This window comes from Aliidiomarina haloalkalitolerans (assembly GCF_003987315.1).
GTDB classification, from domain to species: domain Bacteria; phylum Pseudomonadota; class Gammaproteobacteria; order Enterobacterales; family Alteromonadaceae; genus Aliidiomarina; species Aliidiomarina haloalkalitolerans.
Genome location: NZ_PIPI01000004.1, coordinates 115,343 through 213,496, shown reverse-complemented (window position 1 = coordinate 213,496; position 98,154 = coordinate 115,343). Strand labels below are relative to the sequence as shown.

The following is a 98,154-nucleotide window of genomic DNA, read 5'->3' as shown; positions in this document are numbered from 1 at the left end:
GTGTGGCTGATCATCCTCTCAGACCAGCTAAAGATCGTCGGCTTGGTAGGCCTTTACCCCACCAACTACCTAATCTTGCTTGGGCTCATCTGATGGCGTGAGGTCCGAAGATCCCCCACTTTGCTCCGAAAAGATTATGCGGTATTAGCCACCGTTTCCAGTGGTTGTCCCCCTCCATCAGGCAGATTCCCAAGTTGTACTCACCCGTCCGCCGCTCGTCATCTTCTAGCAAGCTAGAAATGTTACCGCTCGACTTGCATGTGTTAGGCCTGCCGCCAGCGTTCAATCTGAGCCATGATCAAACTCTTCAATTTAAGATTTTGATGCAAAGTTGGATTCCGTTAAGAATCCGGCTCAACTCAATCGAATTTTTGGTTACTTATATAAGCTACCTGCTTTCAAAAGTGCTGAACCATTTTCACTACCGAAGTAGTCGCTACCGAAATAGCTTTGGTCGATGCAGTTCTGATGCAAGTGCCCACACAGATTGCTTGGCTTGATATATTGTTAAAGAACGTTTTGCTTCGGAACTTGCCGAAGCAGGGAAGCGAATTTTACGCTACCTGCCGAGGAAGTCAAGAGTTTGAAATCAAATTTCTTATTTTTCCTCGGTGTCTCCGTACTCGGTGACAACGGAGGCGAATTATAGAGATCCAGCGAAAACGATCAAGCACTTTTTTTAAGTTTTTAATCGTTTGCTGAGAAAATAAACAAAACGCCCCAAAAGCAATCATAAATTGCTATTTGGGGCGCATTTTTTTAACATATTAACAACAGAAAAAATGAAATCTCATCGCGCGTTAAAAGCTTATTTGCGAATACTTTCTTCTAAACTTTTTGGTTTAGTCCTGCTTTTCTTTCTTGTTGTCGTCTTTTTCCTCAGATTCTTGCTTGGATTCCTGTTCGCTTTCCTTTTGCGAAGTCGGCTCATCTTGCGGGTCACCAAGAATATGTTCGAGTTTTAGTTTGTTCACACCTTTAATTGTCATCACTGGTCCTGAAACTGCGTATACAGTAAAGAGGACAAACAAGACAATAGCCGGAGCGGTTGCAACAACAACGAAAATTAACACTACTAATAGTAGAACTAAGAAATTGACGTTGCCGCGCCAGTCGACATCTTTAAACGAATGATACTTAAAGTTACTCACCATGAGTAAGCCACAAGCAATTGTGAACAAGACCACAACGAAGCTTACCGACTCAGGATCTATTTCATACTTCGCACCAACCCACACCAAGCCGGCGACAATTGCAGCAGCGCTTGGAATTGCTAAACCCTGAAAGTAGCGCTTATCAGCGGTTGCATGTGCGGCATTGAAACGAGCCAAACGTAAAGCACCACCGGCAACAAAAATAAATGCTGCTAACCAACCGAGTTTACCGACATCGTGCAACGCCCAATTGTACGCAACCAATGCAGGTGCAATACCAAACGAAACAATGTCAGCCATTGAGTCATACTCAGCACCAAATTCGCTTTGGGTATTGGTCAGTCTTGCTACCCGTCCGTCTAGACCATCAAAAACCATGGCGACAAAGATCGCAATCGCTGCGAGCTGAAAGTCACCATTCATCGACGCAACGATGGCATAGAAACCGGAAAAGAGCCCGGCTGTGGTTAACAAGTTCGGTAACAGATAAATACCACGACGTTTATTTTGTTCTGGCATATAGAGTCCTAGGTCGCCATCAAATAGATAGATTAGTGGCGTAGCATATCATGAAAATCTGACATTATGCCAAGCCATCAAGGTTGCTACACTTGGTTTAGCCATAGGCTTACTGCATTCCAAAACGCCGATTCAACACCGAAAATCAGTTACAACAGGCGCATAGAAAATAAAAAACCGCGATGATTCCGTGCGCCTATTTAAGTAGCCCAGACCATCACGGTTTTCTCCAGAAGCAACGTGTTAATCTTGTTTCATGACCAAGCCATCCGGACCTGACTCCACCAAAATCTCTTTGCCCGGTACAAACTCACCGGCCAGAATCTTCTGCGCAAGTGGGTTTTCGAGCTCCGCTTGAATCGCTCGTTTTAGTGGTCGTGCGCCAAATACCGGATCGAAGCCAGCATGGGCAAGTTGCGCCAATGCTTCGTCAGAAACAGTTAATTGATAGTCACGATCCGCCAAGCGCTTAAACAACCGCTGCAACTGAATTTTTGCAATACGCTGAATGTGTTCATTATCAAGCGGATGGAACACAACCGTCTCATCAATGCGGTTTAAAAACTCTGGCCGGAACGCAGAACTCAACACGTCTTGCAGCATGGCTTTCATTTCCTCGTAGTTCACCTGACCTGCGTGTTCTTGGATTAAATGCGAGCCCAAGTTAGAGGTCATGATGATCACCGTATTACGAAAATCGACTGTACGCCCCTGACCGTCAGTTAAACGACCATCATCGAGCACCTGCAACAAAATGTTGAATACATCCGGATGCGCTTTTTCCACTTCATCAAGCAGAATCACTGAATAAGGCCGACGACGAACTGCTTCAGTCAAATAGCCACCTTCTTCATAGCCCACGTAACCCGGGGGAGCACCAACTAAACGAGCAACGGAGTGCTTCTCCATAAATTCGGACATATCAATACGTACCATGGCATCATCGGTGTCGAACATAAAGTGCGCCAGTGCTTTGCACAGCTCAGTTTTACCTACACCGGTTGGCCCGAGGAACAAGAATGAGCCAATCGGCCGGTCAGGGTCGCTCAAGCCTGCACGAGAACGACGAATTGCGTTTGCAACCGCGACCACTGCTTCATGCTGACCTACCACGCGTTGATGCAAGTTCGCTTCCATCTTTAGCAGTTTGTCCCGCTCACCTTCAAGCATGCGTGCAACTGGAATACCGGTCCAACGCGAAAGTACCTCAGCGATCTCTTCGTCGGTCACGCGATTGCGCAGCAACGACATCTCCTGCATTTCTGCATTGAGAGCTGCTTCAAGTTTACGCTCGAGATCTGGAATCTTGCCATATTGCAGCTCGGCCATGCGATTCAAGTCACGGGCACGATTAGCGGCTTCTAACTCAATGCGCGCCTGATCGAGCTGTTCTTTAATATGCTGATGCCCTTGCACCGCAAGTTTCTCGCTATTCCAAACTTCCTCTAAATCGGCATAGCTTTTCTCAAGCGAAGCCATTTCATCTTCTAATGTTTCGAGACGTTTTTTACTCGCATCATCTTTTTCTTTTGCCAACGCTTGGCGTTCAAGCTTCAACTGAATAATGCGGCGCTCCAAGCGATCGAGTTCTTCAGGCTTCGAGTCCATTTGCATACGGATACTCGATGCTGCCTCGTCGACAAGATCAATCGCTTTGTCTGGTAGCTGCCGGTCGCTGATATAACGGTGAGACAAAGTCGCTGCCGCCACGATTGCTGGATCAGTAATCTCAACCGAATGGTGAATTTCGTACTTTTCTTTCAAACCACGCAGAATCGCAATGGTGTCTTCAACCGATGGCTCGTCGACCAGAACTTTTTGGAAGCGACGCTCAAGTGCAGCGTCTTTTTCAATATATTGACGATATTCATCGAGGGTCGTCGCACCCACGCAATGCAATTCACCGCGCGCCAACGCTGGCTTCAGCATATTACCGGCGTCCATGGCACCTTCGGCTTTACCCGCACCGACCATGGTATGCAGCTCATCAATAAACAGAATGACATTGCCTTCTTCTTGTTGCAGTTCATTTAGCACTGCTTTTAGACGCTCTTCAAATTCACCGCGGTATTTTGCACCCGCCAATAAAGCGCCAAGGTCGAGTGACAATACCCGCTTGTGTTTTAGCCCTTCCGGCACTTCACCATTGATAATACGTTGTGCTAAGCCCTCGACAATTGCGGTTTTACCAACACCTGGCTCACCAATTAGCACCGGATTGTTTTTTGTTCGGCGCTGCAACACTTGAATCGCGCGACGAATTTCTTCGTCACGGCCAATCACTGGATCTAGTTTGCCCTGCTCTGCTCGTTCGGTCAGGTCGATAGTGTATTTTTGCAACGCTTGCCGCTGCTCTTCCGCATTTGGGTCATCAACATTTTGGCCTTTACGCATGTCAGCAATTACCTTTTCAACTTGATTCTGACTAACGCCTTGCGCTTTTAACAAGGCGCCGAGTTTACCTTTGTCGTCGGTTGCGGCGAGGATAAATAACTCGCTTGAAATATAGCTGTCTTGTCGTTTCTGCGCGTGCTTGTCGCAAAGGTTCAGCAAATTGATCGTATCGCGAGATACTTGCACATCACCGCCAGTGCCTTGCACCTCAGGTAATGCCTCAAGCAATTTATTCAATTCAGTTCGGAATGTCGCAATATTCACACCAAGCTGCTGCAATAACGGGCGCACAGTACCACCGTCTTGATTCATGAGCGCCAGCATAATGTGCACCGGTTCGATAAACTGGTGATCACGGCCCAAGGCTAGCGATTGCGCTTCGGCAATCGCACTTTGAAATTTACTGGTAAGACGATCCATTCGCATGATGTACCTCACAACAAGCTGATAAATACTATTGCAACTAATGTGGGTATGATTTGTACAGTTTCAAGGGCGAGAAGAAAAAATCGTAAAGGTTTATTTACAGGTCAATCGGCGGGGTTGCTTCGCGCAAACGCAGCAGTAAGCCGCTATTCAATCCAAATGAGCGAAACCATCCGACCAGTTTGGCCGTCACGGCGGTAAGAGAAATAGTCTTTCTTTTTAGCAAAGGTGCAGTGTTCTGAGTTTTCCACCTGCACAACACCGCAGTCAGCTAACTCTCGCGTCGCAATTTGGGCAAGGTTGGCCATGTATTTTTCACCATGAGCAACAAACGCCGTTTCATTATTCTGGTTTAACGCGAGCATCGCCGCTCGCACATCATCGCCAACTTCAAAATGTTTAGGACCAATTGCTGGCCCCAACCACGCATGAATGTCGCTTGGCTGGCACTCAAAATGAGCTAAAGTCGCACGGATAATGCCGCTCGCTAAACTGCGCCAGCCACTGTGAATCGCAGCAACTTCGCGACCATCTGCGGATGCCAATAAAATAGGTAAGCAGTCTGCGGTTTGAATGGCTAAGACAGTCCCTTTAGTGCGTGTGTATGCTGCATCTGCTTCAGGCATGTCGGAACACGAGCCTTGCGTAATGGCAGCCACTGCATTGCCATGCACTTGCGTTAACCAACAGGGTTCGTTCGGTAATTGCAGAAACCCACGCAGACGCTGTCGATTTTCCATCACCGAAGCTGGTAAATCGCCAACATGCATACCCACATTCAATGACCCATACGGCGTCACACTCACTCCCCCATGCCGTTGCGTACTGAACGCGCGGACATGCGGTAATTGATTCAATGCGGGCACAAGTCCTTTAATCATTCACCATGCTCTTTCAAATCTGAACGCAAAACAGCGATTAACTGCTGCATGTCCTCAGGAATCGGTGCCGTCCATTCCATCATTTCACCGGTGCGGGGGTGCACCAGCGCCAAACGAATTGCATGCAACGCTTGGCGGTTAAAACCACGGATAATTTGCATGAACTGTTCTGACGCCTGCTTCGGTGGCCGCGGACGCCCACCATATTGGGGGTCACCAACCAACGGATAACCAAGGTGTGCCATATGCACACGAATTTGATGGGTGCGGCCTGACTCTAGGCGCAAGCGCAGACGAGTATGCGCACGAAAACGTTCGGCAACCCGATAATGAGTGAGCGCTGGTTTACCATTTGGGTTCACAGCCATATGCGTTCGTTTGGTCGGGTGACGGCCAATTGGCGCATCCACCGAACCACCTGCCGTCATGACGCCGATTGCAACAGCTTCATATTCACGAGTAATGTCGCGAGCTTGCAGTGCCGCTACTAATGCTGTGTAAGTTGCAATGTTCTTAGCAACAACCATTAATCCGGTGGTGTCTTTGTCGAGTCGATGAACAATACCTGCTCGTGGCAATTGTTCGACTTGCGGACAATGATGTAATAGCGCATTTAACAAGGTACCGTCTGGCGTGCCCGCACCAGGGTGCACCACTAAGCCCGCCGGCTTATTAATTACCAGTAAATCATCATCTTCATAGACAATATCGAGGTCGATTGCTTGCGGCTCAGAAAATACTTCTGCTTCTAGTACAGCATTTAAATCAATTTGTTGCCCAGGGATGACTTTTTCACGCGGTTTCGTTACAACAGAACCGTTCACGGTCACGTTGCCGTCTTGGATCCAAGTTTTTAAACGAGATCGTGAAAAGTCCGGGAACAATTCAGCCAGAGCTGAGTCCAATCGGCTACCTAGTAGTTGTTCAGGGATGATTGCGCTTTGCTTAACTATATCAGTCATATTACCTGTGCTTTATGCCTTCAACTGGCAAACTAGAATTGAGTACTTGCAGTGGTTGCTTTTCGCTGCTGTGCATTAATAGGATTGTGCGTTACAATCGTGATCTGAAACTATTGTACTTCAGATAGCAACAAACATCCCAGGAATTCAACGGAAAAATAAGAGAATACAACAACCATGAGAGTCGTTTTAACCCTTGCAGTCCTTAGTATGCTCCTTTTGAGCGGTTGCTCTTCCAAGCCAGATGACGTTGCTCAACGTTCGCAAGTCGACGAAATGTATCAGCTTGCTCAGGGTATGATCCGCAGCGGTCGTTTTTCTGACGCCGCCAATGTTTTACGGTCAATTAACACCCGTTACCCGTTCGGGCCTTATGCTCAGCAAGTCCAACTCGACCTCATTTACGTCGAGTATAAAACCGGCAACCAAGACCGTGCACTCACGGTTATTGACCGGTTTTTATCATTGAATCCAAATCACGCTGACAACGACTACGTGCGTTACATGCGCGGCTTAGTGCATTTACAAGCCGAAGGTAGCTTTTTCCAAGATGTGTTTGGAATCGATCGCAGCGACCGTAACCCGGTATTTGCAGAGCGTGCATTTGATGACTTTGCTGAGCTGATTCAACGCCATCCTGACAGCCCATATGCCGCCGATGCGCGCGCCCGGATGTTAGGCATTCATGCTCGTTTAGCGAAACATGAGCTTGCTGCTGCAGAATATTACTTGCGTCGTGGTGCCTACATGGCAGCCGCCAACCGTGGTATCTATATTATCGACAACTTCCCGAATGTCTCTGAAGTTGAGCGCGCACTAGAAATTATGATTTCAAGCTATGAAGCATTAGGCTTAACCCAACAAGCCAGTGACGCTCGTCGCGTATTAGCAGCAAACTTCTAAATCCGGTAAGTTTACTGCAACGCTAGAAAACAAGAGGACGCTAAATAGCGTCCTCATTTTCTTCCCCAGTTCGAATCCGGATCACCCGCTCGACACTCGAAACAAAGATCTTACCGTCACCAATTTTGCCGGTTTGCGCAGTTTCCATAATGGCTTCGACACAACGCTCGACATCGGCGTCGGCGACAACGATTTCCAATTTCACTTTTGGCAAAAAGTCGACCATATACTCCGCACCCCGATACAGTTCGGTGTGACCACGTTGCCGCCCAAAACCTTTCACTTCAGATACCGTCATACCGGCAATACCAACTTCGGAAAGCGCAGCACGCACGTCATCTAACTTAAAGGGCTTAATAATTGCTTCTATCTTCTTCATGAAACCGCTTCCCTCTCGCCACTTAATCTTTTAATACTAGGTTTAAGTACTGATTTGTAATCGGATAACGACGATCTTTATTAAAGTTTCGACGCGTCACTTTTGGTCCCGGTGCGCCCTGTCTGCGTTTGTATTCATTTCGTTCAATCAAACGAATCACATCTTTAACCGTCTGGCGATCATAGCCTAGGGCAACTAAATCATTAACCGACAGGTCACGCTCCGCATAACCGTCGATAATTTCATCTAAAATATCATAGGGTGGTAATGAGTCCTGATCTTTTTGATCCGGTGCTAGCTCTGCCGACGGTGGCCGAGTGATCACCCGCTCAGGAATCGCTAGAGACAAGGTATTCCGATAGGCAGAGAGCCGATAAACCAACGTTTTCGGCAAGTCTTTAATGGGGGCAAAGCCACCACACATATCGCCATAAAGAGTACAATAACCGACCGCCAACTCACTCTTGTTGCCGGTGGTCAATAGCAAGCTACCGTATTTATTCGAAAGCGCCATCAACAACACACCGCGGCAACGCGCCTGCAGGTTTTCTTCTGTAGTATCGCGCTGGGTGTCGGCAAACAGTGGTGACAAGGTCGTTAAAAATGATTCCACCATGGGTGCTATTGGCACGATATCTAACCGACAGCCGAGCCATTCAGCTTGTTGTTCAGCGTCAGTCACACTGATATCCGACGTGTAATGATAAGGCATCATCACTGCTCGAACACGCTCTGCACCGATTGCGTCAACTGCGAGCGCTAGCGTAAGCGCTGAATCGATGCCACCGGAAAGTCCGAGTAAAACTGACTTAAAGCCGTTCTTTTCGACGTAGTCACGCACCGCTAAAACAAGCGCTTGATAAATACTATCTTCGTTGACCAGCGCCGGTGGTAACGCCTGTGGCTGCGGTTCGTGCTGAACAAAATCCACAGTCAGGCTTGCGGGTTCACAATGAGGTAAATGAGCGACCACTTCACCGGCCGCATTCATAGCCAAGGAATTGCCATCAAAGACCAGCTCGTCTTGACCACCAACTAAATTCACATAAACCAGCGGCAATTGTGTTTCTTGGCAGCGCGCGCGCAACACTTGCAAGCGTTGCTCGTATTTATACTCTTCAAATGGCGACGCATTGACCGACACTAAAATTTGTGCGCCTGCCGCCTGTGCTGCACGAGCTGGCTCCGGATACCACAAGTCCTCACAGACCAATAAACCAATGCGGCTGCCATTCAGTTCAAACACACAGCTTGTATCACCTGGTTTAAAGTAGCGCTGCTCATCAAACACTCCATAATTCGGTAAACATTGCTTACGATAATGAGCTATTTCACGGCCATGCTGAAACACACTTAAAATGCTGTAGTAATTGCCATGTTCATACAACGGATAACTGACTGCAATCGCGGTCTTGCTAGTCGCCTGCTGCAGACGCTCGAGCTGAGCATTTACCTGACGATGGAAGTCAGGACGTAACAATAAGTCCTCAGGCGAATAACCACACAATGCAAACTCGGGAAAAACAATCAGGTCGGCATCATCCGACTGCTGCAGCTGTGCAATTAATTCATCGGTATTGGCAACTAAAGCACCAACCGTGGCATTAGTTTGAGCGAGGCGAATACGCAAGGCGGATTTCATAAACAACTCTTTGTGAAAATTAAACTGCGCAATAATAGCGGAAGGGCAAAACCGGGGCAAACTTACTCTTCAACGCTAAGAACAAAACGCTCGGTGCCGCTGGTTAGATAAAAATTTCCGTTGTCGTCAATTTGGGCTAGGTCAGCCCATTGATAATAAACATTGCGATGCACGCGCGCCAAAAGCTGATCACGAATTTCCACAGCTGGCAATTTTTCATGCACACATAACGGATGAGCGGCAGACAACACATAGCGTTCGCCAATATTCGTGTGAACGCGTAACCACGGCTCCTTGCCTTCCAGTTCAACCTGATCCCATTCAGTAATTACGAATGGCAAGTCGACCACTTGAATGCGAACTTTTTCGACCGGGGTTACTAAAAAATATTCGTCGTTTTCTTTTTTTAATACGGTTGCAAACAGCTTCACTAGCGCTTGGCGGGTGATTGGTGAACCCATGTAGAACCAACGTCCATCGCTTTCAATGCGAATATCGATGTCACCACAAAATGGCGGATCCCACTTTTCAACCGGTGCTTTGTGCTGTAATTCAAGACTTGCTTGAAGCTTTTGCAAGTTCATCTGGACACCTAAAAACGTATTAACCTTGCCGCAGCAGATACCACAGCGTAGCTTCCGTTCGGTTTGAGACTTTAATCGCTTTAAAAATCGCCGACAAATGCACGCGAATGGTGCCTTCAGTTATGCCCAAGATGCTCGCTATTTCTTTATTTGACAGGCCCTGTGCAAGCAATTGCATGATCTCTCGCTGGCGTGGCGATAGTTTCCGCTCAGCTTCAGAGGTCTTCTGATTCGCCATCGAGGTACTATCAGGCAGGTAAGGCTTGTTCTGCAATAACCCGTGAATGGCCAGTTTCACTTCCTCGCCACTCGAATTTTTGCACAGATAACTCTGCGCGCCTTGGAACAGCGCCGCCTGAACGTCACCACTGGAGTCTTTCCAAGTAAATAAAATCACATGACTTTTCGGTGCGAGCTGCCGCAGCGTATTGGCAACGTAACGGTGGTCACAATCAGGTAATTCGAGTTCAGTAAAGATCAGATCAAAATGCTCACCGGACTCTAAATAGTCACGGGCAATTTTCATGTCAGTTGCTTCGTAAATCGCAATCGAACCAGGTTGCGCGGTAAGAAGATGGATAAGTCCTGTTCGAGTAATGAATTGCGGATCAATGATTAATATTTTCATAGTAAGTACTTACTCTTATTAGTGACTGGCCGGATCTATCTGAAAGCAACAGTGTTTAGAGCTGAGTTGAATTTTTTAACGAATTCGTTCCCCTATTTAACAAATATAGTATACAAGCCTTGGCGAGTTTTTGTAGTTTAGTTGCTCAATTGAAGTAAATTTGAGATGAAATTCCGTAATTTAGCCATTAAATTTGTGTTGGATTACAATTTTCTTACTTCGTCACTGTGTTAAAGTAACGACACAGCGTTATAGTATTGCCAGTATAAATAGACAATTTAGTGGGAGTGACACATGTTTGGGTGCAAAACTTCATCCACTTTTACCAAACTAACAGCGGCCATTGTGGTTGGCGTAGCAACGCTCAGTGCGGGTATTGCTAGCGCAGCAGACGAAAAACCACAAACACAACAGGTCACTGTGTATCACAACGTGAATGGCTATACCTTTGCCAGTGGTGTTGGTGATGCAGCGGAACTGCGGCAGTTTCAAGTGTTGGTGATTGAAAATGGTAAAGTTCGTGCGACTGGTGGTGAAGACCTCCTCACTGAATTTAGCCATGCAGAAAAGAAATACGATTTGCGTGGCCGCACCGTCTTACCCGGTATTATCGACGCCCACGGCCATATTCTGAGCTTAGGTTCTAACCTCAGCCAAGTCGATTTGCGGGACCTCTCAAGCCGAACCCATGCCGTTGCAGCGGTTGCTAATTATGCCCACGCCAACCAAGAGCTAACTTGGATTGTCGGTCGCGGCTGGAATCAAGAACTGTGGCCAGACCGTCGCTTCCCTTCGCGTCAAGATCTCGATGAAGTGATCAGTGATCGCCCTGTGTGGTTAGTTCGCGTGGACGCGCATGCGGGTTGGGCAAACTCAAAAGCATTAGAGCTAGCAGGCGTTAGCAAAGACACCATCGACCCGCCCGGTGGCCAGATTGTTCGTGATAGCGAAGGCAATCCGACCGGCATTCTCATTGATACCGCCATGCAGCTTGTTCAGCAGGTAATGCCGCCAGTGGACACTGAACATCTTGAACGCAGCGCTGAGCTTGCCTTTGCTCATATTCTTGAACTAGGTATTACGCAAGTTCATGACGCGGGTGTTAATGCACAGGAAATCGAGCTATTCAAACGCCTTGCCGAAAGCAACCAACTACCAGTGCGCTTGCACTCACTCATTGCCGCCAGCGAGCCGAAGTTGCCTGAAATTTTAGCCCAAGGACGTTACCGTAGCGACGACGATCGTTTGCAAATTCGAGGCGTGAAAGTCTATGGCGACGGTGCACTTGGAAGTCGTGGCGCTGCCTTGATTGAACCCTACTCTGATGATCCCGAAAACACTGGGCTTCTGGTCACTCCAGAAGAACAAGTACGGGCCATTTTTGAGTTGGTACACCAGCATGGTTTTCAAATTAACTATCATGCCATTGGTGATTACACCAACCGCTTAGCGCTTGACGAGTTTGCTCGACTGCTAGCAGCCGAACAAGAACTACATAGCGATTCAGCAACTTGGGTGAACGACCCACGCCATCGGGTTGAACACGCTCAAGTTGTTCAAGTTGGTGATATTCCGCGGTTCTTTGAGCTCGATATCATTCCGTCCATGCAGCCAACCCACGCAACGTCGGACATGAATATGGCGGAAAATCGTGTCGGTAGCGAACGGATTGCCGGCGCTTATGCGTGGCGGACCTTTTTAGACCAAGGCTCATTAATTGCTGCTGGTTCCGATTTTCCAGTTGAATTAGCCAATCCTTTCTACGGAATTCATGCCGCAGTTACGCGCCAAGACAGAAACAACCAGCCAGTTGAAGGTTGGTTTCCTGAGCAACGTATGACAGTTGAAGAAGCGGTACGCGGTTTTACTATCGATGCTGCTTACGCCGGACATTTTGACGATGTCACCGGAAGCCTAGAGCCGGGCAAATGGGCCGACTTTATTATTGTTGACCAAGACCCGTTTGCCATTAAGCCAGAGGATCTTTGGCGCATTCGCGTGATTCACACCTTTGTTGCAGGTGAGCATAAGTATCGGCGACAGCCATAAGAACCTAAGCTCAGCGTTGGTTTAAACAAGGATTTAGGTAATGGAAGATTTTCTTTTTGCCGATGATAGCAAAACAATTGAAGTCGCCGGTGCGACAGAGCCGTTTCACATTTTAATCGTTGATGACGACGAAGAAATTCATGTCATTACGAAAATGGCACTCGGGGACTTCAAATTGGACCAAAGGCCGCTACAGTTTCATTCGGCTTATTCAGCAGCAGAGGCCAAAGAAGTATTGCAAGCGCGCGATGATTTTGCCCTGATGCTGCTTGATGTGGTGATGGAAGATGACCATGCCGGCTTGAACGTTGCACGTTGGACTCGCGAGCAACTCGGCAATCGTCTGATTCGGATTGTGCTGCGTACAGGTCAACCGGGACAAGCTCCAGAAGAAGAAGTCATTGCCAAATATGATATTGATGACTACAAAGAAAAGACAGAGCTGACTTACCGCAAACTCCTTACGCTGATGTATTCGAGCTTACGCGCTTTTCGTGATTTGCAAGCTATTGAGCAATACAAACAAGGTCTCGAGCGTATTATTCAAGCGTCAGCCGAAATCTTTTCAGCTCGTTCGGTGAATCAACTTAGCCAAGGTATTCTTGAGCAGTTGGTCGCTTTGCTAACCCGCTCAAAAGTGGCGGCCTACTACAAGCTTCCCCTCGACGGTTTCACCGCCAGTGGCGACAGCACCGAGCAACTACAGATTATTGCCGCCACCGGACAATATTGCAGTCGCGTTGGTGAGCAATTGAAGCAACCTGAAGTGCGAGAGATTTTAGAAACTTTGCGCCAGCGCAAAGACCAAGTAGCCTATCAGATTCACAATAACACCTACTACGGACTGTATCAGACCTCACATGGAGCGTTTTATATGTTGTTTATTGAAGGTGTGGGCGAATTATCGGAAACCGATCAACATCTTCTTACGTTATTCATGAATAATACTGCGATCGCGTTTGAGCACACTGCCTTGTTGCAAGTCGATAAATAGACAGCGACAGATAAACGGCAGCAGATAACGTATCGCTTCCTCTCTGTTACGGGTGTAAAAAATATGAGCTTGGAAGATATTCGTCGAGACTACGCGAGTCGCACGTTAGAACGTGACGACCTGTTAGCGGATCCATTCGAACAATTTAAATCTTGGTTTGATGAAACACTCAATGATGGGCTTGGAACCGACCCTACCGCCATGGTTGTTGCCACTTGTGCTGACAATGTCCCAACCCAACGGGTTGTTTTACTAAAACGCTTAGACACCGAAGGCTTCGTGTTCTACACCAATTACAACAGCCAAAAAGGTCAACAGCTCGCTGTGAATCCGAATTGCAGTTTGCACTTTGCTTGGCTACCGCAAGAACGCCAAATTCATATTCAAGGCGTGGCACAGCGTTTAACTGACGAACAAAACCTTCGCTACTTCCAATCACGTCCGCGGGCGAGTCAAATTGCCGCTTGGGCTTCCGAGCAAAGCTCGGCGGTGGCGGACCGTGCCAGCCTAGATGCACAATACCAAGCGATTGAAGCGCGTTTTGCAAATGATGAAAAACTGCCATTACCACCCACTTGGGGCGGTTTTTTGGTGGTTCCGCGAGTATTTGAATTTTGGCAGGGTCGGCGCGCCCGTTTGCATGATCGTTTCCGTTACACACTCGACAACGCCAGTTGGCAACTACAGCGCTTACAGCCGTAATTGTGGCTGGTATTCATCGATGCTAGTATTCATCAGTATTAGCACTCAGATTGCTGGGCCGGGTTTCTAGGCAAGCTTTCTAATTATGACCGCTCGGCAGTGCTGGCCGGTATTGCCACACCAAGCTTCCTGGCCACATGACAAAGACGTGGCCAGGTTAGTTCGTCCAACTCGACACCTTGATTCATTTGCCGATCGAACTCGCGCCAAGCACGCTCTCCGGGTAATCGTGGCGGCTGTTCCGCATTAATCGGCTCCGCCTGCAAACAACGCTGCGCTAAATCGGCAACCACGCGATCAAACTCTGCCGTAGACGTAAACGCGGTTGGATCGCTTACTTGAATATACACCGAGTTAAATTCACCGTCGTCGGCTCCGACATCACGGCCATAACCCGTAAGTCCCATGGTGAGAAGCTCACTCATCAGGCACAATCCATAGCCTTTAAACCCAAGGTCAATACCACCCAAAGGCAACAAAGCTCCACCCTCATCAAGGTAGCTTGCTGGGTTCGCTGTCGCACTGCCGTCCGGTGCTATAATTGCAGGCCAAGGCAAGGACTCTTGGCGATCATAGGCTTGGCGAACCTTTCCCGCAGCGGTCACCGAGAAGCTCATATCAAACATAATCGAACGCTGCGGACTATTCGCTTCGCCTTGTGGCGAATAAGGCACCGCAAAGCCGAACGGATTAGGCGAAAATACTCGGCCTTTAGCGCCAAATGGCGCAACACTCGCTTGTGCGGGGGTACTCGCCAGCATACTAATCACCATGCCCTGCTCGGTCGCTAAATGCAGATAAGCCGCTAAACTGGCAACGTGATCGCAACGGCGCACGACCACAGTTGCTGTCCCACAATCACGTGCTTTGCTAATCGCATGCTCAACGGCTTGAGGAATCACATACAAACCTGACAAACCATGGGCGTCCCAATGTGCAGTCGCCAATCGTTCCTGCACCACGTCAACGTCACCCTGCCCCTGAGACTGACCTGATTGTAACTGCTTGACGTTGTAAGGTAAGCGCCGAAGTCCGTGCGTTCGGAAGCCAAATAGGTCCCCGTAAACCAAGCTTTTCGCCATTTGTTCAGCAATGTCGGCGCGAGCGCCAGCTTTTTGCAAACATGCTGTCGCAAACTCAATTGCGGTCGACGTGCTAAGCTTTCCGGTGGGACTTATTTCCTGCTGCTGACTCACGGTTACCTCTCTGTCATTTTTCACTAGTGCTCGGTCGTTGAAGGAACCACCAAGCCCTGGGATCTTTTCGTCATTTTACTAGGCAAAAGCCTATAAAATCTGTAAAAATGATGGGTTCTAACAATTTTATCAGTCGTGCTGTGTATTCAGGTCTTAAATTTAGCGATCGATAATGACGTATTGCAAGTAATAAGGAAATCTCTATGAAGAAAATCGCGGTAATCACAAGTGGTGGTGATGCCCCTGGCATGAACGCTTGTATTCGCGCAATCGTGAATACGGCGTGGCAACATGATCTTGAAGTCATCGGGTTTCGCCATGGTTTCCGCGGCATTGTTGAAGACTTAAATGTACCGTTACATCCAGACGACATGCGTTTAGTAAGCCAACGTGGTGGCACGTTTCTGAAAAGTTCACGCTTTCCAGAATTTCGCGAAGTGGATGTGGCGAAAAAGGCAGCTCAAGTTCTCGATCAACACGACATCTCGGCGTTAGTGGTTATTGGTGGTGACGGCTCATTTCGCGGCGCTCACCATTTAAATCAATACTGGGGAGGCCAAGTTATTGGTGTACCCGGAACCATTGACAACGACTTGGCCGGAACTGACGTGACCATCGGTTTCGCCACCGCGGTTGATACCGCCATGGACGCGATTGACAAAGTCCGCGAAACCGCCGAAGCGATGGCGCGGGTATTCATTATCGAAGTTATGGGTCGCCATGCGGGTTTTATTGGTTTACACGCGGCCATTGCGGCTGCCGCTGAAGCCATGATTCTGCCTGAATTGGAACCGCAACCGAAACTCGCAGAACTAGCAGACGGTATTTTGCAAGCACGCGCAGCATTTCCAGACAGCAGTTACGTAGTGATTTTGTCAGAGAACTTATGGCCGGGCGGCGTTCACGAGCTGAGTAAAAATTTAAGCAAAGCCACCGGTGTGACCTGTCACCCATGTCCACTTGGGCACATTCAACGTGGTGGTCGGCCCAATGCGCAAGACCGTATTTTAGCAATGCAACTTGGTGCTGCCGCAGTCGATGCGATTTTAAGCGGCAAAACTGCTATGATGATAGGTCTAGAACAGGAACATGTGGTTCATGTACCGCTGCATTTAACATTCGAACGCGACAAGCCGTTGGATGCGCGTTTGGTGCAGTTACAACTTGGCTTGCAAGGCGTAAATATCACTTCAAAAACGAGTAAATAAACCGCATAATGGCGGCCTTTTTTTGACCACCTGTTGTTCGGCCATTAAGGTCGCTGGCACATGATAACCTTAGAGGGTAATTGGAATTGGCTAAAACGTTTCCTATTCCGGTCCATTTAGACGAGCCGGTTCGCGCTTATTTCGGTGCTGAATTAGCAACCTCAATCGAAAGCAATCGTAGTTATGTGATTGGTTTTGGTTTTGACGGAACCGCATGCTTTCGCAAAGGAACACGCTACGGGCCCGACGGCTTGCGCGCTGTTTCAGAAGACATCGAGTCTTATTCTCCCTATCTCGACCTCGATTTAGAAGACCACGAGTTTTTCGACTTGGGTAACTTGCAGTTAGGTGAAAGCACTGACGTTGAATCACAGTGGCGTCATGCTAGCGATGACTTTAATAAGATTTTTGGCGAGATTGATTTAGCCGCTGAAGGCGTGAAAGTCATGACACTCGGTGGCGAGCACTCCATCTCGTACGCACCAATCGTCAAGTATTTGAACCAGTATCCAGACCTCGTTCTCGTGCACTTAGACGCGCATGCTGACTTGCGTGACGGCTTTACCGGTTTTCACTACTCGCATGCGTCAATTATTCGTCGCGCGCTGGATCATTTCGGTCCAAACCATGAATTGATTCAGTACGGAATCCGCTCAGGAACTCGCGAAGAATATCAGTACATGCGTGAACACAAAACAGTGCGCACATCGCGGAAAGATTTTCTCGATTCGATCGCCGCAATTCCTGCGGATCGACCCATTTATTTAACACTCGATCTCGATTATTTTGACCCGTCATTTTTGCCGGGCACAGGGACACCAGAGCCAGGTGGAGAAGATTTCCACTCGTTCGTGAGCCTGATTAAATTGCTCCGTGAGCGTAATTTAGTCGGTTGTGACGTCGTCGAATTGTCACCACAGATCGACCCAACTGGAAATTCCGATGTATTTGCGGCCAAGATCGTCCGTGAATTGTTGTTAGTATTGGAGGACTGCCGTAAATGAGCCAAGAAACACAGAACTGGACTATCGATGACGCCGAAGATCTTTATGGCGTAAAACGTTGGGGCGCTGGCTATTTTAGCATTGGCGAGCATGGCAATATCCAAATTTCGCCGAACCATCGTAAACCAGACGTTTATATCGACATGGCCGAAGTCTTGGCGGAAATGGAAGCTGAAGGCATTCAGTTTCCAGCGGTTATCCGTTTTCACGATATTCTCCGTTCACAGGTCGAAATTCTTAACGAAACCTTCCGTGACACCATCGAAACCGCGGGTTACGAAGGTGAATATGTTGGCGTTTATCCAATCAAAGTTAACCAGATGCGCGAAGTGGTCGAAGAGATCATGGACGCAGGCGAACCCTATAACTACGGCTTAGAGGCTGGTTCAAAACCAGAGCTCATGGCGGTTATGGCGTATAACGAAAACCCAGATGCACTAACCATTTTGAATGGTTACAAAGACGAAGACTACCTGACCATGGCGTTGTTAGGCCGCCACCTCGGCCGCAAAATGATCGTCGTTGTCGAGAAGTTCTCCGAATTAGAAATGCTCGTGCGCTTGTCGAAGAAGTACAAAGTCGACCCCATGATTGGCTTGCGCTCAAAAATGATGGTGCGTAGCACCGGCAAATGGTCAAGCTCCAGTGGTGACCGCGCCAAGTTCGGCCTGAGTATTGCTGAAATCGTGAATGCGATGGAATACCTCAAGCAACACGACATGCTGCACTGCGCCAAACTGTTGCACTTCCATATCGGCAGTCAAATTTCCGATATCCGTAAAGTGAAAGAAGCCATTACCGAAGGCGCGCGTTTGTACGCCAAAATGGTACAGATGGGCATGCCACTCGAATATCTTGATATTGGTGGCGGGCTTGGCATCGATTATGACGGTAGCAGTACCACAACAGACTCGTCACGAAACTACTCGACCGACGAATACGTAGCTGACGTTGTTTACGGTGTGAAGCAAATCTGTGATCTCGAGAAAGTCGCGCATCCAAATCTCGTCAGTGAAAGTGGCCGTGCAATTACCGCTCACCACAGCTTAGTTGTCACCAATGTGGTTGGTGAAATTAATCCTGGTGCAACCGACTTTGACATCACAGTGGAAGAAGGTGAGCACGTACTGGTTAGTAACATGCGCGAGCTGGTCGGAGCCAATGACTTGCACCCGCAAGAACGTTTTAACGATGCGGCTGCCTACAAGCAGAGTGCTTATGAAGCATTTAAGCTGGGTATTTTAAGCATTCGTGAAATGGCGAAAATCGACACCATGTATTGGTTGGTATTGACCGAGATTCACCAGAAGCTCGACGAAGAAACTCGTCAGATTCAAGAACTCGAAGAACTTGAAGACACCTTGGCAAGTCAGTACCTGGCGAACATGTCGATCTTCCAATCAGCAGCGGACACTTGGGCTATCGGTCAGTTACTACCGATTGTGCCGTTGACGCGTTTACATGAAAAACCAGAAGTGCGAGTGTCGATTGCGGATATTACCTGTGACAGTGACGGTAAGATTGGCAAATATATCGAGAACAACTCGATTAGCGACAATATCCCTATGCACCGATTGCAGCGCGGCGAAAGCTACCCGATCGGTATGTTCCTCACCGGCGCTTATCAAGACGTCATGGGTGACATGCACAACTTATTTGGGCGCTTGACGGAAGTTCATATTTTTAGTCACGACGACGAACCAGGTGCGTTCTACATTGAAGAGATCGTGCCCGGCCACTCTGCCGAGAAAGTCCTCGAAACCATGCAGTACAACACGGACTACATGGCGAAAATGGTGAAGAAAGCAATCGACAAGCAAATCCGCAAAGGCAATTTAGCGCCGCGTGAGGGTGTCCGTTGGACAGACTTTTACGAGCGTTGCCTAGCTGGTAGCACCTATTTGCGCTACGACAAAAAGGCGTAACAGCGGACCTTGCTCAGGAAAATGGTCAAAATGGGCATTTCCTGAGCAATTAAACCTGAAAGCGTTAAAAAGCGGTTGACTTCAAACCGAAGAAAACGTTTAATTGCACCCACAACGCAAGTGCGTTAACCGTATTTGCCCAGATAGCTCAGTCGGTAGAGCAGGGGATTGAAAATCCCCGTGTCGGTGGTTCGATTCCGCCTCTGGGCACCATTATTAAAAAAACCCGTTCAGTGCGAACGGGTTTTTTTATGTCCGAAAATTGGTTTCTAGACCTTAGTCGAATATACCCCTAAATCACCGGTAATTTCTCAAAGTAAGTACTCGCATTATTTTTTATTTGTGGTAATCTTGCGCCGCCTTTCGGCCCCTACCTATGCCGAGAAGGCAGGCCTCTTCTGTTCGCACCGCCAGTGCGATTGCTCCGCACTGGAACACGCTAGGTTAAAACAAATGAAACTCGCAATAGGATTGCTTACCCTCACTATCGGACTCTTGTTTAGCCCGATGGCGCTCGCTGCTGCGCCAGAAATAGATCTCACTCGTTCAGGTATCGGCTACATTGCACTCGGAATTTTCATCGTCGCCTACATGTTGGTCATGGGCGAAGAAAAGCTCCACATGCGCAAGTCGAAACCGGTGCTCGTTGCCGCCGGTATTATCTGGATACTTATTGGCGCTGTATATACCCAGCAAGGCATGCAAGACGCTGCCGAAACGGCATTTAGGCATACCCTGCTCGAATTTGCCGAGCTTATGCTCTTCTTGTTAGTGGCCATGACCTATATCAACGCACTTGAAGAGCGTCGTTTGTTTGATGCACTGCGCGCTTGGATGATCCGCAAAGGGTTTAGCTATCGCAGCCTATTCTGGATTACCGGGGTTCTCTCCTTCTTAATTTCCCCTATCGCCGACAACTTAACCACCGCATTACTGATGTGCGCCGTGGTCATGAAAGTGGCGGAAGGTGACAAACGCTTTATTGCCATTTGCTGTGTCAACATTGTCGTTGCCGCCAACGCGGGGGGCGCTTTTAGCCCATTCGGTGATATCACCACGCTGATGGTCTGGCAGGCTGGTATGGTTTCAGCGCAAGAGTTCTTGGTATTGCTCGTTCCGTCGGCTGTCAACTTCCTCGTGCCGACAATTATCATGAGCTTCTTTATCGAAAACCGGAAGCCAAGCGCACAGAACGAAGACGTCGAACTCAAGCGCGGTGCGTTCCGTATTATGACGTTGTTTTTGCTGACTATTGCGACCGCAGTCGCTTGCCACACCCTACTCCACTTGCCTCCTGTCTTGGGCATGATGATGGGCCTCGGTTACTTGCAGTTCTTTGGTTATTTCTTACGGATGACCTTACCCGGCTCGCTGGCACGCAAACGAGCGATGGCCGAGCGGGCTGGCGATCAAGAACGTCTGAAACGCCTCGGTAGTGTGGTGCCATTCGATGTTTTCAGCCGAGTTGCCCGCGCCGAGTGGGACACTCTCCTGTTCTTCTATGGTGTCGTTATGTGCGTCGGTGGCCTTGGTTTCCTTGGCTATTTGGCACTCATGTCTGATTTCCTCTTTAACCAATGGAACCCAACCTATGCCAACATTGTGCTCGGTATGGCTTCTGCGGTGATCGATAACATTCCGGTGATGTTTGCGGTGTTGACCATGCAACCAGAAATGTCCCATGGCCATTGGCTCCTGATCACCTTAACCGCTGGCACGGGTGGTAGTTTACTGTCAGTTGGTTCAGCTGCTGGGGTCGCTTTAATGGGGCAAGCTCGCGGTTACTATACCTTCATGTCTCATCTGAAGTGGGCGCCGGTGATTTTCCTTGGTTATGTCGCCAGTATTCTGGTGCACTTGTGGCTAAATAGCGCATCGTTCGAAGTGTTTGGTCACGTCTAAACCACCCAAAGCAAACGCTTAAGCCCTAAGTGTGTCAACACTTGGGGCTTTTTTTTTGCCCATAATTCGCCGATAAAACAGACAATAATTCACCATGCTTATGCTCTATATTTATAAGTCTCGTGAATGACTGCAATCAAATTCATAAATTGGATGAATGGTTGTAGTGGGCACATACTGAGTTCAGATTTAACAAACACCTAACAACTCAGGTCATACTATGAGCAGCACAGCCCACGATTTACAGTTTACCAAAACCCTAAGTCCAGAGTTCTCTGAGCTTTTTACTGACCAAGCGAAAACGCTTTTGGTGCAACTCACGAGACAGTACCGCCCACGTCTGGAGCAACTACTCCAAGCTCGTGAGCACGCTCAAACGCAATACGATAGTGGTCAGTTACCTGACTTTGACCCTGCGACGGCTGAAGTAAGGGCAAGTAACTGGAAAGTGGCAGCAATTCCAACGGACTTACAGAAACGTCATCTGGAAATCACAGGTCCAGTCGACCGGAAAATGATCATCAATGCGCTCAATGCGGATGTTGACGTGTTCATGGCGGATTTCGAAGACGCCCAGTCACCGACTTGGGACGGTCTAATGCAGGGGCAAATTAACCTGCGTGACGCCAACGTAGGCACCATTGAATACACCGACCCTGCGAATGGCAAACACTATCAGCTGAAATCCAACCCAGCACTCTTAATTGCGCGAGTACGTGGTTTGCACCTACCTGAAAAGCACCTGCTTGTCGACGGTAAGCCGGTACCTGGCGGCCTCGTTGATGCAGTCTTGTATTACTTGCACAACTATCAAACTCGCATTGCCAATGGCAGTGGCGTCTACTTCTATGTCCCGAAACTGCAACACCACAGTGAAGCTCAATGGTGGCAGGATATTTTCTCTGAACTCGAGGATGCCACGCAACAAGCTCGCGGCACTATTCGCTGCACCGTTCTGATTGAAACTTTACCAGCAGTGTTTCAAATGCACGAGATTCTGCACAGCCTGCGACATCATATTGTCGGCCTCAACTGCGGCCGTTGGGATTACATCTTCAGCTATATCAAAACTCTGCGCGCTCATGCCGACCGAGTCTTGCCAGACCGTCAAGTGGTGACCATGAACCAACCGTTCTTGAGCGCCTACTCACGGTTATTAATCAAAACCTGTCACCAGCGCGGTGCCCTTGCCATGGGCGGTATGGCAGCCTTTATTCCCAGCAAGAACCCAGACGAAAACGAACAGATTCTCACCAAGGTTCGTGCCGACAAAGAACTCGAATTTAGTAATGGTCATGACGGCACTTGGATAGCCCACCCTGGTCTTGCCCCAACCGTTCGTGAAGTCATTGCCAAACACATTGGTGATTATCCCAATCAACTTCACGTAACCCGCGACACCGATGCCGAGATCACTGCGGCAGATTTACTCGAGCCGAGTGCCGGTGAACGCACTGAAGCCGGAATGCGCACGAATATTCGCGTGGCATTGCAATACATTGCTGCTTGGCTTTCTGGGAAAGGCTGTGTGCCAATTTACGGTTTGATGGAAGACGCCGCCACTGCAGAAATTAGCCGCACCTCGATTTGGCAATGGATTCAACACGGCAAGACCTTGAGCGACGGCCGTGTGATTTCGAAAGAGCTGTTTCGCAGCATGCTGACCGAAGAAGCACAGATTGTAAAAGCCGAGGTTGGTAACCAGCGTTGGCTCAACGAACGCTTTGAAACCGCGCAAACGCTGCTTGAAGAAATAGCCACGGCAGACCAACTCACTGAGTTCCTGACGCTGCCGGGATATGACTATCTCTAATTCATAAAATCGCTAACACCACAAGGAATCAAATCATGACTGCTCCAACTCATTTTCAAAAAGCTGTACAAGAACTGCAAGACAAATGGGCTAACAGCCCGCGCTGGGAAGGCATCGAGCGCACCTATAGTGCCGAAGACGTAGTCCGCCTGCGCGGCTCACGTCAAGTAACCTACACGCATGCAGAAAAAGGTGCTGAAAAGCTCTGGCGCTTAGTGAATGGCGCTGCACAAGAGAAGTTCGGCAAAAACTATGTCAATGCGCTCGGTGCATTAACCGGTGGCCAAGCCGTGCAACAAGTTAAAGCCGGTTTGCAAGCCATTTACCTGTCTGGCTGGCAAGTTGCTGCGGACAATAACTCTGCTGCTAGCATGTACCCTGACCAGTCGCTTTATCCGGTTGACTCAGTACCAAAAGTCATTGAGCGGATTAACAACTCGTTTGCTCGCGCTGACCAAATTCAATGGTCGAAAGGCATTGGTCCAGATGACGAAGGTTACATCGACTACTTCGCCCCTATCGTCGCTGATGCTGAAGCTGGTTTTGGTGGTGTTTTGAATGCCTATGAACTGATGTTAGGCATGATCAAAGCCGGTGCGGCTGGCGTGCACTTTGAAGATCAGCTCGCCTCGGTGAAAAAATGTGGTCACATGGGCGGTAAAGTTCTTGTGCCAACCCAAGAAGCGGTGCAGAAGTTAATTGCAGCACGCCTTGCCGCCGACGTTGCCGGCACCGACACGTTAATTGTTGCTCGGACTGACGCCAACGCAGCTGACTTGCTAACCAACGATGTTGACCCGAACGATGCACCATTCTTAACCGGAGAACGCACTGCAGAAGGTTTTTATAAGGTGCATGCGGGGATTGATCAGGCGATTTCGCGCGGTCTTGCCTATGCGCCATATGCGGATTTAGTTTGGTGTGAAACTGCTAAACCTGACCTTGAAGAAGCACGTAAGTTTGCAGAAGCCATTCATGCCAAATACCCAGGTAAATTACTTGCCTACAATTGCTCGCCGTCATTCAACTGGAAGCGCAATCTCGACGACGCCACAATCGCCAAGTTCCAGCGTGAGCTCGCGGCAATGGGTTACAAGTTCCAGTTCATCACCTTAGCCGGTGTGCATAACATGTGGTACCACATGTTCAACCTCGCCTATGACTATGCGCGCAATGACATGTCAGCCTATGTCAAATTGCAGGAAGAAGAGTTCACTGCTGCTGACCGTGGTTATACCTTCGTTGCCCACCAGCAAGAAGTGGGAACCGGTTACTTTGACGATGTCACCAATGTCATTCAAGGTGGACAGTCATCGGTAACGGCGTTGCGCGGTTCAACGGAAGAAGAACAGTTTAACAAGTCGCCTGCCGCCTAGCCTTGGCGCCTCGATAGCGAAGTCATTTGCTTCCTCATTTGCTCGCTGCTGGTTTAGTCTGGCAGCGGGCTTTTTTCGTCATATTTTACATGCAAAAAACGAATGTCTTGCGGGTATGGAAAAATATCCGGCAAAACTCCAGAAGCTACGCGCGCTTGCTGAGTTCGCCAGAACTCAGGGTCGGCAAGCTCGGGATGCAGACTCATAAACAAGTCGCGCAGCCGTTTTTGTGGGAACACATAAGTCGGCAGTTGTTCAGGAAAAACGTCATTTGGCGCTACCGACACCGAGTTACCGTCCATGAGACTGTCATGATAATTGGTCGCTTTCGGCAACGAACGGAAATTCATTTCATGCAAATACTGTACTTCATCATAGTCATAGAAGACGACCCGCCGAGTCCGCGTGACACCGAAGTTCTTCAATAGCATATCGCCGGGGAAGATATTTGCCGCAATCATTTCTTTAATCGCTTTACCGTAATCAGCCACAATCGCTTCGGTTTCCTCGATGCTGGCGTATTCTAAATACATGTTGAGCGGGATCATCCGCTTCTCAATGTATAAATGACGGATAATTAATAAGTCACCTTCAAACTCAAGTGAACCAGCCACCGAGCGTTTAAGCTCAGCGAGCAAATCGTCGGAAATACGATTGATCGGCAGTGCAACATTCGAGTATTCAATGGTGTCGGCCATTCGCCCTACCCGATCATGGCGCTTAACCAACTGATAGCGTGACAGAACGGTATCGCGACCAAATGGTTTGCTCTCACCAAACTCATCACGAATCACCTTAAATACATAGGGGAACGACGGCAGCGTAAATACCATCATGACCAAGCCACGAATACCCGGCGCGGCCACCAGCTGCTCGTCAGAGTGGGCAAAATGATGCAATAACTCGCGGTAGAATTCGGTTTTGCCTTGTTTATGTAAACCAATCGAAGAATAGAGTTCCGCCAAGGTTTTGCGCGGCATAATGCTTTTCAAAAAGCGTACGAGCGCACTTGGCGCACGACATTCCACCATAAAATACGCACGTGAAAAACTAAAAATAATCGTCATTTGATTAACGTCGGTAATCAAGGCATCCACATAGAGCTCGCCGTCACTGTTCACGAGCACTGGCACAATAAACGGGTAACTTTGCTCTTCGGTAACAATTCGCCCAACCACGTAGGCGGCTTTATTGCGGTAAAACGGATTCTCTAGAATATCGACACGGAGCTGATGTGCAGCCAGTGCTCGCACTTTCGCTTGGCGTTGAAAGGCCCGCATTAGTTGCGCCACGCTGCTTTCGAGATCAGCAAACGGTGCATGGAAATCGAACTCACTGATCATCCGTCGCAGAGTTTCCTGCACGCCTTCTGCAACTGGGAAATATGAACGGTATTCACTTTCAACGGGGAGTGGAATGCGCCGAGCTAAAGTTGATTCCACAAAGATGAACTGATTGTGAAAGTAGCGACGGTGGAAAAGCTTACAAAACACCGAGTTAAAGAAAGTTTCGGCGAGCTCTGCTTGCGGGTGGAATTGCAACAATTCCTCATAAAAGCTGCGAACGTCTTGCCACAATGTTTCGTTTGGCTCGTCGTCAACACCATCCTTGCGCAGGAGTGCAATCGTTTCCTTCACACGCTCATCATAAAATGAAATCCGCTCTCTAGCCGCGCGCTGCATGGCGTGCCATTCGCGCTTGGCAAAATGCAATTTTGCTTCGGCAGTAATCGCACTGAAACGCTGATAATGACGATGAAAGCCATGCAAAATAATGCGCGCAATACGGCGACATTCGGCCATCCTTTTTCCCTCATTTCCTGATGTTGATTGCAGTTCTATGGTTGTGCTTTATAATTCCATTCATCCTATTTATATACAAACGAATGAGCAATTCATTTATGAACCACTTTCGCAATCTAGATTTAAACCTGCTTGTTTATTTAGATGCATTACTGCGTGAACAAAACGTCACCCGCGCCGCAGAACAGCTGAATATTACACAACCGGCCATGAGTAATGGCTTGAAACGATTGCGAACAATTCTTAACGATCCGATTTTAGTCCGTACCAGCGAAGGCATGGTCGCCACCGAGCGTGCCCTAGCCATGCAACCGAAAGTACAAAAAATTCTTTATGCGGTTGAAGAAGTCATTCAACCAACGCGCACGTTTACCGCCGAAACCAGTGATCGTGTGTTTCGCATCATGATTTCCGACTATGCGGCTTCAACGCTTATGTCGCCGCTGTTGAAAGCACTGCGCGAACAAGCGCCAAGCGTGACGATTGATTTGATGACGCCAAGCGACGTCAGCTTTCATGACGTCGAAAACGGTAAAGTGGACATTGCCATTAACCGCTTCGATGATTTACCGCAGTCATTTCATCAAAAAATGCTCTGGCAAGATGATTTCACCTGCCTAATTCACAAAGACCACCCTATCCTCGACGATTACAATTTAAAAAACTACCTCCAAGCACAACATTGTTGGGTGAGTAAAACTGGTTTTGGGGTTGGCATTGGTATGACACCTGACGCAGTGCAAAAACTCGGCTGGGTTGACGAAGCCTTAGCGAAGATTGGTAAGCAGCGGCGAATTCGCGTGTTTACTCGGAATTACCATGTGGCGATGCATTTAACCCTAGAAGGTTTAATTGCAACCTTGCCAACACGGGCAGCCAAGCTGTATGAAAACCACCTCGACATGGTCTTGCGGAAACCGCCTTTCGAGATTCCGCCTATCGATTTACAAATGATTTGGAGCCCGCTATTGCAGCACGATGAAGGGCACAAATGGTTCCGGCAACTGATTGCTGAAATTGCCGCCGAATAGCAAGACCAGAAAAAATGGGCCGGAATTCCGGCCCATGAAGTAAAAAGCACTCAGACCTTAGTTTGAGTAAGTCGCTTCTAAACGTACACCAGAGTATGCTTCATACGCATGCACACCAAAGTACCAAGTACCTGCAGCAGGATTGGTAATGGTACACACTTCGTTGTTACCCCATTGATACGGTCGACAATCCCAGTTATTCAACTGTGGTTGTGCACCGAACCGAACATATAAGTCCGCATCGCCAGTACCACCAGAAATACGCACTTCAAGAGTGGTCATGCCCGCTGGAACTTGCATGGTAAAACGATTCCATTGGTCGGTAGCAGCTGACAGGTTGTCTACCGCGCCGCCACCACTTTGACCACCGCCACTGCCGCCTAAGGCAAGTGAAACTGCTGCGCCAGCATCAACAATACCAACTCCGCAACCGCTACACGACGCCGGGAAGCTACGTGCCGTGTCACGCAGGATTTGCTCAACCTGAGCCGGTGTTGACGAAGGGTTAGCCTGGCGAATTAAGGCTGCAATACCAGCAACATGTGGCGCTGCCATCGACGTGCCTTGGCTATAGCGATAGTTATCACTCGCTGGCGTCGTTGTGCCACTATTGAAAGTCGACAATACACCTTCCGGATCATTGGCAAAGCTTTGCGCACCACCGGGTGCAGCTAGGTCAACCACGGCGCCGAAGTTTGAATAGTAGGCACGGCCACCGTCACGATTTGTCGCAGCAACGGTCACCACGTTGTTACAACTTGCTGGCGTGAAACTTCCGGCATTCGCGTTGCTGTTACCCGCTGCAACGACAATCACCGAGCCAGCATTACGCGCACTGTTAATTGCACTTTGCGTGACTGACTGGCAGCTGCCACCGCCACCGAGACTCAAGTTAATCACGTCCGCTGGATTCGCATTGCTCGGCACACCTGGCACCGACAAACCTGCTGCCCACAAAATACCATCAGCGATGTCTGCAGTCGTACCGCCGCAACGCCCAAGCACTCGCACTGGCACTACTTTCGCTCCATAAGCAACGCCGGCGACACCACGATTATTATTGGTCACCGCCGCAACAGTGCCCGCAACATGGGTACCATGCCAACTGGAGTTTTGTGCTGGATTGTTAAAACCACAAGCGCCTGCACTCACCCAGTCACCCGGATCTCGTGCGTCGCTATCGCGTCCGTTACCGTCATTGGCCATGAAGACATCGGTGACCATGTCGTAACCGGGAAGAATATTCGCATTTAAATCAATATGCGGTCGATAGCCGGTATCGAGTACCGCAACCACCGTACCTTGACCGGTGATACCTTGGCTCCAGGCAGCTTCAACGTTAATGCCACCAACCGCTTCACGGTAATGCCATTGGTTCACATAGCTTGGATCATTGGGTGTCGATTGGAAAGTATGCAAGCGGTTCTCTTCAACTGCGACGACGCCCTCAACCTGCATCAATTCTGCTTGCACGGCTTTAACTTCAGCCGGAGTCAAACGCTCCTCTAACGCAAAAACATAGTGATGGTTTAAACCCATTGCTCGTTGAAAACGCATTGATTTTCCGGCCCGAGCAGAGAGCTGTGCAGCACGTTGCTGCATCAAAGCGCCACGCTCACTTGGGTTACCACGAACTTTCGCTTCTACTTCAGGGTCTCGCTCTGGGCTGAATGCCACGATAAAACCGGTGACTAGGCCATCGGCCGCGGGACGACCTTGCGCTTGCAATGGCAAGGTCGGCTGCGAGCGTTGTGCGCCTCTTGGCGCTGGACGTGCTTGTTCTGTTTGAATGAGAACCGGCGAAGTCGCTTCGCTGGATGTATTCTGTGCATCATCAGCAGCAAAGGTCGTTGCGAGCGGAACGGCAAGTGCCGATGCAGTTAGTACAGCAATTGCTGTGAAAGGTATAACTTTACGATTTGAATTTTTCATGAATTTTCTTCTTGTTAGTGAACTTGTGTTGTTATTCGTGTTTTTATCAGGTTCGCTCTTAAACGAAGAAATACCGCATTACTTTCAGTAGATTACTGGTTCTCAGTAAATTACTGGTAGGTAATAAGGTGTCAGCAAATTAAGAACAAACCATGAGTTAAGTTAGAGAGTCCACAATAAAAGTAAACGCACGCTAAATAGATCGTTTTGTTATGAAATTGTTAATAAATATCGATATTTTGTCATGAGGGGCTTCCCTCACCGAGAGGCAGTGGGCAAGATAAAACGACGAAAAAACACGACGAATTACCATAGCGTTTGTTATGCTACAAAAAAGCCTCGGAACCAGTCCGAGGCTTTTAAACTTAGGGTAAACCCCTAATATCTTTACAATTTATTTACTGCTCAAAGTAGAAACGACGACGCTCACGTGGTTTTGCACCCAGTTCATTCATCGTTTCAGCGTCGAACAAACGACCATTCACCATCGTATACACGACGCGATCGCTACGGCGTAAATCGGCCAAAACATCACCGTCAATAATAGCTAAATCAGCCAACTTGCCGGTTTGAATCGAGCCAATTGCATGCTCCATACCCAGTGCTTTGGCAGCATCGTAAGTTGCTGTGCGCAGCGCTTGATGAGCAGTCATGCCGCCTTGCTCCATCATCCAGATTTCCCAATGCTGCGCTAAACCTTCACGCTGACCATGGGCACCTGCGGTAACCAACACGCCGCGGTCTTGCAGCTGTTTTGCACCCGCCGCCACATTAATGTGGTTGTAGTGATGTGATGGTGCGATTTCCCGGCGCATTGAACGTGGGCGCAACACCCGCTCAGGTACATACTGGCTTAAGCGTGGGTGATTCCAAACGTCCGTATGCGCATACCAGTAGTTCTCACCCCAAATACCGCCGTATGCGACACCTAACGTCGGCGTATAACCGGTTTCTGTTTGCTGCCAGAACTGCAGGACGTCTTCATGCATTACTTCAAGTGGAATCGCGTGTTCAATCACTGTGTGGCCATCAGCTATCATGCTGAGGTTGTGCTGATGCAACGAACCACCCTCTGGCATCACCATCATTTCTAGCTCACGAGCGGCTTGAATGATCTGCTGACGCTGGTCGCGACGTGGTTGGTTATAACTCTTCACTGAGAATGCACCAACTTTTTTCATCCGCTCCAAATGGAACAGTGCGTCGTCGAGACTGTCAACATGCGCTGTGGCACCTGGGCTATTCGCACCATACAAAATAGTACCGGTTGAGAAAATGCGTGGACCAACAATCACACCCGCTTTTTGTTTCTCACTGGCAGCGAAAATCTGCGCAGTGTTGTTCGATGGGTCATGAATGGTCGTGACACCGAACGTTAAACCGGCATATAGCATCCAGTTTTGTTGCGGGATAATTTGGTTCTCACCTTGCGCACCATGGGCGTGGGTGTCGATTAAACCAGGAATAATCGTTTTGCCGGTGACATCAATAACCTGCGCACCACGTGGAATTTGCACGCTATTCTGTGGCCCCACGGCTGTGATTTTATTCCCAGTGACCACCACCGCACCGTTTTCAAACACTTCATCACCATTCATGGTCACGACTTTCGCACCCACAAATGCAATGGTTTGCTCAGGTGCGTAAACCGCTTGGGTAAAACCAATATTCATACCGTCGGCAACGAGCTGTTTGTCTTCGTTACCTTGAATCGAGAACATACCGTTTAAGTTAGCGGTATAAAGTTCTGGGCCAAGGGTCCAATACAAACTGCTGCTGTCTGCGGTCCAGTTAATATTATCGCCGGCACGTTTGGAGATCTGCTGTACCGGGAACTGACGGTCGTTCGGACCAATCGCAATCGGCTGACCACGCTCAACAAACGGCGTCACATACACCCGAAAACGCTCAGCAAAGGCTAAATATTTTCCGTCTGGTGACACTTTGTATTCGGTCGCATGGCCAGAGGTGTAAAGTGTCCGGCTCTCGCCCGTCGCAATATCGATACTACGCAACTCAGGACCACCGGCACCGAAACCGTTCACATACACACGGTCATTGCTCGCGCCGAATTGTGGACTAGAGCCAGCGCGTGAGAAGCGGCGTGGCTCTTCACCATCGAGCGCTAAATGATACAAACCTGATCCTAAACCGTGTTTCGGATCGGTGAGATAACCACCACTGACTTTCCGATACACAATCGACTGCCCGTCTGGCGCAAATACAGGCTCAACAAACTTGCCTGGCCCAGTCGGTAACACACGCTCACGGTTGTTACGCAGGTCACGCAGGACAACTTGCCCTTGCTCTTGGTCGTGCCACGTGGTGTAAACCAAGTAACGACCGTCTCGCGAGAACGCTGGGAACTGCTCAAAACGGTCGCTCTGATTAGTTAGTCGTTGGGTACGGTTATTTTGCAAGTCACGCACATACAAGTAGCCTAAGGCTTCGTAAATGGCGCGGCTAGCATCTGGTGCAATGGCTGTGTGACGCAACATACGCACGTCAAATTCATCAGCTTCGATGTGCTGACGGAAGCGCACCGCGGTTTGTACTTGTTTTTCGGTTTCAACCGAGAACGGAATATCAGCCACTTGGCCAGAATTCACGTTCAGCTTGCGCACACCACCGTCGGCATAGAACACAATGCTGCTAGAGTCGTCAGTCCAATTCATGTGCGGATAAACACCATGAATTGCCCAAGTTTCCTGCATGTCACGGCTTAAGTTACCGTACACTTCACGGCGTTCACCAGTTTCAAGATCATAAACATACAGCTTGCTTTGGAAGTCGTCACGGCTAACAAAGGCTAAGTATTTGCCATCGGGTGACGGTGTTGGGCGAATTGCACCACCGGCACCAGAAATAATCGTTTCAATTTCACCGGTTGCTAACTCATAGCGTTTAATTGAGTAAATACCGCTAATCGAGTCTTTATTGTAGTGGAACGTTTGCCCTGGAGTATCATCCTGAGAGTAATAGACGTACTTGCCGTCTGGCGAAAATGCTGGTTCGCCGAGGTCTTTCTGGTCGTTTGGCCGTGCGGTTAACATCACGCCTTGGCCGCCTGACTTGTGATACATCCAAATCTCACCGGCACCAAGCGAGCGACGCGCAGTAAAATGTTTCCGCGCCACTAAAAACTCACCGTCTGGGCTCCAGGCTGGGCTATTCAACAAACGGAAGTTTTCATTGGTGACTTGCCACGCTTCGCTGCCGTCCGCTCTCATCACCCAAATATTATCACCGCCACCTTCGTCCGAGGTATAAGCAATGAACTGACCGTCTGGGCTGTAGGTCGGCTGCATATGCCACGCAATGCCACCACGCAACAACTCAGCGTCGCCACCACTAGCTGGCATCCGATAGATGTCACCGAGCATGTCAAAAATAATGTACTGACCGTCCGGGCTCACGTTCACGCTCATCCAAGTTCCTTCAGTGGCTTGGATTTGCACGGTTTTAAATTCGCCCTGAGGCTCGCTCACGGACCATTTCTCTGATGCTACGGCGCCGCCAGCCACAATCAGTGACGCAGCTAAGCCAAGCGCTGGGATGATCTTCTTTAAGGTAAACATGAATCTTCCTCTGTTATTTTGCTTTGTCGTTTGTAACGAGCTTTAACCACGATGTCCATGGGTTAGCGATTAAGCTCGCATCAAATGCGACGTACTGGCTATTCTTGCGGTTTAATCGAACACGAAAGTGAACCTAACCGCTGCGCTAGTGCAATAACATCGCTAGCCCGACAACAAACAACGCCGCTAACATTGGCACCAGGACAGTCACCACAAATATGTCGCGATAGGCTTCTTTATGCGTTAAGCCCATTAAGGTAAAGAGCGCGATCACCGCGCCGGAGTGCGGCAACGAGTCGAGACCACCGGCCGCTAAGTTCGCCACCCGGTGTAACAGCTCAGGTGACACACCGCTTTCCAAATAGGCTGGCGCTAGGCTCGACATGAAGATCTGCAAGCCGCCCGATGCCGAAGCCGTGATACCCGAAATTAAATTAGCTGAAATAAACACTGACAATAAATCGGGTAAGTTTAAACCGAGCAACCATGCCGCAAACGCATGGAAGCCAGGGGTTTGAATCACCACTCCCCCGAAACCAATCACCGCTGCTGTATTAATTAAGGGCAACAAGGCGTCGTCGGCGCCCTGTCCAGCTGTGCGAATAAAGTTCGGACGCACGGGCGGGAACAACACATAACAGACCGCTGAACCACTTAATAGCGCTAAACTGGCCCACAGAATCGGTTGCGTTAAGCCAAAGCTAATCCAGTCGGCACTGACACCAGCGAGCATGAGCACGCGCGGCAATACAATCAGAAATAACACCACCAGCACCGGCGTAATTGAACGCAGTAGCCCCGGTAACTGTGCGTCACCTTGCGGCGCCAGCGCTGCCATTTGCTCATCTTTCGGTGTCGCTTGATAGCCTTCACCTTGCGCCACGGCACTGCGCCATTGTTTCTCGAGGTACCACATCCCCAGCACAGCCATCAGTACACCGGCAAGAACCCCATACCATCCACCTGCAAACAAGTCGGTGCCGAGCGAGTTCGCGGCAATAACGTTATGAATAGACGGCGTGCCTGGCAATGCCGTCATGGTAAAGGTGCCGGCTCCGAGGGCTATTGCTGCAGCGTAGAGACGGCGCGGAATATTGGCCTCTTTCATTAACGTGACGCCAATTGGATACATCGTGAAAATCACCACAAACACCACAACACCGCCGTACGTGAGTAACGCACACACAAGCATTGCAATCAGCAATGCGCGCGGTGCGCCGAGCCAACGGGTAATCGCCATTGCGACACCCTGTGCCGCATGGCTAGCAGCCATAATGCGGCCAAACAATGCACCGCATAGAAAAAGCAGTAAGAAGTTGCCCGCGAAGCTAAAGGCCCCGGACGCGCCAAATGGGAAGTGTTGGAGAAAGACCTCTTGTAAGGCCATGCCATTGGTCAAACCAATGACTAAAATAGAAAAAAGGACTGCAAGTAGTATGTTAACGCCACGTAAGGCGAGCACGATCAGTAAAACTAATCCTGCCAATAACCCAAGGTTGCCCAGCATGTTGGTGCTCCTGCTCTTTTTATTAGACTTTCAAGAAAGTAGCAAAGAAGCACCTGCAAATGCTAGTTTTTCCCAATTCTATCTGCGGTGGTAGGACCCGAACGCGGCGCTCGACTGGCCTGTGACAAACCATGCACACGGACCAACAGTAACGCCCCAATGACAAAGAAGCTAATCACGAGCAATAAGGCGTTCTGACGCGAAAACAGGTCTGCGACAATACCGAACGTGGCGGCTAACAGCATCGCTAAGCGATTAAACATGCCCCACAAACCGAAGGCACTGCCGTCGCGCCCTTCGCCCGCAAGCAAAGCCACTAACGAACGTGAAGACGCTTGAATGGAACCAATACCGGTACCCGCCAATAACGCAATAATCAAGAACACATCGCGCACTGACCAATTACCGTAAGCGGCAACATCATGAATGGCATACATGCCGGTAATGGCGACAATCCACAGGGCAATGACGGTAAACAGCACTTTGCGGGCGCCAATAAAGCGTTCCACCACGCCAAACGCAATCGCACCAAACAACGCACTAAATTGCGTCGCTAAAAACACTGCGACTAAATCCTGTTGCGAGAGACCAAGCTCACCGGTGCTATAAATCCCGATGAACTTAACCACGACCTGCACGCCTGCCATGTAAAACAAAAACGCCCAGAAGAACTTAAACAACAAGGGTTGTAGCCGCTGTTGTTCGAACATATTTAGGGAGCGTAACCACTCCCGCCAAGTTCCGGTTTGCTTAACGGCTAATGCCTGCACTGTTGGTGAACGCTCACGTACAAGTACAAACGTCGGAATTGCAACAATGACAAAATAAATCGAGATGGCGATCATCGCCCACTGATGTTGAGCAATGTAATTACCCGTGTCAGTGACCGGATCGGCACGAATAATCATTAAACTAACCATGACCATACTAACAAAGCCACCGATGTAGCCAAGCCCCCAACCTAAGCCGGATACCAAACCCATATTCTTTCGGGTCGCCAGTTGCGGTAAAAATGCCGACATAATGGCTTCGCCGAGCATCCAAGCCGTATTAGTAATTAGAATGATTGCAATCCCCCACCAAATATCGCCGGGGCCAACCCAATACAGAGTACAAGTGAAACTGGCACAAATAATCGTGCTCCACGCCAACAAGCGTTTTTTGGAAACACCTTGGTCTATCCAGAACCCCACGATCGGTGACAACACCATGGCCAACAGGGTAGAACCAATAATAGCGATCGACCAGTAAGCGTCGCGCCAAACACTATCAGCAGGCACGATGTAGGCGACGAAAAACGCCGAGTACACAAAGGAAATAACAATGGTGGTATAGGCCTGATTAGCAATGTCATACATTGCCCAGCCAAAAATCTCACGCTTGCGCGCGTTCCGCTCGAGTTCAGCCACTAATCAACCGCCTCAGTTTCAACAATACCATTTCGATTAAGGACCACTTTATAGCGCTGTATGTCCTCGCGATCACTCCAACGTTCACGAATCACTAGGTTCAGCACCGAGCGCTTCTCAACCAGATCTTTAATGACTTCATTGCCCTCTTGGCGATAGATAGGATAAGTACTTTGCTCGAGGAGCGGTGATAGCACTTCTAAGTCCAAAATAATTGTTTCACGGGTGGTGGCATAACCACTTAAAAACCGCGAGGTCAGCATTTTCGACCAACTTCGATAATGTAAAATTGTTTCACCACGCTGCGGCGTATTCGCTTTGCGAGCCTTTTGAATGGCTTCAGGAAGATCGGCAAAATGCTTGTAATCTACCCATTCCAGCGACTTACCAACCGTTGCTTCGTTATTCGGGTCGATGTACTGATGACGCCACTTAGGACGGCCTTTACGCAACCAGAGCCATAGTTTCTGACGAATGTCGTCTTTGAACACTTCACGTACCGCATACAGCAAGGCAACCGCTGCAATAAACACTGCCGTAATATCTCCAAGCGTGTCGCGGGCACGCAGCACCGCATAAGACACAGCCGTCATCACCACAGCTGCAACACCAGCTTTAACAAATCGTTCCTCGACGTTGCCGAGTTCTTGCCCCATGCGACGCAGGGTCACCGGAAATTCAATTAAGCGTCGCAACAAACGCATCTTATTCGACATGCGCGTACTGTCGGTGCTGACTCGTTCCGAGTTATATTCGTTTTCAATGCGATATTTCGCTTCGCGCCGCGCCACGCGCAATAGGACTTCACGAATGTCTTGCTCGTCAGCAGCAAACTCAAGTTCTGCCGCTAAACGGAGGAATTGCTGCTCAGAAAACCATGACAAATAATTATCAATATTGGTGTAGTAGCGGCGCATCGCGTCATCTTTCGGTGCCCCACGACGCAAACGACGAATAATCGTCGCACTTAAATCGAGCAGCTCCGCCAACGCCTCACGCATATTTTCGGGTCGGTCACGCAAAATACGGCCGACTTCTTGCTCCATGGCCGTCGCGTACTGAAACGCATATAAGCTCAAGCTTAAGCGATATTCTGAACTAGGACGATCTTGCTGCTTGGCAATCCGCTGCACTAAACGACTGCGCACCAACGGCTCTAATTGCACTTGGCTATGGTAAGTCCGATTGACATGAAATGCTTGGTGGTAAAACGCTCGCTCAGAAATAAGTTCAGGGGTGAGGCTCAATTCACCCGGTACAAATAAACAGAGATCAAGTTCATGCTCAGGATAATCACCTAAGTCGCGGACAATCCGTAAACTAAACGCTTCATTACTATCAACGGTGACCACGCGAGCACAATCTCCTTATTTCTTTTGTTCGATTAAAAATGCTTCCACAGACTCGCCTGCGAGTTTGTTAATTCTAGCGAATAAATAGAAAATCGCACCAAACAGCACCAGCATTGTCGGCAACACAATCACCGGAAAGCTCAGTGCCGTCATGCGACCAATTTCGTGATTAAACGCTTCGCTCCCCGCAGGGCTCACGACGATCATGCGCGCCAGCACATAGTTGAGGGTCGCCGACAAGAAAAACGCAGCAGCAACGCCATTACCGGCATTGTTAATCACGCGCTGAAATGCAGCGCGGTTACCGCGAGCTTGTAACGCCGCATTCAACTTGTCGACATCGACCATTTTGCGGTTCAACAACATTTTTTCGACGATGGGAAACCGTGTATACCGGCTTCCCCACACCGCAATCCCAATCACGCCAGGCACCGCTGCTTCTTTAATAGCGATGTACTTCGGGTCGAGTTCAAGTAACCCGATACCGCCGGTCAGAAGCACACTAATTAAGCCCAAAACAGAGAAGCCATTGACTTTGCGGCGGCGCCAAAGCTCCCAACTACCAAAACTTAACGGAAACGCGAGCGCCAATATCAGCGCTTGAGTCGCACCCAAACGCTCCGGGCTGCTCAACTGCATGAGAATTAAAACCGGCAAGACAATATTAAAGACCATGTTGACCAACATGCTTGGCTCTTGTTCGGCTGTCTGTAGGGATTTTCTTTGGTCTGTCATAACTACCTGATGTTTATTTCGAAAAAGTGAACCGCAAGAATGGCGCTAAGTTTTTATGAATGCGCTATAGATGGATGCTCTATAGTAAGCGAAAAGCACAAACGTTGCAGCTGTCGTATGCAACAGCCGTTTGCCGCCATCTGCTCGACAGCGCTTGCAGAAGTCCGCTAGAATGCTGTGCGCCTAACGGCAAACCCATCGCCATCATAATATAAAACTAATTCATACGGAGCATTTATGGGTCGTTTCAGCAAAAACCAATTAAAACGTTTCTGGCCGCTTGGCCTGATTGCTCTGCTTGTGCTACTTGTATGGTGGCCGGGCAAACCCATTTATTTGCACGTCGCAACTGAACGCGAAGCGGCTCGCATTGCTGCGATTACGCCTGCGCAAGGCGCAGCTGTTACCCCCGAGCGCTTAAGTTTAGAGCGCATGATGGACGACTTACATTGGCTCGCTCATGAAGACCGCGCCGGGCGCTTCCCGGGAACAGAAGGCGGCCTTGCTGCGCGACAGTTTATTGTCGACCGATTCAGTGAGCTTGGCCTTGCCCCCGCAGGCAGCGACGGCTACTTGCATGCATTTGAACACCCTGGTGTCGAAGACGCAGCGAACGTGCTTGGTACCATAGTAGGCAGCAAACCAGAACTTCCAAAAATCGTCATTACCGCCCATTACGATCATCTTGGTGTACGTGGCGACCGAATTTTTTATGGCTCCGATGACAATGCTTCCGGTACGTCTGCTTTGCTAGAAATCGCACGTTACTTCACTGAAAATCAACCAACTCACACGCTTTTATTTGCTGCAGTGGACAGTGAAGAACATGGTTTGTTGGGTGCGCGTGCACTGTTCCGCACCGGCCATTTAAACCCAGCTGACATCGCTTTTAACGTTAACATGGACATGCTAAGCCGCGACACTGACGGCCTATTATTTGCGGTGGGGACCTATCATAACCCATGGTTAGTCGGCTTAGTTCGCAGCGTTCAACGCGAAAGCGGTGCCCGTATTGTCATGGCGCATGACCGCCCATGGTGGCGCGCAGGTCGTACCGACGACTGGACGCTAAGCTCTGACCATGGTGCTTTCCATGAAGTTGGAATCCCATTTATTTATTTTGGGGTGGCCGACCATCCGGATTATCACACACCGCGTGACACTTCAGACCGCGCTGACCCAGAGTTTTTCCGCATCACGGCTGAAACCTCATTGAGCTTTATTAAGCTTATTGACCGCGTGCTTGCAGAGAAATAGACTTGATAAGTCACGTAAAGGCAGCGACAACGGTGCTGCCTTTCAACTATACTGCGAAACAATTCATTACGACCATAAACGTATTGGGCTATTTCCAAGAGATATGACGACTAACATGCTTCGAAAATTATTCTGCTTTGCTGCGGCGTTTAGCTTCGCATCAGCCACTGCACTTGCCTCTGCTGGGCAGGTGGCAAAGGCTGATCCGCACGAAACGATTCGCGCCTTAATGCAAAAGCAAAACAGTGAAGTCGCCATTTTTCCGCAATTCCAAGAACGCTTCGAGCAGCTCCTGCGAGCCGATGATGTACCCGGTGGCGTGTATGCTATTGTGCATCGCGACCGGATTGTCGAAGTCCGTCCCTTTGGTGTCCGTAACGCTGGCAGCAATGAACCTATTGACGCCAACACGGTGTTTCGCATTGCTTCGGTATCAAAAACCTTTGCCGGTTCGCTCACGTCATTATTAGCAGACCAAGGCCTGGTTGACCTTAATGCTCGGGTATTAGATTACGTGCCAGACCTGAGTTTCAAAAACCCAGAGTTCAATGCTTCATTGCGGGTTGAGCATTTAGTTGCGCAAACTACCGGCGTCATTCCGAATGCCTACGACAACCTAATTGAAGCGAATCTTGAGAAACAGCAAATTCTGCCTCACTTTCAGCGCATAAACCCAATGTGTACGCCTGGCGCTTGTTATGGTTATCAAAACGTCTTGTTTAGTTTAATTGAAGACGTGGTCGAGCAGCGTACCGGTAAAGCCTACACGCAGTTGGTTGAAGAGACGCTTTTCACACCGTTAAACATGCAGCATGCATCGTTTGGTTTAGACGCGTATTTAGCGAGTAACAACCGCGCAGCTCCACATATTCGTGGTCGCAATGGTTGGTTTACGCGCGAAGTTGGGCCGCATTATTATCGCTACGCAGCCGCTGCAGGTGTCAATGCAAGTGCGACCGACCTCGCCCAGTGGCTCATTGCCCAAATGGGCTATGCACCGGACGTTTTACCTACCACTGCGATATTAAATAGCCGTGAAAAGCGCGTGCGCACCACTCGCGACTTACGCCGTCGCAGTTGGCGTCCATTCTTGAATGACGCCCATTATGGTTTGGGTTGGCGAGTTTATGAGTTCATGAATCATGAGCTGGTATATCACGGTGGTTGGGTGCAAGGGTTCCGCGCGGAAATCGCGTACTCGCCAGACTACGAAATCGGCTTAGTCGTGCTGATGAACGCCGAGTCTGCAGTCATGAATGAAATTACGCCGATTTTCTGGAGTCACGTCATTCCGTTAATGCAAGAAGAGCAATGGGTACCTTACCTTTACGCCAATAGCATTCGCAGTCTTGAACCAAAGGCCGTTGACTCGCTTGAACACGCAACCGCCGGCCAACAAAGCCGCGAGCCACTGCCATTCGGCGAGCCACAGCTAATTCCGGTTGGAGTTCTGACGCCCTAGCGTGGCAGGTCTCATTACGTATTACGTCCCAGTCATGCGCTCAGAGTAAAGCAATTCCATCATTCTGCATAGAAGACGTTTTGATCTCAGCCGCATCTAAGTAACTAAGAACTCCGCAAAATCTTGTCCATCTTGCGTCCCTTAGCGAGCTCGTCAACTAATTTGTCCAAGTATCTGACTTGTTTGGTTAAAGGCGTTTCGATTTCTTCAATCCGATAGCCACAAATCGAACCGGTGATCAGATGGGCATTTGGATTCAGCGTTGCTTGTGCAAAGAATTGCTCAAAGGTGACCGGAGTTTCAATGTAATACTGTAATTCCTTCCCTTCGAAACCCGTCAGCCATGTAATGATTTGATGCAGCTCGTCCACAGTGCGCCCTTTGCGCTCGATTTTCGTCACATAATGTGGATAGACTGAGGAGAACGTCATACTCGCCATTCGTGCGTCATGCTCTTTTGTGGTTGTCATGGGAAGCTCCTGATTGATTTAGTGCACTTCTAGTGTAGACAACCGGAAGAAAATCGTGAGGCTGGCCATTGAACTGTGACATTTTGCTTAACGCGACTCTTCTGTAATCGTCAGTGATTTGCCGCAACGTTTTTCCAAGTCTTGGATAAACGCCTCTTTATCCTTTGGTGAAATCATAATAGAGCCCCAGCGCCCATAATTAATCTGCAGTCGGTCAAGCGACAAGGCTGGACTCGACAACGGATTTGAAGTCGGCGTGACAGTCTTGATCTCATTCATGGGCACTCGCCATTTGAACGGCCCACAGCGCACTAATAGCGTTTTGTCGCTTAAGGTATAGTTGGTACTTTTCATCAACCACAACGGAAAGCCAGCACCAACAATGAGTGCAGGTATGGCAAGAAGAATTGCACTCGTTTTTCCGGACATCAGAACTGAAACAAAGACAATAAAAAATACACTGACAACGGCGACTAAAACCAAAGCAAACCATGTGTCAATCTTAGACGTGTAGACCCGTTCCATGTTTATTTCCCTCTAGGTAACCACGTAATCGTTAAAGACCTTAAAAAAAGCCTCTGGAGTAGCAAACATTGTTAGTCCAGAAGCCTTTGAGGAGCATCCAAATCCTCGTGTAGAACACGAACAATTAGCACCTCTGACTCCAACACTTGATAAAAAACCGAGTAATGCTCCCTGCGCTCTTACGCATACAAACCGTGCATGCGTATTTAATTCTATACTCGCGACGTTGCTGCCGCTTACTTTTCATCCAACCGTTTGACTTTAGTCGCATTAATCGCGCAAGACAAGTAGATAATATGCGCGATGCCGCACCAAACCAAGCATGAATGCAATCGCGGTATACAGTGCAGGTACAGTGAGTCCACTAGACAGAATCACGGGCACCGTCTAACTCGCCGCGTATCTTTCAAATGGCATGCGCAGTATCTAGTTGCTTATTGGCTAGAGGCTGTTTATGGTCTAAATTGTTTAGTAATTAATAAGCAAGCATCCGATTAAAAAATGTTAGTTGCCATACGAGCCGACTAATTGTTTCACGAAGGTGTCGAATTTCACCTGTCCTATTCGACATATTCGTGAAGCTACAATCAAAGCTCAAATTTTAAACTCGGCTAGGAGTGAATATGAAAATTTCAATCGAAACAGAAGTAAACGCTCCTCTAAGCACGGTTTGGGACGCCTGGGTAACACCCGGCGATATTACGAATTGGAATTTTGCCGTTGATGAATGGTGTTGCCCAAGAGCAGAGTTGGACCTAGAAGTGGGTGGAAATTTCAACTACCGAATGGAAGCTAAAGATAGTTCCGCAGGTTTTGATTTCAAAGGGAAGTTTACGGAAATAACCCCATATAAGTTGATTCACTTTGTGCTCGGAGATGATCGAGAAATTAAGGTGCAATTTATAGAAACAGAGAACGGCGTGAAGATTGTTGAAACTTTTGAAGCTGAAGATGAAAACTCAGCGGAGCAGCAAAGGCAAGGCTGGCTCAGTATTCTAAACAACTTCAAAAAGCACGTTGAAAGCAAAAGCAACTAATAATGGGCTGCAGGGGACGCTCCACTTCGATCCCTGAGCCCAGGCGTTACGCCGCACCAATCAGACTCGAAGGTTATCGCTAAATGAAGACAGCTTCCTATCAGCCAAGGCAAGAGAACCCTATTTGGAGGGACTGGCTGTGGTACGCGGCACTTACAATGGCGCTATTCATGGCATTGATAACGCTAATTCTTGTCTTGGGCTCGACAATCATCACGGTCCGTATCGTATTGGGGGTATCTGCGGCTGGCGGATCTGTCAACCCTGTATACGGGCTATGGCTCAGGTCGATGAAAGCCACAGGTCCAGACAAGACGGTGATATACAGGACCGTGAACAATCAGGAACTTTACGCTGCGATCTACAAGCCCGAGCCGTCGAACGGAACCGCTCCAGTGCTGTTATACATCCACGGAGGCGGCTTCATGACCGGTTCCTTCGTGGAGACCGACGCCGACCTTCGATGGTTTGCTGACCAAGGCTGGCTCGTTATTAGCGTCGAGTATCGATTGTGGACAAATGAGACTGCGACCTGGAACAAAGCTCCCGAGGATGTAGCCTGTGCTTTGGCCTGGGTCCAATCGAACGCAGCAAACTATGGCGGAGACGCAGAGCGGCTCTCGCTTCTCGGAGACTCGGCCGGTGGTAATCTAGCGATCAACCTCGCCAACGCCGCTGCACTTGGACTGGTAGATTCTGATTGCGGTCCGGTGCAGACTCCCGCTGCTGTCGTCGTGCAGTATCCCGCAGTCGATCCGTTGGCGATCTATGAGCATGGCTACCCCGTCTCCGGGTTCGAGCCGCGAATGCTCGTGTCGGGGTACATTGGGGGTGATCCCTATGTTTTCCCCGACCGCGTCCGCGCAGTCAGCTCCTACACCTACTTGTCTAATATGGCGCCACCAACTCTAATTCTTTCACCTGAAAACGATGGTCTCGTCCCCTCATGGTCGGTGCTCCGCTTTTCAGATGAGGCTCGTATTGCTGGTGCGGATGTCGAACTCGTCCGCATCCCATTCGCCAGTCATGTTTACAATCAAATCGCAGTGAACTCAATAGGCAATCAAGCCCGACGCTCGATTACTCAACGATACTTGCTCGAACGTGGCCTTGGTCCAGAACGCTCACAGTGAAAGTCGACACTTCCATGTCATTTATGTAAGCTCAATGAATTGGCCCGCGTCAAAAGATAACTAAAACAATAAAAAGGAACTTTTATGAAAATCTATCCTTATTCTCGCATCAAAACCGTTAATCTTGGACCTTTGTTGATTGCAGCCCGCTTAATCGGTTTTATCAGCTTCATCCTCTTTGCAATCGCGATCACTTTAATGATTGTGGCTCCGTTTCTTGAATCTGGCGTGATTACACAGGACCTCGGCTCCGGTACGACGCTTACGTTCACCAAGCCTAATCATACTGGCTTGGCGATAGTGGCTTCACTCTGGAGTGTGGTGAGTGCGCTAGCAACTCTTGCTTTCAGTGGTCTATGTGCCGCGGTAGTCTCGTTAGAGTATACCTACACTCAATCAAAACAAGCGGCCACTGAGTGAGTATCCAACTCTGAAGATATGGAATGCTCGCGTCTTATGGTCGCTTGGACGGCGAAGTCTCTTTCGAGAGTTTACACTTATATTGCAAAGCCGAGGGTTATACCATTGAACAAGTCGCAGCAGTGGGCGTTAACTATCAGGGAGAAATAGTGGACAACATAGAAAAAATCCTCAGCTTTATTGTCGAGGTTGAGAAATTGAAAAACGTACATCGACAAACAAAGCCAGTGGGTCTTGAGCGATTCGAGAATTCGGCAGAACACAGTTGGCATGTGTGTCTTACAGCCCTGATGCTGAAGGATTATGCGAATGATGAAATCGACATCAATCGCGTAATTAAAATGCTACTTATTCATGATCTTGGTGAGATTGATGCTGGAGATACCATTGTTTACAAAAGCGAGACTCACGATGTTAAAGCCCAAGAAACTGCGGGCATTAATCGGATTCTGAGTACCTTGCCTGGGGAAATGAGCAAGGAGTTTTTGGAACTATGGTATGAATTTGAAAACGGAGAAACTGCTGACGCTCGCTTCGCGAAAGCTATAGACCGCGTAACCCCTTTACTACACAACATTCATGGCGGCGGCCACAGCTGGAAAACACATGGCATAACAAAAGAACAAGTGTTTTCGGTAAATCAGCGAATTGAGAAGGGTAGCAAGGAGCTTTGGTCTGTTATGCGTAATAAGCTAGAAGACGCGGTTAATGCAGGTATACTTGAATAATGCATTTAACCAAGCATGCAGCAGTTGCATTGCAAATCAGTTCCTCAGAAGGTGCAGTTTTTCTCTCTGAGTTGAACATCAATCTGGACCCAGTCATTAGTCGTGCTCCGGAAATTGATCGCACTTTCGACTCTCAGAAATGGAACCCAAAATGCTCATCAAACTACTCACACCCTTAGTCCTCATTGCCCTCTTACTCTCGCCTGCAACTGCAAGTGCAGAGGACAATATGGAGCTACAACGCTTATTTGAATCCGACCAAAATGCTCGTCGAAACGCCGATATCGATTGGGATGAACTAAGTGTGTTGGATAAAGAAAATCGCACTAAAGTCTCGGCAATGCTTGCTCAAGGAGAAATCAGAACGGGGCTCGATTACTTTCATGCCGCGGTCATTTTTCAGCATGGCGACAGCGTGGACGATATTCGTTTAGCGCACTCGTTTGCCACCATTGCCGCGCATTTAGGCTTTGACCGCGCAACATGGATGCAAGCCGCGTCTTGGGACCGCTTACTCATGTATTTTGATCAGCCGCAGTGGTATGGCACACAATTCAAAATCGACGATGACGGTCACTGGCATCTCTATGATATTCAAGAAGGTGCAGTCACTGACGAACAACGCGCTGAATGGCGGGTTCCGTCACTCGCTGAGTCAAAGGCTCGTGCGGAACAGCAAAACGAAAATTAATCATGCAGGTCGGGGTTGAAAGAAGAAGTGACGCTTTGTAGTTTGAATTTTACTGTTACGAGAAAATCCAACCCATAAAAAATGCGCGGCAGTGCCGCGCATTTCTCTTATCTCAACAGCAAATCAATTACTCTTGATACGCCGACAGCGGTGGGCAGCTGCACACTAAGTTACGGTCGCCGTAGACGTCGTCGATGCGGTTCACGGTTGGCCAGAACTTATGGTCACGTAGCCACACTTTCGGGAAGACTGCTTCTTCAATCGAGTACGGGCGATCCCATGCGCTGGTGATGTCCGCTAACGTGTGCGGTGCGTTCACCAATGGGTTGTTATCTGCTGGCCACTCGCCAGCTGCAACTTTATCGATTTCAGCTTTAATTGCCGCCATCGCGTCACAGAAGCGATCCATTTCTGCTTTTGACTCAGACTCAGTTGGCTCAATCATCAGCGTACCCGCAACTGGGAAGCTCATGGTTGGTGAGTGGAAACCGAAGTCTTGCAAACGCTTCGCCACGTCAATTTCGGCAATGCCCGTTGCTTCTTTCAGTGGGCGTAAGTCGATAATACATTCGTGCGCGACACGGTCATTACGGCCGGTGAACAGAATTGGGAAGTGTTCACCTAAACGCTTGGCCATGTAGTTAGCATTCAAGATTGCCACTTCAGTCGCTTCACGCAGGCCTTTGCTGCCCATCATGGCGATGTACATCCATGAAATTGGCAGAATGCTAGCACTGCCGTATGGTGCTGCTGAGACTGCGCCGTTGCCGTGCGCAAGGCCTTCGCCGTCAACCATGACGTGACCTGGTAAGAATGGTGCTAAATGGCTCTTCACGCCAATTGGACCCATACCTGGGCCACCACCACCGTGCGGGATACAGAAGGTTTTGTGCAGGTTCAGGTGCGAAACGTCAGAACCGATATAGCCTGGGGAGGTGACACCGACTTGCGCGTTCATGTTGGCGCCGTCCATGTACACTTGGCCGCCGTGCTCATGAATGATGTCACAGATATCACGAATCTGCTCTTCATACACACCGTGCGTCGACGGATAAGTGACCATGACACAGCTCAGCTGATCAGACACAGCTGCTGCTTTCTCGCGCAGGTCGTTAATGTCGACGTTACCTTTCTTATCACAGGCAACGACAACAACTTTCATGCTCGCCATTTGCGCCGACGCCGGGTTGGTCCCGTGCGCAGACTCAGGAATCAAACAGACATTTCGGTGGCCTTCGCCACGGCTCTGATGGTAACGCTGAATAGCTAACAAGCCAGCGTATTCGCCCTGTGCACCTGAGTTTGGCTGCATCGACATAGCGTCGTAGCCGGTAATGTCAATTAACCAAGTCGACAAGGTGCTGAGCATTTCTGCGTAGCCTTGGGCTTGGTTCAATGGGCAGAACGGGTGCAAGTTCGCAAACTCTGGCCACGTAATTGGAATCATTTCCGCGGTCGCGTTTAGCTTCATGGTACATGAACCAAGTGAAATCATACTGTGGTTCAAGGCCAAGTCTTTGCCTTCGAGCTGACGGATGTAACGCAGCATTTCAGTTTCTGAGTGATACTGGTTAAACACTTCGTGGGTCAGGAACTCGCTAGTGCGCTGCAATTCAGCCGGGATCGACTGGCTGTTCTGTGCTTCGCTGTCCAAAGAGTCGACGTCTAAGCCATGGCCTTCGCCCAAAATCACGTCAAACAAACGCGCCACGTCAGCACGGGTTTTCGCTTCGTCAAAGCTAATACCGAGCAAACCGTCACGGTCGATGCGGAAGTTCAGTTCAGCCGCTTCAGCACGAGCCAAGATAGCCGCGCGCACTTCACCTTCGGCTTTAATCGTAATAGTGTCGAACCAAGTTTGGTTCACTGGCGCAAAGCCTTTTTTGCTTAAGCCTGTCGCTAAAATGTCAGTTAAGCGATGAATACGACCAGCAATGTTTTTCAAGCCTTGTGGGCCATGGTACACCGCATAGAACGATGCGATGTTGGCTAACAATACTTGAGCAGTACAGATGTTCGACGTCGCTTTCTCGCGGCGAATATGCTGCTCACGGGTTTGCATGGCCATGCGCAATGCAGTTTTCCCACGGCTATCGATCGACACACCGATAATCCGACCTGGAATCGCCCGCTTGAACTTATCACGCGTGGCAAAGAATGCTGCGTGTGGTCCACCGTAACCCATTGGTACACCAAAACGCTGAGCCGAACCGAAGACCATGTCCGCACCCATTTCGCCCGGTGACTTACACGCCACTAAGCTCATTAGGTCGGTAGCGACTGCAACCAAACCTTTGTTCGCTTGTACTTCAGCAATCACTTGTGTCAAGTCGAGAACTTCACCGTTCTCTGCAGGGCTTTGTAATAAGGCACCGAATACATCGTGCTTGCCAGCGTCTTGCCACGGGCCTTGAATAATATCGAAACCAAACATGTCCGCACGCGCTTTAACGACGTCAACGGTCTGTGGGAAGACGTTATCGGCAATGAAGAAGGCGTTCGACTTTGATTTGCTCACACGCTGTGCCATCGCCATCGCTTCGGCCGCTGCAGTTGCTTCGTCAAGTAATGACGCACTGGCAATTTCTAAACCAGTCAGGTCAATGGTCATTTGTTGGAAGTTCAAAATTGCTTGCAAGCGACCTTGCGCGATTTCTGGTTGATATGGCGTATACGCGGTGTACCAACCTGGGTTTTCCAACACGTTGCGTAGAATCACATTCGGAATCAGGGTGTCGTAGTAACCCATACCGATGAAGCTAGAGAAAACTTTATTCTTTTTCGCAATGGCGCGCAGGCGAGCTAATGCATCACGCTCAGTCATTGAGTCGCCAATTTCTAAGAATGGTTCGCGTAAAATTGAGCCGGGAACCGTCTGTTTCGTCATATCTTCTAATGACTCGGCGCCAACGGCTGCAAGCATCGCTGCTTGTTCTGCTGCATCGGGGCCAATATGACGGGCGACAAACTCGTCATGACGCTCTAACTGTTTTAGCGTTTTACTGCTCATGTGCCTGTATCCTGCGTAAACTCATGAATAAAAAGAATAAAGTCTAATTTTGTAGCGCTTTAATTAACGACAAAGGCCCCAGCGTGACTGGGGCCTTTTCTGCATTGCAGCTTAGTCTTCTTCAATTGACGCGGCGTAGCCTTCAGCGTCAAGTAAGCCTTCGACTTCAGTTTCGTCGTCTGCTTTAATTTTGAATAACCAGCCATCACCGTATGGGTCGCTGTTGACCAACTCAGGTGAGTCTTCTAGCTCTTCGTTCACAGCAACGATTTCACCAGCGATTGGTGCGTAAATGTCCGATGCAGCTTTCACTGATTCAGCAACGGCGACGTCGTCACCGGCAGAAACGTTATCGCCAACTTCAGGAAGGTCAACGAACACCATGTCACCCAAAAGTTCTTGAGCGTGCTCGGTGATACCGACCGTATAAATTCCATCGCCCTCATCGCGGATCCACTCGTGCGACGCTGCATATTTTAATTCAGTTGGTACATTGCTCATAAGGTAATCCTTAATTCAGTCCTAATGGACACTGCCTTGTTGTTAATAGAAAAATGAGTTTTCGGTTACAGGGTGACGACTGCTTTGCCGTTACGAACAAAAGAAGGCTTCACAACCTTTACTGTAACCATTTTTTTGCGCATTTCCACTTCTGCAGTGTCACCAACCGGTTGTGGTACTCGTGCAAGGGCAATGCTGTAACCTAAAGTTGGTGAGAATGTGCCTGAGGTAATCACGCCTTCACCGCCGTCAACTATGACTTTCAAGCCGGCGCGCAAAACGCCTTTTTCTTGCATCACCAAGCCGACTAATTTTTCCGTACCTGCGACTTTTTGCGCTTCTAGCGCACTGCGACCGATAAAGTCACGATCCGCAGGTTCAAACGCAACTGACCATGCCATGTTAGCGGCCAATGGTGAAACAGTTTCGTCCATGTCTTGGCCATACAGGTTCATGCCAGCTTCTAAACGCAAAGTGTCACGTGCACCTAGACCACAAGGTTTCACGCCAAGTTCCACTAAGCGGTTCCAAACTGAACCGACAACGTCAGCTGGAATGATAATTTCATAGCCGGCTTCACCGGTGTAACCGGTGGTGGCAATGAAGAGGTCGTCCATTTGTAGGCCAACAAAAGGCTTCATTGCGGCAACTTGTGCCTGTTGCTCTGCGGTTAGTAACTTCGCAACGGTCGCTGGAGCTTGTGGGCCTTGAACTGCCAACATCGCAAATTCGGTGCGCTCAGTAATGGCAACATCGAATTCACCGCTTTGCGCTTCCATCCACGCTAAGTCTTTGTCACGAGTTGCCGAATTAACCACTAAACGATACGACTCGTCATTGAAGAAATAAACGATGAGGTCGTCGATCACGCCACCCGCTTCATTCAACATAGCGGTGTACAAGGCTTTACCTGGCATTTGCAGCTTCGCAACGTCATTCGCCAATAAACGGCGTAAGTAAGCTTTCGCTTCCGGTCCTGTCACATCAACAATGGTCATGTGTGACACGTCGAACATGCCAACGTTTTGACGCACCGCATGGTGCTCTTCAATTTGCGAACCATAGTTTAACGGCATATCCCAACCATGGAAGTCGACCATTTTCGCGCCAGCGTCGAGGTGATGTTGATAAAGCGGTGTACGTTGTGCCATGTTAATCTCACTTTTGTCGATTTTTTGGACAGCTGAATGGCAGCCATTATAGGCCGCTGAACCCAAAGCAACAAATTAAAAAGGGCAATAAGGTTATTTACAAAATTAATGACTCAAGCAATACTATTGAGAATATTAATTTTATTCTGCGGTCGAGTTTACCTGTCGGCTTAGTGAGCTCAAGAGAACTAAAGTAACCCCGTTATGAAACACATTCCACTCGAAAACCTGCGGGCATTTGTCACCGTCACTGATTTACAAAGCTACACCCTTGCTGGTGAGCACCTAGGACGCTCGCAGCCTGCTATTAGCTTGCAAATTAAACGCCTCGAAGATCAGCTTGGTTCGACTTTTGTCGAACGCCATGGCAATAAAATGAAACTGACGGCTGCCGGCCAAGATCTTTATCAAGCTGCACGGCAAATTCTCGGTTTGCACGACCAGCTTTTATCGCGTTTTACCGCCGATTCGGTGTCGGGACAGGTTCGGCTAGGTATCCCGAGTGAATTTGCAACGGCGTTGTTACCACGCATTCTTGGGCAGTTCTCGAGTAGCTATCCGCAAATTAGTCTCGAGGTCACATCTGCGCTCAGTCGTGATCTGCGGCTTGGCGCCAGCCGCGGGCAGTTCGATATTATTCTGACGGTTGCCGAACAAGCGCCAGCAGACGCGGTAAAAGTGAAAGAAGACGCCTTGATTTGGGTTGCGGGTCGCGCTGATTATCAGTGGCCTCAGCAACTACCGCTTGTGGTTGCTGCTGAAGGTTGTATCTATCGGCGGCGAGCGCTACAAGCACTCAAGCAACATCAGAACGAGCATCGTATCGCCTATACCAACAGTGATCTGACCGGTATTAGCGCGGCGCTTAAAAGTGACCTTGGCATTACCGTGCTGGCGAAAAGCTCGCTGCCACAAGATCTGGTTGAACTAAAACACAGCGAACTACCCAGTTTAGGGACCGTGGGCATTTATCTCGAGCGGCACACCCAACGACCCAATGCAGCAGCGGAGCATTTGCTCGCGTACTTGCAAGACTATCTCAACCCACAAAATTAATGCTGGGTCTAAACAGTCGACCTAAGTCGAATCTAGTCGAGTTTATTGGCCTGTTGCAGGAAAAAGTCTTTCAACGGATTAAGTTGGTCTGCCACTTTTAAGCCAACTCCTCGCGCGAGTTTCAATAGCGGATTGGTCGGGCGGAAGAGCTGATGGAAACTTTCCATGGTCGCGATGTGACGCAGTGCTGCGGTTTTGCGTGCTCGTTGATAGTGGCGCAGTTGTCGTTGCAGCTGCTGCTGATCCCATTGCCCATTGAGCGTCCCAAGGCCATTTAAAACTTCAGCGAGCAAATGTGCGTCGGCAAAGCCTAAGTTGACTCCCTGCCCCGCTAGCGGATGAATGGTATGGGCTGCATCGCCAACCAGAACCTGACGTTGGTAAATCCATTCCTGCGCATAGCGCATGGTAAGTGGAAAACTGACACGTTCACTGATGCATTCAAGCAAGCCAAGTCGGTTGTCACTGGCTACGGTTAACTGACGATTAAACTCACTTGCTTCTAACGCACACAAGTCTTTCGCTGCGTTCACTGGCAAGCTCCACACAATCGACAGGCTGTGTGGGTCGGCCAGCGGCAACAGCGCTAACGGACCGCCCGGCAAAAATACCTGCCGCGCCACGCCTTCATGTGGCTCGGTGCTGCGAATGGTTGCAACTAAGCCATGTTGTTCGTAATCGCGGTGAATCACAGGTGTGGCGACTTGCGCTCGCAGCGCCGAGTTCGCGCCATCGGCAGCAACCAATAACTGGGCAAGAATCAAATCGCCATTGTCGAGCTGCACCGTGACATCTTGTTCATGAAATTCTGGCGCACTTACCTGTACACCACTCACTAAAGTGACACCCAGCTTCTCTGCAGCTTGCCATAACGAGGCTTCGACGACGGCATTTTCAACTATCGTGCCTAAATGCGGTAAGTCGGCACTCGCTGCGCTAAAGGCAATGCGTCCAAAGCTATCTGCGTCCCACACTTCCATGCCGTGATATTGGCAACTACGGTCTGTTGGCACCCAACCACCAAGCTCGCTTAGCCAACGTTGTGCGCCGAGATTAATGGCACTCACCCGCAGTGTCGGTTCTCGTGGGAACTCACCATCGCGCGCCTGACGTTCAACAACCACGACCTCACGACCGGCTTGTGCCAATGCACAGGCCAATGCCAGCCCAACCATGCCGCCGCCAACAATGAGTACCTGTGTTCGTTTCAACGCCATTGATAATTCCTTCCTGTCTCACCTGACGGTTAAATTAAGCTTCGAAAGCCCATGGCCTTACGCATCAGTGGCCGACTAAGCAAGTTGCAGGTGCGCATTAAATAAAGACCTTTACTGCGGACATTGCGCCACAAGGTGTCGGTGTTCGAAAACACAGTAACGAGCCCGTGCGTGAGCGTAATTATTTCTTGATAATCATGCTGCCGCCGCGCTTCATAGTGCGACAACTGACCGATGCTGGCAAAATCTTGCTCATGCAGACTTTCAGCTAAGTCGAGAATATCGCGCACTGCGAGGTTATAGCCCTGCCCAGCAACCGGGTGCAATGTATGTGCGGCATTACCAAGGATGACGTGACGATGGCCAACAACACGCTCAGCAAGCGCCAGCTGTAAAGGAAATGTCGCTTGTAGCTGCAAGTCTTGAATGCGTCCTGGTGCGGCACCAAACACACGTTGCACTTGGCGCAGGCGTTCAGTTTCTGTAGCGCTGTGCAGTTGTTGCGCTTGCTCCGCGGTCATGCACCATACTAAAGCAGCTTGATCGCGACCTTGAGGTAACAACGCTACCGGTCCAGTGCTGGTAAACCGTTCGTAAGCCCAACCTTGGTGCTGCTTGGCAAAGGTGACATGGGCGGCCACCGCAACTTGCTCATAAGCAAACTGCTGCATGGCGACACCTAAGAGATTTCGCGTCGACGAATTGCCCCCCTCAGCCACCACCAGTAAATCTGCATGTAATTCTTCGCCAGTACTCAACTGCAATAAGTAACCATGTGCTTGCGCTTTGAGTGCGGTAATCGTGACGTCAAAACGATGTTCTATTACTTGCCGTTGGCACGCTGCTGTGAGTTGCTTCTGCAGCAAACCGGCCATGGCAACATAACCCAGTGCCGGTAGCTTGACCCGCGCTGCATGCATGGTCATGGTACCGGGGCTATTGGCGTCCGAGACATGAATATTGCGAATGGCTGGGCTATTGGCCAATTCGTCTCGCCACACACCATACTCGGCGAGCACTTCTTGGGTGCGCAGCGCAAGTGCAAGGCCACGCGGGTCTTGACGTGGTTCACCGGACTGTTGATCAAGAATGACAATGCGCGCTTGCGGGAATTTGCGTTGTAGCACCAAGCCCGTCAGGCAACCGGTTAGGCCGCCACCGGCAATCACAACTGTTGCAGACGTAGGCATTTTCAGCCAACCTCCGTCATATTTTGTCGCAGACTGCTCGCTTGGTCGAGTGAGCTTGCTTCCCTTTTGGCTTCCCTTTTAGCTTGCGCAGCGGCCATCAGTGCTTCAATGTCATCAATTTGTTTGGGGACGCTTGCGGTTAAATTCTCATAGCCCGTCGCGGTCACTAAAATGTCGTCTTCAATGCGCACACCGATGCCTCGATACTGTGCAGGTACACTGTCGTCATCCGGGGCAAAGTACAGCCCGGGTTCAACGGTAAAGACCATGCCAGCGACAAACTTGGTCGGCGTGCCCTGCTCGTCGTAATAACCGACGTCATGCACATCGAGGCCGAGCCAATGACCTAAACCATGAATTAAGTATTTACGGCAGGCTTGGCTAGCTAAATTGTCAGTCAGGTTGCCGCTTAAAACGCCAAGTTCGAGCAGGCCAATCGTCAGCTCGCGCAAATAGATATTTGTTAGTTCCGGTAATGAGCTACCAGGTTTAATCGCTGCCAGCACAGCTTCCTGAGCGCGCAATACAAGTTCGTACACGTCGCGTTGGGCTTGACTAAAAACGCCATTAACCGGGAAAGTACGGCTAATATCGCCCGCATAGCCGGCATATTCCGCGCCAGCATCAATCAGCAGCAAGTCACCGTCACGCAATGGCGCTGAATTTTCCGTGTAATGCAAAATGCAGGCGTTTTCACCGCCACCACAAATAATGCCATAAGCCGGCCCTGCCGCCCCTGCCCACTTAAAAACATACTCAAGCTCTGCGGCTATTTGATATTCGTAGCGACCGGGTTGGGTGATTTCCATCGCCCGAATCATCCCTTGCGCACTAATGTCTGCAGCAGTGCGCATTTGTTGTTGTTCAAATGGGGATTTAATTAAACGCATTTGATGCAACAACGGACGAATGTCACACAAAGCTTGTGGTGCGGTTTTTGCACGCTTCGGCGTATCGGCCAACTGCTTGCATAAGCGCCGCAGCATTGCCTCATGTTCTGGGTGTTGGTCAAAAGCAAAGTAAAGCGACTGTTGCCCATTCAAGATCTGCAGGAGTTGAGGTTCGAGTTGGTCTAGCTCATAAGCTCGATCAACGCCGCTAAGTGCCTGTGCTTGCTCGCAACCTAATCGGCGACCATGCCACACTTCTTGCAATGGATCTTTCGGCAGCACAAATAAGAGCTCTTGATACTTATGACTGGGCGCGAGTACTAAAACGGCGTTCGGCTCTTGAATACCGGTTAAATAGAAAAAGTCGCTGTCTTGGCGAAAAGCAAAATGGGTGTCGCGACTACGCACAACTTCACGACTGGCAGGAATCACCACCACGCAGTCGCTCGGTAGCTTGTTCAGCAGCTCACGGCGGCGGCGCTGAGTTTCATTAACAATTTGCTTGGAAGAAACATCACTCATGATATTAATGCAGCGTTGAGTTTTCTGGCACTTTCGCGATTGGATGTTCGCTCAGTTCGTTAAAGCACATAATGGCAGTAATACGCACGTACTCACTCACTTCATAAAACGCGCGCTCGTCTTCGTCATTAGCCACTACGTCTGCGGACAACCGCGAGATCTCTGCCATATCTTGAATCGCTTCTTGCAGGTCAGGCGAAGCTTTGGCGAGATTCTGCTGATGAATCCCAAACCCAACCAAAAAGCACTGCGCCCACTCAGTTAAGCTCGCAAGGCGATCAGCTAGCGGTTCATCGTCACTTGGCAAGACCATTTGAAAGCTCAGGTCAGGGCAACGCAATCCTTCCAGGGTAAATTCGTGAAGTTGATCAAGGCTGGCAATCAGTTTGTCGGCAAACTTATGCCCTTCATTAATCAAGTCGGCGAGCACAACCAACCACTCACGTTGCTCAGACGGCTTGCAACTGGCAACAAGTCCCGTGAGCATGCCATGGACTTCCGCTGCACTCACAATAATTTCATGTTCTTGCAGCTGACGGTTCAGTTGTTCAAACCATTTACTCGGTGTTTTCGTCATGATTGCACTTACCTTGCACTTATCAATGTTGCGATTTATCCATCATGCTACCACTACACGCACGCTGCAGCCAGAAATCCACTGGAAAATCGATGAATTTGCGCAACAAATCTGCAGCCTAATAGGTTACCCGCTATGCTGCACTGATAAGCAGTTAAAAAACCATCAAGTAGATTAGAAAGCCGTTAAGGTGATTGCAAGTTTTCAAACGCCTCGGTATCCTGCAGGCAAGATGTCCTATGCATCCGGGTTGGTCGTCTGAAAAAACTGAGGGAAACAGCCATGAGTGGTAATGTAGTTGATATTAAAGTTCTCGAGCGTAGCTATCGAGTCATGTGTCCTTCGGGGCAAGAGTCTGCATTGCGCGAAGCGGCGGAGCAGCTTGATCAGCGCATGAAAGAAACTCGGGAAACGACGAAATTAACCAACCTCGAGCAGATCGCCATCATGGCGGCATTAAACTTATGCCATGAATGGATTCAAGAGCGCGCCACGGAAGCTAAGAAAATTACAGCACTCGAAGACAAAATCAGTCTCCTGCAAGCGACTATCGAAAAAGCAATTGGTGCGCCAAAGTCAGCGTTAACCGATGTAAAATCGACCAGTCACCACTCCAGATCTGATTCAGAATAAGTTATACTTACAGCGTTCTCTGGGGTGTTTGCCAGCACGTGAATGTCCCTGAGCCGATATCGTCAGTACAGGGTCCTGCTCGTGTACCAGTGTGCAAGCCCGCCGAGCAGCGGGAAGCCTGCGGTACATGTTTCAGCACCCGCCTTGAGCCAAAGGGTTCAAGGGCTAACACGACGCAGCGGCACTCTGGAGAACACCCATTAAGTACGAACATGTAAGTACGAACTCGGAGCTGATGAATGCGAAAATTAGAAATTGTTGCTGCGATTATTATCGTCATTGCCGCGGTTTTAATTATGAATACCTGCAGCAGCTCTCCAGCCCCTTCCACCGAAGATCCAGTAGAAAGCGTGAGCGAATAAGCTCGCCAACGCTTGTGGCGCCTAGTTAACGGGCCGAACGCTGCTGTCTGAATTCGAAAATCACACCTTTCCACGCCATAATCAGGCGTTCGTCGTCTAAACGAATCAGTTCTGCGCCCGGTGTAAACCAAGGCTCGCCGTGACAATCAATAAATAATAGCTGTACCGGTGTTTCCCCGCGCATGCCAAACAAGTCTGGAGCAACGCCTAAGCGATCGGTGACAACATTGAGTTGCTGCCAGTCGGTCGTAATCTTCGGGTCGTGGCAGTCGTAACGCGAGAACTGAATACGTCGCTCACCAAAATGCGCGCTGTACCCCAACCAACTCAATGCTTCTTCGTCAGTCAACTCAGCGTTAGTGCTCGTGTGAAAGCCTGTAATTCGCCATTCGCCTTTCAGCTCAGGCGAATACATTGGCTGACAGGCAGTTAATCCGAACAGCACCACTATGCTTGCTGCGACTACCCGAAAAAATTTAGATTGCTTCATGTCAATTCCTGTTTGGCCTGCTACTCTGCGGTTGCTGCCGCTGCGGCTTCTTGTTGTTTGGTATACTCGACAATCTCTCGAACGTTAGCCAACAACTGTTGAGCGTCATAAAGAATGCCATCGCGCATGGTATATAACACCCCTTTGGTACGCATTGGCTCATTGTCTTCGTTTAATTGATAATGCCCTGTTCCGTATAGCACTTTCCAGTTTCTCAGCGGGTTTTCTTTGACGATGAGCAAGTCAGCTTTTTTGCCCGCAATGACGCTGCCAATCTCTTCCTCTAAACCTAACGCTTCGGCACCCGACAAGGTTGCAGCGCGCAACACTTCTAAGGGGTTGAACCCTGCTTCACGGAAAAGTTCCAGCTCTTGAATAAAACCAAAGCCATAGATTTTGTAAATATACCCTGCGTCTGAGCCCGTTGTGACCCGGCCGCCATGGTTTTTATAATCGTTTAAGAACGTCATCCACAAGCGATAGTTCTCACGCCAAGCCACTTCATGTTCAGTTGTCCAGTCGAACCAATACGACCCATGTGCATAGCGGCTGGGTTTAAAGAACCGAGTTAACGTCGGCAAGGTATAGTCCGCATGCCACTCCGCATTGCGCTGGGCTGCTGCATCGCGACTTGCCTCGTAAATAGTCAGGGTCGGGTTAATCGTAAAGTCGAGCTCAATCAGACGGTCACGTACTAGGTTCCAACGGTCACTGCCTGGCTTTGCAGCTTGCGCCCATAAGCGCCCTGCTTCGCCGAAACGATCTTGTTCGTTTTGATAGTTATAGTCCGGCGAATAGTTTTGAATAACTTGGTCGGTGAACAGCGCTTCGGGCAAACCATACCAATGTTCCATGGTCGTGAGTCCCATTTCTGCCGAGTCGAGCACATTGGTGCGGACAACGTTCAGCTGCGCATGGTGCATCATGGTGCCCATCCCAAGCTCGTTGGCTTCTTCGATTGCAGCACGAATCACACGAGGTGGTGCGCCAAAGAATTTAACGCCTTGAGCACCGCGGTCGTGCGCACTTTGAATCCAAGCTCGGGCTTGTTCGCCAGTGATAATAGGCTCTGCACTGCCAATGCCGAAGCCGGCATAGGGAATAATCCGAGGAGAGGCAATTGCATTTTCAGCTGCCTGTTGCGCTTGGTTAACAGTCCACTCTAGGCCACGAAAACTGCCCGGCTCCCGCACTGTGGTAATGCCGTGCGCAAGCCAAAGTTGATACACATATTCGGGCGGAATATTCGGCGCCGAGCCACCAATGTGACCGTGCATGTCAATAAAGCCGGGCAGCACATAATGGCCACTGATGTCGATTTCACGATCTCCCGGTTCTGCGACCGGACGCCCGCGCGACAAAATCGGTACGTCGGGATAACCGACCACGGCAACACGCTCAATCCGGTCACCAACAATCACAATATCAACCGGACCAACAGGTGGCGCACCTTCGCCGTTAACAAGAATTCCACCACGTAAAATCAAACGCTGAAACGGTCCTTCACGGGCGTCAAGGCCAGTAAGGTGAGTAGGAACGTCAGTTGCATAACTGGTGTTGATCAGCTGAGAAGGAGCAAAAGCAAGCAGAGCCAAAGTCGTAACCGCTAGCAGCAAGTGGCGGCGGAATTTCGATGGTTGCAAGGTACACACGGAAGCAGAATGTCTAGTCATGAAGCGACAAGCCTATGTTATAGTTTAATTATCAGGCAATCAGTTAATCTGTCGCTTAGTGTGGCAAGGTCGGTGGTAAGTGTCAAAACTTCTGCAGCGATTCTGTGGTTAACTGTCGAAAACAGTCGTTAAATTGCGCCAGTAGAGGTGCAATTGAAGTCAATCGTCAAGGAGCATGAGGTGCCCGATCCCGCATCAAATGTAAATGCCGAACAGGCCACAAGACAAGCCTTTCGCCAACAGCTGCGTTTGCGTCGCCAAGCGCTCAGTCAACAAGAACAAAAGCGTGCCAGCGAACAGGTGAGCGAGCGACTACTCGACTACATTACCGCCAATTCGCACCAACGGATTGCCCTATTTTTTGCCAACGATGGCGAAATTAATCTCGTGCCACTGGTGAACGCCCTATGGCAACAGCAGCGGCAAACCGCCGCACCTATTTTGCATCCGGTTTGTGCGGGGCATTTATTATTTCTTGCCTACCACGCAAACTCGCTCATGCATGAAAACCGCTTTGGAATTCCAGAGCCCGTTTTGCGTTGCGATGAAGTCATGCCGTTAAGCCAACTCGATTTAATTCTAACGCCATTGGTTGGTTTTGATGCTGCTGGGAATCGCCTTGGCATGGGTGGCGGTTTTTACGACCGCACTCTCAGTGGTTGGGCGCAAGGGCGCTATCCAAATTTAAGCGTCGCGGGTGTTGCTCATGACTGTCAATTTGTCGATACGTTGCCTCATGCCGCTTGGGACGTGCCCTTGCCAACAATTATCACCCCGAGCAAAACCTTGTCGTTTTAGAAGCATGTTTTAAAAGCACAACTTAAAAGCACAATTTAAAAGCACAGAACGTTTGCCCGATTAGCAACTGACAGGTTAAAACAAACTGAGTATACTATGAACCCATCTTAAGTTACTCCGCTGCACCATTAGTTGCCTTTTAGTTGCCTTTTGTTTTTGCCCACAATTGAGTGCGACTACAAGCTGCTCACAACCTATGGTTACTAACATGACAAAATTTGACCAAGATCGCGCCAAAAAACTAGCCGCTGAAGCTGCCCTACCATACGTTGAAGCCGACACTATTGTTGGCGTTGGTACCGGCTCTACCGTGAATTACTTTATTGACGCTCTTGCGACCATCAAACATCAAATTGCCGGTGCCGTGAGCAGTTCGGAAGCCTCCACGGAACGGCTAAAGCAGCATGGGATTCCGGTATACGACCTTAACGGTGTTGCCGACTTAGCTATCTATGTTGATGGTGCTGATGAAATTAACGGCCAATTAGAAATGATCAAAGGTGGCGGTGCCGCGCTAACACGCGAGAAAATCGTTGCCGCAGTAGCCAACAAAGTAATTTGTATCGCCGATGTCAGTAAACAAGTCGACGTGTTAGGTCAGTTTCCGTTGCCGGTCGAAGTAATTCCGATGGCGCGCTCATATGTTGCCCGTGAAATTGTCAAACTAGGCGGCGACCCTGCCTATCGCGAAGGTGTTGTGACCGATAATGGCAACGTTATTCTCGACGTTTATAGTCTACATATCGAAAAGCCTGTAGAACTTGAGAGCAAACTCAATCAAATTACAGGGGTCGTTACCAATGGCTTGTTTGCGGCTCGTCCCGCTGACATTGCGCTGTTAAGTGACGGCAGCCAAGTTTTTACGCTCGAACGTCGCAAATAAGCTATTAGGAGTCCCAAATGCAGCAAGGTTTTTCACTCGCCAAAGATAAAATTAAAGTTTTGCTGCTAGAAGGGGTTCACCCGAGTGCGGTTCAGTGTTTTCAAGAGCATGGCTACCATGAAATTGAACAACACAGCACCGCCATGAACGAAGACGAATTGGCGGCCAAAATCGGTGACTATCACTTTATTGGCATTCGTTCGCGCAGTCAGCTCACCCGCAAAGTTCTCGAACGTGCCGAGCGCCTCAACGCGATTGGCTGTTTCTGCATTGGTACCAACCAAGTCGATACCCAAGCAGCGCGTGAGTTTGGTATTCCGGTGTTTAACGCACCGTTTTCAAACACCCGCAGTGTGGCTGAATTGGTGCTGGCCGAAATGATCATGTTACTGCGCAAAATTCCTGAAAAGAACGCAGCCTGCCATCGCGGCGGTTGGTTAAAATCCGCCTCAGGCTCGCACGAAGCTCGCGGTAAAACGCTCGGTATTATTGGTTACGGCCATATTGGCTCGCAGCTTGGCGTACTTGCCGAACAACTCGGTATGCGCGTGGTGTTTTATGACATCGAAAACAAGCTCTCTCTGGGTAACGCGCTGCCCATGCCGTCACTTCCTGCGTTACTACAAAGCGCACACGTGGTCTCACTGCATGTGCCAGAAACCGAACAAACTCGGAATCTAATTACCGCCAGCGAACTTGAGTTGATGCAACAAGGTGCGTTACTTATTAATGCGTCACGCGGCACGGTGGTCGACATTGACGCCTTAGCGAAAGCATTACGCGATGGTCATTTGAACGGCGCCGCAATTGACGTGTTCCCGGTCGAACCAAAAGGTAATAACGACGAGTTTGTGTCGCCGTTACGTGGCCTCGACAACGTTATTTTGACGCCTCACGTCGGCGGCAGCACGCAAGAAGCACAAGAGAATATCGGCTTGGAAGTCGCGCACAAATTGATTAAGTACTCAGACAATGGTTCAACCTTGTCCGCCGTTAACTTCCCAGAGGTTAGCTTACCTGTGCATCATGGCTGCAGTCGTCTGCTACATATTCACCGCAATCAGCCGGGAATGATGAATCGGATTAACCAAGTCTTTGCCGATTTGGGGGTGAATATTTCCGGTCAGTTCTTGCAAACCGACAGTGAGCTTGGCTACGTTGTCATGGACGTAAACAGTGACCAAGCCCCGGAAGTACTTGAGCAGCTTAAAGCAATTCCGGGGACGATTCGTTGCCGCGTATTACACTAGCGGCAAGCACTTCTCCGATTACGATTTAGCGCCGCGGACGGTATCTTCCATCGCTTCGCGGCTAATGTGACGAACGTCTTTACCGCGCACGAAGTAAATAATGTACTCCGAGATATTCTGACAGCGATCACCGATTCGTTCGAGTGATCGCGCTGACCACATCACGTCCATAATTTTCGGAATACTGCGCGAGTCTTCCATCATGTACGTCATTAATTGACGGGTTAACGCTTCGTACTGACGGTCAGCATTGGTGTCCATTTGGTGCACCTGCAATGCCGCCTCTTCGTCCATGCGCGCAAATGCGTCGAGCACTTCCCGCAGCATCATCAACACCTGCTGACCGAGATTCTCTAAGCTCACCAATAAGTGTTCTTGATCTTTGTTGAAGCTCGCTTTCGCAACATGAGCTAAACGCTCAGCTTCGTCACCAATCCGCTCTAAGTCAGAAATGGTTTTGATAATCGCTAAGACTAAACGCAAGTCACTCGCTGTTGGCTGACGTTTAGCGATGATCCGCGTGCACTGCTCGTCAATTTCCAGCTCCAGCTGGTTAATCTTGTAGTCGCTACTTAACACCCGCTCAGCCAATTCAACATCGCTGTTTTCAATTGCAGACAGTGCGTCGGCTAACTGTTTCTCAACCAAGCCGCCCATAGCGAGAACTTTGTTACGAACCGCTTCGAGCTCTTCGTTAAACTTACCAGAAATGTGTTTACCTACATTAAATTTGTCCATTGCTTTTGCCTCCGCTGCCATTAACCATAACGGCCGGTAATATAATCTTCAGTCTGTTTCTCGCGTGGCGTGGTAAACAGCGTGTTGGTGTCGGCATACTCAATTAGTTTGCCCATGTACAAAAATGCAGTTTGGTCAGACACCCGCGCCGCTTGTTGCATGTTGTGCGTGACAATCACCACGGTGTACTTCGACTTCAGCTCGGTAATCAATTCTTCGATCGTCAGCGTTGAGATTGGATCGAGCGCTGAAGTTGGTTCGTCCAACAACAACACTTCCGGTTCAATGGCGATGGCGCGAGCAATGACTAAACGTTGTTGCTGACCGCCCGAGAGACTAAAAGCGCTCTCTTTTAAGCGATCTTTCACTTCGTTCCACAGTGCGGCACCTTTTAGCGAGCGTTCGACCACTTCGTCGAGTGTCCGGCGGTCATTTACGCCCATCAAGCGCAAACCATAAACCACATTTTCGTAAATCGACTTCGGGAACGGGTTTGGCCGTTGAAACACCATACCCACCTGACGACGCAAGGCAGCAACGTCAACTTTGCGGTCGTAAATATTCTGGCCGTGCAAGTTGATTTCACCGTCAATTCGACAGGTTTCGACTAGGTCGTTCATGCGGTTAATACAGCGCAACAACGTTGATTTACCACAGCCTGATGGCCCGATAAATGCCGTCACCTTACCTTTCGGAATATCCATATTGATATTCGACAAGGCTTGCGCCTGGCCGTAATACAAATTCAAATTGCGCACGCTTAATGCAATTTCGTCTGGACTTAAGTTGTCCACATTGACTGCTTCTGAGCGATCTTTATTTAACGTAATCATAATCTTCCTACTGTTTCGAAAGCCTAACGCACAATTTAGTGCTCAAGCGATCGGAATTTTTCCCGCAAGCGATTGCGCACACCAATCGCGGTTAAGTTCAAACCAACAATCACGGTAATCAATAATAAACTTGTTGCGTACACCAATGGCCGCGCCGCTTCCACGTTTGGACTTTGGAAACCAACGTCATAGATGTGGAAACCAAGATGCATGAATTTCCGATCTAAATGGAAGAACGGGAAGTTACCGTCCACCGGCAATGTCGGCGCCGACTTCACTACGCCAACCAACATTAACGGCGCAACCTCACCCGCGGCACGAGCCACGGCAAGAATTAAGCCGGTCATAATTGCAGGGGACGCCATCGGCAGGATAATGCGCCAAATCGTCTCGGCTTTCGTTGCCCCAAGAGCTAACGAGCCTTCACGCACGGTACTCGGAATTCGTGATAAACCCTCTTCGGTGGAAACAATCACCACAGGTAACGTTAAAATCGCCAACGTTAAGGCCGACCATAAAACGCCCGGCGTTCCGAATGTTGGGTTAGGCAAAGACTCCGGATAGAAAATCTGGTCAAGTGTGCCACCCACCATATACACGAAGAAACCAAGTCCGAATACGCCATACACAATCGAAGGCACACCCGCTAAGTTAATCACGGCAATTCGGATCATGCGGGTGATGTTGTTCTTTCCCGCATACTCATGCAAGTAAATCGCGGCAATGACCCCAAACGGCGTCACAATTACCGACATTAACAACACCATGAACACGGTGCCGAAAATTGCTGGGAATACACCACCTTCGGTATTCGATTCGCGCGGGTCTTCAGTCACGAACTTACCGATTTGCTTGAAGAAGTAGCCCCACTTCTGTAGCAAGTTCATGTCGTTAGCCCACGTTGCGTCAAGCACCAAACTCATGCTGAAGGTCACGCGTTCACCACGCATGTCACGCATCACGACTTGATCACGCTCCATGTCGGCACGAATGGCGAAAAGCTCTTGCTCTACGGCGCGATATTCCTCGCGTAGCAGCTCTTCCTGTCGTTGTAACTCAGCTTCAGCTTCGTCGCTATACTCTCCGCGCAGTTCTAAACGACGACGGTCGAGACGTAGCTGCTCTAATTGGTAGTTAATCGACGCAATCGGGCCGCGTTGAATCGACAAACCTTCATCGCGTAATTGCAGCGCTCGGCGCATGCGCTCGCGCAACACAGAGCGGATAGCTGCTGGATCTTGCACCACGGTTTGGCCGTTTTCGAGCACGTCCTCAAGATAACCATAAAAATTACCATTGCGCGCACGCTCTAACATGACTAAGTCTTTCGGCGTTTCTTGACGGACAATGTCCGGCTCAAGAATCCACGTAAAGTCCAAAGGCACAAACTCACGGTTGCCAACTTTCACCAAATAGCGGGTCACAAATTCGCCGTCGATGTGGCTAATATCCACACCTGCGTCCACTAAGCGAGTGACTGGAATTTGCTCGCGGTCATAAATCTCACCAATCAGGACTTGACGTTCTTGATCGCTGAAGTGAAATTCGTGAATCGCCGCTGGCCAGAAGAAACTAAGTCCTCGCCATGCAATGAGCGCGATTAAGCCAAGTACCGCAATTAGCGCGACACTAACGGTGCCCGCTGTCATCCAAATCCAAGGTGAACCCGATTTAAACCATGTTTTCATCGCTGCTCTCCTTAAAGTGAACTGTACTTGTCACGTAACCGCTGACGCACAAACTCCGCCACCGTGTTAAATGCAAAAGTGAAAATGAACAGTACAAACGCAGCAAGGAAAAGAATCCGATAGTGAGTACTTCCTACTTCAGACTCAGGCATTTCAACTGCAATATTTGCCGACAATGTCCGCATACCCTCAAAGATATTCCAATCCATAATTGGTGTATTACCGGTGGCCATGAGCACGATCATAGTTTCACCAACCGCGCGACCGAGCCCCATCATGACCGCCGAGAAAATCCCTGGGCTTGCCGTGAGCAATACAACGCGAGTTAAGGTTTGCCACTCCGTCGCACCAAGTGCCAATGAACCGTTTGATAAATGTTTTGGCACACTGAACACAGCATCTTCGGCAATCGAGAATATCGTTGGAATAACCGCAAAGCCCATTGCTATACCAACAACAAGCGCATTACGTTGGTCAAAGTTAATCCCCAGCGTATTCGTGAGATAGTCACGCATGTCGCCGCCAAAGAACATCAACTCAATCAGCGGACTTAAGCTAAACGACAACCAACCGACAAAAATAACAACGGGAATCAACAACATCGCTGCCCGTGCATCGGTGACATAATTGCGAATATTTTCCGGTAATAAATGCCACAAGAAGGCAGCCAGAATAATCGTCAGCGGCAATAGCAGTAAGAAGGTAATAAACCCTGGTAAGTGGCTTTCAACCAACGGGGCTAACCATAAACCAGCAAGGAAACCAAGAATAACCGTCGGTAATGCTTCCATGATTTCAATGGTCGGCTTCACCACTTTACGTAAACTCGGCGTCATAAAGTAAGCGGTATACACGGCTGCCGCTAAGCCAATTGGCACAGCAATGAGCATGGCGTAGAACGCTGCCTTTATCGTGCCGAAAGAAATCGGAACCAGGGAGAATTTTGGTTCAAAATCATCGGAGCCCGATGTCGACTGCCAGGTATAACTTGGCTCGTCGTAGTTTTCGTACCAAATTTGTCCCCATAAACCGTGCCAACTCACTTCTGGATGTTCGTTGCGCAGCGTGAGTACGTGCAATTCTTCCCCTTGTTGCGCCAGCATATGGTTCGCGCGCGGGCCGACTACGGCGTGACTCAGTTGCAATCCCCCCGGCTGCCCTTGGAACAAATGTCGACTGGAAGTGGTGTGGAATACCGCCACATCACCAGCTGCCGTTAACGCATAGAAGCTGCGGCGATATTGCTCAGGAATAAGTTGCTCCACCGCAGTGCCGGCATTGAAATTGCGTACGTTCACATATTCGCGGTGACCGTCGGAACTGACCTCGAACCATTGGCTGATGTGACCGCTTTGATGCCCTACCATCAACGAGCTATGCCCAGCAAGCAGGGTCATCGCCGAAATACGACCGAGTTGGCTAGCAAATGGAATCGTTTGTTGCAGCACTGGATTTTGCACATCGCGCGTATCAATCACGTGCACACGTTGCTGGGTTCCGGCACTTTGCACAAAGAGTTGGCGTAAATTCGGTGTCAGCAACAATTGTTCAATACGGGCTGACTGAGCGCCATTGCGCCAGTTCACCACGCCACGTTGGGTACTCCATTGAAACGCACGAGTGAGCATATTCTGGCGACCCACTAAGCGTGCCACCATTAAAGTATCGTCTGCTAATAAAGCAGCAAGCATTAACGTGTCGCCATCGCGCTCAAAGGCCAGTTTGCGAATATCGCGACCTTCAGGGTCAAGCTGCAACGGAGTTTGTCCATAAGGATAGCGAATCTCCGGTTCCACCAACCGCACGTCATTGGGGTAGGTAATCCGGTAATCCGGGCGCATAATCAAGACACGCCCTCCTGCGACTGCATACACGTAGTCGCCGTTGCCCTGATGACTGCGGGCAAATGCGGTGACGGTTTCTGCACTGACGCGCTCACTTTTCAAAACCTGCCCCGCTTGGCGGTCTTGGTCCAGTGTGCGCAAATTAAAGAATTCGATGTCTCCTTCAGCAGTCAGCCGATAACCCACTTCAGCGCGCGCTTCCATACCAAGCGCGACAGTTGTCGTTCCCTGGCTTGGCAGCGCATAACTTTCTAGCGGTGTAATGCTGGCTGGCCGAAAAATCGGCAGCACCACATAAAGAAGATAAAAGAAGATAAGTAGTAGTGCGATTAGCACCATGCCGCCACCAAGGGTTACCCCAAAGCGCGCGGCACGGTCCTTAATTAATCGCAATTTCCCTGCCGAGAAGTTTGATGCAGTTTGACTGCCGGCCATAACAGAAATTACCTTGTCGTCTTGAATCGGAGGTGATTAGTCTTGCCACAAGCCTAATGCGCGCAAATCTTCTTCCGCAACCATCGCCGGTACCGGTACATAACCGTCATTGTTGACAATCGTTTGTCCCTGTTTCGACAATATCAACTTAATGAACTCTGCGGTCACTGGGTCTAGCGGACGATTTGGGTGCTTGTTCACGTACACATATAAGAAGCGTGCGAGCGGATATTCACCACTCCCGGCTGTTTGCGCATTTACTTCAACATAGTCGGTACTGTCGCCCCACGCCAGTGGCAACGCACGAACGCCCGAGGTTAAGTAACCAATTCCTGAGTAACCAATCGCATTAGGTGAGGTAGAAATAGACTGTACCACTGACGCTGAACCTGGCTGCTCGTTCACGTTGTTTTTAAAGTCACCACCGCACAACGCGACATCTTTAAAGTAGCCATAGGTGCCAGACACCGAGTTACGGCCATATAACTGAATATCACGATTCACCCAGTTGCCTTCAAGACCTAATGCACCCCAGCGATTCGCGTCACTATTACCGCCACAGCGGCGCGTTGACGAGAAGATCGCATCGACTTGTTCAATATTTAAACCTGGTAAAGGGTTATCTTTGTGGACAAACACTGCAAGTGCATCAATGGCAACGCGGATTGCGGTTGGTGGATAACCATTGCGGCGTTCAAAGGCTTCAATTTCACGCGGGCGCATTGCTCGACTCATTGGCGCCATGTTCGACGTACCTTCAGCCAATGCCGGTGGCGCAGTCGAAGAACCTGCGGCTTGCACCTGCAAGGTCACATTTGGATAGGCGCGTTGAAACTCTTCAGTCCAATAAGTCATCAGGTTTGCAAGGGTGTCAGAACCAACCGATGAAATCGTGCCTGAAATTCCACTGACACTGCGATATTCACGTAACTCTGGGTCTACTTCCGCAGTTGCGGTTGTTGTAACTGCCATTGCAAGTGCCATTGCACCGAACACAAGTTTGATTTTCATAGCCATCTCCGATGGGTTATTGATTCAATATCGACAATTTTATTGCGTCAATATGACAAGATTGTGACAGCTTGAAATATTTCGGAGTGACAGCAGAATAATTTGTTATTCGCTTACTAGTAATTCGGGGACGATACGGAAAAAGAAACGGCTACCTTGGTTCGGAGCGCTTTCGACTTGTAAATAGGAACGATGATGCTCAAGCGCATGCTTGACAATAGACAGGCCAAGCCCGGTGCCACCCGTTGCGCTGTTGCGATCTTTCTCAACCCGATAAAAACGTTCGGTTAAGCGCGGTACATGCTCAGCGGCGATACCCGGGCCATCGTCTTCAACCGAAAACTCGGCAAATTGACCAACCAAGAGCCAAGTTACCCGCAAATGGCCGTTTTCTTTGCCATATTTAATCGCGTTGGTAATTAAGTTTGAGCAGGCTGCACGCAGCTTTTCTTCATTACCGAGTACTGAAATACCATCCGCCACGTCGAGTTGCAGCGCCAGTCCTTTTGCCGCAATGATAGGTTGTAACTCCTGAATAACTTGATTAATTAACTCTGACATCACCACCTTGCGCGTAAAGGTATCCTGACTTTGACCTTCCATTCGCGACAAGGTTAACAATTGCTCAACCATTTTCTGCATGCGTTGATTTTGCAAGGTCATGTCGTGCAGTGCTTTGGTTAACATCTCCGGTGGAACATTCAGTGGCTCTTCGAGCAGTTCCAAATAGCCGTTCATGACTGTCAACGGTGTTTTCAGTTCATGAGACACGTTGGCGACGAAGTCTTTGCGTAAACGCTCGAGTTTGCGCAATTGAGTAATATCACGAGCAATCACCAACAGTTGGGTATCGGTGTAGGGCATAAAACGCATTTCAATTTCTCGCTGATCACCGGCTGGGGCGAGAATCGTTATAGGCTCAGCAAAATCAGAGATTTCAAAATACTTAATAAAGCGGGGGTAACGAATCAAGTTGGTAATGCGAATGCCGCGGTCGGTCGGCCAGCGTAAACCAAAATAGATTTGCGCCAATTTATTACTCCACACCAAGGTGCCATCGCTTTCTAACACTAATGCGGCATCTGGAATTGCTTCGGCAGCTTGGCGAAAACGTTGTAGCAGTATCGATAATTGACGCCGTTTAAGTTGAGCTCGACGCAGCGTGCGATAAATGCCATCGTAAATATCACTCCACGCACCAGGCGCTCGCGGTGGTAACATCGTTCGACTCTGCCACAACCACCGATTTAAGCGCTGAAAATAAAAGACATTCCACAAAACCGTAGCAGCCAACGCCAATGCGAGAGCCGGCCATAGCGCGCCCACCAACCAACCGACCAAGGCTAACGGCAACAGCCACCAGAACAGTCGTTTGAGTAAGCGATATAGCGTGAAATGTCGTTCCATTTAGCGTGCCGAAAAACGATAACCAACGCCACGAACCGTTTGTACTAAGCGGTCATGGCCATGCACTTCGATAGCTTTGCGTAACCGGCGAATATGTACGTCGACGGTTCGGTCTTCGACATAAACGTTGGTTCCCCAAACATGGTCTAAGAGCTGCTCGCGGCTATAGACTCGGTCTGGGTGGGTCATAAAGAAATGTAGTAAACGAAATTCCGTCGGCCCCATATCGAGACTTTGGTCATTCGCCGAAACGCGGTGCGAAACCGGGTCAAGCACTAAGCCTTCGATATCGATAGGCTCGTCCAAATTGGTTGGCGACACGCGACGAAAAACAGCACGCATGCGAGCAACCAATTCCTTCGGTGAGAATGGTTTGGTTAAGTAATCATCGGCGCCAACCTCAAGTCCTTTGATTTTATCTTCCTCTTCGCCGCGCGCAGTCAACATAATAATCGGAATGTGCCGAGTATGGTCTTTCGACTTTAACGTACGCGCTAATTGAATACCACTGCCGCCAGGGATCATCCAGTCAAGCAAGATCATGTCCGGATAAGGCTCAACCACCTTTTCCAGCGCTTGTTGATAATCTGCTGCTTGCATAGGCTGATAACCATGTTGTTCCATCACAAACGCGAGCATCTCACGAATTGGCGCTTCGTCTTCAACAATCAATATTCTGCTTGGCATTCTATTCACCCATTCATCATGAACTTAGGGCATTATGCGACGCCAGTGTGACATTTTTATGACGGCACAGATTCGATTAGAAGTTCCAACGCAAACCAACCGCCACAGCAAACGGGTCTTGTCCTGGTTCAATGGTCATTGTTTTGCCATGGCCGCCGGCAGAAACATTGGCTGTTGAAAGCACCGCATTGTCTGTATGTGAGAAGGTTAAATAAGCATTCACCTTCGCATTCAGTTTACGGTCAATACCCACGGTAATCATAGTAGAGTCTAATTCGCCAGTTTCGTCAGCGGTGCGATGAAATACTTGGCCTTTCAACGAGTACTCGGAATTTAGTGCATAACTTGTCGTAAAACCAAAGACTTCTTGGCTGCCAGTCGCCATACCGTCGGCATGCTGATAAAACAATGCATGGCTCCATGCGCCTGACTTACGAATCAAGGCGGCACGCATTGCTTCTAAATTTGGTTCTGTCGGACGACTTTGGCTTTCATATCCAATCAGAGCTGTCCATTCGCCACGCTGATAAGTCAGTGAGCTACTCACCGCATCATGCTCATTATCGACGGTTGCACCAGTCAATTCATGCGTGCCGTAATGCACCATAAGCGTCAAATTTTGCCAAGTTGGCGTGGTATAATGTAAGCCACTCTTAAAACGCTTGTCGAAATGCATTTCGCCACTGCGCGAGATGTTCCGCCCTTCACCGATTTGATCACGGAATTGCTCAACGGCATTAATAATTCGTTTGACCGGTGTGTCGTAGTATCCCGCTCGTAAGGTTCCCCAATCACCTTTAACACCTAAAAATGTATTGCGCGCCGTGATTGTGCTCGACCCCTCAGATAAATCGATTCCGCGCTCAATTTGACCAATCAAAGTCAAATTATCAGCGACTTTATAGTCAAGTGTTAATCCTAGACGGCTGCTATTGCTTGATACATTTAGACCACCATCGGAGCCGTCATTCAAATAATCCGCAGACACATGTAAACGACCATATAAACCAATTTTCGGTTCGCTATCTTGGGCAATTGCGGCAAATGAACAGAAGGTTAAAGCAGGAAGTAAAGAGGCAAGTGTGACGCGTTTAGTTGTAATTGACGTTGTAATTGACATAGGAGTCCGGCCTTGAACTGACTTAGTTAACAAGTATGAATGCCTGACGGACATTCACCGTGTAATAGCAACGAGCGGAGAAAATTATATACTTCTGACACATATATGTAACTAAACCTTCATAAAATATCGCTAAAAATTTAACCACCGCTGCAAATAAAACTTCACAACTGTTATCCATCTGACGGCTAGCCAACAAAATGTTTTCATTCCTGCCCGTCGTGGTTACACTAGGTCAACAAAAACCAAACAAAATAATCATCACCGAACATTGAAAATATCGATAAGTTTCAACGTTTGGTACTCAAGGGGTTTGCTCACTTTGTCGAACAACTCTCAAGCAGACATGTTACAGCCGCAAAATAGCATTAGCCGTGTGCTGTTAACGAGCGTGTTGACCGTGTACTTTTTATTAACCTTGACCATAACTATGGTCCAGGTGGCTATTGAGTACAACAATACCCGCGACAGTCTGCTAAATGATATTCGTCAGCAGCATCATACGTTTGCTGCAAGTTTTGCCCGAGCCATGTGGGAATTTAATATTCCTCAAGCTGAGGCATTGGCAACGGGCTTACTGAACGTCCCTTCAATTAGCGGTATTATTTTGCGTGACGAGCAAGGTCGGCAAATTTATCAAGCTGGTAGAGTTCCTCCCAAAGAACGACTGGAACAACTTAATTCGCCCGATCAAGTCATCGAATACCAAGGTGTATTTGGTTTTTATAGCCCGTTAGTCTGGGAGTTTGCGGGTGGTTCAGAAATTGTTGGCGAGGTTATTCTATTTTCTAGCCGCGACATTACCATAGAGAAACTGAAACCTACTTTAGCCGTGTTAGTCGTGGCAGCGCTGATTAAAAGCGCTCTTTTAATTATTCTATTTACCATTGCGTTTCGGATTTTTCTACGCCGACCATTTTCCCAGTTCATTGAGCAAATTCGTCAATTCAATCCGGATGACCCGGATGGTTCACAGGTATTCTTACAGCAAGCTGAATCGAATGAATTCACGCTCCTCGAGCACGCCTATAACGAATTGCTGCAGCGCTTACGACATCATCAAGAAGCATTTGAAATATCGCAACGTGAGCTTGCCGATGCCAATCGTCAGCTCGAAGAGCAAAATATTAAGCTCGAGCGAGAAATTTCGGAAAAAACCATTGGCATTAGTAACCTCATGCTCGACATTGAGCGGCGGCGACAGGAACTTGAAGTCCGTCAGCAGTCGCTGGAGCAAGAAATCCATCAGCGCCGACTAACCGAATCAAAACTCAAACAAGCGAATCGGGAACTTGAAGAAACCATCGAGTTTTTACAGCAAGCTCGCAGTCAAGTCATGGAATCGGAAAAGCTCGCATCGTTAGGGGCTTTAGTGGCGAGCATTAGCCATGATGTCAGCACTCCTTTAGGTGTCAGTTTGACTGCAACCAGCTATCTAAAAGAACAACTTGACCAACTGCAAACCAACGTTGAAGAAGGTAAGCTCACCCGCGAGCAATTTGCCAAGTTTATTAACAATGCAGTTGAAAGCGAGGCTATTGTTGCTGCCAACCTCGAGCGCGCCAACGAGATTATGGACGGCTTTAAACAAATGGCTGTCGACCAAATTACTGACAGTGAACGTGATGTGTACATTGACGAATACGTGAATAAAATTATCAAAGCGCTACAACCCAAACTACGGAAAAAGAATGTGAGCGTTGCCATTGAATGTCCTCATATCGTCGCCAAGTTCTCAGTTGGTGCATTTGCGCAAGCACTGACCAACATGTTGATGAATAGCATTATTCATGGCTTTAAAGACCGTAATCAAGGCGTTATTTCACTGAAGCTAGAACAACAAGATAATCGCTTAGTGGGCGAATACCATGACAATGGCATTGGTTTAACTTCGAACCAACTTGAGCATTTATTTGAACCATTCTTTACCACCGAACGGTCGCAAGGCGGCAGTGGTTTAGGCACGCACATTATTTATGACATGATCACGCACACACTGAATGGCCATATTGACGTCAGCAGCACGCCAAACCAAGGTCTCTTATACACATTCCAGTTTCCAGTTAAATTTAACGCAAAGGATGACGAAAATAATTCGTAACCCGGCGCTGTTCTTCGGTATGATTCGAGCTCAAAAATAATAGCCTGGGAGCAAGAAATTATGTGGTTTAAAAATTTGCGGATCTATCAATTTACTCAACCTTTCACTTGGAGCGACGAGGCTGAGAAGCTGTTAGAGGAACGCCGCTTTACTCCCTGTGCGCGCCATGAGCCGATGAGCTTTGGTTGGGTATCGCCACTCAATGATGAAGACGCACCGCTGGTTCACCAAATTGGTAAGCATGTGTTGTTATGCGCTCGTAAAGAAGAAAAAGTTATGCCTGCGAGCGCCGTGCAAATGGAACTCGAGTCACTAAGGGAACAATTTCAGCAAGAGCACGCACGGCCAATGCCACGCAAAGATTTGCAAGCTGCCAAGGAAGACATTGTTCAGCGCTTGCTGCCGCAAGCTCTTAGCCGCCATTCAATTATCTGGTTGATGTTAGACTTTGATGCGCAGCGCGTCTTGGTCGACGCATCAAGTGCAACCCGTGCTGAAGAAGTAACGGCACTCCTGCGCAGCTGTTTAGGTTCATTACCGATTCGCCCTTGGGGTCCTGAAACGAACGGCAGTGTGTTCTTCACTCAGTGGCTAGCGGAGCAAGCAGCACCGACACCGTTTTACCTTGGCACTGACGCAGAGCTGCGTGGACAAGGCGAAGCCGAAAGCGTCGCGCGCTTAAAAGACCATGATCTCACTAGCCCTGAAATTGCCTTACACTTAGAGCATGGCAAGCAGTGTACGCAACTTGGGTTAGATTGGGACGAGCGCGTGAGCTTTGTTTTAACTGACGATTATGCGATTAAACGCATTCGTTTCTTGGACGTGGTCAAAGACGCGCGTGACGCCGATGACACCGAAACACGTGCAGAGCAACTTGACGCTGATTTCGCACTCATGAGCCAAGAGTTTCAGCTCATGCTTAATCAGCTTTATGCTATACTGGCGCTCCCTGATGCGAATGTTACCGGAGAATAAACTGCAATGACCCCAGATTGGGCTGCGCTCGAGCTAGAACCCGAGCTAATTAACTTATTGCTTGAGCAAGGCTTGAAGAAGCCAACAACCATTCAGCAGGACGTTATTCCACTTGCATTGGAAGGGCGAGATCTACTCGCCTCTTCACCAACTGGCACAGGTAAAACCTTGGCCTTTGTGTTGCCGGTAGTCCAACACTTAATTGACTTTCCGCGCAAAGACCCAGGTCATGCGCGTGCTCTGGTGTTGGCGCCAACACGTGAGCTAGCTGAACAAATCGGCCGAGTCACCGAACAGCTTTGTGCTGTCGTCGACTTAACCTGCTTAACCATTACTGGCGGTGTCAATTTCGGTAGTCACACTGGGGCACTCAAGCAGAATCTAGACATTATTGTTGCTACTCCCGGGCGTTTGCTTGATTACTTGGGCGATGAGAAGTTTAGTGCTGAAGATCTCGAAATTCTGGTTCTCGATGAAGCCGATCGTATGCTCGATATGGGTTTCAAAGAGCCAGTCCAGCAGATTGTTAACGAAGCAATGTATCTGAAACAGCGTTTATTATTCTCGGCGACCACGGATAGTCACTCGCTGGCCAAGTTTAGTACCCAAGTCCTCGACAACCCTGAGTTTATCAATGTCGAGCCACCTCGCCGTGAGCGCGGCAAAATTTTGCAGCGCATGCACGTTGCCGACACTCTCGAGCATAAACAACAATTGCTCGTGCACTTGCTGCGTGAATACAATGGCCGCGTGTTGGTGTTCGTACGTAAACGTGAGCGCGCTCACGACTTAGCCAATTTCCTCAGTCAACTTGGCTTTGGCGCTGCGGCACTCGAAGGTGGGTTACCTCAAGACGAGCGCCAAAAACGCATTCAATCGTTCAACAATATTCGCCAACGCATATTGGTTGCCACCGATGTTGCGGCTCGCGGTCTCGATATTCCCGACGTCGAACTCGTTGTTAATTTCGATTTGCCACGTAAAGGCGACACCTTCCTGCACCGTACCGGTCGTACCGGCCGCGCGGGCAAGAAAGGAACCGCTATTTCTTTGGTTGAAGCGCACGATGCTGAAAACCTCGGACGCATTGAGCGCTATCTTGGTGAGCGGTTAGAGCGCCGAGTTATCCAAGAACTGAAACCACAGTTTAAATTCCCGGACCCACACAAAAGTCCAGCGAAGAAGAAAAAGAAGAAAAAGAAAGACAAAAAGGCGAAAGCTGCAAGAGCAACGAAAGTCGCTAACGCTACTGCCAATAAAAAACGTCGCTAATGCGACGTTTTTTTTATGACTGTAAGCGCCGCCGGCGCGGAATTTTCACGGCGAGTCGCAATGCATAAAATGTCAGCGCGCCAACCATATCAGCGACGAGATCCCATGGGTCGGCGCCGCGACCTGGAACATAGTGCTGCACCACTTCAATGACAATGCCATAAACTAGCAAAAGTAAAAGGCCAACCCAGACCCGCGGCCGAAATGCCAAGTGCAATGAACCAGCCAAAATAAAAAATAAACCAAAATGGGCGATTTTATCGGCATGCTCAAAGCGCATGGTTTGCGGTGTTGGTGGCGACTGAATTAAAAACAAAACTGAAATACTCAGCAACACCAAAACAAAAGTTATCCGCCAAAATTGCAATGGTTGCTCCTTCTCAAACGTGTGCAGCGAGGCTACTTTTCATAAACAGCTACTTGCGAGAATCCTTGCTCTTGTAAATGAATCGCTTGCAGACGACTCATTACGCCCTGTTCACAATACAACAAGTAGGACTTCGACTTGTCTAGCATATCCTGTTTACTAGCCAAACGGAAAAAAGGAATATGTAAAACTTTGTGTCCGGGCACATCGAGCGGTGCTTCTTCTTGCTCTTCATCGCGACGAATGTCGATGATAATCGCATCGACGGGAACTTCATCATTAGCGTCGAGTACTTTCGGGCCTATCGCTGGATTTTTGGTTGCGTGTGCGTCGCGAATATCAATGACGCGACATTGGGCAACGACTGCTTGAATCAGACTGTCAGGTAACACGGCTTGTTCACTTGCAGCGATAACCTCAGGCTTAACTTTTACCGACGGTTGTTTGGAAATGACACCGCAGTATTCTGGCACTGCTGCACTCAGCGTTTCTACACCAATCTCGCGTGCGCAATCGACAATGGTTTGCTTGTCTTGCACAATCAGTGGGCGCAGAATTAACGTATCGGTGGCTTGGTCAATCAACTTTAAATTACTTAATGTTTGGCTCGATACTTGCCCCACCGCTTCACCGGTCACAATCGCTTGTGCATTAAGGCGTTCTGCGACTAAACCCGACGCGCGCATCATCGCACGTTTCAACAACACACCTAATGAGCCTTGATCACCGGCTTCGAGAATCCGCTCAACCACCTCAGAAAAATCAACAGCAACAAACTTCACCGCATGGGTTTTCGAGTATTTCTCCCACAAGAAATAAGAGATTTCTCGCACCGCCGCTTCGTGTGCATCAGCACCTAAATTAAAGAAGCAAAAATGAGTACGTGCACCCCGACGAATCATCTGAAAGCTGGCAACGGCAGAGTCAAAGCCACCAGACATCAGTGACACAACTGTTTCTTGGGTCGGCAACGGGAAACCACCTAAACCGGCGAAGCGTTGCTGAACAAGCGATACTTGTTGCTCAATCACATGAATGACAATTTCTTCTTGCGGGTTTTTTAGTTGCACATGAGTACCTGGTACCCGCGCTCGAATACCGCCACCAAGATAAATAGCCATATCCATTGAGGAGAATTCGTGCTTGCCCTTGCGCTTTACGCGCACAGCAAAGCTTTTATTCTGCAGACGATCCGTTTGTAACGGTAAAATCCATTCCAGCAAGGTTTCAAAGTCTGTCAGCGGATGCTCGACTACTTGCTCAAAGTAAGCAATACCCGGAATTTGCCCCAAGTGGCGGATAGTCAAGGCAGTTAATTCCGGCAGATCATCATGATGAACTTCAATCCGATCCCAATGATTACGCACTCGCATCGAGTCATGCAGTGGTTTCAGTAAGGTTCTGATATTGCCCGTTAATACTTTTAAGTGACGCTGACGCACCGACTTACTCTTGATGGTGATTTCAGCGTGTAAACGAACAATAAACTTCATGAGACCCTCAGCGACTTGCTATTTCGGTTGAAAATTAAGCGCGCGATTATAGCAGGAATGGCCTTCAGTCGGCCAGTTTATCGACAATATACTCCAAAGATTACCCCTCTAAAGCACTGCGTTTTTGGCTGTCCTGTGGTATTTTAGAGTCATTGTAAAAACTATCCTGCAGCGTCAACGTTTCGCCAATAACATAAAATATGGCGTGAATAGGACAGACGCTCGACAAGACGATAGAGGATCACGATGAGCACAAAGACGGATCAACCGATTAATTTTGAACAATCTATGCAAGAGCTTGAAGGGATTATTCGTGAACTTGAAAGCGGCGACTTGAGTCTTGAAGCTTCGTTAGCGAAGTTTGAACGCGCTGTCGAGCTGACCCGCTTAAGCCAAGCGACATTAGCAAGCGCAGAGCAAAAAGTTCAGCAATTGTTGCAACAAAATGGCGAAGAAAAGTTAGTCGCAGCCACACCCGACAACGATAATTTGCCATTCTAAGCAACCGGAAGGTACCTAATGTCCCCCATGTCCCCTTTGCTGCAGGAAAAACTTGAGTCGTTTCGAGCGCGGCATATCGCGTGGTTTGAACACGAACTCAATCGCACTGCCGCTGCGCCGCAATTACAAGAAGCAATGGCTTATTCTGCCTTGCTTGGCGGTAAACGTATTCGACCGTTTTTGGTTTATGCAACCGGTGAAATGCTTGATGTCCCGCTCGCTGCACTTGATGCTCCAGCGGCGGCGCTTGAGTGTATTCATGCTTATTCGCTGGCACATGACGACCTACCGGCCATGGATAACGATGCATTACGCCGCGGGCAGCCCACCTGTCATGTAAAGTTTGGTGAAGCAACTGCCATTCTCGCCGGAGACGCTTTGCAGGCATTAGCATTTGAGTTGATTGGCCGCGAGCATCCACAACTGGCGCCCGAACAACAAATAGCGATGATCAGAAAACTAGCCGAGGCTAGTGGCGCGAGCGGTATGTGCGGTGGTCAAGCACTCGATATCGCTGCAACCGGGAAAGCGACGTTGCAATCAGAACTTGAAACCATTCATCACCTTAAAACCGGGGCCTTGATTCGCGCTGCTCTGGCGATCGGTGCGCTCGCTGCGCCGAATGTTAGTCCCGCTATTTTGGCAGCGCTAGACGAATATGGCCAAGCGATTGGCTTAGCGTTTCAAGTAAAAGACGATATTCTTGATCAAACGAGCGATCCAGAAACCCTCGGTAAAGCAACCGCTGCTGATATTGCCTTGAACAAAACAACGTATGCTACGCTTTTAGGTATCGATGGCGCCGAGCAATTGCTCAAGCAGTTAACCGAAAAAGCGCTACACGCCTTACAGCAAATCCCGTACAATACCGAGCTCCTGCAAGATTTCACAGAATATTTGGTAACACGAGACCACTAGTATTATGACGCAAGCAAACTCAGCCTTTCCATTGCTGCAACTGATTGACTCGCCAGCCGACTTACGTGGCTTGCCGAAAACAAAACTCAAGCAAGTGAGCGATGAACTGCGTCAATTTTTATTGTCTTCAGTTAGTAAAAGTAGTGGGCACCTTGCCAGTGGTTTAGGCACCGTCGAATTAACCGTCGCGCTGCACTATGTATTTAAAACGCCTTTTGATCATTTAGTTTGGGACGTTGGCCATCAGGCTTACCCACATAAAATTATTACTGGGCGTCGTGACCAACTGCATACCATTCGTCAAAAAGATGGCTTGCATCCGTTTCCATGGCGCGAAGAAAGTGAATACGACGTTCTATCGGTCGGTCATTCGAGTACATCGATTAGTGCTGCATTAGGCCTCGCCGTTGCCGCTGAAAAAGAAAAACAGAACCGCAAAGTGGTCGCTGTTATTGGTGACGGTGCGATGACGGCGGGTATGGCCTTTGAGGCGCTCAATCATGCCGGTGATATCGGCCCAGACATGCTGGTCATTCTCAACGACAACGAAATGTCGATTTCAGAGAACGTCGGCGCACTCAATTCGCACTTTGCCCGCCTCTTATCAGGTAAGTTCTATACCTCGTTGCGCGAAGGCGGCAAGCAACTATTAAGTGGCTTGCCGAGCATGCGTGAACTGGTTAGTCGCGCCGAAGAACACGTCAAAGGCATGGTCACACCTGGCACTATTTTTGAAGAACTCGGATTTAATTATATTGGCCCAATTGACGGTCATGATGTTGACGGTTTAGTCGATACCTTAAGTAATATGCGTGCGTTGAAAGGCCCGCAATTACTGCACATCGTTACCCGTAAAGGCAAAGGCTACGCCCCAGCGGAAAAAGATCCGATTGGTTACCATGGCGTGCCGAAGTTCGACCCAAGCACCGACGCACTACCGAAGAAAGCGCCGACTTTGCCGTCGTATTCGCAAATTTTTGGCGATTGGCTCTGTGAAACGGCCGAAATCGACAGCAAATTAGTCGGCATTACACCAGCCATGCGCGAAGGGTCTGGTATGGTCGAGTTTGCGCGCCGTTTCCCGAAACAGTATTTTGACGTTGCCATTGCCGAACAGCACGCAGTCACCTTTGCTGCCGGGCTTGCAATTGCTGGCGAAAAACCGGTGGTGGCGATTTACTCGTCGTTCTTGCAACGGGCTTATGACCAATTAATTCATGACGTCGCGTTGCAGAATCTCGATGTTCTGTTCGCTATCGATCGGGCTGGCATTGTCGGCGCAGATGGTCCAACTCACCAAGGTGCATTTGACCTGACCTACTTGCGCTGTGTGCCAAATATGGTGGTCATGACGCCAAGTGACGAAGACGAGTGTCGCTTAATGCTGCACACCGGCTATCACTTCGAGGGTCCTGCAGCCGTTCGCTATCCACGCGGTAATGCGGTTGGCGTCTCCTTCAGCCCATTGCAAGCTTTGCCAATTGGCAAAGGCCAGTTGAAGCGCGAAGCAGATACACCAGCAAAAGGCCAACGGGTAGCTATTCTCAATTTCGGCACCTTGTTACCTGAGGCCATGCAAGCAGCGGAAGCACTTGATGCAACGGTTGCTGACATGCGCTTTGTGAAGCCGCTCGACACCGCACTTATTGATACTTTGAGCGCCAACCATGATCTGCTCGTTACGCTCGAAGAAAACGTCATCGCCGGTGGCGCTGGCAGCGCAGTGGGTGAGTATCTGAGCTCAGGCAACAAGACGACAGCACTGCTACACATTGGCTTACCTGACGAATTCATTAAACACGGTTCACAAGAAGAGATTCGTGCCGAACTGGGGTTGGATGCCGAAGGCATTTTGGAGAAAATCAAACAGCGCCTGAAGTAGTTACTGCTTAACTTCGTGAAGTACTAAAAAAGCGAAGCTGGTTTTACACCATGCTTCGCTTTTTTGTTGCACGCGTTCAACTGAGCTAAACGCCCGTTGAATTAAACGCCCTGTAAATTAAACGCCTGGAATCCAGCCGTACAGCAATGCTAAATGCATTAGCACCAGCGTCATTAAGCCGGCAATGACATCGTCCAACATAATACCAAGCCCGCCCTCGACCTGCTGATCAAACCAACTGATTGGCCATGGCTTTAAAATATCAAAAATCCGGAACAGTACAAATGCGAGTAATAAGGCCTGCCAAGTAACCGGAATCGCGATCATGGCAATCATATAGCCGGCTATTTCGTCCCAGACAATGGCAGGCGCGTCGTGCTGCCCCATCGCCTTCGCAGTGGCGCCACACAGATAAATACCGATTATGGTGAAAAAGGCGACAACGCCAATGTACTCAGCAACACCCAAAGGGGCAAACAGCCAAACTAATAACACTGCAGGTAACGTACCGAAAGTCCCTGGCGCTTTTGGCGCAAGGCCGGTGCCAAACCCGAGCGAACAAAAATGGATAGGGCTCTTGAGCAACTCTTTCTTGGTCAGCTTTTTATGTAAATAAGCCATGTTATTGTCCTTATTGGAGCCGGCTAACTAGAAGTACCTGATTAGAAGTGGCTGATTAGAAGTGACTATAGCTACTTCCTGTTATCTGCACTTCTTTATTCTGGTGGAAGAACCGCAACCCTTGTTGCGCTTCTATCGTTCCAATACAGCTTACTGCAACCCCAGCTTGGCGAACAAGACTTTCCAACAAACCAACGCGACTTTCTGGTACGGTGAAGCACAGTTCATAGTCATCACCACCATTGAGCTGTAATGGCCACCCTGCCTGTGGTTCTAAATTAGCCCGGAAAGCGAGCGAGGCCGGTAAAGCTTCAAGATTAACACGCGCCCCCACTTCTGAAGCCCGCAGAATGTGTTTTAAATCACCTGCAAGCCCGTCAGAAAGATCAATAGCGCTGGTGGCTTGGTTACGTAAAAGCTGCCCTAAAGCGACCCGAGGCGTCGGATAGAAGAGCCGTTTCTGCAGCTCATCAATCGTGGCATCGCGGAGTTCGAGTTTACCCTGCAAACCAGCTAGTGCGAGCGCAGCGTCACCAAGTGTACCGCTGACAAATATCCGGTCCCCCGGCTGTGCACCGCGGCGCTGCAAGCATCGCTCCAGAGGCAAAATACCTTGGGCAGTAAGCGTCAGTGTGAGTGGCCCGCGAGTCATATCACCGCCAATTAATTCACAATGGTAATAATCGAGGGCGGCAAATAAACCGGCAGTAAACTCTTTTAACCAAGCCTCGTCAACTTCAGGTAGTGAGCAGGCTAGCGACACCCATGCAGGCTCTGCGCCCATGGCTGCGAGGTCACTTAAATTAACTGCGACAAGTTTATGTCCGAGTGCTCGTGGCGACGTGTTTTCATCAAAATGCACACCGCTGACCATCGTATCTGTCGTCACGGCAATCCGCGATTCTGGTGGTGGTGTCACCACAGCAGCATCATCACCAATGCCGATGAGTACATCGTTACGTTGGCGCCGGAAATTAGACTTTGAGTTTTCAGACAGAGTTGAGCCGGTCGATTGACCGGCTCTTCTTTGGAAGTAATCTGCAATGATTGCGAATTCGCGACGTTGAGAATCCATCCTGACCTCTTATTGGCGAGCTCCGCGCAACGAGTCAACGGCTTTATCCAGAACACCGTTTACAAAGCGGTGGCTATCGTCAGCACCGAAGGCTTTCGCTAATTCGATAGCTTCGTTCATCACCACTTTGTAGGGAACGTCTAAACGTGAGCGCAACTCGTAAGCGGCAACACGCAAAATGGCGCGTTCGATTTGGTCGAGATCGGCAAATGGGCGATCAGTAAATGGCGTTAATGCTTGATCGAGCGTGCTCGTTTGTCCGGTTACACCACGGACAAGGTCGAGAAAATACTCAACGTCAACTTTACTGACATCGTTTTCAGTTAAAAACTCAGCTTCAATATCAACGACACTATTGCCCGATAGTTGCCAAGAATAAACTGCCTGAATCGCCAAACGGCGGGCTTTACGACGTGCTGCAGGTTTCACTTGCATCTCCTTACAGCTGGTCTAATACGTTGATCATTTCCAACGCTGACAATGCCGCTTCTGAGCCTTTATTGCCGTGTTTAACACCAGCGCGATCAATGGCTTGCTCGTCGGTATCTGTGGTGATTACACCAAACGCAACGGGTACACCGGTTTCCATCGCGACTTGAGCTAAACCTGAGTTTGCTTGACCAGCAACGAAGTCAAAATGAGGCGTACCACCACGAATAACCGCACCAATGGCGATAACCGCAGCAAACTTGCCAGACGCTGCTGCTTTTTTTGCAGTAATTGGCAGTTCGTACGCACCTGGCACTTTGATAATGGTGATGTCATTACTGTCGATTTGACCGATTCGGGTCAATGTATCAACGGCACCTTCCATCAGCTTTTCAACGATAAAACTGTTGAAACGAGAAACCACGATGGCAACTTTTTTTCCTGGTGCCGCAACACCGGCCTCAATAATCTTCATGAATATCCCTCAGACATACTCGATAACGGCGCGAAGAATAGCACATTTTTGCGCCGTTAGCACTGCGTTTGGTTTTTGATCATTGTAACTCTGGACGTTTCCCAACCGCTTGGTTCGTAAATGCTTTAATATCAAGCAAAGCCTGGTCTAAATCCTCGCCAACCAACATCGGCTTGCTAATGTTAATGGTTTTATTCTTGAAGCAAAAAGCGATCGGTACGACCGGCACTTGTGCTTGCTGAGCAATGTGGAGAAAGCCCTTCTTCCACTCGGAAACCTTACTGCGAGTGCCTTCCGGTGCAATCACTAAAACCATGCGCTCGGCCTTGGCGAACTCGTCTACCATTTGCCCGACCACGCCGTGTGCACTGTCTCTACGCACGGGTATGCCGCCAAGCCAATGCAACAGGCCTTTAATCGGGAAAACAAATATTTGGTGTTTCCCAAGAAAGTTAACCCGAATTCCGAGCGCTAATTTCACCATCAAGCCGACAAAAAAATCCCAGTTCGAGGTATGCGGTGCCACCGGCAAAATTGCTTTTGGAATATCTGGAATTTCACCATTCAGTGTCCAGCCGCCGAGTAAGCGCATTCCTACGCGACCAACCCAGCGACTAAAACGATTTCCTCGGGTCGGAAAAAATTCAAACTCAGTTTTGATCTCGCTCACTGCTGCAACCTCTGACGAATTTCACGAAGTTTTGTTTTCACGAGTGCACGGTTGTCTGGCCCCATGCGCAGCAGTTGTTTTTGCGCCGGTAACAATGCTTCTAGTTCTGGGTCTGCAAAAGTGTACATCACTTTGTCGTCTTTCAATGCCAGTAAGCCAGTTGGTTCTGGCGTATCTAGCAAGATGGCAATGGCATCGAGTAGACGAGCACGCAAGCGCGTTCCAGGCTGCTTGATTTCGTCGTGAGCTTGTTCGAAAACCGGCTCATAACGATTATACAGGCGCACAAGTGCGTCGGTATCAAGGCCATAGAACCAGGTTGCCAACTCATCAAAGCGGGCGTAAGTGCGCTCGTCAATGTAGAGTTGATGGTCAATTTCTTGCACCATAAAACGTGACTCCGGCCCCGCTACAACATGTGCTTCACGAACAAGTTCACCCTTCGCCATGCTTTCCGCAAGAACGACGAGTTTTCGCACCATGTTTTCACTATCAACGGGTGAGGTATTCAAGCCTGCAGCCATCGCTTCGTCAACTAATACCGGGCCTGCTTCGTCAAGCGCGGGCAACGGTGGCTCTTGCTCAACGGGCTCGAGTTCTTCTTCCGGAATAGGAATCACCACTGGATCCGGCTCGCTTGTGACGTCAACTTCCGGCTCTGGAATAGGTTCAGGCTCAGGCTCTGCAATGACAGGCTGCTCAATCGGTTGCGGTTCGACGGGTGCTGGCTCAGGCTCACCACCTCGAGTAAACCATAACGCGACCACAATAATGACTAAGGCAACAATGAAACCAACAATGACTTTACCTGATAGCAAAGACTTGTTTTCGGTTGGCTCCGATTCACTCTGATGATGTTCTGTCATAGCCGCTCCTCACCTAGCGTTATTGTTCAGGACGACAAAAAACCAATTCTTTGTCTGTTGACAGTGCCGGATTAAATTCGTACCCAGCTGTATTAAAAGACTTCAAGTCTTCGATAGAGTTCGGTTGTTGTTCAAGAATATAACGCGCCATCATGCCGCGCGCCTTCTTCGCATAGAAGCTAATAATCTTTAGCTGACCATTCTTTGTGTCTTTAAACACTGGCGTGACCACTGGAATATTTAGCTTAGCTAAGTCAACCGCTTTAAAATACTCATTAGATGCCAAATTAATCAATACTTTACTCTTCGATTTTTGCGCAACATCATTCAGTTCTTCAGCAATGCGCGATCCCCAGTACGCATAGAGATCCTTGCCTTTGGGGTTGGATAGCTTGGTGCCCATTTCAAGGCGATATGGTTGCATCAAGTCGAGTGGCTTTAAAACGCCATATAGGCCCGACAAAATACGCATGTGTCCTTGTGCATAATCCCAAACCTTGGCGTCTAAGGTCGCCGCATCCAAGCCCGCATAAACGTCACCATTAAAGGCGAATACCGCCGCTTTTGCATTTTCGGTGGTAAACGGCTGCTGCCATTCAGCAAAACGAGCCGCATTCAAACCGGCCAACTTATCGCTGATTTTCATAAGCGAGCCAAGTTCTTGTGGGCTCAGTTGACGGCAAATGTCGACCAGTTCTTCGGCTCGGTCGAGCAGGGTTGGCTGGGTGTGCTTGGCAATCGGCGCTGGCGTTTCGTAATCCAAATTCTTTGCGGGCGATACTACAAATAACATCGTGATATTACCTCGTTGTCAGTCTCAAGTCGGCTGAAAGTCTTGTAAATCGGTCATCTATTTATGCCCAACAGCTTAACATAGCTGCCAAAAAAAAGGGATTGCCGCAGCAATCCCCCTTATTCCTGAATGTCCGTTTGTGGTGATTACAGGTAGTTTTCCTGATCTTCACCCTCTTTCTCAACTTCAGGGGGCATCAAGTCTTCGCGGCTAATGCCTAACGCTAATACCAGCGTGCTGCGCGTGAATACGGATGAGTAAGTACCCACAACAACACCGACGGCTAACGCGACAGAGAAGCCGAAGATCATTTGGCCACCAAACAGCATTAGAACGATCAATACGACGAGTGTTGTTAAAGAGGTCACTAAAGTACGGCTCAAGGTCTGACTCAATGAAATATTGATCACTGACGTTGGGTCTTCTTTGCGCAGCTTACGGAAGTTTTCACGAATCCGGTCAGCAACAACAATACTGTCATTCAATGAGTAACCAATGACTGCCAGCAAGGCCGCGAGAATCGTTAAGTCAACCTGCATTTGGGTAATTGAAAACAAGCCAAGAATTAAAATAACGTCTTGCCCCAAACCCGCTACAGCAGAGAGTGCCAAACGCCATTCAAATCGAAATGACACGTAGATCAAAATACAAATGAGCGCGACTAACAGTGCCAGTCCACCTGCTTCAGCCAACTCTTCACCAACTTGCGGGCCAACAAACTCAACACGACGAATTTGAATATCGTCGTTGATATTCGCTTGTAGCATCTGCAACAGTTGGTTACCCACTGCATCTGAGTCGCCTTCACCACGCGGTGGCACACGTACGAGAACATCACGCGGCGTACCATAGTTCTGCACAATGGCGTCACCAAAGTCGTTCTCTTCGAGCACCGAACGCAGCTCAGTTAAGTTAGCGGGTTGGCTAAAGCCGACTTCCACGAGCGTACCGCCAGTGAAATCGAGACCCCAGTTCAACTTATTCACCGACAGCGAAATCAGTGACGCAACAATAAGAATCACACTTAGTGCTGTAGTCCATTTGTTAATGGACATAAAGTCTAAGGGGCGATTCTCATCCACTTTTGTGATTTGAAAAAACATAGTTCTTGCCCCTTAAATTGACAGCTCTTTGAGGCGCTTATTGCGACCCCAAGTCAGGTTAATCACAGCACGAGTACCTGCAATGGCAGTAAACATCGAGGTGACGATACCGATTGCGAGAGTGACAGCGAAACCTTTAATTGAGCCGGTACCCACAGCAAAGAGAATCAATGCTGTAATGAGTGTCGTAATATTCGCATCGGCAATGGTCGAGAATGCGTTCTCATAACCACGCGCAATGGCTTGTTGAGGACTTCGCCCTTCAACCAGCTCCTCACGTATCCGCTCAAAAATAATCACGTTCGCGTCAACCGCCATACCAACGGTTAGTACAATTCCAGCAATACCTGGCATGGTCAACGTCGCACCTGGAATCATCGACATCACACCGATAATCATGACTAAGTTAGTCATCAGTGCGAGGTTCGCAACCAAACCAAACTTGCGGTAATAGATGCCCATGAACAACAGAACGAGTATGAACGCACCAATAATGGCCTTCATCCCGGCTTCGACGTTTTCCGCACCTAAGCTTGGACCAACTGTACGTTCTTCAACGATTTGAATCGGCGCAATCAGAGCACCTGCACGGAGCAATAACGCAAGATTTTGCGCGTCTTGCACCGAACCCACACCGGTAATCCGGAAGTTGCTACCGAGCACCGCTTGAATGGTCGCAACACTGACCACTTCTTCAACGCGGTCAAAGGCGATACGGCCTTCGTCAGTGGTTTCACCGGTTGCCAAGAACTCGATAAACACGGTAGCCATAGGCTTACCGATGTTGCCGCGAGTTGCTTGGGTCATCATGCGACCACCAGCAGAGTCGAGTGAAATATTGACTTGCGGACGATTACTTTCGTCGTAGCCAACACTCGCATTAACGATGTGATCACCGGTCAGAATCACGCGGTTTTCGAGGAGAACCTGTCCGCCTCCGCGCTGATCGAATAACCGGCTACCAAATGGAACGCGGCCAGCGATTGCGTCTTGGACGTCATTGTCGGTATCGACAAAGCGGAACTCGAGAGTCGCTGTTGCGCCTAAAATCTCTTTCGCACGGGCAGTATCTTGGACACCAGGAAGCTCTACCACGATGCGGTCTGCGCCTTGACGTTGAATCAAAGGCTCGGCAACGCCGAGTTCATCAACCCGATTACGTAAAATCGTGATGTTCTGGTCAATCGCATTACTGCGCGTTTCTTGTAAAAACTGATCCGTCATCGCCAACGTAATGGTTCGGCTCGACGAATCTGTCCGGAAATCATAACCTTGGTATTGATTGCGCAAAACACCGATGGCACTTTGGAAGTCAGCTTCGTTGCGCATGGTCACGACAATTGAATTGCCGTCAGCTTGAACACGTTGGTAACGCAGACGCTCTTCACGCAAGCGATCTTGCACCGTTGTGACCATCTGTTCGCGAATCTTGCTCAACGCTTCTTCCATGTCCACTTCCATCAAGAAGTGAACACCACCGCGCAAATCAAGACCTAACTTTAATGGTTCGCCACCGATCGCGGCTAACCAAGCAGGCGTTGCTGGTGCGAGGTTCAAGGCCACAACGTATTGTGAACCGAGCTCTTGAACCAAAAGTTCACGTGCGTTTAACTGATCTTCGTCAGAATCAACACGAACTAACATTTGGCCATTCTCGAACGTTAAGCCGCGAATTGGGATTCCAGCACGTTCAAGCGATCTTTCTACCTGCGCTACCGTGTCAACGGTAACTTCTCCACCACGGGTACCAGAAATCTGCACCGCATAGTCTTCGCCGAAAAGGTTCGGCAACGCATACAGCGTGCCGAACAATACAACGAACAGAATTAACAGGTTTTTCCATAACGGATATCTGTTTAACACAATTCCGTCCTTCTTATAGTCACGTAATTAAAGAGTTTTAATTGAACCCTTTGGTAACACGGCTGCTACCGCACCTTTCTGAACAGTGATTTCAACACCTTCAGTTAAGCCAATCACCATAAAGTCGCTGTCGTCTTGAACTTTAGAGATTTTGCCTACTAATCCGCCTTGCATCAGGACTTCGTCACCTTTTGCTAGCGAAGTTACCAACGTCTTATGCTCTTTAACGCGCTTAGCTTGTGGGCGATAAATTAAGAAGTAAAAGATCAAACCAAACAGCACCAGCATGATAATTAATGATGCTGTACCACCCTCTTGACCACCTTGTTGTGCGTAAGCATTGGCGATTAAAAAGTCCATAACTCTTCCTCAATTAACTAAATTATTCATGTATGATCGTTGTAAGACCATGAGCCACAAAAGAAAATTTGCTATATTTGCGGGCGTCGCTTGCTCCGGTTCACGGAAAACAGCGTTAAAGCGCTGTATTGTAACTGAACAACTTACGAAGCGAAATGCTTGCGAGTGCTTGCAGTCGCTTATGCAGTTAGTCAGCTAGATATGTGGACAAATTGGATAAATACAAGCTTTGCTTCTTTTTCTCTGATTATCATGGCAAATTAATCGTTGGCTATCATGCTTGAAAAACTTCTTTGCCGCTAGCTTTAATCGGCTTATTCGTGGAGAAAGTACGCTGAATGGATACTTGGTTTTATATCGCTGACTTGGCCGGTGTTGCCGTGTTCGCAATTGCAGGCACCTTACTTGCCTTTCGTAAACAAATGGACGGTTTTGGTGTGATTGTGCTGGCTTCGGTTACCGCTGTTGGCGGCGGCACAACGCGTGACCTCATTTTAGACGTGCCGGTGTTCTGGCTACACGACGCCACCTACTTTGCCGTTATTGCGGCAGCAGCAGGTGTGACCATTCTATGGCTGCGATTGAAAGCTTACATTCCATTAAACCGACTTTTACTTGCTGATGCGCTTGGGATCGCGTTTTTTACGGTGCTCGGCACTGAAAAAGCATTGAATACAGGCGTCAGCCCCGTCGTTGCCATTATCCTCGGCACCATGACGGCGGTTTTTGGCGGCATGCTGCGGGACGTGTTGGCCCGCGATATTCCGATGGTACTGAAAAGTGAGCTTTACGCCACAACCTGTATCGCCGGTGCAATCATTTATGTCGCCTTGAGCTCGTGGAGCCAAACCGTAGCCATGTTAGCCGCCATGACAGTCACATTAGTCATGCGCTTTGGCGCCATCCGCTACGGTTGGTCCTTAACGGTTTTCAAAGAACACAAATAAGTCGCACCAATTAGCCGCCAATGCGATCGCGTAAACTACCACGCAATCGATCCCGCAGTTGATCGCCAAGTCGCAGATCGTCCGGGCTTACGGCAAGTAAGTCCGTTAACAAGGCTTCAAAACTTTGTCCTTCTGCTAACCCCGCCACGATTGCATTCAACCGTGGGTCGAGATTTTCAGTCGCACTACTGACGCGTTGTTCAAGATCACTACGTAAACGGGCAATCTGCTCATCCGCTTCTGCGGTTAAACGTGCGGTCATCAAGCGTTGCAACTGATTGTCTAAGTCTGAGCGAATCGACAGCCCCGGTGCTTGCATTGGGCCAGACACATTCAAATTCATGTCGAAGGCATTAATCTGACCGACAACATCGGCAAGAATCCGTGCCCAACGCGCGTCACCGTCTAAATCAAGCGCAACATCACGCATTGAAATAACGCCGCTACCGTTTAGCTCACCAGCACTGACACCCACTTGACCTTCGGAGTTCAACATAGCGCCCAGTAATTTAGCAACCACATCATTCTGAGCAAACAGTTCCTGCTCAACTAAATTCACACCACGAATTCGCCACGCCTGTTGACCAGCAAAGCCGCGTAGGTCACTCATCGAAAACTCGCCATTAAGCGCTAGTTCTTGCCACCACGACGACTCAGAGGCTGCTAACGCAAAGGTCGACGGCGTGCCGCCAATGCGGTCGTGTTGCCAGGTAATATTCGCCCAATCCATGCTCAAATGAGTATCAGGTAGGCGAATATCTGTCACCGCTCGTTCGATTAAAAATACCGGCCGTTGCGCTCTATCAAAGTCAATAAAGCGGCCTTCCCAACGACTTGGTTTGACTTCTTCATCGTCTGAGCGCTGCAGCATCGGCCCGATGAAATCAAACGCCATGAGGAGATATTGGCTCCACTGTTCAACCTTGGGTCCAAATAACACGCCACTGAGTTCACTTAGGCTGTCATTATCGAAACGCAATAGGCTACGTACCCGCTCGATGTCTTGTCCCGGAGCACTGCGAACTGCCTCTAAATCAGAGCGTAAAACTGTTACTGCCTCTTCACTGACGGCAACGAATGCGCGCACGGCGTCGCGGTCAGTTCGCATGTCACGTTGCAGTGTGCGTAAGTCTTCACGGAGCTGCAGTAATTCTTCGGGCGTCCGCGGTCGCGCTTCGGTAATGGCTTCAACACGCTCGCGATAGCCTTCGAGCTTTTCCTTTTCTGGAAGGTTAGCTCGTGCCTCATCCACTTTCTCTCGTTGAATTTCGAAGTTGGTTTGAGCTTGCTCAATGACACCCGGCGTGCGAATTTCACTACGTTCGAGGACACCTTCGACCGTCGGAATTTCAATTTCTAAATCGGCAAGGGTTTGGCGCCAATCAAACGGTTCGCTGTCACTTTGATAGTCTGCGCGCACTCGTCCTGGGCTGCGCCGTTCAACCCCCATCGCAATGCCTGACACTTCCAGGTCGCGAATATGAATGCGCCCAATAACCGCGTCCCAAAAGTACAGTTCCGCATGAGCTCGTTGCGCTTGCACGCGATTTAAAGCTGGCGTCTCAGGGTCGGTAAACTGCAACTCTTCCATACTCACACTAAATGGCGACCAGTGAATATTCACGCTAGCAATATTCACTTCGGCGCCATTTGCCCGTGTCAGACCATATTCAAGGCCGCTTTTTACAATGGGTCCGGCGAAGGTGCGAATAATAATTGCCAGTGCGCCGATAATAACGACGAAAGCGATTAATCCTGGCCAACGAATAACCTTATTCATAGTGAGCCTCCGCGCAAGCCGCTAACTTTTTGGTACATGGCGAAGAACTTGGTTCCCTTAATCACCTGTACGAAACGCAAACGGTCAAACCAAGCTTTGACACGACTGCGATAGGTAACGATAAGCTTATAAGCCACGGGCGCCCAAATTGGCGTAATCAGGAGGCAGAAAACAAAGCTACCGAGGGTAATCGTATGGTTGTATTGGAATAGGCGCGCCAGCGGATTTTCGTACAACGAAACCCAAAGAGGCTCTAAGGCGGGGGCCAATAACAGACTTTCACCTATCCAGTCGAATAGCGGGTCGATTAAGTAAGCTAACCCCGAGAAGAAAAGCCAAGCCAAAATAAAGCCGCTCAGGTTAATCCGGAGCGACAAGGCGAGGAACAGAATAATGACATTATGGAGACTGAACAGAGGCGTCAGCCCCATAAACATACCAAGCACAAAGGCCCACGCAAGCGCCCATGGGCTTGTTTCCGCGTTTAGCGCTTTGAACAAGCGTGCCAACATAGACAACATGATTCACTCCTTGCGAAATCATTTTGAGATGTTTAAAGCTTAGCACCAAGTGCTTGCGCATGCTCACGTGTTTGCGCACTCTTTGCAGCGTCGCCAGCCTGCCAGTTCACTAAGTTCTGCTGGACAATCTCCGTGATTGCGTCGAGGTGCTGCGGATCCGCATTCAAACATGGAATGTATTCGAAACGTTCACCACCGGCTTCCATAAAATATTCGCAATTTTCTTCACCGATTTCTTCGATAGTTTCGAGGCAATCGGCGGAAAATCCAGGGCAAACCACTTGAATCGCTTTAATACCTTGGCCCGGCAAGGCTTTCATAGTTTCGTCAGTATACGGCTGCAGCCACTCTTCACGGCCAAAACGTGACTGAAACGTCGTCCGATACTGCTCTTTACTCAATCCGAGCGCTTCGGCAACCAAACGAGAGGTCTTGTAGCACTCACAATGGTAGGGGTCGCCTTGGTCTAGATATCGCTTCGGCACGCCGTGGTAGGAAAATACCAACAAGTCCGCTTGACCATGAGTCTGCCAATGCGCTTTGATTTTGTCAGCAACCGCTTGGATATAGCCGGGATCATCATGGTAATGGGAGATAAAACGAAAATCGGGCAACCATCTGCGCTTCATAAAGTCGTGCGCAATCGCGTCAAACGTGGACGCCGATGTCGAACCTGAATACTGTGGATAGAGTGGCAGCACGACCAGTTTACGCACGCCCTGCTGCATTAACTTCTCAATTGCACTGGCAATGGATGGATTGCCGTAACGCATACCGAATTCAACCACCACATCATCGCCATAGAGGGCTTTTAAGCGCTCACGCACTCCCTCTGTTTGCGCTTCGGTATGAAACAACAACGGCGAGCCCTGTTCGGTCCATACAGTTTTGTAGGCAGCAGCCGAGCGGGCCGGTCGAATGCGCAGAATCACACCATGTAGAATGATTTTCCAAAGCAGTCGAGGCACTTCAACAACGCGGGGATCGGAAAGGAATTCGCCCAGATATCGGCGTAAAGCAGACGGTGTTGGTGCGTCTGGGGTACCGAGGTTGGTTAACAACACCCCGATTCGACCAATTTGATCATGACGAAAGGTTGGCGAACCTTGATATTTCATACTATAAATTCCTTGTGAAATTGCTTGATTATTCGTCGTTTTTCAGCGATAACGTGGCGCGACAAGCATGTCGCATTTTTTCATTGTTACAAGGCCTATCATGCACAATGCACCTTTGATCATTCTTGATGATCTCGCCGACTGGCAACCGTACCACCCGTCTCAATCTATCATTTCAGCTGCGGACTATATTCTGCAAGCGAGTAAACATCGCGGTCCGATTATAAACTTGTGTGGCGACTTAAGTTACTTGTCGACTGGTTACTATGTCAGTTTGCTTGCCGAGGCTCGTGGTCAGCGCGCCTTGCCGTCGGTAACTGCCATTAATGACTTAGCCAATTTATCGCATTATCAATTATTTCTGAATGATAATACGCGATTATTAAACCGCTTTGTTGCGCAGCATCAACCCGAACAAACGAATGTGGTTAAGCTGCTCATCTGCTTTGGCCGCACCGCTTACGCTGAACTTGAAGATTTAGCTCGGCGCATGTTCGAGGCTTACCCCTGTCCGCTGCTCGAAGTTGAGTTTCGCTTTGAAGGTCGCTGGCACCTGCATGCAATACGTAATCGAGCACTTTCGGATCTCAGCGATAACGAACAAACCTTATTTGGTGAGTCGCTAGAATATTTCTCGAAACGAGTTTGGCGTAAAGCTCGGAGCCGCAAAGAATATCGCTTCGATTTAGCCATTTTGCATGATCCCGATGAAAAAATCCCAACCAGCGACAAAAAGGCGCTGCAAAAGTTTATTCGGGCCGCCCGTGACAACGATATCGACGCTGAATTAATTACCAAAGCAGACTTTAACCGTTTGCTCGAGTTTGATGCGTTATTCATCCGTGAAACGACTCGAATCAACCACTATACCTATCACTTTGCGAAAAAAGCAGAAGCAAATGGCATGGTCGTGATCGATCATCCTGAGTCAATCCTGCGTTGCGCGAATAAAGTATTTCTCAATGAGATGCTAGAGAAGAATAAGGTTCCGCAGCCACGAACCGAATTATTGGTGATGGGTGATGCCATTGACTTCAGCGCGATTGGCCAACGATTTGGCTATCCGGTTGTGTTAAAAATTCCAGATGGTTCGTTCTCGATTGGCGTCGAGAAGGCAAAAGACGAAACTGAATTCCGTAAAGTCGCCGCTGAACTATTTAAAATGTCGACGATTCTTCTCGTTCAAGAATATTTGCCGACCGATTTTGATTGGCGGATTGGCGTTCTGAATAATCGGGCGATTTATGCCTGTAAATATTTTATGGCGCGTAATCACTGGCAAATCTACAACCACAGCAGTGAAACCAGCCGGGGTAAAAGTGGCTCTTTTGCCTGTTTAGGTGTGCACCAGGTCCCCAAAGAAGTGGTTAAAATTGCCATGCAGGCTACCCGGTTAGTCGGTGACGGTCTCTATGGTGTCGATATTAAAGAAACTGCCAAAGGCCCAGTGATTATCGAAATTAATGATAATCCTTCCATCGACAGTGGTGTTGAAGATCTCTACCTCGGTGATGAGCTATATCGCATCATCATGGCTGATTTCCTCCGTCGTCTCGACGACTAACAAACACAGCACCGCGGCTTGAGAAGTGAGAAGCACCGGTGCTGATGGTTTTCTGGAGCGTTAAGTAATGATCATCCGACGCGCAACGAGTCATGATCTCGAAGCGATTTATGCTTTAGAGCAGCGTTGCTTTAACTATGACCAAATCGGCAAACGTTCCTTTGCGCGCCTACTCAAGCAGCAAACCTCGTTGTTTTGGTGCGCGGAAACCGCCGACCAATTGATTGGCTATGCAATCGTTTTAACCCGCAAAAATAGTCGCAAGTGGCGACTGTATTCTTTGGCGACGGCACCTGAAGCACGCGGCAAAGGCGTGGCTCGTGCACTCGTTCAAGCGTGGCTAGAAGAAGCCCAACGCCAAGCGATCCAAATCCTCAGTTTAGAAGTAAAATGTGACAATGCGGCAGCCATCCAACTTTACCGAAATGTTGGCTTTGAGGTTGTCGACCTGCTTTCGAGCTACTACTCTGACGGTAGCGATGGCTATCGAATGCAACTGACGCTGAGTACAGCGTCGTAGGTTGTTCACTTATTCTCATCACGGAGTACCGATGAAAAATTTCAGTTTCTACAACCCAACGAAAATTATTTTTGGTGCTGAGCAAATTGCAGCAATCAGTCAAGAAGTCCCTGCAAATGCCCGAGTGATGTTGGCTTACGGCGGAGGCAGCATCAAAAAAAATGGCGTTTACGACCAGATTATCGCTGCATTGGGCGACCGTCTTGTCAGCGAATTCTCTGGTATTGAAGCAAATCCGGAATACGAAACTCTCGTGCGGGCTGCGCAACAAGTGAATACCGACAAAGTCGACTTCATTCTGGCTGCTGGCGGTGGCTCCGTCATTGATGGTGTGAAATTCATCGCCGCTGCCGCTCATTACCAAGGCGACCCATGGGAAATTTTGACCAAAGGCGGGAAAGTCGTGAAGTCGGCAGTGCCGTTCGGTACCGTCTTAACTTTGCCTGCGACCGGTTCGGAAATGAATTCAGGCTCAGTGGTCACCCGCGCTGAATACAAAGCCAAATTGCCGTTTGGCAGTCCGTTGGTTTACCCGGTGTTTTCTGTGCTTGACCCAACGACGACCTACACCTTGCCAGTTCGCCAAGTCATCAATGGTGTGATTGATCCGTTTGTGCACGTCATGGAGCAATACCTGACCTATCCGGTTGGTGCCCACCTGCAAGATCGCTTAGCCGAAGCCATTTTACAAACACTCATTGATGTTGGCCCGCAAGCCTTAGCCGAGCCGGAGAATTATGAAGTACGCGCCAATGTCATGTGGTGCGCAACCATGGCTTTAAATGGCCTGATTGGCGTTGGCGTGCCGCAAGACTGGTCAACTCATATGATCGGCCACGAGCTTACGGCATTGTATGGTCTTGACCATGCGCAGACGCTCGCTGTGGTTTTACCTGCGAACCTGCGCGTGCGCAAAGCGGACAAACTGGCCAAGCTGGTGCAATACGCTGAGCGCGTTTGGGGAATTACCGAAGGTAGTGACGACGAAAAAGCCGAAGCTGCGATTACCAAAACCGAGGAATTCTTCTTTAACTTAGGTGCGGGTACTCGCCTTGAGCACTACGACCTCGACAGCTCCGTCATTGATACCATTATTAAGCAACTTGAAAGTCATCGTATGGTCAAGTTGGGTGAAAACCAAGATGTAACGCCCGACGTTAGCCGAGCGATTTTAGAACGTGCGTTATCGGCAAGTTAAGCGACTAGGTTAGCCTACGCTAGGTTAGGCTTGGTTAGTTGACCTGCCAATCCCTGCGTTCAACTTTTAATGCCCGTGAGCGAGCAGCCCGATAACGCTCTTTTAACGCGTCTATCGGCTCTGGCTCCGGGTTTAAGTCTCTGCTACGCAAGTACTCGGGGTTATAAAGCTTGGAGATACTGCGCTCACCAAGGTCACAAGCAAAGGTGACTATCGTTTTCCCAGGCTCATGTTGAAGCGCGGCAAATAATGCGCCGGCAACATTCAAAGCTGAGCTACTGCCAAGCACAATGCCGTCCTGCTCGCGCACATACGCGGCAATACTGACAAGATCTTGATCCGGCAAGTTGAGTGCATAGTCGATTTTCGCATGGCGGAAGTTTTCGACTAAGCGCATGATGCCAATTCCCTCGGTCATCGAGCCACCAGTTGCCCGATACTCACCACTGAGTAAGAACTCGTAAACGCCGGAGCCATCGGGGTCAATCATCCATACTTCAAGCTCTGGTTTTTGCTCTTTCAAAAATTTTGAATTGCCCGCTAAAGTCCCACCTGTGCCTGCAACTGAAACTAATATATCGATTGCGCCATCGGTTTGTTGCCAAATTTCTGGCCCCGTTTGCAGGTAGTGCGCTCGCATATTGCTGATATTTTCAAACTGGTTCGCCCACCAATAATTTGGGTTTTCCTCTGCGAGACGGCGAGCGGTATGGTAGAAGTGGTTTTCGTCGCGAAAAGGTACGGGTGGCACTGTCATTAAACGTCCACCGTGCAGTTCGATCATGCGCGTTTTTTCTGGTGTTTGATCGTTTGGCATCACCACTAACAAGTCAAATCCCAGCGACTGCGCCACCACGGCTAAGCCAATCCCAGTGTTCCCCGCTGTGCCTTCAACGATGGTCATTCCCGGCTTCAATTCACCGCGTTCCATTGCATCTTGAACAAGTTGCAGCGCCGCTCTGTCTTTAATTGAGCCGCCGGGGTTTTGAAATTCACACTTCAGATAAATATTGGAACCACACAACTTTGATAACGACGGAATCAATAATAAATCGGTATTACC

85 protein-coding genes, 1 tRNA gene, 1 rRNA gene and 1 other RNA gene (1 of these 88 running past the window's edge) are annotated in these 98,154 nt (G+C 49.1%); 36 read left to right on the top strand and 52 right to left on the bottom strand.

The features are described from left to right. From CWE06_RS07760 to rluD, 5 genes are all read right to left on the bottom strand, one after another. Window positions 1-314, bottom strand: a 16S ribosomal RNA gene (locus tag CWE06_RS07760); the annotation flags it as partial. A 528-nt stretch (window positions 315-842) separates the two neighbouring features. Continuing rightward, window positions 843-1,673 carry a CDP-diacylglycerol--serine O-phosphatidyltransferase gene (gene pssA / locus CWE06_RS07755; RefSeq protein ID WP_126792825.1) on the bottom strand — a complete coding sequence of 277 codons (831 nt, stop codon included), beginning with the start codon at window positions 1,671-1,673 and terminating at the stop codon, window positions 843-845. A gap of 243 nt (window positions 1,674-1,916) precedes the next feature. Continuing rightward, a complete protein-coding gene (clpB, locus tag CWE06_RS07750; protein WP_126792823.1) occupies window positions 1,917-4,493 on the bottom strand; it encodes an ATP-dependent chaperone ClpB in 2,577 nt (858 codons plus the stop codon). A 146-nt stretch (window positions 4,494-4,639) separates the two neighbouring features. Then, on the bottom strand, window positions 4,640-5,374 hold the full coding sequence (gene pgeF, locus CWE06_RS07745; RefSeq protein ID WP_126792821.1) for a peptidoglycan editing factor PgeF: 735 nt from the start codon (window positions 5,372-5,374) through the stop codon (window positions 4,640-4,642). Continuing rightward, on the bottom strand, window positions 5,371-6,336 hold the full coding sequence (rluD, locus tag CWE06_RS07740) for a 23S rRNA pseudouridine(1911/1915/1917) synthase RluD (protein ID WP_126792819.1): 966 nt from the start codon (window positions 6,334-6,336) through the stop codon (window positions 5,371-5,373). The genes pgeF and rluD overlap by 4 nt, the downstream gene beginning before the upstream one ends. A gap of 177 nt (window positions 6,337-6,513) precedes the next feature. Between rluD and CWE06_RS07735 the strand changes: the two genes are divergently transcribed. Further along, on the top strand, window positions 6,514-7,239 hold the full coding sequence (locus CWE06_RS07735; protein ID WP_126792817.1) for an outer membrane protein assembly factor BamD: 726 nt from the start codon (window positions 6,514-6,516) through the stop codon (window positions 7,237-7,239). A gap of 40 nt (window positions 7,240-7,279) precedes the next feature. On the opposite strand, the gene glnB is transcribed toward CWE06_RS07735, so the two are convergent. The 4 genes from glnB to CWE06_RS07715 form a co-directional block, all read right to left on the bottom strand. After that, the gene (gene glnB / locus CWE06_RS07730) at window positions 7,280-7,618 is read right to left on the bottom strand and encodes a nitrogen regulatory protein P-II (protein ID WP_126792815.1); all 339 of its coding nucleotides are present in this window, start codon (window positions 7,616-7,618) and stop codon (window positions 7,280-7,282) included. A gap of 22 nt (window positions 7,619-7,640) precedes the next feature. Further along, window positions 7,641-9,260: an NAD+ synthase gene (locus CWE06_RS07725; RefSeq protein WP_126792813.1), complete on the bottom strand. Its 1,620-nt coding sequence runs from the start codon at window positions 9,258-9,260 to the stop codon at window positions 7,641-7,643. 62 nt (window positions 9,261-9,322) lie between these two features. Continuing rightward, on the bottom strand, window positions 9,323-9,844 hold the full coding sequence (locus CWE06_RS07720) for a DUF1285 domain-containing protein (protein ID WP_126792811.1): 522 nt from the start codon (window positions 9,842-9,844) through the stop codon (window positions 9,323-9,325). 19 nt (window positions 9,845-9,863) lie between these two features. Beyond that, window positions 9,864-10,472, bottom strand: a complete 609-nt coding sequence (locus CWE06_RS07715; protein ID WP_126792809.1) for a LuxR C-terminal-related transcriptional regulator — start codon at window positions 10,470-10,472, stop codon at window positions 9,864-9,866. 294 nt (window positions 10,473-10,766) lie between these two features. Between CWE06_RS07715 and CWE06_RS07710 the strand changes: the two genes are divergently transcribed. The 3 genes from CWE06_RS07710 to pdxH all read left to right on the top strand — a co-directional run bounded on the left by CWE06_RS07710 (window position 10,767) and on the right by pdxH (window position 14,217). Further along, a complete protein-coding gene (locus tag CWE06_RS07710; protein ID WP_126792807.1) occupies window positions 10,767-12,521 on the top strand; it encodes an amidohydrolase in 1,755 nt (584 codons plus the stop codon). Between the two features lie 40 nt (window positions 12,522-12,561). Beyond that, complete coding sequence (locus CWE06_RS07705) at window positions 12,562-13,515, top strand: DUF3369 domain-containing protein (RefSeq protein ID WP_126792806.1); 954 nt, start codon at window positions 12,562-12,564, stop codon at window positions 13,513-13,515. Between the two features lie 63 nt (window positions 13,516-13,578). Further along, window positions 13,579-14,217, top strand: coding sequence for a pyridoxamine 5'-phosphate oxidase (pdxH, locus tag CWE06_RS07700; RefSeq protein ID WP_126792804.1), 639 nt, complete (start codon window positions 13,579-13,581; stop codon window positions 14,215-14,217). A gap of 83 nt (window positions 14,218-14,300) precedes the next feature. Here pdxH and CWE06_RS07695 read toward each other — a convergent pair whose 3' ends face one another. Then, window positions 14,301-15,413 (bottom strand): Ldh family oxidoreductase, encoded by a 1,113-nt coding sequence (locus CWE06_RS07695; RefSeq protein WP_157981156.1) that lies wholly within the window; start codon window positions 15,411-15,413, stop codon window positions 14,301-14,303. A 203-nt stretch (window positions 15,414-15,616) separates the two neighbouring features. Here CWE06_RS07695 and CWE06_RS07690 point away from each other — a divergent pair, with 203 nt between their 5' ends. The 7 genes from CWE06_RS07690 to aceA all read left to right on the top strand — a co-directional run bounded on the left by CWE06_RS07690 (window position 15,617) and on the right by aceA (window position 24,641). Beyond that, window positions 15,617-16,621: a 6-phosphofructokinase gene (locus CWE06_RS07690; RefSeq protein ID WP_126792800.1), complete on the top strand. Its 1,005-nt coding sequence runs from the start codon at window positions 15,617-15,619 to the stop codon at window positions 16,619-16,621. Window positions 16,622-16,707: 86 nt separating this feature from the next. Next, a complete protein-coding gene (gene speB / locus CWE06_RS07685) occupies window positions 16,708-17,625 on the top strand; it encodes an agmatinase (protein WP_126792798.1) in 918 nt (305 codons plus the stop codon). Next, entirely contained in the window at window positions 17,622-19,550 is a 1,929-nt protein-coding gene (gene speA / locus CWE06_RS07680) for a biosynthetic arginine decarboxylase (protein ID WP_126792796.1), read from the top strand. The genes speB and speA overlap by 4 nt, the downstream gene beginning before the upstream one ends. Before the next feature lie 137 nt (window positions 19,551-19,687). Beyond that, window positions 19,688-19,763: transfer RNA gene (locus CWE06_RS07675), tRNA-Phe, on the top strand. Window positions 19,764-20,003: 240 nt separating this feature from the next. After that, a complete protein-coding gene (nhaD, locus tag CWE06_RS07670; RefSeq protein ID WP_126792795.1) occupies window positions 20,004-21,452 on the top strand; it encodes a sodium:proton antiporter NhaD in 1,449 nt (482 codons plus the stop codon). Between the two features lie 220 nt (window positions 21,453-21,672). Further along, the gene (aceB, locus tag CWE06_RS07665; RefSeq protein ID WP_126792793.1) at window positions 21,673-23,265 is read left to right on the top strand and encodes a malate synthase A; all 1,593 of its coding nucleotides are present in this window, start codon (window positions 21,673-21,675) and stop codon (window positions 23,263-23,265) included. Between the two features lie 35 nt (window positions 23,266-23,300). Continuing rightward, window positions 23,301-24,641 (top strand): isocitrate lyase, encoded by a 1,341-nt coding sequence (gene aceA, locus CWE06_RS07660; RefSeq protein ID WP_126792791.1) that lies wholly within the window; start codon window positions 23,301-23,303, stop codon window positions 24,639-24,641. A 53-nt stretch (window positions 24,642-24,694) separates the two neighbouring features. Here the strand turns inward: aceA and aceK are convergent, their stop codons facing one another. Continuing rightward, complete coding sequence (gene aceK, locus CWE06_RS07655) at window positions 24,695-26,443, bottom strand: bifunctional isocitrate dehydrogenase kinase/phosphatase (RefSeq protein WP_126792789.1); 1,749 nt, start codon at window positions 26,441-26,443, stop codon at window positions 24,695-24,697. A gap of 98 nt (window positions 26,444-26,541) precedes the next feature. Between aceK and CWE06_RS07650 the strand changes: the two genes are divergently transcribed. Next, on the top strand, window positions 26,542-27,474 hold the full coding sequence (locus CWE06_RS07650; RefSeq protein ID WP_126792787.1) for a LysR family transcriptional regulator: 933 nt from the start codon (window positions 26,542-26,544) through the stop codon (window positions 27,472-27,474). 57 nt (window positions 27,475-27,531) lie between these two features. Here the strand turns inward: CWE06_RS07650 and CWE06_RS07645 are convergent, their stop codons facing one another. The 6 genes from CWE06_RS07645 to CWE06_RS07620 form a co-directional block, all read right to left on the bottom strand. Next, complete coding sequence (locus CWE06_RS07645; RefSeq protein ID WP_126792785.1) at window positions 27,532-29,406, bottom strand: S8 family serine peptidase; 1,875 nt, start codon at window positions 29,404-29,406, stop codon at window positions 27,532-27,534. A 398-nt stretch (window positions 29,407-29,804) separates the two neighbouring features. Next, window positions 29,805-32,984, bottom strand: coding sequence for an amidohydrolase family protein (locus CWE06_RS07640; RefSeq protein ID WP_126792783.1), 3,180 nt, complete (start codon window positions 32,982-32,984; stop codon window positions 29,805-29,807). A gap of 145 nt (window positions 32,985-33,129) precedes the next feature. Further along, window positions 33,130-34,491, bottom strand: a complete 1,362-nt coding sequence (locus CWE06_RS07635) for a GntP family permease (RefSeq protein WP_126792781.1) — start codon at window positions 34,489-34,491, stop codon at window positions 33,130-33,132. Window positions 34,492-34,553: 62 nt separating this feature from the next. Next, entirely contained in the window at window positions 34,554-35,900 is a 1,347-nt protein-coding gene (locus tag CWE06_RS07630) for an MFS transporter (RefSeq protein WP_126792779.1), read from the bottom strand. Then, window positions 35,900-37,252, bottom strand: coding sequence for a hypothetical protein (locus CWE06_RS07625; RefSeq protein WP_126792777.1), 1,353 nt, complete (start codon window positions 37,250-37,252; stop codon window positions 35,900-35,902). Before CWE06_RS07625 ends, CWE06_RS07630 begins: the two co-directional genes overlap by 1 nt. A gap of 15 nt (window positions 37,253-37,267) precedes the next feature. Beyond that, window positions 37,268-37,987, bottom strand: a complete 720-nt coding sequence (locus tag CWE06_RS07620) for a VC0807 family protein (protein WP_126792775.1) — start codon at window positions 37,985-37,987, stop codon at window positions 37,268-37,270. A 237-nt stretch (window positions 37,988-38,224) separates the two neighbouring features. On the opposite strand from CWE06_RS07620, the gene CWE06_RS07615 reads away from it, so the two are divergent. After that, window positions 38,225-39,244: a M28 family peptidase gene (locus CWE06_RS07615; RefSeq protein ID WP_126792773.1), complete on the top strand. Its 1,020-nt coding sequence runs from the start codon at window positions 38,225-38,227 to the stop codon at window positions 39,242-39,244. A 115-nt stretch (window positions 39,245-39,359) separates the two neighbouring features. Further along, window positions 39,360-40,706 carry a serine hydrolase domain-containing protein gene (locus tag CWE06_RS07610; RefSeq protein ID WP_241972514.1) on the top strand — a complete coding sequence of 449 codons (1,347 nt, stop codon included), beginning with the start codon at window positions 39,360-39,362 and terminating at the stop codon, window positions 40,704-40,706. 104 nt (window positions 40,707-40,810) lie between these two features. Here CWE06_RS07610 and CWE06_RS07605 read toward each other — a convergent pair whose 3' ends face one another. Both CWE06_RS07605 and CWE06_RS07600 read right to left on the bottom strand, forming a co-directional pair. Beyond that, window positions 40,811-41,176 (bottom strand): DUF2200 domain-containing protein, encoded by a 366-nt coding sequence (locus CWE06_RS07605; protein ID WP_126792771.1) that lies wholly within the window; start codon window positions 41,174-41,176, stop codon window positions 40,811-40,813. A gap of 87 nt (window positions 41,177-41,263) precedes the next feature. Beyond that, window positions 41,264-41,701 (bottom strand): PH domain-containing protein, encoded by a 438-nt coding sequence (locus CWE06_RS07600; protein WP_126792769.1) that lies wholly within the window; start codon window positions 41,699-41,701, stop codon window positions 41,264-41,266. 623 nt (window positions 41,702-42,324) lie between these two features. On the opposite strand from CWE06_RS07600, the gene CWE06_RS07595 reads away from it, so the two are divergent. From CWE06_RS07595 to CWE06_RS07575, 5 genes are all read left to right on the top strand, one after another. Beyond that, the gene (locus CWE06_RS07595; protein WP_126792767.1) at window positions 42,325-42,738 is read left to right on the top strand and encodes an SRPBCC family protein; all 414 of its coding nucleotides are present in this window, start codon (window positions 42,325-42,327) and stop codon (window positions 42,736-42,738) included. Between the two features lie 83 nt (window positions 42,739-42,821). Further along, window positions 42,822-43,871 (top strand): alpha/beta hydrolase, encoded by a 1,050-nt coding sequence (locus tag CWE06_RS07590; RefSeq protein WP_126792765.1) that lies wholly within the window; start codon window positions 42,822-42,824, stop codon window positions 43,869-43,871. A gap of 84 nt (window positions 43,872-43,955) precedes the next feature. Then, complete coding sequence (locus CWE06_RS07585) at window positions 43,956-44,291, top strand: hypothetical protein (RefSeq protein ID WP_126792763.1); 336 nt, start codon at window positions 43,956-43,958, stop codon at window positions 44,289-44,291. A 23-nt stretch (window positions 44,292-44,314) separates the two neighbouring features. Then, window positions 44,315-45,019, top strand: a complete 705-nt coding sequence (locus CWE06_RS07580) for an HD domain-containing protein (protein ID WP_241972513.1) — start codon at window positions 44,315-44,317, stop codon at window positions 45,017-45,019. A gap of 151 nt (window positions 45,020-45,170) precedes the next feature. Next, entirely contained in the window at window positions 45,171-45,710 is a 540-nt protein-coding gene (locus tag CWE06_RS07575; RefSeq protein WP_126792761.1) for a hypothetical protein, read from the top strand. Window positions 45,711-45,837: 127 nt separating this feature from the next. Here the strand turns inward: CWE06_RS07575 and gcvP are convergent, their stop codons facing one another. From gcvP to gcvT, 3 genes are all read right to left on the bottom strand, one after another. After that, window positions 45,838-48,720: an aminomethyl-transferring glycine dehydrogenase gene (gcvP, locus tag CWE06_RS07570; RefSeq protein WP_126792759.1), complete on the bottom strand. Its 2,883-nt coding sequence runs from the start codon at window positions 48,718-48,720 to the stop codon at window positions 45,838-45,840. A gap of 111 nt (window positions 48,721-48,831) precedes the next feature. Beyond that, window positions 48,832-49,221, bottom strand: a complete 390-nt coding sequence (gene gcvH, locus CWE06_RS07565) for a glycine cleavage system protein GcvH (protein ID WP_126792757.1) — start codon at window positions 49,219-49,221, stop codon at window positions 48,832-48,834. 65 nt (window positions 49,222-49,286) lie between these two features. Then, on the bottom strand, window positions 49,287-50,372 hold the full coding sequence (gcvT, locus tag CWE06_RS07560) for a glycine cleavage system aminomethyltransferase GcvT (RefSeq protein WP_126792755.1): 1,086 nt from the start codon (window positions 50,370-50,372) through the stop codon (window positions 49,287-49,289). Window positions 50,373-50,576: 204 nt separating this feature from the next. Here gcvT and CWE06_RS07555 point away from each other — a divergent pair, with 204 nt between their 5' ends. Continuing rightward, window positions 50,577-51,428, top strand: a complete 852-nt coding sequence (locus CWE06_RS07555; protein ID WP_126792753.1) for a LysR family transcriptional regulator — start codon at window positions 50,577-50,579, stop codon at window positions 51,426-51,428. A 32-nt stretch (window positions 51,429-51,460) separates the two neighbouring features. Here CWE06_RS07555 and CWE06_RS07550 read toward each other — a convergent pair whose 3' ends face one another. The 4 genes from CWE06_RS07550 to CWE06_RS07535 are packed head-to-tail and all read right to left on the bottom strand — an operon-like array spanning window position 51,461 to window position 55,824. Beyond that, a complete protein-coding gene (locus tag CWE06_RS07550) occupies window positions 51,461-52,645 on the bottom strand; it encodes an FAD-dependent oxidoreductase (protein WP_198679066.1) in 1,185 nt (394 codons plus the stop codon). A gap of 29 nt (window positions 52,646-52,674) precedes the next feature. Further along, a complete protein-coding gene (locus CWE06_RS07545) occupies window positions 52,675-53,835 on the bottom strand; it encodes an FAD-dependent monooxygenase (RefSeq protein WP_126792751.1) in 1,161 nt (386 codons plus the stop codon). 2 nt (window positions 53,836-53,837) lie between these two features. Next, entirely contained in the window at window positions 53,838-55,247 is a 1,410-nt protein-coding gene (gene pepP, locus CWE06_RS07540) for a Xaa-Pro aminopeptidase (RefSeq protein ID WP_126792749.1), read from the bottom strand. 4 nt (window positions 55,248-55,251) lie between these two features. After that, window positions 55,252-55,824 carry a UPF0149 family protein gene (locus CWE06_RS07535; RefSeq protein ID WP_126792747.1) on the bottom strand — a complete coding sequence of 191 codons (573 nt, stop codon included), beginning with the start codon at window positions 55,822-55,824 and terminating at the stop codon, window positions 55,252-55,254. 282 nt (window positions 55,825-56,106) lie between these two features. On the opposite strand from CWE06_RS07535, the gene CWE06_RS07530 reads away from it, so the two are divergent. From CWE06_RS07530 to CWE06_RS12595, 3 genes are all read left to right on the top strand, one after another. Next, window positions 56,107-56,457: a cell division protein ZapA gene (locus CWE06_RS07530; RefSeq protein ID WP_126792745.1), complete on the top strand. Its 351-nt coding sequence runs from the start codon at window positions 56,107-56,109 to the stop codon at window positions 56,455-56,457. Window positions 56,458-56,470: 13 nt separating this feature from the next. Beyond that, window positions 56,471-56,654: non-coding RNA, 6S RNA (gene ssrS, locus CWE06_RS07525), on the top strand. Between the two features lie 42 nt (window positions 56,655-56,696). Then, window positions 56,697-56,819: a hypothetical protein gene (locus CWE06_RS12595; protein ID WP_275065573.1), complete on the top strand. Its 123-nt coding sequence runs from the start codon at window positions 56,697-56,699 to the stop codon at window positions 56,817-56,819. Between the two features lie 25 nt (window positions 56,820-56,844). Here the strand turns inward: CWE06_RS12595 and CWE06_RS07520 are convergent, their stop codons facing one another. Continuing rightward, window positions 56,845-57,309: a hypothetical protein gene (locus tag CWE06_RS07520; protein WP_126792743.1), complete on the bottom strand. Its 465-nt coding sequence runs from the start codon at window positions 57,307-57,309 to the stop codon at window positions 56,845-56,847. Between the two features lie 20 nt (window positions 57,310-57,329). Next, on the bottom strand, window positions 57,330-58,982 hold the full coding sequence (locus CWE06_RS07515; protein WP_126792741.1) for an amidohydrolase family protein: 1,653 nt from the start codon (window positions 58,980-58,982) through the stop codon (window positions 57,330-57,332). A 180-nt stretch (window positions 58,983-59,162) separates the two neighbouring features. On the opposite strand from CWE06_RS07515, the gene CWE06_RS07510 reads away from it, so the two are divergent. The 3 genes from CWE06_RS07510 (at window position 59,163) to serA (ending at window position 61,913) form a co-directional block, all read left to right on the top strand. Continuing rightward, window positions 59,163-59,780 (top strand): 5-formyltetrahydrofolate cyclo-ligase, encoded by a 618-nt coding sequence (locus tag CWE06_RS07510; RefSeq protein WP_126792739.1) that lies wholly within the window; start codon window positions 59,163-59,165, stop codon window positions 59,778-59,780. A gap of 208 nt (window positions 59,781-59,988) precedes the next feature. Further along, on the top strand, window positions 59,989-60,663 hold the full coding sequence (rpiA, locus tag CWE06_RS07505; RefSeq protein WP_126792737.1) for a ribose-5-phosphate isomerase RpiA: 675 nt from the start codon (window positions 59,989-59,991) through the stop codon (window positions 60,661-60,663). A gap of 17 nt (window positions 60,664-60,680) precedes the next feature. Continuing rightward, window positions 60,681-61,913: a phosphoglycerate dehydrogenase gene (serA, locus tag CWE06_RS07500; protein ID WP_126792735.1), complete on the top strand. Its 1,233-nt coding sequence runs from the start codon at window positions 60,681-60,683 to the stop codon at window positions 61,911-61,913. An 18-nt stretch (window positions 61,914-61,931) separates the two neighbouring features. Here serA and phoU read toward each other — a convergent pair whose 3' ends face one another. The 8 genes from phoU to CWE06_RS07460 form a co-directional block, all read right to left on the bottom strand. Beyond that, the gene (phoU, locus tag CWE06_RS07495; protein WP_126792733.1) at window positions 61,932-62,651 is read right to left on the bottom strand and encodes a phosphate signaling complex protein PhoU; all 720 of its coding nucleotides are present in this window, start codon (window positions 62,649-62,651) and stop codon (window positions 61,932-61,934) included. 20 nt (window positions 62,652-62,671) lie between these two features. Next, entirely contained in the window at window positions 62,672-63,484 is an 813-nt protein-coding gene (pstB, locus tag CWE06_RS07490; protein WP_126792731.1) for a phosphate ABC transporter ATP-binding protein PstB, read from the bottom strand. Window positions 63,485-63,519: 35 nt separating this feature from the next. Then, on the bottom strand, window positions 63,520-65,172 hold the full coding sequence (gene pstA, locus CWE06_RS07485; RefSeq protein ID WP_126792729.1) for a phosphate ABC transporter permease PstA: 1,653 nt from the start codon (window positions 65,170-65,172) through the stop codon (window positions 63,520-63,522). A gap of 11 nt (window positions 65,173-65,183) precedes the next feature. Then, a complete protein-coding gene (locus CWE06_RS07480) occupies window positions 65,184-67,451 on the bottom strand; it encodes an ABC transporter permease subunit (protein ID WP_126792727.1) in 2,268 nt (755 codons plus the stop codon). Between the two features lie 36 nt (window positions 67,452-67,487). Continuing rightward, window positions 67,488-68,462, bottom strand: coding sequence for a PstS family phosphate ABC transporter substrate-binding protein (locus tag CWE06_RS07475; RefSeq protein WP_126792725.1), 975 nt, complete (start codon window positions 68,460-68,462; stop codon window positions 67,488-67,490). 105 nt (window positions 68,463-68,567) lie between these two features. After that, window positions 68,568-69,869 carry a phosphate regulon sensor histidine kinase PhoR gene (gene phoR / locus CWE06_RS07470; protein WP_126792723.1) on the bottom strand — a complete coding sequence of 434 codons (1,302 nt, stop codon included), beginning with the start codon at window positions 69,867-69,869 and terminating at the stop codon, window positions 68,568-68,570. Continuing rightward, window positions 69,870-70,556, bottom strand: coding sequence for a phosphate regulon transcriptional regulator PhoB (gene phoB, locus CWE06_RS07465; RefSeq protein WP_126792721.1), 687 nt, complete (start codon window positions 70,554-70,556; stop codon window positions 69,870-69,872). It abuts the gene before it with no gap. Between the two features lie 76 nt (window positions 70,557-70,632). Continuing rightward, a complete protein-coding gene (locus CWE06_RS07460; protein WP_157981155.1) occupies window positions 70,633-71,676 on the bottom strand; it encodes a porin in 1,044 nt (347 codons plus the stop codon). 322 nt (window positions 71,677-71,998) lie between these two features. On the opposite strand from CWE06_RS07460, the gene CWE06_RS07455 reads away from it, so the two are divergent. The 3 genes from CWE06_RS07455 to srmB are packed head-to-tail and all read left to right on the top strand — an operon-like array spanning window position 71,999 to window position 76,027. After that, window positions 71,999-73,777, top strand: coding sequence for a sensor histidine kinase (locus CWE06_RS07455; RefSeq protein ID WP_126792717.1), 1,779 nt, complete (start codon window positions 71,999-72,001; stop codon window positions 73,775-73,777). 60 nt (window positions 73,778-73,837) lie between these two features. Continuing rightward, window positions 73,838-74,755 (top strand): recombination-associated protein RdgC, encoded by a 918-nt coding sequence (locus CWE06_RS07450; protein WP_126792715.1) that lies wholly within the window; start codon window positions 73,838-73,840, stop codon window positions 74,753-74,755. 6 nt (window positions 74,756-74,761) lie between these two features. Continuing rightward, entirely contained in the window at window positions 74,762-76,027 is a 1,266-nt protein-coding gene (srmB, locus tag CWE06_RS07445) for an ATP-dependent RNA helicase SrmB (protein ID WP_126792713.1), read from the top strand. A 13-nt stretch (window positions 76,028-76,040) separates the two neighbouring features. Here the strand turns inward: srmB and CWE06_RS07440 are convergent, their stop codons facing one another. Together CWE06_RS07440 and thiI are read right to left on the bottom strand one after the other, a co-directional pair. After that, the gene (locus tag CWE06_RS07440) at window positions 76,041-76,394 is read right to left on the bottom strand and encodes a VanZ family protein (RefSeq protein ID WP_241972512.1); all 354 of its coding nucleotides are present in this window, start codon (window positions 76,392-76,394) and stop codon (window positions 76,041-76,043) included. A 32-nt stretch (window positions 76,395-76,426) separates the two neighbouring features. Then, on the bottom strand, window positions 76,427-77,887 hold the full coding sequence (gene thiI, locus CWE06_RS07435) for a tRNA uracil 4-sulfurtransferase ThiI (RefSeq protein ID WP_126792711.1): 1,461 nt from the start codon (window positions 77,885-77,887) through the stop codon (window positions 76,427-76,429). 246 nt (window positions 77,888-78,133) lie between these two features. On the opposite strand from thiI, the gene CWE06_RS07430 reads away from it, so the two are divergent. Genes CWE06_RS07430 through dxs form a run of 3 tightly spaced genes read left to right on the top strand, consistent with a single transcriptional unit; the run spans window position 78,134 to window position 81,188 of the window. Continuing rightward, on the top strand, window positions 78,134-78,388 hold the full coding sequence (locus CWE06_RS07430; RefSeq protein ID WP_126792709.1) for an exodeoxyribonuclease VII small subunit: 255 nt from the start codon (window positions 78,134-78,136) through the stop codon (window positions 78,386-78,388). A gap of 18 nt (window positions 78,389-78,406) precedes the next feature. Continuing rightward, complete coding sequence (ispA, locus tag CWE06_RS07425; protein ID WP_241972511.1) at window positions 78,407-79,306, top strand: (2E,6E)-farnesyl diphosphate synthase; 900 nt, start codon at window positions 78,407-78,409, stop codon at window positions 79,304-79,306. Window positions 79,307-79,310: 4 nt separating this feature from the next. Further along, the gene (dxs, locus tag CWE06_RS07420) at window positions 79,311-81,188 is read left to right on the top strand and encodes a 1-deoxy-D-xylulose-5-phosphate synthase (RefSeq protein WP_126792707.1); all 1,878 of its coding nucleotides are present in this window, start codon (window positions 79,311-79,313) and stop codon (window positions 81,186-81,188) included. A gap of 117 nt (window positions 81,189-81,305) precedes the next feature. Here the strand turns inward: dxs and CWE06_RS07415 are convergent, their stop codons facing one another. The 10 genes from CWE06_RS07415 to yajC all read right to left on the bottom strand — a co-directional run bounded on the left by CWE06_RS07415 (window position 81,306) and on the right by yajC (window position 89,443). Beyond that, complete coding sequence (locus CWE06_RS07415) at window positions 81,306-81,809, bottom strand: phosphatidylglycerophosphatase A family protein (protein ID WP_126792705.1); 504 nt, start codon at window positions 81,807-81,809, stop codon at window positions 81,306-81,308. Between the two features lie 55 nt (window positions 81,810-81,864). After that, complete coding sequence (thiL, locus tag CWE06_RS07410; RefSeq protein ID WP_126792703.1) at window positions 81,865-82,884, bottom strand: thiamine-phosphate kinase; 1,020 nt, start codon at window positions 82,882-82,884, stop codon at window positions 81,865-81,867. Window positions 82,885-82,893: 9 nt separating this feature from the next. After that, window positions 82,894-83,313 carry a transcription antitermination factor NusB gene (gene nusB, locus CWE06_RS07405; protein WP_126792701.1) on the bottom strand — a complete coding sequence of 140 codons (420 nt, stop codon included), beginning with the start codon at window positions 83,311-83,313 and terminating at the stop codon, window positions 82,894-82,896. Between the two features lie 10 nt (window positions 83,314-83,323). Then, complete coding sequence (gene ribH, locus CWE06_RS07400; protein ID WP_126792699.1) at window positions 83,324-83,788, bottom strand: 6,7-dimethyl-8-ribityllumazine synthase; 465 nt, start codon at window positions 83,786-83,788, stop codon at window positions 83,324-83,326. A gap of 79 nt (window positions 83,789-83,867) precedes the next feature. Continuing rightward, window positions 83,868-84,458, bottom strand: coding sequence for a 1-acyl-sn-glycerol-3-phosphate acyltransferase (locus CWE06_RS07395; protein ID WP_241972510.1), 591 nt, complete (start codon window positions 84,456-84,458; stop codon window positions 83,868-83,870). After that, window positions 84,455-85,324 (bottom strand): DUF3014 domain-containing protein, encoded by an 870-nt coding sequence (locus CWE06_RS07390; RefSeq protein WP_126792697.1) that lies wholly within the window; start codon window positions 85,322-85,324, stop codon window positions 84,455-84,457. The genes CWE06_RS07395 and CWE06_RS07390 overlap by 4 nt, the downstream gene beginning before the upstream one ends. 19 nt (window positions 85,325-85,343) lie before the next feature. Further along, complete coding sequence (gene yaaA / locus CWE06_RS07385; protein WP_126792695.1) at window positions 85,344-86,117, bottom strand: peroxide stress protein YaaA; 774 nt, start codon at window positions 86,115-86,117, stop codon at window positions 85,344-85,346. 146 nt (window positions 86,118-86,263) lie between these two features. Then, window positions 86,264-87,220 carry a protein translocase subunit SecF gene (gene secF / locus CWE06_RS07380; protein WP_126792693.1) on the bottom strand — a complete coding sequence of 319 codons (957 nt, stop codon included), beginning with the start codon at window positions 87,218-87,220 and terminating at the stop codon, window positions 86,264-86,266. A 12-nt stretch (window positions 87,221-87,232) separates the two neighbouring features. Continuing rightward, the gene (gene secD, locus CWE06_RS07375) at window positions 87,233-89,083 is read right to left on the bottom strand and encodes a protein translocase subunit SecD (protein WP_126792691.1); all 1,851 of its coding nucleotides are present in this window, start codon (window positions 89,081-89,083) and stop codon (window positions 87,233-87,235) included. Between the two features lie 27 nt (window positions 89,084-89,110). Beyond that, window positions 89,111-89,443, bottom strand: a complete 333-nt coding sequence (gene yajC, locus CWE06_RS07370; RefSeq protein WP_126792689.1) for a preprotein translocase subunit YajC — start codon at window positions 89,441-89,443, stop codon at window positions 89,111-89,113. Window positions 89,444-89,781: 338 nt separating this feature from the next. On the opposite strand from yajC, the gene CWE06_RS07365 reads away from it, so the two are divergent. Beyond that, a complete protein-coding gene (locus CWE06_RS07365) occupies window positions 89,782-90,390 on the top strand; it encodes a trimeric intracellular cation channel family protein (protein WP_126792687.1) in 609 nt (202 codons plus the stop codon). 10 nt (window positions 90,391-90,400) lie between these two features. Here CWE06_RS07365 and CWE06_RS07360 read toward each other — a convergent pair whose 3' ends face one another. From CWE06_RS07360 to hemH, 3 genes are read right to left on the bottom strand one after another with little or no spacing between them, the layout of a single operon-like run. Beyond that, the gene (locus tag CWE06_RS07360; protein ID WP_126792685.1) at window positions 90,401-92,170 is read right to left on the bottom strand and encodes a TIGR03545 family protein; all 1,770 of its coding nucleotides are present in this window, start codon (window positions 92,168-92,170) and stop codon (window positions 90,401-90,403) included. Further along, window positions 92,167-92,691, bottom strand: coding sequence for a TIGR03546 family protein (locus tag CWE06_RS07355; protein ID WP_126792683.1), 525 nt, complete (start codon window positions 92,689-92,691; stop codon window positions 92,167-92,169). Before CWE06_RS07355 ends, CWE06_RS07360 begins: the two co-directional genes overlap by 4 nt. Window positions 92,692-92,723: 32 nt before the next feature. Next, window positions 92,724-93,809 (bottom strand): ferrochelatase, encoded by a 1,086-nt coding sequence (hemH, locus tag CWE06_RS07350; RefSeq protein WP_126792681.1) that lies wholly within the window; start codon window positions 93,807-93,809, stop codon window positions 92,724-92,726. Window positions 93,810-93,909: 100 nt separating this feature from the next. Between hemH and CWE06_RS07345 the strand changes: the two genes are divergently transcribed. The 3 genes from CWE06_RS07345 (at window position 93,910) to CWE06_RS07335 (ending at window position 97,091) form a co-directional block, all read left to right on the top strand. Next, window positions 93,910-95,373, top strand: coding sequence for a RimK family protein (locus tag CWE06_RS07345; RefSeq protein WP_126792679.1), 1,464 nt, complete (start codon window positions 93,910-93,912; stop codon window positions 95,371-95,373). A gap of 67 nt (window positions 95,374-95,440) precedes the next feature. Further along, window positions 95,441-95,893, top strand: a complete 453-nt coding sequence (locus CWE06_RS07340; protein ID WP_126792677.1) for a GNAT family N-acetyltransferase — start codon at window positions 95,441-95,443, stop codon at window positions 95,891-95,893. A gap of 31 nt (window positions 95,894-95,924) precedes the next feature. Beyond that, window positions 95,925-97,091: an iron-containing alcohol dehydrogenase gene (locus CWE06_RS07335; protein ID WP_126792675.1), complete on the top strand. Its 1,167-nt coding sequence runs from the start codon at window positions 95,925-95,927 to the stop codon at window positions 97,089-97,091. 34 nt (window positions 97,092-97,125) lie between these two features. Here the strand turns inward: CWE06_RS07335 and CWE06_RS07330 are convergent, their stop codons facing one another. Further along, window positions 97,126-98,154 carry the 3' portion of a cysteine synthase A gene (locus CWE06_RS07330; protein ID WP_126792673.1) on the bottom strand. The gene runs 42 nt beyond the window's last position, so 1,029 of the gene's 1,071 nt are visible here — the last part of the coding sequence; its start codon lies beyond the right edge, outside the window — the gene reads right to left on this strand; it ends in the stop codon at window positions 97,126-97,128.

Coding starts and splice junctions, on each gene's coding strand:
- CWE06_RS07545 (WP_126792751.1), bottom strand. CDS start 53,835: ATGCCTACGTCTGCAACAGTTGTGATTGCCGGTGGCGGCCTAACCGGT.
- gcvP (WP_126792759.1), bottom strand. CDS start 48,720: ATGAGCAGTAAAACGCTAAAACAGTTAGAGCGTCATGACGAGTTTGTC.
- CWE06_RS07515 (WP_126792741.1), bottom strand. CDS start 58,982: ATGACTAGACATTCTGCTTCCGTGTGTACCTTGCAACCATCGAAATTC.
- gcvH (WP_126792757.1), bottom strand. CDS start 49,221: ATGAGCAATGTACCAACTGAATTAAAATATGCAGCGTCGCACGAGTGG.
- thiL (WP_126792703.1), bottom strand. CDS start 82,884: ATGGATTCTCAACGTCGCGAATTCGCAATCATTGCAGATTACTTCCAA.
- speA (WP_126792796.1), top strand. CDS start 17,622: ATGAGCCAAGAAACACAGAACTGGACTATCGATGACGCCGAAGATCTT.
- thiI (WP_126792711.1), bottom strand. CDS start 77,887: ATGAAGTTTATTGTTCGTTTACACGCTGAAATCACCATCAAGAGTAAG.
- CWE06_RS07415 (WP_126792705.1), bottom strand. CDS start 81,809: ATGGCTTATTTACATAAAAAGCTGACCAAGAAAGAGTTGCTCAAGAGC.
- CWE06_RS07605 (WP_126792771.1), bottom strand. CDS start 41,176: ATGACAACCACAAAAGAGCATGACGCACGAATGGCGAGTATGACGTTC.
- CWE06_RS07650 (WP_126792787.1), top strand. CDS start 26,542: ATGAACCACTTTCGCAATCTAGATTTAAACCTGCTTGTTTATTTAGAT.
- aceB (WP_126792793.1), top strand. CDS start 21,673: ATGAGCAGCACAGCCCACGATTTACAGTTTACCAAAACCCTAAGTCCA.
- CWE06_RS07460 (WP_157981155.1), bottom strand. CDS start 71,676: ATGTCAATTACAACGTCAATTACAACTAAACGCGTCACACTTGCCTCT.
- secF (WP_126792693.1), bottom strand. CDS start 87,220: ATGTTTTTTCAAATCACAAAAGTGGATGAGAATCGCCCCTTAGACTTT.
- CWE06_RS07600 (WP_126792769.1), bottom strand. CDS start 41,701: ATGGAACGGGTCTACACGTCTAAGATTGACACATGGTTTGCTTTGGTT.
- CWE06_RS07580 (WP_241972513.1), top strand. CDS start 44,315: ATGCTCGCGTCTTATGGTCGCTTGGACGGCGAAGTCTCTTTCGAGAGT.
- CWE06_RS12595 (WP_275065573.1), top strand. CDS start 56,697: ATGCGAAAATTAGAAATTGTTGCTGCGATTATTATCGTCATTGCCGCG.
- CWE06_RS07480 (WP_126792727.1), bottom strand. CDS start 67,451: ATGGCCGGCAGTCAAACTGCATCAAACTTCTCGGCAGGGAAATTGCGA.
- CWE06_RS07550 (WP_198679066.1), bottom strand. CDS start 52,645: ATGGCGTTGAAACGAACACAGGTACTCATTGTTGGCGGCGGCATGGTT.
- hemH (WP_126792681.1), bottom strand. CDS start 93,809: ATGAAATATCAAGGTTCGCCAACCTTTCGTCATGATCAAATTGGTCGA.
- CWE06_RS07355 (WP_126792683.1), bottom strand. CDS start 92,691: ATGTTGTCTATGTTGGCACGCTTGTTCAAAGCGCTAAACGCGGAAACA.
- rluD (WP_126792819.1), bottom strand. CDS start 6,336: ATGACTGATATAGTTAAGCAAAGCGCAATCATCCCTGAACAACTACTA.
- CWE06_RS07590 (WP_126792765.1), top strand. CDS start 42,822: ATGAAGACAGCTTCCTATCAGCCAAGGCAAGAGAACCCTATTTGGAGG.
- aceK (WP_126792789.1), bottom strand. CDS start 26,443: ATGGCCGAATGTCGCCGTATTGCGCGCATTATTTTGCATGGCTTTCAT.
- rpiA (WP_126792737.1), top strand. CDS start 59,989: ATGACAAAATTTGACCAAGATCGCGCCAAAAAACTAGCCGCTGAAGCT.
- nhaD (WP_126792795.1), top strand. CDS start 20,004: ATGAAACTCGCAATAGGATTGCTTACCCTCACTATCGGACTCTTGTTT.
- CWE06_RS07345 (WP_126792679.1), top strand. CDS start 93,910: ATGCACAATGCACCTTTGATCATTCTTGATGATCTCGCCGACTGGCAA.
- phoB (WP_126792721.1), bottom strand. CDS start 70,556: ATGCCAAGCAGAATATTGATTGTTGAAGACGAAGCGCCAATTCGTGAG.
- CWE06_RS07340 (WP_126792677.1), top strand. CDS start 95,441: ATGATCATCCGACGCGCAACGAGTCATGATCTCGAAGCGATTTATGCT.
- CWE06_RS07720 (WP_126792811.1), bottom strand. CDS start 9,844: ATGAACTTGCAAAAGCTTCAAGCAAGTCTTGAATTACAGCACAAAGCA.
- CWE06_RS07535 (WP_126792747.1), bottom strand. CDS start 55,824: ATGACGAAAACACCGAGTAAATGGTTTGAACAACTGAACCGTCAGCTG.
- serA (WP_126792735.1), top strand. CDS start 60,681: ATGCAGCAAGGTTTTTCACTCGCCAAAGATAAAATTAAAGTTTTGCTG.
- CWE06_RS07450 (WP_126792715.1), top strand. CDS start 73,838: ATGTGGTTTAAAAATTTGCGGATCTATCAATTTACTCAACCTTTCACT.
- phoR (WP_126792723.1), bottom strand. CDS start 69,869: ATGGAACGACATTTCACGCTATATCGCTTACTCAAACGACTGTTCTGG.
- pstB (WP_126792731.1), bottom strand. CDS start 63,484: ATGATTACGTTAAATAAAGATCGCTCAGAAGCAGTCAATGTGGACAAC.
- dxs (WP_126792707.1), top strand. CDS start 79,311: ATGACGCAAGCAAACTCAGCCTTTCCATTGCTGCAACTGATTGACTCG.
- CWE06_RS07615 (WP_126792773.1), top strand. CDS start 38,225: ATGGGTCGTTTCAGCAAAAACCAATTAAAACGTTTCTGGCCGCTTGGC.
- clpB (WP_126792823.1), bottom strand. CDS start 4,493: ATGCGAATGGATCGTCTTACCAGTAAATTTCAAAGTGCGATTGCCGAA.
- CWE06_RS07690 (WP_126792800.1), top strand. CDS start 15,617: ATGAAGAAAATCGCGGTAATCACAAGTGGTGGTGATGCCCCTGGCATG.
- CWE06_RS07735 (WP_126792817.1), top strand. CDS start 6,514: ATGAGAGTCGTTTTAACCCTTGCAGTCCTTAGTATGCTCCTTTTGAGC.
- CWE06_RS07725 (WP_126792813.1), bottom strand. CDS start 9,260: ATGAAATCCGCCTTGCGTATTCGCCTCGCTCAAACTAATGCCACGGTT.
- ispA (WP_241972511.1), top strand. CDS start 78,407: ATGTCCCCCATGTCCCCTTTGCTGCAGGAAAAACTTGAGTCGTTTCGA.
- CWE06_RS07575 (WP_126792761.1), top strand. CDS start 45,171: ATGCTCATCAAACTACTCACACCCTTAGTCCTCATTGCCCTCTTACTC.
- CWE06_RS07595 (WP_126792767.1), top strand. CDS start 42,325: ATGAAAATTTCAATCGAAACAGAAGTAAACGCTCCTCTAAGCACGGTT.
- pdxH (WP_126792804.1), top strand. CDS start 13,579: ATGAGCTTGGAAGATATTCGTCGAGACTACGCGAGTCGCACGTTAGAA.
- CWE06_RS07635 (WP_126792781.1), bottom strand. CDS start 34,491: ATGCTGGGCAACCTTGGGTTATTGGCAGGATTAGTTTTACTGATCGTG.
- pstA (WP_126792729.1), bottom strand. CDS start 65,172: ATGAAAACATGGTTTAAATCGGGTTCACCTTGGATTTGGATGACAGCG.
- yaaA (WP_126792695.1), bottom strand. CDS start 86,117: ATGTTATTTGTAGTATCGCCCGCAAAGAATTTGGATTACGAAACGCCA.
- yajC (WP_126792689.1), bottom strand. CDS start 89,443: ATGGACTTTTTAATCGCCAATGCTTACGCACAACAAGGTGGTCAAGAG.
- CWE06_RS07555 (WP_126792753.1), top strand. CDS start 50,577: ATGAAACACATTCCACTCGAAAACCTGCGGGCATTTGTCACCGTCACT.
- CWE06_RS07530 (WP_126792745.1), top strand. CDS start 56,107: ATGAGTGGTAATGTAGTTGATATTAAAGTTCTCGAGCGTAGCTATCGA.
- CWE06_RS07475 (WP_126792725.1), bottom strand. CDS start 68,462: ATGAAAATCAAACTTGTGTTCGGTGCAATGGCACTTGCAATGGCAGTT.
- pepP (WP_126792749.1), bottom strand. CDS start 55,247: ATGAGTGATGTTTCTTCCAAGCAAATTGTTAATGAAACTCAGCGCCGC.
- pssA (WP_126792825.1), bottom strand. CDS start 1,673: ATGCCAGAACAAAATAAACGTCGTGGTATTTATCTGTTACCGAACTTG.
- CWE06_RS07705 (WP_126792806.1), top strand. CDS start 12,562: ATGGAAGATTTTCTTTTTGCCGATGATAGCAAAACAATTGAAGTCGCC.
- CWE06_RS07390 (WP_126792697.1), bottom strand. CDS start 85,324: ATGACAGAACATCATCAGAGTGAATCGGAGCCAACCGAAAACAAGTCT.
- CWE06_RS07620 (WP_126792775.1), bottom strand. CDS start 37,987: ATGACAGACCAAAGAAAATCCCTACAGACAGCCGAACAAGAGCCAAGC.
- CWE06_RS07610 (WP_241972514.1), top strand. CDS start 39,360: ATGCTTCGAAAATTATTCTGCTTTGCTGCGGCGTTTAGCTTCGCATCA.
- CWE06_RS07360 (WP_126792685.1), bottom strand. CDS start 92,170: ATGAATAAGGTTATTCGTTGGCCAGGATTAATCGCTTTCGTCGTTATT.
- ribH (WP_126792699.1), bottom strand. CDS start 83,788: ATGAAGATTATTGAGGCCGGTGTTGCGGCACCAGGAAAAAAAGTTGCC.
- CWE06_RS07430 (WP_126792709.1), top strand. CDS start 78,134: ATGAGCACAAAGACGGATCAACCGATTAATTTTGAACAATCTATGCAA.
- CWE06_RS07710 (WP_126792807.1), top strand. CDS start 10,767: ATGTTTGGGTGCAAAACTTCATCCACTTTTACCAAACTAACAGCGGCC.
- CWE06_RS07715 (WP_126792809.1), bottom strand. CDS start 10,472: ATGAAAATATTAATCATTGATCCGCAATTCATTACTCGAACAGGACTT.
- CWE06_RS07585 (WP_126792763.1), top strand. CDS start 43,956: ATGAAAATCTATCCTTATTCTCGCATCAAAACCGTTAATCTTGGACCT.
- CWE06_RS07640 (WP_126792783.1), bottom strand. CDS start 32,984: ATGTTTACCTTAAAGAAGATCATCCCAGCGCTTGGCTTAGCTGCGTCA.
- pgeF (WP_126792821.1), bottom strand. CDS start 5,374: ATGATTAAAGGACTTGTGCCCGCATTGAATCAATTACCGCATGTCCGC.
- glnB (WP_126792815.1), bottom strand. CDS start 7,618: ATGAAGAAGATAGAAGCAATTATTAAGCCCTTTAAGTTAGATGACGTG.
- srmB (WP_126792713.1), top strand. CDS start 74,762: ATGACCCCAGATTGGGCTGCGCTCGAGCTAGAACCCGAGCTAATTAAC.
- CWE06_RS07365 (WP_126792687.1), top strand. CDS start 89,782: ATGGATACTTGGTTTTATATCGCTGACTTGGCCGGTGTTGCCGTGTTC.
- CWE06_RS07335 (WP_126792675.1), top strand. CDS start 95,925: ATGAAAAATTTCAGTTTCTACAACCCAACGAAAATTATTTTTGGTGCT.
- phoU (WP_126792733.1), bottom strand. CDS start 62,651: ATGGACAAATTTAATGTAGGTAAACACATTTCTGGTAAGTTTAACGAA.
- CWE06_RS07645 (WP_126792785.1), bottom strand. CDS start 29,406: ATGAAAAATTCAAATCGTAAAGTTATACCTTTCACAGCAATTGCTGTA.
- aceA (WP_126792791.1), top strand. CDS start 23,301: ATGACTGCTCCAACTCATTTTCAAAAAGCTGTACAAGAACTGCAAGAC.
- CWE06_RS07520 (WP_126792743.1), bottom strand. CDS start 57,309: ATGAAGCAATCTAAATTTTTTCGGGTAGTCGCAGCAAGCATAGTGGTG.
- gcvT (WP_126792755.1), bottom strand. CDS start 50,372: ATGGCACAACGTACACCGCTTTATCAACATCACCTCGACGCTGGCGCG.